105 protein-coding genes (1 of these 105 running past the window's edge) are annotated in these 115,343 nt (G+C 43.3%); 47 read left to right on the top strand and 58 right to left on the bottom strand.

Features of this window, described 5'->3' with window-relative positions; genetic code table 11:
- Window positions 1-3: 3 nt before the first annotated feature.
- The 4 genes from KXD93_RS16200 to KXD93_RS16185 all read right to left on the bottom strand — a co-directional run bounded on the left by KXD93_RS16200 (window position 4) and on the right by KXD93_RS16185 (window position 2,768).
- The gene (locus KXD93_RS16200; RefSeq protein WP_258138280.1) at window positions 4-798 is read right to left on the bottom strand and encodes a DUF1295 domain-containing protein; all 795 of its coding nucleotides are present in this window, start codon (window positions 796-798) and stop codon (window positions 4-6) included.
- Entirely contained in the window at window positions 791-1,126 is a 336-nt protein-coding gene (locus tag KXD93_RS16195) for a DUF1475 family protein (RefSeq protein ID WP_258138278.1), read from the bottom strand. The genes KXD93_RS16200 and KXD93_RS16195 overlap by 8 nt, the downstream gene beginning before the upstream one ends.
- Before the next feature lie 111 nt (window positions 1,127-1,237).
- On the bottom strand, window positions 1,238-1,777 hold the full coding sequence (locus KXD93_RS16190; protein WP_258138277.1) for a peroxiredoxin: 540 nt from the start codon (window positions 1,775-1,777) through the stop codon (window positions 1,238-1,240).
- A 115-nt stretch (window positions 1,778-1,892) separates the two neighbouring features.
- Complete coding sequence (locus tag KXD93_RS16185; protein WP_258138276.1) at window positions 1,893-2,768, bottom strand: TIM barrel protein; 876 nt, start codon at window positions 2,766-2,768, stop codon at window positions 1,893-1,895.
- 341 nt (window positions 2,769-3,109) lie between these two features.
- On the opposite strand from KXD93_RS16185, the gene epsC reads away from it, so the two are divergent.
- The 3 genes from epsC (at window position 3,110) to ypfJ (ending at window position 5,737) form a co-directional block, all read left to right on the top strand.
- A complete protein-coding gene (gene epsC, locus KXD93_RS16180) occupies window positions 3,110-3,919 on the top strand; it encodes a serine O-acetyltransferase EpsC (RefSeq protein ID WP_258138275.1) in 810 nt (269 codons plus the stop codon).
- A gap of 4 nt (window positions 3,920-3,923) precedes the next feature.
- Window positions 3,924-4,796 carry a cysteine synthase CysM gene (gene cysM, locus KXD93_RS16175; RefSeq protein WP_258138274.1) on the top strand — a complete coding sequence of 291 codons (873 nt, stop codon included), beginning with the start codon at window positions 3,924-3,926 and terminating at the stop codon, window positions 4,794-4,796.
- Window positions 4,797-4,861: 65 nt separating this feature from the next.
- A complete protein-coding gene (gene ypfJ, locus KXD93_RS16170) occupies window positions 4,862-5,737 on the top strand; it encodes a KPN_02809 family neutral zinc metallopeptidase (protein WP_258138273.1) in 876 nt (291 codons plus the stop codon).
- 19 nt (window positions 5,738-5,756) lie between these two features.
- On the opposite strand, the gene KXD93_RS16165 is transcribed toward ypfJ, so the two are convergent.
- Together KXD93_RS16165 and KXD93_RS16160 are read right to left on the bottom strand one after the other, a co-directional pair.
- Window positions 5,757-6,758: a glycoside hydrolase family 43 protein gene (locus KXD93_RS16165; protein ID WP_258138272.1), complete on the bottom strand. Its 1,002-nt coding sequence runs from the start codon at window positions 6,756-6,758 to the stop codon at window positions 5,757-5,759.
- Window positions 6,759-6,770: 12 nt separating this feature from the next.
- On the bottom strand, window positions 6,771-7,982 hold the full coding sequence (locus KXD93_RS16160) for a DEAD/DEAH box helicase (protein WP_258138614.1): 1,212 nt from the start codon (window positions 7,980-7,982) through the stop codon (window positions 6,771-6,773).
- A gap of 139 nt (window positions 7,983-8,121) precedes the next feature.
- Here KXD93_RS16160 and KXD93_RS16155 point away from each other — a divergent pair, with 139 nt between their 5' ends.
- A complete protein-coding gene (locus KXD93_RS16155; RefSeq protein WP_258138271.1) occupies window positions 8,122-9,075 on the top strand; it encodes a hypothetical protein in 954 nt (317 codons plus the stop codon).
- 4 nt (window positions 9,076-9,079) lie between these two features.
- Here the strand turns inward: KXD93_RS16155 and KXD93_RS16150 are convergent, their stop codons facing one another.
- A complete protein-coding gene (locus KXD93_RS16150; RefSeq protein ID WP_258138270.1) occupies window positions 9,080-10,147 on the bottom strand; it encodes an acyltransferase in 1,068 nt (355 codons plus the stop codon).
- Window positions 10,148-10,197: 50 nt separating this feature from the next.
- Window positions 10,198-10,626: a CBS domain-containing protein gene (locus KXD93_RS16145; RefSeq protein WP_258138268.1), complete on the bottom strand. Its 429-nt coding sequence runs from the start codon at window positions 10,624-10,626 to the stop codon at window positions 10,198-10,200.
- Between the two features lie 714 nt (window positions 10,627-11,340).
- On the opposite strand from KXD93_RS16145, the gene KXD93_RS16140 reads away from it, so the two are divergent.
- From KXD93_RS16140 to KXD93_RS16130, 3 genes are all read left to right on the top strand, one after another.
- Complete coding sequence (locus KXD93_RS16140; RefSeq protein WP_258138267.1) at window positions 11,341-12,000, top strand: 3-keto-disaccharide hydrolase; 660 nt, start codon at window positions 11,341-11,343, stop codon at window positions 11,998-12,000.
- A 98-nt stretch (window positions 12,001-12,098) separates the two neighbouring features.
- Window positions 12,099-13,844, top strand: a complete 1,746-nt coding sequence (locus tag KXD93_RS16135; RefSeq protein WP_258138266.1) for a GMC family oxidoreductase — start codon at window positions 12,099-12,101, stop codon at window positions 13,842-13,844.
- Between the two features lie 10 nt (window positions 13,845-13,854).
- Entirely contained in the window at window positions 13,855-14,505 is a 651-nt protein-coding gene (locus KXD93_RS16130; RefSeq protein ID WP_258138265.1) for a gluconate 2-dehydrogenase subunit 3 family protein, read from the top strand.
- Window positions 14,506-14,761: 256 nt separating this feature from the next.
- Here the strand turns inward: KXD93_RS16130 and KXD93_RS16125 are convergent, their stop codons facing one another.
- On the bottom strand, window positions 14,762-16,291 hold the full coding sequence (locus tag KXD93_RS16125; RefSeq protein ID WP_258138264.1) for a serine hydrolase: 1,530 nt from the start codon (window positions 16,289-16,291) through the stop codon (window positions 14,762-14,764).
- A gap of 112 nt (window positions 16,292-16,403) precedes the next feature.
- Between KXD93_RS16125 and KXD93_RS16120 the strand changes: the two genes are divergently transcribed.
- Entirely contained in the window at window positions 16,404-18,572 is a 2,169-nt protein-coding gene (locus KXD93_RS16120; protein ID WP_258138263.1) for a S9 family peptidase, read from the top strand.
- Between the two features lie 186 nt (window positions 18,573-18,758).
- Here the strand turns inward: KXD93_RS16120 and KXD93_RS16115 are convergent, their stop codons facing one another.
- Both KXD93_RS16115 and mutY read right to left on the bottom strand, forming a co-directional pair.
- A complete protein-coding gene (locus tag KXD93_RS16115; protein WP_258138262.1) occupies window positions 18,759-19,169 on the bottom strand; it encodes a single-stranded DNA-binding protein in 411 nt (136 codons plus the stop codon).
- Window positions 19,170-19,196: 27 nt separating this feature from the next.
- Window positions 19,197-20,243, bottom strand: a complete 1,047-nt coding sequence (gene mutY / locus KXD93_RS16110) for an A/G-specific adenine glycosylase (protein ID WP_258138261.1) — start codon at window positions 20,241-20,243, stop codon at window positions 19,197-19,199.
- A 180-nt stretch (window positions 20,244-20,423) separates the two neighbouring features.
- On the opposite strand from mutY, the gene KXD93_RS16105 reads away from it, so the two are divergent.
- From KXD93_RS16105 to radA, 5 genes are all read left to right on the top strand, one after another.
- Window positions 20,424-20,717 carry an HU family DNA-binding protein gene (locus KXD93_RS16105; RefSeq protein ID WP_252792195.1) on the top strand — a complete coding sequence of 98 codons (294 nt, stop codon included), beginning with the start codon at window positions 20,424-20,426 and terminating at the stop codon, window positions 20,715-20,717.
- A 12-nt stretch (window positions 20,718-20,729) separates the two neighbouring features.
- Entirely contained in the window at window positions 20,730-21,605 is an 876-nt protein-coding gene (locus KXD93_RS16100; RefSeq protein ID WP_258138260.1) for a tetratricopeptide repeat protein, read from the top strand.
- 323 nt (window positions 21,606-21,928) lie between these two features.
- A complete protein-coding gene (locus KXD93_RS16090) occupies window positions 21,929-23,476 on the top strand; it encodes an Rne/Rng family ribonuclease (protein ID WP_258138257.1) in 1,548 nt (515 codons plus the stop codon).
- A gap of 196 nt (window positions 23,477-23,672) precedes the next feature.
- Entirely contained in the window at window positions 23,673-24,497 is an 825-nt protein-coding gene (locus KXD93_RS16085; RefSeq protein ID WP_258138256.1) for a hypothetical protein, read from the top strand.
- A gap of 144 nt (window positions 24,498-24,641) precedes the next feature.
- Window positions 24,642-26,060, top strand: a complete 1,419-nt coding sequence (gene radA / locus KXD93_RS16080; RefSeq protein ID WP_258138253.1) for a DNA repair protein RadA — start codon at window positions 24,642-24,644, stop codon at window positions 26,058-26,060.
- Between the two features lie 138 nt (window positions 26,061-26,198).
- Here the strand turns inward: radA and KXD93_RS16075 are convergent, their stop codons facing one another.
- The gene (locus KXD93_RS16075; protein ID WP_258138252.1) at window positions 26,199-27,254 is read right to left on the bottom strand and encodes a DUF4932 domain-containing protein; all 1,056 of its coding nucleotides are present in this window, start codon (window positions 27,252-27,254) and stop codon (window positions 26,199-26,201) included.
- A 201-nt stretch (window positions 27,255-27,455) separates the two neighbouring features.
- On the opposite strand from KXD93_RS16075, the gene KXD93_RS16070 reads away from it, so the two are divergent.
- Together KXD93_RS16070 and KXD93_RS16065 are read left to right on the top strand one after the other, a co-directional pair.
- Window positions 27,456-28,514, top strand: a complete 1,059-nt coding sequence (locus KXD93_RS16070; RefSeq protein WP_258138251.1) for a sensor histidine kinase — start codon at window positions 27,456-27,458, stop codon at window positions 28,512-28,514.
- Window positions 28,511-29,233, top strand: a complete 723-nt coding sequence (locus KXD93_RS16065) for a LytR/AlgR family response regulator transcription factor (protein WP_258138250.1) — start codon at window positions 28,511-28,513, stop codon at window positions 29,231-29,233. The genes KXD93_RS16070 and KXD93_RS16065 overlap by 4 nt, the downstream gene beginning before the upstream one ends.
- Before the next feature lie 69 nt (window positions 29,234-29,302).
- On the opposite strand, the gene KXD93_RS16060 is transcribed toward KXD93_RS16065, so the two are convergent.
- From KXD93_RS16060 to KXD93_RS16045, 4 genes are all read right to left on the bottom strand, one after another.
- The gene (locus KXD93_RS16060; RefSeq protein ID WP_258138249.1) at window positions 29,303-29,761 is read right to left on the bottom strand and encodes a nuclear transport factor 2 family protein; all 459 of its coding nucleotides are present in this window, start codon (window positions 29,759-29,761) and stop codon (window positions 29,303-29,305) included.
- Window positions 29,762-30,014: 253 nt separating this feature from the next.
- On the bottom strand, window positions 30,015-31,442 hold the full coding sequence (dnaA, locus tag KXD93_RS16055; RefSeq protein ID WP_258138247.1) for a chromosomal replication initiator protein DnaA: 1,428 nt from the start codon (window positions 31,440-31,442) through the stop codon (window positions 30,015-30,017).
- Window positions 31,443-31,878: 436 nt separating this feature from the next.
- Window positions 31,879-33,426 (bottom strand): acyl-CoA mutase large subunit family protein, encoded by a 1,548-nt coding sequence (locus KXD93_RS16050; RefSeq protein WP_258138246.1) that lies wholly within the window; start codon window positions 33,424-33,426, stop codon window positions 31,879-31,881.
- A gap of 129 nt (window positions 33,427-33,555) precedes the next feature.
- Window positions 33,556-34,089, bottom strand: a complete 534-nt coding sequence (locus KXD93_RS16045) for a DUF7935 family protein (protein ID WP_258138245.1) — start codon at window positions 34,087-34,089, stop codon at window positions 33,556-33,558.
- A 91-nt stretch (window positions 34,090-34,180) separates the two neighbouring features.
- Here KXD93_RS16045 and KXD93_RS16040 point away from each other — a divergent pair, with 91 nt between their 5' ends.
- Window positions 34,181-34,534, top strand: a complete 354-nt coding sequence (locus KXD93_RS16040) for a HesB/IscA family protein (protein WP_258138244.1) — start codon at window positions 34,181-34,183, stop codon at window positions 34,532-34,534.
- A gap of 100 nt (window positions 34,535-34,634) precedes the next feature.
- Here KXD93_RS16040 and KXD93_RS16035 read toward each other — a convergent pair whose 3' ends face one another.
- Window positions 34,635-35,351, bottom strand: coding sequence for a TlpA disulfide reductase family protein (locus KXD93_RS16035; RefSeq protein WP_258138243.1), 717 nt, complete (start codon window positions 35,349-35,351; stop codon window positions 34,635-34,637).
- Window positions 35,352-35,491: 140 nt separating this feature from the next.
- Between KXD93_RS16035 and KXD93_RS16030 the strand changes: the two genes are divergently transcribed.
- Window positions 35,492-36,733, top strand: a complete 1,242-nt coding sequence (locus KXD93_RS16030) for an ABC transporter permease (protein ID WP_258138242.1) — start codon at window positions 35,492-35,494, stop codon at window positions 36,731-36,733.
- Between the two features lie 171 nt (window positions 36,734-36,904).
- Here KXD93_RS16030 and KXD93_RS16025 read toward each other — a convergent pair whose 3' ends face one another.
- The 5 genes from KXD93_RS16025 to KXD93_RS16005 all read right to left on the bottom strand — a co-directional run bounded on the left by KXD93_RS16025 (window position 36,905) and on the right by KXD93_RS16005 (window position 42,144).
- Window positions 36,905-37,645 carry a tyrosine-protein phosphatase gene (locus tag KXD93_RS16025; protein ID WP_258138241.1) on the bottom strand — a complete coding sequence of 247 codons (741 nt, stop codon included), beginning with the start codon at window positions 37,643-37,645 and terminating at the stop codon, window positions 36,905-36,907.
- Between the two features lie 2 nt (window positions 37,646-37,647).
- Window positions 37,648-38,700: a dTDP-glucose 4,6-dehydratase gene (gene rfbB, locus KXD93_RS16020; protein WP_258138239.1), complete on the bottom strand. Its 1,053-nt coding sequence runs from the start codon at window positions 38,698-38,700 to the stop codon at window positions 37,648-37,650.
- 121 nt (window positions 38,701-38,821) lie between these two features.
- Entirely contained in the window at window positions 38,822-39,844 is a 1,023-nt protein-coding gene (gene galE, locus KXD93_RS16015; RefSeq protein ID WP_258138238.1) for a UDP-glucose 4-epimerase GalE, read from the bottom strand.
- On the bottom strand, window positions 39,844-40,830 hold the full coding sequence (locus KXD93_RS16010; protein ID WP_258138237.1) for a UDP-glucuronic acid decarboxylase family protein: 987 nt from the start codon (window positions 40,828-40,830) through the stop codon (window positions 39,844-39,846). Before KXD93_RS16010 ends, galE begins: the two co-directional genes overlap by 1 nt.
- A complete protein-coding gene (locus KXD93_RS16005) occupies window positions 40,831-42,144 on the bottom strand; it encodes a UDP-glucose dehydrogenase family protein (protein WP_258138235.1) in 1,314 nt (437 codons plus the stop codon). It lies immediately after the preceding gene.
- Between the two features lie 61 nt (window positions 42,145-42,205).
- On the opposite strand from KXD93_RS16005, the gene KXD93_RS16000 reads away from it, so the two are divergent.
- Window positions 42,206-43,414, top strand: a complete 1,209-nt coding sequence (locus tag KXD93_RS16000) for a 3-deoxy-D-manno-octulosonic acid transferase (RefSeq protein ID WP_258138233.1) — start codon at window positions 42,206-42,208, stop codon at window positions 43,412-43,414.
- Window positions 43,415-43,475: 61 nt separating this feature from the next.
- Here the strand turns inward: KXD93_RS16000 and KXD93_RS15995 are convergent, their stop codons facing one another.
- Window positions 43,476-44,396 (bottom strand): hypothetical protein, encoded by a 921-nt coding sequence (locus KXD93_RS15995; protein WP_258138231.1) that lies wholly within the window; start codon window positions 44,394-44,396, stop codon window positions 43,476-43,478.
- 290 nt (window positions 44,397-44,686) lie between these two features.
- Between KXD93_RS15995 and KXD93_RS15990 the strand changes: the two genes are divergently transcribed.
- Entirely contained in the window at window positions 44,687-45,775 is a 1,089-nt protein-coding gene (locus KXD93_RS15990; RefSeq protein ID WP_258138229.1) for a glycosyltransferase family 2 protein, read from the top strand.
- A 435-nt stretch (window positions 45,776-46,210) separates the two neighbouring features.
- On the opposite strand, the gene KXD93_RS15985 is transcribed toward KXD93_RS15990, so the two are convergent.
- On the bottom strand, window positions 46,211-46,834 hold the full coding sequence (locus KXD93_RS15985) for a hypothetical protein (RefSeq protein WP_258138228.1): 624 nt from the start codon (window positions 46,832-46,834) through the stop codon (window positions 46,211-46,213).
- A 120-nt stretch (window positions 46,835-46,954) separates the two neighbouring features.
- On the opposite strand from KXD93_RS15985, the gene KXD93_RS15980 reads away from it, so the two are divergent.
- Entirely contained in the window at window positions 46,955-47,299 is a 345-nt protein-coding gene (locus tag KXD93_RS15980) for a winged helix-turn-helix domain-containing protein (protein ID WP_258138227.1), read from the top strand.
- A gap of 70 nt (window positions 47,300-47,369) precedes the next feature.
- Here KXD93_RS15980 and KXD93_RS15975 read toward each other — a convergent pair whose 3' ends face one another.
- From KXD93_RS15975 to KXD93_RS15930, 10 genes are all read right to left on the bottom strand, one after another.
- The gene (locus tag KXD93_RS15975; RefSeq protein WP_258138226.1) at window positions 47,370-48,071 is read right to left on the bottom strand and encodes a pirin family protein; all 702 of its coding nucleotides are present in this window, start codon (window positions 48,069-48,071) and stop codon (window positions 47,370-47,372) included.
- Between the two features lie 6 nt (window positions 48,072-48,077).
- A complete protein-coding gene (locus KXD93_RS15970; RefSeq protein WP_258138225.1) occupies window positions 48,078-48,584 on the bottom strand; it encodes a hypothetical protein in 507 nt (168 codons plus the stop codon).
- A gap of 65 nt (window positions 48,585-48,649) precedes the next feature.
- Entirely contained in the window at window positions 48,650-49,405 is a 756-nt protein-coding gene (locus KXD93_RS15965; RefSeq protein WP_258138224.1) for a dioxygenase family protein, read from the bottom strand.
- Between the two features lie 40 nt (window positions 49,406-49,445).
- A complete protein-coding gene (tatA, locus tag KXD93_RS15960) occupies window positions 49,446-49,607 on the bottom strand; it encodes a twin-arginine translocase TatA/TatE family subunit (RefSeq protein WP_258138223.1) in 162 nt (53 codons plus the stop codon).
- Window positions 49,608-50,065: 458 nt separating this feature from the next.
- Complete coding sequence (locus tag KXD93_RS15955) at window positions 50,066-50,755, bottom strand: 3-keto-disaccharide hydrolase (protein ID WP_258138222.1); 690 nt, start codon at window positions 50,753-50,755, stop codon at window positions 50,066-50,068.
- A gap of 53 nt (window positions 50,756-50,808) precedes the next feature.
- On the bottom strand, window positions 50,809-51,048 hold the full coding sequence (locus tag KXD93_RS15950) for a hypothetical protein (RefSeq protein ID WP_258138221.1): 240 nt from the start codon (window positions 51,046-51,048) through the stop codon (window positions 50,809-50,811).
- Between the two features lie 152 nt (window positions 51,049-51,200).
- Window positions 51,201-52,040, bottom strand: a complete 840-nt coding sequence (locus KXD93_RS15945) for a tetratricopeptide repeat protein (protein WP_258138220.1) — start codon at window positions 52,038-52,040, stop codon at window positions 51,201-51,203.
- Between the two features lie 239 nt (window positions 52,041-52,279).
- A complete protein-coding gene (locus KXD93_RS15940) occupies window positions 52,280-53,236 on the bottom strand; it encodes an endo-beta-N-acetylglucosaminidase H (protein WP_258138219.1) in 957 nt (318 codons plus the stop codon).
- 621 nt (window positions 53,237-53,857) lie between these two features.
- The gene (locus tag KXD93_RS15935) at window positions 53,858-54,232 is read right to left on the bottom strand and encodes a hypothetical protein (RefSeq protein WP_258138218.1); all 375 of its coding nucleotides are present in this window, start codon (window positions 54,230-54,232) and stop codon (window positions 53,858-53,860) included.
- Between the two features lie 51 nt (window positions 54,233-54,283).
- Window positions 54,284-54,493 (bottom strand): hypothetical protein, encoded by a 210-nt coding sequence (locus KXD93_RS15930; protein WP_258138216.1) that lies wholly within the window; start codon window positions 54,491-54,493, stop codon window positions 54,284-54,286.
- A 471-nt stretch (window positions 54,494-54,964) separates the two neighbouring features.
- Here KXD93_RS15930 and KXD93_RS15925 point away from each other — a divergent pair, with 471 nt between their 5' ends.
- Both KXD93_RS15925 and hemH read left to right on the top strand, forming a co-directional pair.
- On the top strand, window positions 54,965-55,816 hold the full coding sequence (locus KXD93_RS15925; protein WP_258138215.1) for a 4-hydroxy-3-methylbut-2-enyl diphosphate reductase: 852 nt from the start codon (window positions 54,965-54,967) through the stop codon (window positions 55,814-55,816).
- A 105-nt stretch (window positions 55,817-55,921) separates the two neighbouring features.
- Window positions 55,922-56,947 carry a ferrochelatase gene (hemH, locus tag KXD93_RS15920; protein WP_258138213.1) on the top strand — a complete coding sequence of 342 codons (1,026 nt, stop codon included), beginning with the start codon at window positions 55,922-55,924 and terminating at the stop codon, window positions 56,945-56,947.
- Between the two features lie 69 nt (window positions 56,948-57,016).
- Here hemH and KXD93_RS15915 read toward each other — a convergent pair whose 3' ends face one another.
- Window positions 57,017-57,979, bottom strand: coding sequence for an AAA family ATPase (locus tag KXD93_RS15915; RefSeq protein WP_258138211.1), 963 nt, complete (start codon window positions 57,977-57,979; stop codon window positions 57,017-57,019).
- Between the two features lie 7 nt (window positions 57,980-57,986).
- On the bottom strand, window positions 57,987-59,393 hold the full coding sequence (locus KXD93_RS15910; RefSeq protein ID WP_258138210.1) for a peptidylprolyl isomerase: 1,407 nt from the start codon (window positions 59,391-59,393) through the stop codon (window positions 57,987-57,989).
- 202 nt (window positions 59,394-59,595) lie between these two features.
- Here KXD93_RS15910 and KXD93_RS15905 point away from each other — a divergent pair, with 202 nt between their 5' ends.
- Window positions 59,596-60,195: a hypothetical protein gene (locus KXD93_RS15905; protein ID WP_258138208.1), complete on the top strand. Its 600-nt coding sequence runs from the start codon at window positions 59,596-59,598 to the stop codon at window positions 60,193-60,195.
- Between the two features lie 2 nt (window positions 60,196-60,197).
- Window positions 60,198-60,773 carry a non-canonical purine NTP diphosphatase gene (locus KXD93_RS15900; RefSeq protein ID WP_258138207.1) on the top strand — a complete coding sequence of 192 codons (576 nt, stop codon included), beginning with the start codon at window positions 60,198-60,200 and terminating at the stop codon, window positions 60,771-60,773.
- Between the two features lie 55 nt (window positions 60,774-60,828).
- Here the strand turns inward: KXD93_RS15900 and KXD93_RS15895 are convergent, their stop codons facing one another.
- A complete protein-coding gene (locus tag KXD93_RS15895) occupies window positions 60,829-63,435 on the bottom strand; it encodes an OstA-like protein (protein WP_258138205.1) in 2,607 nt (868 codons plus the stop codon).
- Window positions 63,436-63,485: 50 nt separating this feature from the next.
- Between KXD93_RS15895 and tilS the strand changes: the two genes are divergently transcribed.
- The gene (gene tilS, locus KXD93_RS15890) at window positions 63,486-64,820 is read left to right on the top strand and encodes a tRNA lysidine(34) synthetase TilS (protein WP_258138204.1); all 1,335 of its coding nucleotides are present in this window, start codon (window positions 63,486-63,488) and stop codon (window positions 64,818-64,820) included.
- Window positions 64,820-65,302, top strand: a complete 483-nt coding sequence (locus KXD93_RS15885; RefSeq protein ID WP_258138203.1) for a hypothetical protein — start codon at window positions 64,820-64,822, stop codon at window positions 65,300-65,302. The genes tilS and KXD93_RS15885 overlap by 1 nt, the downstream gene beginning before the upstream one ends.
- Window positions 65,303-65,403: 101 nt before the next feature.
- Here the strand turns inward: KXD93_RS15885 and KXD93_RS15880 are convergent, their stop codons facing one another.
- From KXD93_RS15880 to mutL, 4 genes are all read right to left on the bottom strand, one after another.
- Window positions 65,404-66,513 (bottom strand): endonuclease/exonuclease/phosphatase family protein, encoded by a 1,110-nt coding sequence (locus KXD93_RS15880; RefSeq protein WP_258138202.1) that lies wholly within the window; start codon window positions 66,511-66,513, stop codon window positions 65,404-65,406.
- The gene (locus KXD93_RS15875; protein ID WP_258138201.1) at window positions 66,503-67,372 is read right to left on the bottom strand and encodes a rhomboid family protein; all 870 of its coding nucleotides are present in this window, start codon (window positions 67,370-67,372) and stop codon (window positions 66,503-66,505) included. The genes KXD93_RS15880 and KXD93_RS15875 overlap by 11 nt, the downstream gene beginning before the upstream one ends.
- A 107-nt stretch (window positions 67,373-67,479) precedes the next feature.
- Window positions 67,480-68,217, bottom strand: coding sequence for a rhomboid family intramembrane serine protease (locus KXD93_RS15870; RefSeq protein WP_258138200.1), 738 nt, complete (start codon window positions 68,215-68,217; stop codon window positions 67,480-67,482).
- A 21-nt stretch (window positions 68,218-68,238) separates the two neighbouring features.
- On the bottom strand, window positions 68,239-70,098 hold the full coding sequence (mutL, locus tag KXD93_RS15865; protein ID WP_258138199.1) for a DNA mismatch repair endonuclease MutL: 1,860 nt from the start codon (window positions 70,096-70,098) through the stop codon (window positions 68,239-68,241).
- A 379-nt stretch (window positions 70,099-70,477) separates the two neighbouring features.
- Here mutL and KXD93_RS15860 point away from each other — a divergent pair, with 379 nt between their 5' ends.
- From KXD93_RS15860 to bshA, 3 genes are all read left to right on the top strand, one after another.
- Entirely contained in the window at window positions 70,478-72,109 is a 1,632-nt protein-coding gene (locus KXD93_RS15860; RefSeq protein ID WP_258138198.1) for an amidohydrolase, read from the top strand.
- Window positions 72,096-73,916 (top strand): serine hydrolase domain-containing protein, encoded by a 1,821-nt coding sequence (locus tag KXD93_RS15855; RefSeq protein WP_258138197.1) that lies wholly within the window; start codon window positions 72,096-72,098, stop codon window positions 73,914-73,916. The genes KXD93_RS15860 and KXD93_RS15855 overlap by 14 nt, the downstream gene beginning before the upstream one ends.
- Window positions 73,917-74,149: 233 nt before the next feature.
- Window positions 74,150-75,289 carry an N-acetyl-alpha-D-glucosaminyl L-malate synthase BshA gene (gene bshA, locus KXD93_RS15850; protein ID WP_258138196.1) on the top strand — a complete coding sequence of 380 codons (1,140 nt, stop codon included), beginning with the start codon at window positions 74,150-74,152 and terminating at the stop codon, window positions 75,287-75,289.
- Between the two features lie 350 nt (window positions 75,290-75,639).
- Here the strand turns inward: bshA and KXD93_RS15845 are convergent, their stop codons facing one another.
- A complete protein-coding gene (locus KXD93_RS15845; RefSeq protein ID WP_258138195.1) occupies window positions 75,640-76,776 on the bottom strand; it encodes a lactonase family protein in 1,137 nt (378 codons plus the stop codon).
- Window positions 76,777-77,101: 325 nt separating this feature from the next.
- Window positions 77,102-78,589 carry a pseudouridine synthase gene (locus tag KXD93_RS15840; protein ID WP_258138193.1) on the bottom strand — a complete coding sequence of 496 codons (1,488 nt, stop codon included), beginning with the start codon at window positions 78,587-78,589 and terminating at the stop codon, window positions 77,102-77,104.
- 235 nt (window positions 78,590-78,824) lie between these two features.
- Here KXD93_RS15840 and KXD93_RS15835 point away from each other — a divergent pair, with 235 nt between their 5' ends.
- The 5 genes from KXD93_RS15835 to KXD93_RS15815 all read left to right on the top strand — a co-directional run bounded on the left by KXD93_RS15835 (window position 78,825) and on the right by KXD93_RS15815 (window position 84,857).
- Window positions 78,825-79,637 (top strand): lytic transglycosylase domain-containing protein, encoded by an 813-nt coding sequence (locus KXD93_RS15835; protein WP_258138192.1) that lies wholly within the window; start codon window positions 78,825-78,827, stop codon window positions 79,635-79,637.
- Window positions 79,638-79,899: 262 nt separating this feature from the next.
- A complete protein-coding gene (uvrA, locus tag KXD93_RS15830; protein ID WP_258138190.1) occupies window positions 79,900-82,746 on the top strand; it encodes an excinuclease ABC subunit UvrA in 2,847 nt (948 codons plus the stop codon).
- 60 nt (window positions 82,747-82,806) lie between these two features.
- On the top strand, window positions 82,807-83,061 hold the full coding sequence (locus KXD93_RS15825; protein WP_258138189.1) for a type II toxin-antitoxin system Phd/YefM family antitoxin: 255 nt from the start codon (window positions 82,807-82,809) through the stop codon (window positions 83,059-83,061).
- Complete coding sequence (locus tag KXD93_RS15820; RefSeq protein ID WP_258138187.1) at window positions 83,058-83,312, top strand: Txe/YoeB family addiction module toxin; 255 nt, start codon at window positions 83,058-83,060, stop codon at window positions 83,310-83,312. Before KXD93_RS15825 ends, KXD93_RS15820 begins: the two co-directional genes overlap by 4 nt.
- Window positions 83,313-83,351: 39 nt before the next feature.
- Window positions 83,352-84,857 (top strand): NAD(P)H-hydrate dehydratase, encoded by a 1,506-nt coding sequence (locus KXD93_RS15815; RefSeq protein WP_258138186.1) that lies wholly within the window; start codon window positions 83,352-83,354, stop codon window positions 84,855-84,857.
- Window positions 84,858-85,236: 379 nt separating this feature from the next.
- Here KXD93_RS15815 and KXD93_RS15810 read toward each other — a convergent pair whose 3' ends face one another.
- From KXD93_RS15810 to KXD93_RS15785, 6 genes are all read right to left on the bottom strand, one after another.
- Window positions 85,237-86,067 (bottom strand): anti-sigma factor, encoded by an 831-nt coding sequence (locus KXD93_RS15810; RefSeq protein ID WP_258138185.1) that lies wholly within the window; start codon window positions 86,065-86,067, stop codon window positions 85,237-85,239.
- 8 nt (window positions 86,068-86,075) lie between these two features.
- Window positions 86,076-86,627 carry an RNA polymerase sigma factor gene (locus tag KXD93_RS15805; RefSeq protein WP_258138184.1) on the bottom strand — a complete coding sequence of 184 codons (552 nt, stop codon included), beginning with the start codon at window positions 86,625-86,627 and terminating at the stop codon, window positions 86,076-86,078.
- A 27-nt stretch (window positions 86,628-86,654) separates the two neighbouring features.
- Complete coding sequence (gene lipA / locus KXD93_RS15800; RefSeq protein ID WP_258138183.1) at window positions 86,655-87,536, bottom strand: lipoyl synthase; 882 nt, start codon at window positions 87,534-87,536, stop codon at window positions 86,655-86,657.
- A 174-nt stretch (window positions 87,537-87,710) separates the two neighbouring features.
- Entirely contained in the window at window positions 87,711-88,040 is a 330-nt protein-coding gene (gene ytxJ / locus KXD93_RS15795) for a bacillithiol system redox-active protein YtxJ (protein WP_258138182.1), read from the bottom strand.
- Between the two features lie 234 nt (window positions 88,041-88,274).
- The gene (ribH, locus tag KXD93_RS15790; protein ID WP_258138181.1) at window positions 88,275-88,769 is read right to left on the bottom strand and encodes a 6,7-dimethyl-8-ribityllumazine synthase; all 495 of its coding nucleotides are present in this window, start codon (window positions 88,767-88,769) and stop codon (window positions 88,275-88,277) included.
- A 104-nt stretch (window positions 88,770-88,873) separates the two neighbouring features.
- On the bottom strand, window positions 88,874-89,551 hold the full coding sequence (locus tag KXD93_RS15785; protein ID WP_258138180.1) for a tetratricopeptide repeat protein: 678 nt from the start codon (window positions 89,549-89,551) through the stop codon (window positions 88,874-88,876).
- 187 nt (window positions 89,552-89,738) lie between these two features.
- Here KXD93_RS15785 and recF point away from each other — a divergent pair, with 187 nt between their 5' ends.
- Together recF and KXD93_RS15775 are read left to right on the top strand one after the other, a co-directional pair.
- Window positions 89,739-90,839: a DNA replication/repair protein RecF gene (gene recF, locus KXD93_RS15780; protein WP_258138179.1), complete on the top strand. Its 1,101-nt coding sequence runs from the start codon at window positions 89,739-89,741 to the stop codon at window positions 90,837-90,839.
- Complete coding sequence (locus tag KXD93_RS15775) at window positions 90,832-91,122, top strand: DciA family protein (protein WP_258138178.1); 291 nt, start codon at window positions 90,832-90,834, stop codon at window positions 91,120-91,122. The genes recF and KXD93_RS15775 overlap by 8 nt, the downstream gene beginning before the upstream one ends.
- A 324-nt stretch (window positions 91,123-91,446) precedes the next feature.
- On the opposite strand, the gene KXD93_RS15770 is transcribed toward KXD93_RS15775, so the two are convergent.
- Window positions 91,447-91,863, bottom strand: a complete 417-nt coding sequence (locus KXD93_RS15770; RefSeq protein ID WP_258138177.1) for a nucleoside-diphosphate kinase — start codon at window positions 91,861-91,863, stop codon at window positions 91,447-91,449.
- Between the two features lie 250 nt (window positions 91,864-92,113).
- On the opposite strand from KXD93_RS15770, the gene KXD93_RS15765 reads away from it, so the two are divergent.
- From KXD93_RS15765 to KXD93_RS15730, 8 genes are all read left to right on the top strand, one after another.
- The gene (locus tag KXD93_RS15765; RefSeq protein ID WP_258138176.1) at window positions 92,114-93,124 is read left to right on the top strand and encodes a DHH family phosphoesterase; all 1,011 of its coding nucleotides are present in this window, start codon (window positions 92,114-92,116) and stop codon (window positions 93,122-93,124) included.
- A 2-nt stretch (window positions 93,125-93,126) separates the two neighbouring features.
- Complete coding sequence (locus KXD93_RS15760) at window positions 93,127-94,098, top strand: FKBP-type peptidyl-prolyl cis-trans isomerase (RefSeq protein WP_258138174.1); 972 nt, start codon at window positions 93,127-93,129, stop codon at window positions 94,096-94,098.
- A 52-nt stretch (window positions 94,099-94,150) separates the two neighbouring features.
- On the top strand, window positions 94,151-95,101 hold the full coding sequence (locus KXD93_RS15755) for an FKBP-type peptidyl-prolyl cis-trans isomerase (protein ID WP_258138173.1): 951 nt from the start codon (window positions 94,151-94,153) through the stop codon (window positions 95,099-95,101).
- 45 nt (window positions 95,102-95,146) lie between these two features.
- Entirely contained in the window at window positions 95,147-95,914 is a 768-nt protein-coding gene (locus KXD93_RS15750) for a TatD family hydrolase (RefSeq protein ID WP_258138172.1), read from the top strand.
- Window positions 95,915-95,955: 41 nt separating this feature from the next.
- Window positions 95,956-96,978, top strand: coding sequence for an asparaginase (locus KXD93_RS15745; protein WP_258138171.1), 1,023 nt, complete (start codon window positions 95,956-95,958; stop codon window positions 96,976-96,978).
- Between the two features lie 209 nt (window positions 96,979-97,187).
- Window positions 97,188-97,637, top strand: coding sequence for a KTSC domain-containing protein (locus tag KXD93_RS15740; protein ID WP_258138170.1), 450 nt, complete (start codon window positions 97,188-97,190; stop codon window positions 97,635-97,637).
- A 229-nt stretch (window positions 97,638-97,866) separates the two neighbouring features.
- The gene (locus tag KXD93_RS15735; RefSeq protein ID WP_258138169.1) at window positions 97,867-99,573 is read left to right on the top strand and encodes an alpha/beta hydrolase; all 1,707 of its coding nucleotides are present in this window, start codon (window positions 97,867-97,869) and stop codon (window positions 99,571-99,573) included.
- Window positions 99,574-99,705: 132 nt separating this feature from the next.
- A complete protein-coding gene (locus KXD93_RS15730) occupies window positions 99,706-102,147 on the top strand; it encodes an ABC transporter permease (RefSeq protein ID WP_258138168.1) in 2,442 nt (813 codons plus the stop codon).
- Window positions 102,148-102,276: 129 nt separating this feature from the next.
- On the opposite strand, the gene KXD93_RS15725 is transcribed toward KXD93_RS15730, so the two are convergent.
- The 7 genes from KXD93_RS15725 to KXD93_RS15695 all read right to left on the bottom strand — a co-directional run bounded on the left by KXD93_RS15725 (window position 102,277) and on the right by KXD93_RS15695 (window position 111,929).
- Entirely contained in the window at window positions 102,277-105,411 is a 3,135-nt protein-coding gene (locus KXD93_RS15725) for an efflux RND transporter permease subunit (RefSeq protein ID WP_258138167.1), read from the bottom strand.
- Between the two features lie 95 nt (window positions 105,412-105,506).
- On the bottom strand, window positions 105,507-106,604 hold the full coding sequence (locus KXD93_RS15720) for an efflux RND transporter periplasmic adaptor subunit (RefSeq protein WP_258138166.1): 1,098 nt from the start codon (window positions 106,602-106,604) through the stop codon (window positions 105,507-105,509).
- A gap of 14 nt (window positions 106,605-106,618) precedes the next feature.
- On the bottom strand, window positions 106,619-107,899 hold the full coding sequence (locus KXD93_RS15715) for a TolC family protein (protein ID WP_258138165.1): 1,281 nt from the start codon (window positions 107,897-107,899) through the stop codon (window positions 106,619-106,621).
- 77 nt (window positions 107,900-107,976) lie between these two features.
- Complete coding sequence (locus tag KXD93_RS15710; RefSeq protein ID WP_258138164.1) at window positions 107,977-109,335, bottom strand: HAMP domain-containing sensor histidine kinase; 1,359 nt, start codon at window positions 109,333-109,335, stop codon at window positions 107,977-107,979.
- Between the two features lie 91 nt (window positions 109,336-109,426).
- A complete protein-coding gene (locus KXD93_RS15705) occupies window positions 109,427-110,110 on the bottom strand; it encodes a response regulator transcription factor (protein WP_258138163.1) in 684 nt (227 codons plus the stop codon).
- A 101-nt stretch (window positions 110,111-110,211) separates the two neighbouring features.
- The gene (locus tag KXD93_RS15700) at window positions 110,212-110,922 is read right to left on the bottom strand and encodes a LytR/AlgR family response regulator transcription factor (RefSeq protein WP_258138162.1); all 711 of its coding nucleotides are present in this window, start codon (window positions 110,920-110,922) and stop codon (window positions 110,212-110,214) included.
- Window positions 110,919-111,929, bottom strand: a complete 1,011-nt coding sequence (locus KXD93_RS15695; protein ID WP_258138161.1) for a sensor histidine kinase — start codon at window positions 111,927-111,929, stop codon at window positions 110,919-110,921. Before KXD93_RS15695 ends, KXD93_RS15700 begins: the two co-directional genes overlap by 4 nt.
- A 232-nt stretch (window positions 111,930-112,161) precedes the next feature.
- Here KXD93_RS15695 and KXD93_RS15690 point away from each other — a divergent pair, with 232 nt between their 5' ends.
- The 3 genes from KXD93_RS15690 to KXD93_RS15680 are packed head-to-tail and all read left to right on the top strand — an operon-like array spanning window position 112,162 to window position 115,070.
- The gene (locus tag KXD93_RS15690; protein WP_258138159.1) at window positions 112,162-113,280 is read left to right on the top strand and encodes a DUF2911 domain-containing protein; all 1,119 of its coding nucleotides are present in this window, start codon (window positions 112,162-112,164) and stop codon (window positions 113,278-113,280) included.
- Window positions 113,281-113,308: 28 nt separating this feature from the next.
- The gene (locus KXD93_RS15685) at window positions 113,309-114,274 is read left to right on the top strand and encodes a TolB-like translocation protein (protein WP_258138158.1); all 966 of its coding nucleotides are present in this window, start codon (window positions 113,309-113,311) and stop codon (window positions 114,272-114,274) included.
- Between the two features lie 10 nt (window positions 114,275-114,284).
- Window positions 114,285-115,070, top strand: coding sequence for a DUF3108 domain-containing protein (locus KXD93_RS15680; protein ID WP_258138157.1), 786 nt, complete (start codon window positions 114,285-114,287; stop codon window positions 115,068-115,070).
- Window positions 115,071-115,128: 58 nt separating this feature from the next.
- Here the strand turns inward: KXD93_RS15680 and KXD93_RS15675 are convergent, their stop codons facing one another.
- On the bottom strand, window positions 115,129-115,343 hold the end of the coding sequence (locus KXD93_RS15675) for a phosphatase PAP2-related protein (RefSeq protein WP_258138154.1). Its footprint extends 433 nt past the window's final position; only the last 215 of its 648 coding nucleotides appear in the window; its start codon lies beyond the right edge, outside the window — the gene reads right to left on this strand; its stop codon occupies window positions 115,129-115,131.

The following is a 115,343-nucleotide window of genomic DNA, read 5'->3' as shown; positions in this document are numbered from 1 at the left end:
TCTTTATTCTTTTCTAAACCATGGCACAAACACGCTCACTTGCTGCTGATATTTTTTAAAGGCTTCACCTTTAGTGCGTAAAGATTGTTGCTCTGTCATCGGAATCCCGGTTACCTTCAACAACAGGTATAGAATTATAGCAGGGCTGACAATGGCTATATAACCATAAGGAGAACCCAACGCAAATACAAAATAGGAGAACCACATCAGCCATTCAAAAAAGTAGTTTGGGTGCCGCGAATAACCCCAGAGGCCGGTATCGCAAACTTTGCCTTTATTGGCAGGATTTTTTTTGAAATTTGCCAGTTGCTGATCGGCGGTGGCTTCGCCCAATACACTTATCAGCCATAAACCTGCGCCCGCATATTCCAGCGGCGAAAGTTCGGGGCTGGTATTAAGTGCTGAGATAAAAAATGGGATAGCCAGCAATACATTTGATGCGGCCTGCATCTGGAAAAAGCCGGCCATTTTTGGCTCCGCATTGGCGCCCCATTCCTTGCGGATCTGGGCATAACGGGGCTCTTCTTCATGCAGATGTTTAAATATCCTGATAGCCAGGTGTGTTCCCAAACGCGCACCGGCAATTATTACCATGCTGCAAAGCAGCAGCCTGCGGGTTTCAAAGCCTGGTGCCAGCAGTAGTAATATTATGGCGATAACCGGGAAGTTGTATGACCAAAAGATATCCACCACACCCGCATTTTTTATCTTGTACGACCACAGCCATACAAAAAACATAATAACACAGCAGGCAATCAAGCTATAAATTACCAGCGAATAAATTGAGTGACTATCCATTTTGTTTACCGAAAAGCTCTTTTAATCCTTCATTTGGTTTAAGCCTGAAAAGCTGAATGAGCACGTAGGCGCAGCTGGCTATACTGCCTAAAGCTACTAATAAAACAAGCCAAACTATTTTCAGCGCTAAATATTTTTCCTTGTGGCATACCCATAAAAATATAACGGTTACGTTGGCGTAAAAATCCCAAAGGGTGGCCCGCATCCAGGGTATCGACCCTAAAAAGTCCCACTCCTTAAACAGGTTGCTATTGATGCTGGTATTTATTACCTGGTAACACATCCATACGAACAGGATGCTGAAGAATATTTTGAGTGCGGAGATCATTGATGGGGGTTGTAAAGGTTGTAGTTGTTGTAAATGTTGTAAGCGTTATTGAAGTTGTCTTCCTCATCTTTCGGACTTTACTGACTTTTCCGACTTCCGGACTCAATAAAACTATTTATGCGCCTTTATAAAAGCCAATGCGTCATCAGCATGTTTTTTGCCCTGCATCATGGCTTCATAAGCGAAAACCACTTTGCCATGCAGATCGATCACAAAGGTTTCGCGGCCTGTCATGAACATTTTATTCTTTACGCCAAACAGGTGATACACTTTATTATCCGGATCGCTCAATAACGTGAATGGTAATTTATAATGCTCAGCAAAGCTTTTATGGCTGGCAACTGTACCACCGTTTATGCCGATCACTTTTGCGCCTGCTTTGGTAAAATCATCAAAGCTATCCCTAAACTGGCAGGCCTCCTTTGTACAAACCATGCTTTCATCCTTAGGATAAAAGTAGATCACCAAATAGTGTTTGCCTACGTAATCGGCGCTATTAAAGGCTTTTCCGCTTTGATCTGTTAACGTGAATGATGGCATTTTATCGCCAACAACCAATGTTTTTTGTTCCGCCTGTGCCTTTGCATTGGTAAAAAACATAACAGAAAGCAGCGCGGAAAGGATTAAACCCGGGATGAATTTATTTTTCATAAACTAATTTACGAGATGGTTAGGCATAACGATTTTATAAATCTAATTTTTTTTGCACACAAAAAAACCGGACGCTTTATTTGAATGCCCGGTTTCTTATATGATTGTTCATTTGCTACACTAAGTTCTTTTTTATGTAGGTAATGCTTTGCGTAATGCTATCATATGGGCTACCCGGACAAACATCCTGCTCAACAAAAAAGTATTTCATACCTGCTTTTTTTGCATGTGTAAAAATCTTTTTAAAGTCGATAACGCCATTACCTACTTCGGTAAACATGCGTTTTTCTGTTTTGTCCATATCCTTAACGTGCCATAGCGGGAACCGGCCAGGGTGCTCATTTATTAAGGCGATAGGGTCCTGGTTGGCTTTGGTTACCCAGTAAAGGTCCATTTCCATTTTTACAAGATCCTTGTCGGTTACTGAAAGCAAAGTTTCGTAAGGGTACTTGCCGTTTTCCTGTATAAATTCAAAGTCGTGGTTATGATAGCAAAGCTGGATGCCCGCTTTTTTACAGATCTCGCCGGCGGTATTCAAATTGCCACCGATCTTTTTATAATGCTCAAGGGTGCCCCTTTCAGATGGAGAAAGCCAGGCGCATACCATATATTTTACGCCTAAGGCGGCGGCGTCATCTACGGCTTTTTGCCAATCATTCAGGATGGTGCCTTTCATGCTTGCATCATCCTCACCCAGGCGGTAGTGGCAGCTCGGTATTACCAGGCCATTATCTTTTAAAACCTGTGCAAATTTTGGCGCATCCATGCCGTAAAATTTCTCGCTGCCCGTATAGGTGGCGCCCTCAACAGAGGTATAGCCTATTTGTGCAACTTTAGCCAGCGCAGCTACCGGATCAGCTCCCATAGCGTCGCGAACGGTGTATAATTGCAGGCCGATGTATTTTTTGTCGTATGCAAATAAATGCGGGGCCACTAACAATCCGGCCGAAAGCATAGCCGAAGTTTTGAGAAATGATCTTCTGGTACTCATTGGTTTAAAAATTGGTGATGCTAAATATAGTGTTAAAATGACACATTGGGAATAGTTGATTAGAGATTTGTTGTGAAGATAGTTAATTAGAGATTTGTGAGTAGAGATTAGGTAAAAGCAAAAGCCAGCTCAAAAAACGCTAATTTCCTAACTAATCGCTAGTCTCTAGCCTGTGGTCACTATCCCTAATCTCTGATTAACTGGTCTCTAATCTCTAATATTTACAAACCAACAACAATATTTTATATAAACTTGTAACATTTATATCTATTAAACCTATAGTTTTAGGGCGATAATTAAATGGCGTTTAAAACGTCTTAATAATTAGTAACCGGTAACCAATGATTAACGAATTTTACAGGCAGATTTTTGACAAACATAAAAATGTTGAGGCGGTGCCTTCTAACGATGAAATTACTGCCTGGGCCCTGCAGGTAATCCGCCTTTTGTTTCCTGAACAATCCAAACAGGAGTTTAAGACTGTTGATGAGCTGAAGCACGAGTTTAAAAAACTTGAGAACGAATTGTTCCTGATCATGAACGCAACACAGGTTTGCGAAGATTGTAATAATGAACAGATCAGCAAGACGTTTTTTGAAAACCTGCCCGTAATTTACCAATTGCTGAATACAGATATCCAGGAGATTTTTGAGGGAGATCCCGCCGCGCGTACGGAGTTTGAGGTGATTCGTACTTATCCGGGTTTTTTTGCGATATCATTTTATCGCCTGGCAAATAGTTTATATAAACATAATGTGCCGCTGTTGCCCCGGATCCTTACGGAGTTTGCTCACTCAAAAACCGGGATAGACATTCATCCCGCTGCCGAAATAGGCGAATATTTCCACATAGACCATGGCACCGGGATAGTTATAGGTGAAAGCTGCATTATCGGTAAACATGTGAAGTTGTACCAGGGTGTTACTTTGGGTGCATTAAGCGTTTCGAAAAACATGGCCTTTACCAAGCGGCACCCTACGGTGGAAGATCATGTGGTGATTTATTCGGGCGCCACTATCTTGGGTGGCGAGACAATCATTGGCCATCACAGCACTATCGGTGGAAACGTGTGGATAACAAAAAGCGTGCGGCCAAATTCGACAGTTTATCATAAGCCTGCGCTTATTGTACTCAATAAAAATAAAGAATAAAATTATGGCTGGTTTAATTGATTTGATAGGCAACACGCCTATGGCCGAAATACAACGACTAAACCCTAATCCCAACGTTCGCATTTTTGCGAAGCTGGAGGGAAACAACCCTGGCGGTAGCGTAAAGGACAGGGCTGCGTTAAATATGATAAAAAGCGCTTTGGAGCGTGGTGATATAAAAAAGGGAACCAAGCTGGTTGAAGCTACCAGCGGCAATACAGGCATAGCCCTGGCTATGATTGCCAGCTTGTACGGGTTGGAAATTGAGCTGGTGATGCCATCCAACTCCACTCGCGAACGCACCCTTACCATGGAGGCCTTCGGAGCAAAAGTAACCCTGCTGGAGGGGATTGAGCTGTGCCGCGATTATGCCGAGGAAAGAGGCGCAAGCGGCGAATACTTTTTATTGAACCAATTTGCTAACCCGGATAACTACCTGGCCCATTATAAAACTACCGGGCCAGAGATCTGGCGCGATACCGAAGGGCAGATCACACACTTTGTTAGCGCCATGGGAACAACGGGTACCATAATGGGCAATTCCAGGTATTTTAAGGAAATAAACCCTGAGATCCAGATCATAGGCTGCCAACCAACCGAGGGCTCATCTATTCCCGGCATCCGCAGGTGGCCGGTTGAATATCTCCCTAAAATATTTGAACCGGAGCGGGTAGACCGGGTGTTGGATATCTCCGAAGCAGAATCTGTACAAATGGCACGTCGACTGGCAAGGGAAGAGGGAATTTTTGCGGGCATGAGCAGTGGTGGAGCAATGGCAGGAGCGATAAAACTTGCACAGGAACTTACCGAAGGCACCATCGTTTTTATCTGCTGCGACAGAGGCGACCGTTATTTGAGTAGCGAACTTTTCGGGTAGAAGCTACCGAAAGTTAAACAATCCGTTTAAAAACATGTTAAGCCATAACATTAATTATAAATACTATGCAATGGTTTGGCGGACGCGAAAGCGATAATGTTGAGGAGGGCAGCAGCAGCGGCGGTGGTCGCGGTTTGTTTTTTGGCGGTGGAATAATAGGGTTTATCGGTCTGTTAATTTACCTGTTTACCGGCGTTAATCCGGCCCAGCTATTTAATGGGCAGGGCGGCGCTGACAGTACACAACAAAATACCCGGGTTACTAACGGTGCGGAAGGCACTCAGAAAAAATTTGCGCGCGTTGTATTGGCAGGCACCGAAGATGTTTGGACACAAATATTCAGCAGCATGAACCGCACCTATACCAAACCAACGCTGCATTTATATAGCGAGGGCGTACAGGCCCGGGGTTGCGGCTTTGCCAGCTCAGCAACCGGGCCGTTTTACTGCCCTGCAGATCAAAAAGTTTATTTAGATACTTCGTTTTTTGCCGAAATGCAACAGCGTTTCCAGGCGCCGGGCGAATTTGCCGCGGCCTATGTTATAGCCCATGAGGTTGGTCATCATGTACAAAACTTGCTTGGTATTTCTCAAAAAATGGATGAGGCAAGGCAGCGACTAAGCCAAACTGCCTACAACAAGCTTTCGGTTAAACTTGAGTTACAGGCCGATTTTTATGCCGGCGTTTGGGCACATTATGAGGCAAAGAGCCATCAAAATAATATTATAATTAACCGGTCGGATATTGATTCAGCGCTGGTGGCAGCACATGCCATTGGTGACGACCGGCTGCAGCAAAAATACCAGGGCCGCGTTGAGCCCGATAGCTTCACCCACGGCACATCAAAACAACGTGCTTATTGGTTTAAAAAGGGTTTTGATACCGGGGATATTAACCAGGGTAATACCTTTACAGCAAACGATTTGGAAGAAGAACAATAATAGCAAAAGCGCTTATCTATTATTTTATTACCCTTGCTTGCACCCCTTCATTTGTGATCTTAACAGGCTCGATCATCCCATTCTTATCAAAATACATTTTATCGATACAAACCACGCGGTGATTGCCGTCGGTTTCACCAAGCGGGCGGCGGTGGTATACAATATACCATTCATCTGTTCCCGGCACATTGATAACCGAGTGGTGGCCCGCGCCGGTAGCAATATTTGGATCCTGCTTTAATATAGTCGCTATCCGTTTAAACGGACCGAAAGGCGTATTACCAATGGCATAAGCTACGCGGTAATCGGGGCCTGTCCAGCCACCTTCGCTCCACATTAAATAATATTTGCCTTTGCGCTTAAACATCACCGGGCCTTCAACATAATCCTTGGGTGTGATGAGTTTAAAGGTTTCGCCATCGTCAAACGGGGTAACGCCTGTAAAATCGTCCTTCAACTTAGCAATGTTGCACTGACCCCAACCACCATATATAATATAGTATTGGCCGTTATCATCTCTAAAAACAAACTGATCTATCGGTTGCGCCTTGTTATAAATTTTGCCGATCAGCGGTTTGCCTAACAAATCCTTAAAAGGGCCAGCCGGACTATCAGATACGCCAACACCAATGCCGCCAATTTCCTTTTGATCATCATGAATATCATTCGCGCCAAAGAACAAATAATATTTGCCACCCTTTTCGGTTACCGCAGGAGCCCATAACGCACGCTTTACCCATTTTACCTGGCTGCTGTCGATAACATGTTCATGCTTTGTCCAGTGCACCAAATCGGTTGATGAAAAGGCATCCATAAATACCTGGTCGTTGTATTTGGCAGAGTAGGTAGGATACACCCAATAAGTTTTATCGAAGATCTTTGCTTCCGGATCAGCATACCAGCCTTTAAAGATAGGGTTGCCGGATGTTTCCTTTTTTTGTGCTAACGCGATGGTAGTTTGAGCTACCAAAACGATCAACAAAATCCTTTTAGCTAATTTCAGGTACATGGTTTTCATCATGTTGTATTATTTTTATTTTCGTGCCTGGCCTTTATTACCCCAGCGTTTTTGAGGGGGCCTCCTGTTGGGTGAATGTTCCTGCTTAACCTGCTCAATTGACCTTAATTCATCAGGCACGTCTATCAGGCGGATAGGTTTGTCTATCAATTGTTCAATGCTTTTTAGCTTGCGCTCATCACGGTGATTTACGAAGGTGATGGCGGTACCTGTAGTTTCTGCACGTGCGGTACGACCGATGCGGTGAATATAATCCTCCGGATCGCCGGGAACATCGTAATTGATAACAAGGTCGATACCCTCCACATCAATACCTCGCGAAAGTGCATCTGTACCGATGATAACCGGAAGCTGCTTGTTTTTAAAGTTGAGCAGGATCTCTTCGCGTTCCTTTTGTTCCAAATCGGAATGAAAGGCGCTAACCTTAAAATGGGCTTGCTTTAATTCCTTCGTTAATGATTTTACGATCTCTTTTCTCGAGCAGAATATGATCACGCTGGCATATGACCCATTTTTCAAAATCATTTGCAGCAAAGGCGTTTTCTGCTGATCATGAACGCGGTAGATCTGCTGATCGATCCCCACTGCCGGTTGCGATAACGCAATGTTTATTTGCTCAGGGTTATTCAACACCGTTTTTGCAAGTGTGCGAATGCGCCCGGGCATGGTGGCCGAGAACAACAACGTTTGCCTTTGCTTGGGCAGGTAGCTGATGATTTTCATAATATCGTCCGAGAAACCCATGTCGAGCATGCGGTCCGCCTCGTCTAATATTAAATGCGTCAGGTGGTTAAGCTTTAACACGCCTGAGGTAAGGTGAGCAATCAGCCTGCCTGGTGTAGCAATGATGATGTTCACATTATTCTGGATGCCGCGGCGCTGTTGCTCGTAAGCACTGCCGTCGCCGCCGCCGAATACAGCTATGGAGCTGATGCCCGTGAAATAGGCAAGCCCTTCCACCTGCTGATCTATCTGCTGGGCCAGCTCACGCGTTGGCGCTAAAATAAGCGTGCTGGTGTGGTGCTTATTGGTTTTGCCAATCTGATCCAGCACCGGCAACAGGTATGCGCCTGTTTTGCCCGTACCTGTCTGTGCGCAGGCAATAATGTCTTGTCCGTTTAATATGATCGGGATGGCCATGGCCTGTATTGGGGTTGGAGTAGTGAACCCCATGCTCTCGATGCCTTCGAATAAATCGTCGTTAAAATTGAATTCCTTGAATGTCACTATATGTATATAGGTGATGAGGTATGCAAGGTAGGAAAAAAATGTTGTGTTATACGCCCAAACCATTAAAAAACCGTTGGTAACGGTTGAATAACCTATGTTATTATTTAACATCTTACTTCATTTGCCTCAAAAGTTTATGAACAGGATCTTATTTATTGGCTGCATATTATTAACCTATGTCACAACTTATGCCCAGGATGTTAAAACCGCAATACTCAAGGATTCCGCCCGGATTTTTGGCAAGGATGTCATATCCAAAGGTGATTTTGTTTTTAATGCTTCTTTTACACCTGGCAATAAAACTGTATATTTTAGCAAGGCTACCATAAACTTTGGGTATATCGCTATTTTCTATTCGGTAAATAGCGGCTCGGGATGGTCGGAACCGGGGGCTGTTGATTTTACCGGCACCTATCGCGATACAGATCCGTTTGTCTCGGCCGATAGCAAGCGGCTGTATTTCGCATCAGACCGTCCGCTCGATGGCAAGCCATTTAAGGATTACGATTATCATTACTACTATGTTGAGCTAAGTGGCAATAAGATAATTTCAAAGCCTGTTTTATTCGATTTGCCTGTACCTGCAGGTTCTACGCCTACCTATCTCTCATTTGCCGACAACGGGAACGCTTATTTCTTTATTTCGGATGGTAAGAGCGACGCGGATATTTATACTTGCAAACTTCAAAATGGTAAATACCTGCCGGCAGAAAAGCTATCCTTTGATGATCCGAAGTATTTTGATTTTGATCCTGTTATCGCTCACAATGAAAGCTTCATTATCTTTTGCAGCAACAACCGCAAGGGGTTAGGCTCCGGCGATTTGTGGGTTTCATTTAAAAAAGATAATGGGTGGACCGAGCCGGTAAACCTTGGTCCTAAAGTAAACACCAAAGGCAATGATGGTGCGCCGGGACTGTCGCGGGATGACAAAAAACTATATTTTACTTCGTTCAGGGAAACTACTGACAGGCCGGTTTATAAGAATGGAAGGGCAAAAACCGAAGCAATTAATAAATTGATGCATTCAACAAAAAATGCCATCCGGAGCATTTATGAGATTGATATATCTGATCTAAAAAATCGGTAAATGGTTATACTGTGGCCCTTAACAATGGCACCAGCCGGATCAGCTTTGTTAACCCATACGATAAAGCAAGCACTACTATGCCCTTAAAAGGGATCACCCAAAGCAAACTTTGATTGCCGAAACCCAAACCCAGGTATAACTTGTCGAACAGTAAACGCATCCAAAGCACATGCACAATATAAATACCATAGCTTTCCCTACCCAGCTGGCTCATGACGCTTTTAAACCAGGTTTGCCCTGGCCCAAAAGCATGGTTCTTGAGTAAAAGGAACAAGCCCGCCAGCGTAAATGGAATTTCCGGTGTAAAATCACTTTCAATTATTTCAAGGGCACTTTTATCACCCTGGGTATGCAGCAATACAGTGGCTGCTATTGACGCAACGATGGACAGAATGCCTAACCCGTAAATAATATTCAATTGCTGTTTTGAAAAGCTGAAGTGCTGCAAATAATAGCCCAGCATAAAATAGCCCAGGTAGCCGGTGAAGCCATATAATTCGACGCCAAGGGATAACCCGTATATAATGCCGATCATCCCAAATACACAATTGGTTATAAACCATAATACAATGAAATAGAACACCAGGCTTCTGCTTGCCGCACGCACAAACGCATTTAACACCGGATATATAAGGTAGATGCCAATAAGCATATACAAAAACCAGAAATGGAAAACCAGCGGACCCTGGTAAAAGGTTTTGAGAGCTACTATCAAATGAAACTGCCCATAGCCCTTATCGGTGCTGTATTGAAATATTTCATAAAAAACACTCCATACCAAAAGCGGGATCACCAGGCGGGGGAGGCGTTTTGTAAATAGTTCCTTAATGGTAATTTCCTTTGCAGGATCTAATAGCAGCGCCCCGCTCAGCAGCACAAACATGGGCACACAAAAACGGGTTAAGCCATTATAGAAGGCAGCCGACAGCCAGTCAGTGGTTGGCAATTTGCCATATTGGTCCACCTGGTCAGCAGAATTGTGCAGGATGATTACCGCAAAAATTGCCAGTGCCCGTAAAAAATCAAAATAAAAATTGCGATCTCTTGTTTTATCCTGTTTTAGATCGGCCATTACAAATTGATGAACGTGAATATCGTCATGGCTGATCTTTAATTATGGTTCTACGATTGAATGTAACTCTTTAAATGTTCAATGGTTTCCTCGTGCGAAATTATGGTTTCCGTAACCACATCGCTTATGGATATAATGCCGCACAACATGTTATCCCTGAAGACGGGCAGATAGCGGATATTATTTTCACTCATCACATGCATGCAGGTTTCAACAGAGTTTTCGGGGATCATATGTGGAAATTCCGTGCTCATAATTTCCCTTACCTGTGTTTCAAGGGATGATTTGCCCTGCAGGATCACTTTGCGGGCATAGTCGCGTTCGGTAAGTAATCCGGCATACGCACCATCTTCAGTAATAACAACTGAGCCAATATTTTTGTCAGACATCAGTTTTAGTGCGTCTAAAACGGTAGTGCTGCCATCAATGGCAATTACGCTGCTTCCCTTACGGGTAAGGATGTTGGATACTTTCTTCATAATGGTTTGGTTATCAATGGTGAATTGGTATATCAAATATAATAAATGATATTCAAGAAACTATATTAAAAAAAGGAAATTTAGATGAACAATTACTGGTCTAACTACTTAACTATTAGTTAATTGTAAAATAGCGATTACAATTAATCTATCTAAATGTAAAAGCGTAAGTTTGCACCCCCTCTTTTTGATAACCTATATTAGATGCCGATGCAGAAGAAAATTCTTAGATGCCACAAATGTTCCGCACCTTATCATTTTACCAAACCCAGGAATTGGATTGGGCGTAACCTGCTCTTTTTTTTACCAATAAAAAGATTTTTTTGCGCTAAATGTTTAACAGATCGTTATCGTCTTATTACAGACAAAGAGCTCGAAGAATATAAGAGAGTCTAGGTGATAGTAGAAAAGTCCGAAAATAGGTAAAGTCCGGAAAATAAAGCAATTGTTGATTTTAATGATTGTTGGATTTTAGTTGGCGGGTTTTGTCTGATTGTTCCGACTGCTTTGTAGTTTTTATTTATTGTTTCTCTCCTTAGGGTTTGGCCAATTTTCGGTCTCCCTCTGTAACAATATTCCCGCTGTTTTTTCATCGAACAGAAAATTATTCTAATTTTACTACCCATTGTAATAGCTGCAGAGCGAACGCGTTTGTTAATAAACTAAATGCATTTACTGCTGTCAAACACAACAAACGAAAAACTAATCATCAACATGAAAAAAATTCTGTTAAGTATCCTTGCAACCGCGGCTGTAAGTTGTTCGCTTATGGCGCAAACCACCAAATTATTCGACGGCAAAACTACGACTGGCTGGCACAGCTATTTAAAAACCGGACCCGGCGCATGGAAGGTTGTTGACGGCGCATTACAGCTTGATCCGAAAGCAGCCGACGGCGCCGATTTGGTTACCGACAACGAATACGAAAATTATGAGCTTTCATTGGAGTGGAAAATTGAAGCAGGCGGTAATAGCGGTATAATTTTCGGGGTTCATGAGGATCCGTCTTTTGGGGCAACCTATTTAACAGGTATCGAAATGCAGGTGTTGGATGATAAAGGTGCTGAAGATAATAAAAAGGCTAATCACCTGGCAGGTTCACTGTATGATTTAAAGGCGCCATCTGCGGCCGCAAAACCAGCCGGTGAATGGAATAAAATAAAACTCCGCTATGACCATGGTCAAATAACCTTCTGGATGAACGGTATCAAAACCGTTGACGTAAAAATTGGTAGCCCCGAATGGCAGGAATTGTTAAATAATAGTAAATTTAAAACCTGGAAAAGCTTTGCCACATACCCGAAAGGACATATCGCTTTGCAGGATCATGGCGCAGTAGTTTGTTTTAAAAATATCACGATTAAGCAACTTTAATTACTTTAGCCATTCGTTAGTGGTCATTAGTCGTTAGTATCGATTTGGTACTGTTGGCAATAAATGACCAATGACAAATGCCTAATGACCAAAACAACATGGATAATAACATACAAATTAAAAAATCGGCAACCGTATACGACGCTATAATTGTTGGCTCGGGTGCAGGTGGCGGCATGGCAGGATATGTGTTGGCTCATGCCGGTTTAAAAGTTTTAATGCTGGAGGCTGGTCCGTTTTTCGATCCGGCTAAAGACTCGCTTCAATTAAAATGGCCGTATGAGTCGGCCCGTCGCGGTGCGGGAACTACCCGTTACTTCGGCGATTTTGATGCTGCCTACGGTGGCTGGCAAATTGAGGGGGAGCCTTACACTACAAAGGACAACACGGAATTCCATTGGTTCCGCTCGCGGATGCTGGGTGGCCGTACCAATCACTGGGGCCGTATTTCGTTACGTATGGGCCCAGATGATTTTAAGGGACATCACCTTGATGGTTTAACAGACGACTGGCCGATCAGCTATGATGATGTAAAACCATTTTATGATAAAGTTGACCGTATGATTGGTGTTTACGGTACCGTTGAAGGTTTGCCAAATGAGCCGGACGGCATATTTTTACCGCCGCCAAAGCCAAGGTTGAACGAACTTTACATTAAAAAAGGTGCTGCAAAGGCGGGCGTTAAGGTAATTGCTGGTCGTGGGTCTGTACTTACAGAAGCTTTGCCGGGTAATAAGGACCGTGGAGCATGTTTCTTTTGCGGACAGTGCGGACGTAGCTGTAAAGTTTATGGCGATTTTTCTTCGTCATCATGCCTGGTTATCCCGGCTATAAAAACAGGGAATTTAAAGGTTATTGCTAACGCGATGGTACGCGAAGTGCTTACTGATGACAATGGCCTGGCAACAGGTGTATCGTACATCAGCAAGGAGGACATGCAGGAATACCAGGTAAAGGCGGGCATCGTTATTTTAGGTGCAAGCGCCGGCGAATCAGCCAGGTTGCTGCTTAACTCAAAATCGTCAAAACACCCTAATGGACTGGCAAACAGCAGCGGGGTAGTTGGAAGATACCTGCATGATTCAACCGGATCAAGCGCAGGTGGCTGGCTGCCTGAACTGATGGACCGTAAGCGTTATAACGAAGACGGTGTGGGCAGTGTGCATATTTATGGTCCGTGGGTAAAAGATAATAAAAAACTGAATTTTCCGCGTGGTTACCACATCGAGTTTGGTGGTGGTTTACACATGCCGGGCTACGGCTTTAGCGGCGGTATCCAGGATATGAATGGTGTTGTGCCGGGTAAGGACGGCAAAATGAAGGAAGCCGGTGGTTTTGGCGCTGATCTGAAAAATGACTACCGTCGTTTTTACGGAACCGGCTTTGGCATGGCTGGTCGTGGTACGGCCATTGCCCGTTATGACAACTATTGCGAGATTGACCCGGATGTGGTTGATAAATTCGGGATCCCTGTTTTGCGTTTCCACTACAAATGGAGCGACTATGAGATAAACCAGGCCAAACACATGCAGGATACCTTCCAGGAAATTATGCACAACATGGGTGGGGCTATTTATGGCCCTCCTGCCGGAAAGGAAACCAGCTACGGTTTGGAAGCTCCCGGCATGATCATCCATGAGGTTGGTACCGTGCGCATGGGCGATGATCCTAAAAAATCGGCCTTAAATAAATACAGCCAGGCACATGATTGCAAGAACTTGTTTGTGGTAGATGCAGCGCCGTTTGTACAGCAAGGCGACAAAAATGCTACCTGGACTATATTGGCATTAAGCATGCGCACCGCAGAATACATTTTAGCTCAACGTAAAAAAATTAACGTTTAATCATTACAACATGAACAGACGCGATTCCCTAAAAGCTATAGGCTTCGGTACCCTTTCAACAGGGATCCTGCTGGAGGCCTGTAAGCCAAAAGATAATAAATTAGCAGAAGACAGCACCGGTACAGGCGCTGCAGCCGGCGACACCACAGGCAGGCAGCCCTTTGAAGTTGAACTTGAAAAAAAGCTTAATGCTGAGAAATTCTTCAACGACCATGAAATGGCCACAATAACTGTATTGGGCGATATCATTATTCCAAAGGATGCCCGCTCAGGCAGTGCGTCGGATGCGAAGGTGCCCGCCTTTATTGAGTTTATTGTAAAGGACATGCCCGATCATCAAACGCCGATGCGCGGCGGCCTGCGCTGGTTAGACCTGCAATGCCTGAATCGTTATGGCAAAACCTTTGTTGATGCCAGCAGCAGCCAGCAAATTGAAATGGTAACGGAAATTGCTTATCCTAAAAAAGCCAAGCCGGAAATGGCGCAGGGTGTTTCCTTTTTTAACCGGATGCGCGATTTAACCGCGTCAGGTTTCTATACCTCTAAAATAGGTATTGAAGATTTGGGTTATGTGGGCAACTCGCCAGGCAAATGGGATGGCGTACCGGCCGATGTGCTAAAGCAATACGACATCCAGGACCCATGGGGAAATAAATGGTAAACTAAACTAAGATTGAACTAAGATTTTTAGGAGATAAGGATTATAGGATTGCCTGGCGAAGGGCAATCCTTTTTTTGTGGGTTTGATAGTGGTGTTTTAAAAATAAAAAGCATCTTTTGTCATTCTGAGCGAGAGCGAAGAATCTTCAGTAAGCGACATTCACGATAGCAAGGTATACCGACTACTTATCGCACGCAGACTTTTCGCTCTTTCAAGATTCTTCGCTCTCGCTCAGAATGACAAAACAAATCAAAAATCACTCCTTCCTAAAATCATAAGCTCCCTGCTCCACAAAATCGGCAACCTTAACGTGAATGCTTTTTACCGTGCCGTTTTGTACAGTAAATGGAAAAACTGCCTTGCCTAAGGTGGGGTCGGAGAACGTTGCATAAAAGCGATTCCCGCCCAGGGGCTGCAGGTGCGTATACATCTTGGGGTGATGCTCAAAGCGGATCTCCAGGTCATTGTTCTCGCCCTGGGTAATGGTTAAGGATCCATAAAAATCATTCACATATTTACCCGTGTAGCTTGAGGCCGATAAAGCAGGCGGACGATTTAACGCCACGGAATCCCTTAGCTTTTTATCAGCAGCTTGCTCAGTTGCTGAATTATTTTTATACGCCGCTAAATAGGTATCAGTATAGTCACGGTATTGGAGTTTAAAATATGCGTCCATTATCTCCCAGCGCAATGCGTCGTAAAATTCGTTTTGGTCGGTATTGGTTAATATAACTATGCCCAGGTTGTCTTTAGGTACCAGGGTAACCGAGGATAGATAACCGTTTACCCCGCCATCGTGCATAACCAGGTGATGCCCTGCATAATCCTGTATAAACCAGCCGAGGCCATAAAGCTCGTAATCACTTTCGCCATTCAGGTGGTTTACATTACCAACAATATCCTGTGGCTGGCGGGTGGCTGCTATGGCTGCAGCGGGGATCACCTGCCTTGCACCAACCTTGCCATTATCAAGCAAGGTGTAGATCCATTTGCTCATGTCATTTATGGACGAGCTAATGCCTCCTGCCGGGGCCAGCGCGTCTATCTGGCAATAGGGGATGGGCGACAAACGGCCATCGATAAGCGTGTGCGGCACTGTCCTGTTCAATGATTTTGGCAGTTCGGCGCTTAATGCCAGTGTATTGCTCATCCCCAGTGGGGCAAAAATATTTTCCTTTATATAGGTTTCCCAGGGCTTCCCGGTAACCACAGGAATGATCTCGCCTGCGGTTAAAAACGCCGCGTTGGTATAACCCCATTTGGTACGGAACGGATAGGCTGCCTTTAACGTACCAAGCCTTTGAATAACATCGGCGCGGGTTAAATTAGTGTTATAAAAGGTGAAATCGCCCTGGAAGGTCTGGAAGCCGAGTCGATGACACAGCAGGTCGCGAATGACGGCCATTTCGCCGGCGGCTTTATCCTCCAGCTTAAATTGCGGCAGGTATTTGGTAACCTTATCATCCAGCGACAGCTTTTTGTTGGCTTGCAGCATGGCTAGAGCAGTTGCGGTAAATGCCTTGGTATTACTGCCTATCATAAACAATGTATTGATGTCGACCTTGGCAGGCTGCCCAAGCTCTTTAATACCATATGCTTTCATCAATACAATTTTGTTATCCTTAACAATACAAACGGCAGCGCCGGGGATGCGCCAGTTGGTTAATGAGCGGTTTATATAGAAATCGAGGCTATCCCGTAAAAATTTACTCCTGTCGATCTTTTGTGCGAAAGTGAACGAAACGGCGATAAAAAAGATGGACAATACAACAAGTATTTTTTTCATTACAGGTATTTATTACACATATTAATGTGCTAATTTAACGGAAAATTTACGGCAGGATTATTTCTGAACAAAATAAACAAAAACTAAATCAATGATTATTAAAATTTACAGAATGAGGTTAGTACCTCTTATTATTTTGGTACTAATGCTTTCGCAGCTGACCGCGATGGCGCAGCGCAGCAAAACGCACTGGGCTGCTGATGGTTATCAATATTATCGCCAGCAAGCGTCTGGCATAGTAGAACTGGATACCCGCGATCCGGAAAAGAAAACAGTTATAGTATCTACAGAAATGCTAACCCCTCCGGGGAAAAGTCCGCTTAAGGTGGCCAACTTCTTCCTATCGGACGATGGAAAAAAGGTTTTGATATTTACCAATACACAACGTGTTTGGCGCTATAATACCCGTGGCGATTATTGGGTGTATGACATGACCGCCAAAACCCTGAAACAAATAGGAACTGCACGGCCGGTATCATCCCTGATGTTTGCCAAGTTATCGCCTGATGGTACGAAGGCAGCCTATGTTAGCGAGCACAATATTTTTACAGAAGATTTAGCAACAGGTGCGGTTAAACAACTAACTACTGATGGTACCAAAACCCTTATCAATGGTACATTCGATTGGGCTTATGAGGAAGAATTTGATTGCCGGGATGGTTTCCGCTGGTCGCCTGATAGCAGGAGTATTGCTTACTGGCAGATAGATGCCGCCAGCACCAAAAAATATTTGATGCTGAACACTACGGACTCTATCTATCCATATGTGGTTCCGGTTGAGTATCCTGTTGCAGGCGAAAATCCAAGCTCATGCAAAATTGCGGTGGTTGATGTTACCTCCGGTAAAATAACCTGGATGAACATTCCGGGCGATGCGATCCAGCATTATATCCCACGAATGGAATGGACAACCAGTTCAAACGAGATCATCCTGGAACAACTGAACCGGGCACAAACAGAAAGCAAGATCTTCACAGCTAACATATCGAATGGGACGGCAAGGGTGATCCATAGCGAAACTGATAAAGCCTGGATTGATGGTAAATCACGATGGAACGACGGCGACCCGGTAGGATGGGAATGGATAAACAAAGGCAAGGATTTTTTATGGATCAGCGAAAAGGATGGCTGGAGACATATTTCAAAAATCGACAGGGATGGTAAGGAAACGCTGATCACCAAGGGTGACTACGATGTAGAATCCCTAAATCTTATTGACGAGGCAGGCGGCTATGTTTATTTTATGGCGTCGCCGGATAATGCTACTCAACGATATCTTTATCGTATTAAACTGAGCGGTGGCAAGGCTGAGCGCGTTACACCGGCAGATCAGCCGGGAACGCATATTTATGAGATTTCTCCAAACGGAAAGATCGGCTTGCATACCTTCTCTAACATTTATACGCCTTACTTAAGTGAGGTAATAAGCTTACCCGATCATAAACACATCAGCGGTGCGCCTATTAAATTAAATACCGAAGCCAAAAACAAGCCCGAGTTTTTTAAAGTGAAAACAGTTGATGGCGTGGAAATGGACGGCTGGATGGTTAAACCAACCAACTTCGACCCGACAAAAAAATACCCGGTTGTATTTTATGTTTACAGCGAGCCGGCAGGCGCAACTGTTAATGATGCCTATGGAAATGGGATGAACGGCGAGTACGTTGGCAATATGGCAAATGATGGCTATATCTATATGTCGCTTGATAACCGGGGTACACCGGCGCCTAAAGGAGCTGCGTGGCGTAAATCTATTTACAAAAACATAGGTATTGTGAATATTGAGGACCAGGCCATGGGCGCAAAGGAGATCCTGAAATGGCCTTTCATCGATTCAACCCGCGTAGCAGTTTGGGGATGGAGCGGCGGTGGCTCCTGTACGCTTAACCTGATGTTCCAGCACCCTGAAATATATAAAACAGGGATAGCAGTTGCAGCAGTAGGATGGCAGCTTACTTATGATAATATTTACCAGGAGCGTTACATGGGTGTGCCCATTGACGACGAAAGCCGCCAGGTATTTATAAAAGGCTCACCTATAACTTATGCTAAAAATCTACGTGGTAATTTGCTGTACGTACATGGCACAGGCGATGATAACGTACATTATAAAAATGCAGAGATGCTGATCAACGAACTGGTTAAATATAACAGGCAGTTCCAGCTGATGTCGTACCCTAACAGGTCGCATGGTATTTATGAAGGGCCGGGTACCAGCTTGCATTTACGTACGCTTTATACGCAATATTTGAAGGAGCATTGCCCTCCGGGGGGTAGATAATACCGCCATATTGTCATTGCGAGTGATAGCGCGGCAACCGCGAACTTAAAGGGCGAATAGAAAGGTGTATAACCTGCAAGTAGTCTTGCATAGTTCGCGGTTGCTTCGTACCTCGCAATGACATATTGAACAACAAAAGCCACGAGGAATACCCTGCGTGGCTTTTTATTTATAGTTATAATTGGTTCAATAAGATACAGTGTCCGAATCTGCAATTCCATCCGATGCCTTTGCAGTAGATCTTCCTATGCCATCACCCTCAAAATCGGTTTTGCGGCCGAGCAAGGTAAAGTTTTCTGCAACTACTTCTGTGGTGTATTTTTTTATGCCTTCCTTGTCTTCAAATGAGCGGGTGCGTAGTTTGCCCTCGATATAAACAAGCTTGCCTTTTTGCAGAAACTTTGCAGCCACATCAGCCAGCCCACGCCACATAACAATATTGTGCCATTCGGTTTGTTCAACCTTGCGCCCATCCTTGTTAAAACTTTCGGAAGTTGCTAATGGAAAACTCACTACTGAAACACCACCCTCTAAAGAACGGGCCTCCGGATCCTTACCCAGGTGACCCACTAATATAACTTTATTAACGCCAGACATATATATTGTAAAGCAACAAAAAATATATTACAAATTAAAAATATTTTTTAGAAATATAAATATGATCCTGGGCAGTGCTATGTTTTTAATATTTTCAACAGGCGTATAAAACCAGTTCTCCTGTAATTTTATGGGTTGATTTTGCAATATGATGAGGCGGACATATAACCTTTGATGCGTAAGTACGTGCTTTTTTACAGGAGAAATTTCAGAGATTTTAAGTTCGTTGCCAAAAAAATCAACCACTTGCGGATGGGTGAAAAGTTCCTCGGTGGAAACCATGGCGGGGGTTTCTATTAACGGCAGATCGTACATATTTGCCCAAATATCAGAATGGTTCCTTTTGTTAATCAGTACTTTATGATCGTCTGCTATCAAGAAGTAACTGAAGTATCGTTCTCGAATCTTTAACTTATTCAGCTTAACCGGAAGTGTGTTAATGGCATTGTGCGTAAATGCATAGCAGCCTGTGCGGACAGGGCAAATGCCGCATGCCGGATTTTTTGGCTTGCAAACTGTGGCGCCAAACTCCATCATCGCCTGGTTATGTAATCCCGGGTTTTTCTTATTAAGAAAATCGTTTGCCGCTTGTTGAAATATTTTTTTTCCTTTTGTGCTGTTTATAGGTTCGTCAATGCCAAGATAGCGCGCCAGTACCCGGTAAACATTCCCGTCCACCACTGCCTTGGCTTCGTTTGCCGAAAATGAGGCGATAGCTGCTGCGGTGTATTCGCCGATCCCCTTCAATTTAATAAGCTGGTCATAACTTTGCGGAAATTCGCCATCGTAAAGCTCCTGGACAAGTTGGGCGGTTTTTAGCATGTTCCTCCCGCGGCTGTAATAACCCAGGCCCTGCCAAAGCTTCAGGATGTCGTCTTCATTGGCGGCGGCAAAGGCGCTAACATTTGGATATTTTTCAACAAAACGGTTAAAATAAGGTAAGCCCTGCTCTACGCGGGTTTGTTGTAAAATAATTTCCGATAACCATATAGTATAAGCGTCTGTTGTGTTTCGCCACGGCAGGTCGCGCTTGTTTTCAAGGTACCATTGTGTCAGCTCGTTGTTAAAATTCATCGGAGGCAAAAGTAATAAGTAAAAGGCTGCATTTTAACGCTAAATTTGCTGCCTTGGGGCTGTAATTCAGCGTGTAATAAAAAAAATATGTTAATTATTTCAATCTTTAGTAATAAAGAGATACTTTTGCAACCCCAAATCAGTTAAGTAATAGTATAATAAATAAAAGAAAAAGCAGATATGACTAAGGCAGAAATTATAACTGAGATCTCATCCAAGACAGGTATTGAGAAAGTTGACGTTCAGGAAACTGTTGAGGCGTTTTTTAAAGTAGTGAAATCCTCAATGATGGGTGGCGAAAACGTTTATGTAAGAGGTTTCGGTAGTTTTGTAGTAAAGAAAAGAGCTAAAAAAACAGCTCGTAATATTTCAAAAAACACTGCCATCATTATCCCTGAACATTTTGTACCAAGCTTTAAGCCAGCAAAAACATTTGTTGATAAAGTTCGTACAGGTAACAAAATCACCAAGTAATTTTACGGCACAATGCATAAAAAACAAATAGTAGTAGTTGCAATAGTTTTTGCTGTTATGACCTGTTTGTTTTTTATGCCTGTTAAAGGGCTTATCAAAGCTAAGGAGGATGCGGGACATTCAAAACCCGCCGCCGCCCCAAGCAAGCCGGTTACTACTGTAGATGTAACTATGGTATCATCGGCATCTAAAATTTTAATAGGTCCTGCACTATCGGCACAGATCAATGACACCGAGGCCCGGTTAAAAAAGGCCATGGATGAGTCAGACAAACTGAGCCTGGAAAAGAAATTGGCAAAGCTTTGGGACGATGTAAATCAACCAGGGCCGGCAGCATTTTACTACCAGGCTGTTGCCGAAAAGGAAAACAAGTTTGATGAATGGGTAAATGCCGGCAGCCACTTTAATGATGCCTACAAGCGCACACAGGATACGGCGGCGCAGCCTACATTTGTTATAAACGCAATTGCAAGCTATAAAAACGCCGTTAAGCTTAATTCAGCCGATCTTGATGCTAAAACCGGTTTAGGTATTGCTTATGTAAACCAAACCAGTTCAGGTATTACTGATCCGGACGGAGGTTCGCCAATGCAAGGTATCATGCTGCTGCTTGACGTTGTTAAGCAGGATCCTAAAAACCACAATGCAAACTTAAGCCTTGGTTTATTTGCAATGAAAAGCGGGCAGTACGAAAAAGCTGTAGCAAGGTTTAAAACAGTAATTGCACAGAAGGCCGAGGCCGAACCTTATTTCTACCTCGCTGAAAGTTACAAGCAATTAGGACAAAAAAAGGAAGCTATCGACGCCTACGAAAAATGTAAGGAAATGATGTCTGATCCACAATTTACTCAGCAGATTGACCAATACATAAAGGAATTAAAGAATTAATCACAAATAAAAATTATTATTATGCCCAGCGGTAAAAAACGTAAAAGACACAAAATGGCTACCCATAAACGCAAAAAGCGTTTAAGAAAGAACAGACATAAGAAAAAATAAGCAGTGTTGTTAAGTCGATAGTCTTTAGTTGTAAGTCTAAAGTCTATTCGATGTTTTATTGATTCGGTGCTACCGACTCAGGACTTAAGACTATCTACTTCCCACACTAATACCCCCGGCTTATATTCCTGTTTATTTACAACAGGCGATTTTGTTTTTTACCCACTTATTAACGTGCGGTTTAATAACCGCTTTAAGAAATGGAGTAGCAGTTGATAAAAGAATTAATTATCGATTCATCCCCCAGCGGGACTACTATTGCATTATTACAGGACAAACAGCTTGTAGAACTACACAAAGAGCAGATCAGCAACAATTATACTGTTGGTGACATCTACCTCGGCCGGATCAAAAAGATCATGCCCGGGTTGAATGCTGCTTTTGTTGACGTAGGCTACGAGAAGGATGCCTTTTTGCATTACCTTGATCTTGGTCCGCAGGTGCAGAGCCTGCTTAAGCTGACCAAGCAAGTACGTAGCGGGGGATACCAGTCAAAGCTTTTAGATAATTTTAAGCTTGATGCTGATATTAATAAAGGGGGTAAGATCTCGGAGTTATTATCAAAGAATCAGCTTATACCTGTACAGATAGCCAAGGAGCCCATTTCAACAAAGGGCCCGCGCTTAAGTTCAGATATATCTATAGCCGGACGATACGTAGTATTGGTGCCGTTTTCGGAGGTTATCTCTATCTCGAAAAAGATAAAGAGCAACACCGAGCGTACCCGTTTGCGTAAAATTGTTGAAAGTATTAAGCCGAAGCATTTTGGAGTTATTATCCGCACCGTATCTGAAAATAAGGGTGTGGTTGAGCTGCAAAAAGATCTGCTGGACCTGATCTCGAAGTGGGAGTCGTTTATTACGCGCCTGCCATCCATTGAGCCTGCTAAAAAGGCACTCGGCGAGATTGACCGCACATCAACTTTGCTGCGTGATATTTTAAACCCGGATTTTCAGCACATTTATGTGAATGATAACAGCATGTTCGAAGAGGTTCGCTCTTACGTTCATGAGATCTCGCCTGATTTGGAGAGCATCGTTAGGTTCCATAAAAACAGTGTGCCGATATTCGAGCATTACGGCATTGACAAGCAGATAAAGGGAGCCTTTGGTAAAACAGTAAACCTTGCAGGCGGCGCCTACCTGGTTATTGAGCATACCGAAGCGCTGCACGTTATCGATGTAAACAGCGGTAACCGCACGGCTAGTAAAGAGAACCAGGAGGAGAATGCTTTCCAGGTGAATAAGGAGGCTGCCAAGGAAATTGCACGCCAGCTTAGGCTGCGTGATATGGGCGGCATTGTGGTTATCGACTTTATAGATATGCACAAGCCAAACAACCGCAAGGACCTGTTTGACTACCTGCGCGGCGAAATGGCGCACGACAGGGCTAAGCATACAATTTTGCCGCCAAGTAAATTTGGCCTGGTACAAATAACCCGTCAGCGTGTGCGCCCTGAAATGAACATTGTTACCAATGAGGTTTGCCCAACTTGTAACGGTACCGGTGCCATCAGGCCTACTATTTTATTGCTTGATGATATCGAAACCAACTTTAACTATATTTTGGTTGAACAGAACGAGAAGAACATTACACTTATTGTTCACCCTTATATTGAAGCTTACATTAAGAAGGGCTTTATAAACCGCCAGGTAAAATGGTTCATGAAATACAACCAGTGGATTAAGGTTAAAAGCAATCCTGCTTACCAGATCACTGAATTTCACTTCTTCTCAGGTGCTGAAGAAATAAAGTTGTAATGTGCGAATTCCGGATGTGAGAATGTGCGGATGAGAGAAAATATTGAATGTGCGGACTTCGAAAGAGGTTCGCACATTTTTTTTAAGACCCTATTTGCATTTTTAATCCGCACATCCGCACATCAAAAATCCGCACATTGTTCTTTCTTTTGCTATTATTTTTAGTATTTTCGTGGATCGTAAAGCGTTTTGTTTAATGACAGGTACATTAGCCCAGCTTATTTCATTGGTTTCATATGGGAATGAATTTTTGGATTCGGGCGTAATGCCTGAAAATTTCTATCCTGAAAACTCTGTATTCCGGTTTTGTAATGGGGTTAAGTTTGTGGCATTTAGAAAGAAGCTCTTTTCTTCTGAATTTAAGGAAGTTGAGATAGCTGATGATCCTTATAAATGGTTCAAACTGTTAAAGAAGGAAAAGTGTAAAGCGCTGCGTGTATTTTACGAGAGCTCAAAAGATCAAACCAGAGGCCCTGACCATAAGCTGGCCGGTTTTGTTGGCGGTGGCGGAACATGGCTGCTAGAAGCTATCTTTAACAAATATTCGGATTTCTATGCAAACAACTGGACGGTGACCAATAAGGATGCTGCTGACAAAAGGATCTGGAGCATAAAATATGGCAACACCGCATGGGATCAGCCTATAGTAAACCAGCAGTTTGATTTGTTGGAGACAAAAAATGAATTAGCTGATGCTTTGTTGATGATCACAGCATTCGCAAACAAGCATAAGTTGAATAATTGGGCGGATGTGTTTACCAGGGCGCAGAAGGCGCTAGAAAGTGATGAGCCATCTGCAGGATTTTACCACACCGACCTGGTGGTAACCGAAAACTATTCATTAGCTGCACGGGAGGTTTTGTTTGCTGCGGGACTGGCGTGGGTTTTCGGAGGCATGGGCTCATGGAACGACCTGGGTTTTAAAATTGAAAAAGATAAGAAAGCTTATGATGAACTTTCGGCAGCTTTGTATGCTGCGATAAATAAAAGTATAGTAGCGGCAATAAATTCAAATAATTAATAATGGTGACGCATAAGATTAGCTCTGTGTTACCTGGCGTTTTCTCTCCGTGTCTCCGCGGTAAATAATAACCACAGAGTTAGCAGAGAAGGCACGGAGATCGCAATAATATTCGTAAATCGTAATTCTAAAATTGTAAATCAATTGGCCAAATCAAAAATTGCATATTTCTGTCAGAGCTGTGGCTATGAATCGGCTAAGTGGCTGGGTAAATGTCCGTCGTGTTCACAGTGGAACACCTTTGTTGAGGAAGTAATTGAAAAGGCAAACGTATCGGTTCCCAACTGGAAGACTGCCTCAACCACCCAGCAGCGCGCTAATAAGCCGGTGCAGGTTGCCGATATTACCTTTACCGAAGAAGACAGGCTGCTAACCCCTGATGCAGAATTTAACCGCGTTTTGGGCGGTGGAATTGTTGCAGGGTCATTAGTATTGATAGGCGGGGAGCCGGGCATAGGTAAATCAACATTGATGTTGCAATTAGCCCTGAACATGCCGAATTTGAAGGTGCTTTATGTATCCGGTGAGGAAAGCGACCGGCAGATAAAGATGAGGGCTGAGAGGTTGGCCCCCCAACCCCCTGAAGGGGGAGTATTAGGAAGCGGCTGTTTTATATTAACAGAGACATCAACCCAAAACATATTTAAACAGATTGAAGCTTTGGAGCCTGATTTGGTGGTGATCGATTCTATCCAGACTTTACATTCCGCGCATATTGAATCTACGCCGGGGAGTGTGTCGCAGGTTAGGGAATGTACTGCAGAAATGCTGCGTTTTGCAAAGGAAAGTTCTACGCCGGTATTTTTGATCGGCCACATTACCAAGGATGGCATGATTGCCGGTCCGAAGATATTGGAACATATGGTTGATACCGTTCTGCAGTTTGAGGGTGACAGGCACCATGTATACCGCATTTTGCGCACGGTGAAAAATCGCTTTGGCTCGTCATCGGAACTTGGGATTTATGAAATGCTTGGCGAGGGGTTGAGGGAAGTTTCCAATCCGTCGGAGATCCTGCTTTCTCAACGCGATGAACCTTTAAGCGGGATTACAATTTCGGCTACCTTAGAGGGGATGCGCCCAATGCTGATAGAAACCCAGGCATTGGTAAGTATTTCGGCCTATGGCACCCCACAGCGTACCGCTACGGGCTTTGATACCAAGCGCATGAGTATGTTGCTGGCTGTGCTTGAAAAGCGCTGCGGGTTTAAGCTTGGCGCAAAGGACGTGTTCTTAAACATCACCGGCGGCATCAGGGTAGAGGACCCTGCTATCGACCTTGGGTTGGCTGTAGCCATCATTTCATCGCATGAGGATATCGCTATTTCCACAAAAACATGCTTCGCGGGCGAGATCGGTTTATCAGGCGAGATCCGCGCAGTTAACCGCGTGGAGCAACGCATTGCCGAGGCACAGAAACTAGGTTTCGAACAGATCTTTATTTCTAAATATAACCTGCCTGCAGGCGGCCAGGACAGGAAAAAGATCGATCTGTCCCGCTATAAGATAGAGGTACGGGTGGTAAGTAATATTGAAGAGGTGTTTGGAATATTGTTTGGGTAATATCAATTAAAAACTACTATCTCCAATTTTGTCATTGCGAACGAGGAACGAGTGAAGCAACCTCGTCGCCATGCATATCCGCTCTGCTTGCGACGAGGTTGCCACGCTATCGCTCGCAATGACAAAGTTTTATTAAAATCAGGATTTCTTCGGATATTTCTCTTTCAAATACTTCAAAATCTCCGGGAAAAAATCAGCAAAGTTTTTGTACTTGTTTGAGTTGAGATAATTGTCGTAAATAAACGGCGCTAAACCCTCTACATAAATGAAATTGTTTGCGGTTTCACGCGCCACCTGGCGTTTGTAGGCCTGTTCGTTGCGGTATTTTTTATAAAGCGACGCAGTTATCGATCTTACCATGTTTTCGTCGAAACAATAAGCCCAGTTGCTGATCTGGTTGCGGTGCATCCCCTCATCATCCTTGTTGAACAGGTAGCTCATATCGGCAATCTCCTTTTCATACTTTTTAAGTAAGGTGTTGATGTATACATGGCTGCCCTCATGCCAAACCAGGTTCTCGAAGTTCTTAAACTCAAAAACAGGGTCGGTGTTAACGGAGCCGCCCTCCTTAAAATAGCCGGTATTGTAAACCAACCAATCGGAAAATTGGGGATTAAGGGTCTTGGTCATAATGGCATGCGAACCCCAGCTATTTAGCGGGTCGATGCAGATATACCAGTGAATGTCTGTATCGTATTTGTAAAAATCCTGCAGCTTCCTGATGAGTTTGCCCGAATCAACGTTGGCCTTCAGCTCGTCGCCCCATTTGGTATAACGCGCCTGGTGCTGCTGGAAGAAATCCCAGAAGTGGGTATCATTAAAGAAGTCTTTACAAAGCTTGATGTATTCCAGTACGTTTTCCTTGCCGTACATTTTATACCAGCTCATTTCCACAGGTTCATAGATCTTGATATTCGGGAAATCGCTCATACACCAGCCAAGCTCAACCAGGTCGGTATAGGTTTTGTCGAATGACATCACCTTTTTTACGGCCGGATGATCTTTGTATTTCCCGAAATAATCCATCACTTCCTTGCTATACGCCGATGGATTGGGCTGCGGGTATTTATCTCCCAGGATCTGTACAATGGTAAACAGCTCAACTCCCGGATGAACGGTTACCTTAAGCTGATCCTGGCAAAACGCCACTGCCGGTAGTAGCGCGATCAGGCTGATGACTAATATTTTTTTCATGTTGATAAAATTTAATGGCACAAACATGAAGCGAATAAAGCCTTCTAAAAATTACGATTGATGAACCGGGAAATTTTATTGATGAACCCCGATATCGCCTTGTCTTGATGTTGAACTAAAAATAAAAGCGTTCGTCATTAAATTTTAGGCGTTCATGTATTTGGATGACAATAAGCTGTAAAGCTGTTTTATCTTTAAGCGATGAAACGCAAGTACGTTATAATACTGCATATAACTTTTTGGGTGCTCTTATTGGCCAATAACCTATGGGGCTCAATAGGGAGGGGGATTTTGAGCGGACACCAGAGCCGGCCAATCGACCTGCAACTGTTTTGCAGGTACTCAATTATTGAAATAGGGTTCCTGCTGCTGCCTGTAACCTGCTTTTATAGCGCCTGCCTGCTGGTAGCTCCTCAGCTTATTGAAAAGAAGAAGTACGTAAACGCAGCACTGCTGGCTGTAATGTTGTTTTTCTTTATTGTGGCATTCCGTTATGTAATGGAATACTATTTTTTTGTCCCGGTTTTAAATTTTGATAACTATAGAGGGCACCCCTATTCTCCAGGGCGTTATCTAACCAATGTTTTCTTTGTTTACTTCCCAAGCTATTTTGTTTATGGGCTCATGTATTTTTTTGTTGAGGACTGGTACAGGGCCCGCCAGCGGCAACAGGAATTTGAAAAGGAAAAAGCTACTGCAGAACTAACTTTTTTGCGCTCGCAATTAAACCCCCATTTTTTGTTTAACAGCATTAATGACATTTATTCGCTCACTTACCAGCAGTCGGAACAGGCGCCGGCGGCTTTACTGAAGTTGTCAGAAATCCTGCGTTACATGCTGCGGGAGGGCGGGCAGAACACCGTTTCGCTGCAAAGCGAGGTTAGTTACCTGGAAAACGTGATAGCGTTACAACGGATCAGCACCAAGGGCGCGGCTTGCATAAATTTTAACATAGAGGGCTATATCGGCGGGCAACAAATAGCCACATTGCTTTTAATTGCCTTTGTAGAGAATGCCTTTAAGCACGGTGTGCTAAACGATGCGGTTAGTCCGGTAGATATTAGCTTGCACGCCACAAATGAAGAAATTCAATTTAGCGTTCGCAACAAAAAGAACGACCATCAGAAGGATAAAACATCCGGTATCGGCTTGAACAATGTACGCCGCAGGCTGGAACTGATGTACCCGGTGAAGCATATTTTAACCATTGACGATGCACCTGAATTTTATACCGTTAACTTAACGCTGCAATTGACATGAAATTGAGGTGCCTTATAATTGATGATAAACCTTTAGCTATTGACATCCTGGCTGATTATACGCGTAAGGTGCCTTTTCTTGAGCTTGTGGCCACTACTACCAATCCTATTGAGGGGCTGAATATAGTTCGTGAACAAAACATCGACCTTGTGTTCCTGGATATTCAAATGCCCGAACTAACCGGCATTCAGTTTATAAAAATATCCGGAAAGCAATGCAAAATAGTCCTCACCACGGCCTATACGGAATATGCGCTGGATGGCTACGAGCACGACGTGGTGGATTACTTGCTAAAGCCTATCGCGTTTGAACGATTTTACCGTGCTGCGGAAAAAGCATTTAACTTAATTGCAATTCAGCCGAATAGTAACATCAAGGCTGCGCCAATAGTAGTTACCGAAAAACCTGCGGAATATTTATTTGTAAAGACAGAGCACCGCATCCAAAAAATAAACCTGGTTGATATTTTATATATCGAAGCGTTGCAAAATTACGTTTCCCTCAATACTACAGCGGGCCGGGTAATGAGCCTGCAGCCGCTAAAGAAAATTGAAGAACAACTGCCTGCCGTTGAATTTATCAGGGTACATAAATCTTATATCATCTCCCTAAGGCACATCAGCTCGGTTGAACGCAGCCGCATCTTTATCGGGGATACGATTATCCCGGTAGGAGATAGTTACCGGGATGGGTTTTATAAGGTGATAGAGAAGTCTTAAGTCGGAAGTCGTTAGTTCTGAGTCTTTTTAAATATTGACTCAAGACTACAGACTATGGCCTTAGAAAAACTATTCAATACAATTATCCTTTCGCCTGGTATCAACAATATAAATTATTTTCCAACCATTGGCAGTTTTCATTAGCGAAAACACATCAACCCCACAATGACTGAATTTATCGCCCAGGTAAAATTTATAGGGAGCCCAAACGCTGGCCAGGTCGCCGTCAATTTTTATATCGCCGTAAACAATACGCTCGTCATAAACGCCTGTATGTGGGGTGCCAATGATCTTTGCAAAATCATTGGCGCTGTCAGTTGAGATAGCAGATTTGCCGTCTTTGCCTGTTGAAACGCTTTGTAATACCATTTCCTTAGCAAAAACGGATTTCAGCAGGGTGCTGTCGCCCTTGCGCATGGCATCGAACATGGTGTTGATAGATTGTTTAACACCATCCGTTGCAGATTGTTGGGCGAAGGTGCTGATGGAAATCATCAATAGGATAATGGCAGGTAGTAACTTCTTCATATTTAATTATTTGATACAATTTAGGTATTTTTTTAATCAATTAAAAACCTTGTCATTGCGAGGAGGAACGACGAAGCAACCTCGTAGCTATACAGAGCGACAGAACAGTGTAGAATTTGCATAGTGTTAATGCATTGGCGATGAGGTTGCCGCGCTATCGCTCGCAATGACAAGTTTTATACGATAGATAAATAACTCCACAAAAAAGCCCTGCATTCTCATGCAGGGCTCCGATAAATATTTATAAGATCAGTTAAGACATTTTAAGCTTCTTCTGGATATCGGCTACATAGCCCTTGAATTTTTTGTCGGTATCAATTAAGTCTTCAACTGTCTGGCAGGCATAGATCACGGTTGAGTGGTCGCGGCCGCCGAAGAAATGACCGATTGATTTTAAGGAACTCTTGGTATGCGCCTTAGCCAGGTACATAGAGATCTGGCGGGCCTGTACAATTTCGCGCTTGCGGGTTTGTGACTTTACCATTTCGATAGGTACTTCGAAGTACTCGCAAACAAGGTTTTGAATATACTCCATCGAGATCTCCTTTGAAGAGTTCTTCACAAAGTTTTTCAACATTTGTTTAGCAAGGTTCAAATCAATCTCCTTACGGTTAAGGGTCGACTGTGCCAGCAGGGATACCATTGCGCCTTCCAGTTCACGCACATTGTTATCAATGTTGTGAGCAACGTATTCTATTACATCGTTTGAAAGTTCAATGCCGTCCTGGTAGGTTTTGTTTTTAAGGATCGCCATGCGGGTTTCCAAATCAGGAACCTGCAGATCGGCGGAAAGCCCCCATTTAAACCTTGAAAGCAGGCGTTCTTCCAAACCTGCCAAATCCTTTGGCGCCTTATCAGAGGTGATGATCACCTGTTTGCCTGATTGGTGCAGGTGGTTGAAGATATGGAAAAAGAAATCCTGTGTTTTTTCTTTGCCGGCAAAGTTGTGCACGTCATCCATAATGAGTACGTCAATCGCCTGGTAAAAATTAACAAAGTCGTTTATATTATTATGTTTCAGGGCATCAACAAACTGCTGGGTAAATTTCTCGCATGAAACATACAGCACCAGCTTATCTGGCAGTGAATTTTTTATCTCGTTACCAATGGCTTGCGCCAAGTGAGTTTTACCAAGGCCTACGCCGCCGTATATCATCAGCGGGTTAAATGAGGTGCCGCCCGGTTTTGCCGCTACTGCGTATCCTGCGGAACGGGCAAGCCTGTTGCAATCGCCTTCAACAAAGTTATTAAAGGTGTAATTGCGGTTAAGCTGCGGATCTACGTTTAGCTTTTTTAGCCCTGGGATAACAAAAGGATTCTTAATGTCCTTATTTATTGAAATAGGTATCGGCATAGACTGATTTTTTGATTCAGCGCCATTACCATTTGATGGTAAATTGGTGGTGTATGGCTTGCTGGATGATGATTGTTCTACAACTATATTATATTCCAAACGTCCGTCGTCGCCTAATTGTTTTTTTATTGTTTTGCGTAGCAGGCCAACATAGTGCTCTTCAAGCCATTCGTAGAAGAATAAACTTGGTACCTGTATGGTTAATACGCTTCCTTCCATCCTTAAAGCTTTTATCGGCTCAAACCAGGTTTTAAAGCTCTGGGCCGGTATGTTGTCCTTTATGATCTGAAGGCAGCTGTTCCAAACGTTAGTACAAGTTTTTTCCATAAGTAATTTTTATTAAAATATTGATTTCCAACCCCCAGCGAAACATCTTTTGGAACTGCTACGGAACACCGAATATTCAAAAAAAAGGTGGATAAAAAAATTAATTTTCAACTTTTTAGTAAAATAAATTTATCAAATAATAACGTAATCTATGCCGTAAATTCAATATTAAATATTACATTTCGCGGGTAAAAAAACAGCTTATTCCTTTATTTAACTATACCAATACTTTTTTAATTAAAATCCAATTCCGTTCATCTAAAGCAGCTTACGCCGGGATTATAGTGAACTGCCAACCGGCAACTTTTGAGCCATTATAACGGTTGTTTTGTCTTTAAGTTCTAAGTTTTTTTTAAGTAGTTGATAATGGCGTTGATAACTTTTTTGAGTGTTGATAACGCAATTGTGGATAAGAATTTTTGGCAGGCTGTCAGTGTCAGTATTCCCCAAAAACGTGGCGCAATGTGTCAGAAATTTCACCCAATGTGGCATATCCTTCCACAGCATTTAATATGTAGGGCATTAAATTCTCCTTACTCCTGGCGGCTTCACTCAATTTTTCAAGGTTTGCCTTAACTACAACATTATTCCTGGAAGCCTTAAGCGCGTTAATTTTTTCTGTTTGCTTGATGCGGATAGAATCATCAACTCTGAAAACGTTTATGGCTGATGGCTCAGGCTCGGTGAATTTATTAACGCCAACCAGCACCTTTTCGCCGCTTTCTATCTGGTTTTGGTATTCATAAGCCGAACTGGCAATTTCCTGCTGGATGTAATCCTGTTCTATAGCTTTTACCGAGCCGCCCATGGCATCTATCTTATCAATATAAACCTGGGCCGCTTCTTCCAGTTCGTCCGTCAACGCTTCTATAAAGTAGGAACCGGCTAATGGGTCGACAGTATCGGTAACACCACTTTCAAAGGCGATGATTTGTTGTGTTCTCAGGGCAATCTTTGCAGCGGCTTCGGTAGGCAGGGAAATAGCCTCGTCGTAGCCATTGGTATGTAATGACTGTGTGCCACCTAGTACCGCAGCCAGCGCCTGGTTGCTTACCCGCACAATATTGTTCATGGGTTGTTGCGCTGTCAAAGTCGATCCCCCGGTTTGGGTATGAAAACGCAGTTTTTGCGCGCCGGCATCGGTGGCACCTAACTCCTTTGTTATATGCGCCCACATTCTGCGCGCCGCCCTGAACTTGGCGATCTCTTCAAAAAAATTATTGTGACAGTTAAAGAAAAAGGAGAGGCGTTTGGCAAAAACGTTTATGTCCAATCCTTTTTGCAGTGCTGCCTTTAAATATGTTTTGCCGTTAGCTAAGGTAAATGCCAGCTCTTGTACTGCTGTGGAACCAGCCTCGCGGATATGGTAGCCCGAAATAGATATGGTGTTCCATTTGGGTACTTCCTTACTGCAATACTCAAACACATCGGTAATGAGTCGCATCGAGGCTTCGGGCGGGTATATATGGGTGCCACGCGCTGCGTACTCCTTTAATATGTCATTCTGGATAGTGCCCGAGATCTGTGTGAGATCGGCTCCCTGTTTTTTTGCTAACGCGATATACATCGCCAATAATATGGGCGCGGTAGCATTAATGGTCATGGAGGTAGTAATGTTCTTTAGTTCGATGCCATCAAACAGGATCTCGATATCCTGTAAAGAATCAATGGCCACGCCCACCTTGCCCACCTCGCCTTCTGACAATTCATGATCCGAATCGTAACCGATTTGGGTAGGCAGATCAAACGCCACAGAAAGCCCCATGGTGCCCTGCCCCAGCAGGTAATGATAGCGCTTGTTTGATTCCTCGGCAGTTGAAAACCCCGCATACTGGCGCATTGTCCAGGGCTTACCGCGGTACATGTCTTTTTGAATACCACGCGTAAACGGAAATTCGCCAGGCAACTCGTTCATTCCCGATGGCTTGCAATAAACCTCTTTTATCTCAATCCCCGATGTTGTGGCAAATTTCTTTTCACTCATATATTTATATAGTGTAGCCAGTGCAAGTAATTTCTGGCTGCTAACTAACTATTAAAAACTATATATCCGGCGTAAGTCCTAATCTCTGATCTCTAATTAACCAGTCTCTAATCTCCTCTAATTACCTAACTAGAATATCTCCTCAACATCCTTCCTCAACATGCTTGCACCAATTTCGTAGGGGTTATCTTCCAGCTGGTTAATATTCGCCAGTAGTATTTTGCTTAGTTCAAGCCCGGTAGCAGTGTCAGGGATGCCCTGCATAGCATTATTAATAATACCAAGCGTATCTTCCTTTACGTGCATCACCACACCCCAGGCACGGCTGCTTACATATATTTGCTGGGTAATGTTATGCTGGTATTCGTTGCGGATCTCATCAACGATAATACTATACAACTGGTGCGCCGAATAAGCAGGCGCATTTAAACGAACCAGCATATTAGCCGGGTTTACCCGCTCAATAAACAAAACCAAGCGCTCGTAAGCCTGCAGGCGTAAGGGCAGCGTTTGATGGCTGATTGTTTTCCTGTATTCAAGTAATTGGATCTTTTCATCCCTGTCAAGGTATGGTTTAACAAGGTAAAATGCTATCCATACAACACCCAGGCCTGAAATGGTGTATTTTATAATATCTAAAAAGTAAGGTAAATAAGAGTTCATGTTTGTGAATGTTAAATACAGGTCATAAATAAAGGGCTTGCTGCAAAAATCCGCATTTTACCTTATATTTGTGTAGTTAATTAAAAATAAGATGAGTACTGCTGTTGAAACTGCCACCGGACCTGTAACTTTTACTGAAGGCGCCGTTAAAGAATTGAATAAATTAAAAAGCCAGCAAGAGATGGGTGATGATTTTGGCTTGCGCGTTGGTGTTGAAGGCGGCGGTTGTTCAGGCATGAACTATGTTCTGGGTTTCGACCAGAAAAAGGACGGCGACCAGGAATTTATCATCGACGGAATAAAGGTTTACATGCATAAAGCCCATGGCCTTTACCTTGCAGGCATGCAGATTGACTTTCAGGACGGATTAAACGCCCGCGGATTCACATTTAACAACCCAAATGCTGCCAGCACATGCGGTTGCGGGACTTCATTCTCAGTATAAGCGATAAAATATCTAATAGTATAAAATAAGAGCGGCCAAACCAGCCGCTTTTTTTATGGACTAAAATTAGTGAACAGGCTGAAAATACTACGCTGAGTTGCTATTTAACCTCGTCAATGGTTTTTTTGATCCAGTAAGGCGTATTTAAGCCGAATCCAGTAGCGTGGAACCTTACAACCCCCTGCTTATCAACAACTACATTGGTAGGATACGTGCGTATGCCGTAGTCGTCGGCAATATGGCGGCCATATTCCACAATATGGTAGGCAAATGGATTTTCCTTTACAAATTTTTTCAGATCTGATTTATAATCAAGCGCAACGGCTATAAATATGATGTTTGGATCATTAGCATAGGATAGTGCCATTTTGTTAAGCTCCGGGATTTCCTGTCTGCATGGCGGGCAATCAATAAACCAGAAGTTGATAACCAAAGTTTTACCGGCAAGCTCCTTTGGCCTCAGTTTAAAACCTTCAATGTCATTTGCACTAAAAAGGTCCAATTTTTGGCCGGTAGTAAAGTATGTAGTTTCCGCCGGCTTGGGCATTATTTGTATCAGTTTCGTTTTCGCGGCTTCATCCAATTTCACCAACAGGTAGGCAGTGCTGTCGTTACCCGGTTTAATGGATTTTAGGGTATAGTTTCCCGTTCTCATTAACTTTTGCCAGTCGGCATAGGCATATCGGTTACCAGATGAATCCTGCACAACTGACGTTTCACCAATGTGGTGCGATTTCTGGACAATGGTTTGTACCTGTGCATTGGAAAATAAATGGCAGGAAATGATGAACGTAAAAAGGACCAGGATTTTTTTCATTAATGATAATGCGTTTAGCGAAAATGAAATTAAAGGTTGTTTGGCAGATAAACAAATTGATTGTTAAATATAACGCTTGCAGTGTTGTAACAAACGGAGGGCTACTATAGTCTTACCACCGGGTTTTGTTATTTTACACTATGGCCGTTAAAACTACTTTCAAGGAAAATATTGCGATAGCTTTACAGTCGATAGCGGGAAACAGGCTGCGTACTGCACTTACCGCGTTGATTATCGCTATCGGTATTATGGCGTTGGTAGGTATTTTAACAGCAATTGAAGGTGTTAAGCAATTCACCAATGATGCATTTGCCGGCCTCGGGGCAAATTCGTTCACCATTCAAAACAGGGGTTCGGGGCTTAACTTTGGAAATGGCGGACACCGGAAAATATACCCGCCGGTCCGTTATGACCAAGCTGAGCGATTTAAGAAGAAATTCGCCCTGCCATCGGTAATCACAATAAAACTACAATTGTCAGGCACTGCAATTGCAAAATATGGCAATCAAAAAACCAATCCAAATATATCTGTAAGCGGAGCGAACGAAAATTACCTGCTTACCAGCGGGCAAAAATTGGCTTTTGGCCGTAACTTCTCTGCTGCTGAGATTGAGCACGGAACTAACGTTGTTATGATTGGTAACGAGATAAAAAAGAAGCTTTTTAAGAACGAAGACCCCATAAACAAATTAATATATGTAGGTAATAACCAGTATAGGGTAATTGGCGTATTCGCGTCAAAAGGCTCAAGTGCAGGGTTTGGAGGCGATAAGTTTTGTGTGATACCCATTGTTAAGGCAAATCAGCTTAAAGACTCTTCGCATACGTCATTCAGCGTTACTGTAATGGTGAACAACCCTGCTGCGCTGGATGCTACTATAGGGGAGGCGACTTCGCTTTTCAGAAATATCCGGAGCCTCAACATAGGCAGCGATGATAATTTTGAGATTGAAAGAAGCGATTCCATACAAGCAGAACTTTCGGGACAGCTTGCTTACATGACAATGGGCGGCGCGACAATTGGCATCATCACATTAATTGGCGCTGCCATCGGGTTGATGAATATTATGCTGGTTTCGGTAACCGAACGCACCAGGGAAATAGGGTTACGCAAATCATTAGGCGCCACACCGGCAATAATCCGCAAGCAGTTTTTAATAGAGGCGATTGTAATTTGCCTTATCGGCGGCGTATTAGGAATTATACTAGGAATGGCAATAGGTAACCTGATAGCTGTGCAAATTAGCGGAACGTTTGTAACACCATGGCGCTGGCTGTTTGCAGCAATAGCATTATGTACCTTTATCGGCCTCATCTCCGGCTTTTATCCCGCAAAGAAAGCATCAAAGCTTGATCCTGTTGAAGCATTGAGGTACGAGTAGGATGTGCGAATGAATTGATGTGCGAATGCGGGGATATGCAAATGTGCGAATGAATGGATTTGCAGCCGATGTGTTAAAATGAATCCGGTTGATTGTTGGTCGCGTTTAATCTTTCGAAATCTAAAGTCAATTTATTCGCACATCCGCACATCAAAAATTCGCACATCATTCTTACATCAGCAAGCTATTCTTCAACGGGTAATCAAACATTACTTTTTCCAGGTAAGGCATTTTTAGTGCATTTTTTAGTGCCTGGGCGTGCCTTGGATGGTGCATGTCACTCGAGATAAAATCTACAAGCTGATTATCTATTAATTCCTCGGCAAGTCGTTTTGATTCCTTACCATAATACCCGGCAAGCGATATGGTGTTTACCTGAAAATCAACACCCCAGTTATGCAAGGCTTTAAACTGATCCAGATCCATATACGGATATCGCTCGGGGTGAGCCAGTATGGGTTTGTAGCCCAGGTCGTTAAGTTTTTGTATAACGGGAATTGCATTAGGCGGCTTATTGATGAATGAAAATTCAAAAAGCACATAATTATCGCCCATGGTCATTAGTTTTTCCTCGTTAACACGAGCCTCAAAGGTTTCGTCGAAATAATGCTCAGCTGCAGCTTGTACTTCGATATCCATTTTCTCCTTTACCAGTTCTTCTTTAAGTATCTCAAGAGCGCCATTGATAGTCTCGGGTGTGTTCTTGTAATAGTCAATCATGATGTGCGGCGTGGCAATAATTTTTTTTATGCCCAGTTCCATCATACGTTTAATAAGAAAGATAGACTCCTGCGTATTTTGCGCACCATCATCAATTCCAGGTAAAACATGCGAGTGCATATCAACCATCAATGAACTATAGTCGAACGTGATGTGTTTTTTTTGTTCCTTCTTTTTAAATAACCCAAACATGATTAACGGTTGTTATATTGGTCGGTATAATATTGTTGATAATGGCCTGACGTAACATCGTTAAGCCATTTTTCATTATCAAGATACCAATCAACTGTTTTCTCCAGGCCTTCCTCAAAGGTAATTGAGGGTACCCATCCTAATTCATCCTTTAGTTTTGTTGCGTCAATAGCATATCTTAGATCGTGCCCTGCCCGGTCTGTTACAAACGTGATCAGACTCTCCGACTCCCCGGCGGGTCTGTTCAGCTTCTTATCCAAAATTTGGCACAGTAATCTTATCAAATCTATATTTTTCCATTCGTTATGGCCGCCTATGTTGTAGGTGGTTCCGGCAGCGGCATTATGAAATATCACATCAATAGCCCTTGCATGATCCTCAACCCACAGCCAGTCGCGAATGTTTTCACCTTTGCCATAAACCGGCACCGGTTTCATTTGTTTGATATTATTAATGGCAAGAGGGATCAACTTTTCAGGAAAGTGATATGAGCCATAGTTATTTGAACAATTGGAGATAACGGTATTTAACCCGTATGTATCGAAATAAGCTCGCACAAAATGATCAGATCCGGCTTTGGATGCGGAATAAGGTGAATGCGGATCATAACCAGTTTCTTCAGTAAACATACCGGTTTCGCCCAGTGTACCGTACACCTCGTCGGTTGATACATGGTAAAAGCGGGTTTCGTCATAACGGCCCTTCCATGCCTGGCGGGCTGTATTTAGCAGGTTTACTGTGCCAACAACGTTAGTCATCACAAATTCCAGGGGATTAGTTATTGACCGGTCCACATGCGATTCGGCAGCCAGGTGTATCACGGCATCAGGTTGCTCTTCAGTAAATAACTTTTGTATAAACTCGATATCAACAATATCGCCCTTTACAAACCGGTAATTTGGCTCGTCTTCGATATCCTCAAGGTTAGCCAGGTTGCCGGCATATGTTAATTTATCAAGATTGATAATGCTATAACCAGGATAGTTTTTTACAAAGCGCCGCACAACGTGCGATCCAATAAAACCTGCCCCTCCGGTGATAATTATCTTTTTCATTAAACGTTGTTTGGATTACTTATTTACTGGCAATGTGAATGATATTACCAGGGGGGTAAATCATTTTTTATAATTTTTTGTATTAGTGCTACCACCAATATTTGTTAATCTTAATATTTAATTATAATGGGTTTTCAGCAATATACTTTTCCCATTCCCAAGCCGACGACATCATGATGTCAATACCCAATTGCGCCTGCCAGTGTAATTTATTTGTCGATTTAGTAACATCGCCCCAAACCTTTTCAACATCTCCTTCCCTGCGTGGGCCAATTTCGTAATTTAACCTTACGCCGGTGGTGTTTTCAAAGGCTGCGATGATTTCGAGTACGGTATTCCCGTTTCCGGTCCCTAAATTAAATACGTCATAACCTTTAAATCCTTCGTTCTCCATAAGCCTTAACGCAGCTACGTGTGCCTTTGCTAAATCAACAACGTGGATATAATCACGAACGCAACTTCCATCCTTAGTATTGTAGTTATTACCAAATACAGTTATTTTTTCGCGTTTGCCTATGGCCGTTTGTGTTATAAATGGAACCAGGTTTTGAGGAACCCCGTTTGGTAATTCTCCTATTAATGCCGTGTCGTGTGCGCCAACCGGGTTGAAATACCTAAGTGCTATTACCTTTTGCGCCTCGCCGGCAGTAATTGCATCCCTTAAAATTTCTTCGGCAATTTGCTTGGTGTTGCCGTATGGCGATTCTGCCATTTTCACCGGTGCATTTTCAGTAACCGGCAGTTCGTCAGGCTGCCCATAAACGGTACAGCTTGATGAGAAAACAAAATTTATGGTTTTAGTTTTATAAACTTCCAGCAGGTTAAGCAGCGAATAAAAATTATTCCGGTAATATTTTAGCGGGTTTCTTACCGATTCGCCTACGGCTTTGAATGCCGCAAAATGAATAATGCCATCAATTTCGGGTTCAACGGCTATAAACTCATTTAGCTTTTGCATGTCGCAAAGATCAAACTGATAAAAGGCCGGTTTAAAGCCAATAATCCTGCTCAGCTGATCAAGAATCTTAACATTGGAGTTTGACAGGTCGTCAACTATTATGGGTTCATATCCGGCTGCCACAAGTTCGACCACGGTGTGTGAGCCGATATATCCCAATCCTCCGGTTACTAATATTTTAGCCATTAATTTTTGTTATAGTAGGTAAAGTCCTTATGTTGAATTTCCTTTTCAGGAAGTGATTTAAAGTAATTGTAAGTGATTTTTAAGCCCTCACTTCGTGAAACTTTTGGCTCCCAACCCAAAATACTTTTAGCCTTGGTGATGTCTGGTCTTCTCTGCTTCGGGTCGTCTGTTGGTAGTGGCAGGCTTATCAGCTTTTGATCGGTTCCTGTTAATTTGATTATTTCCTCACCAAATTGACGGATGGTGATTTCATCAGGATTGCCGATATTCATTGGCTGTGCATAATCGCTAAAGAGTAAGCGATAAATACCCTCTACCAAATCATCTACATAACAAAATGAACGGGTTTGTGAACCATCGCCAAACATGGTCAATGACTCGCCACGTAAAGCCTGGCCAATAAAGGCGGGTAACACGCGCCCGTCATTAAGGCGCATACGCGGGCCATAAGTATTAAAGATCCTAACGATACGGGTCTCCAGGCCATGAAAGGTATGATAAGCCATGGTTATGGCCTCCTGGAAGCGCTTAGCCTCGTCGTAAACTCCTCGGGGGCCAACAGGGTTAACATTCCCCCAGTATTCTTCGGGTTGTGGATTTACGTTGGGGTCGCCATATACTTCAGATGTTGACGCGATCAGCATCCTAGCCTTCTTGTTTCGCGCCAGACCCAAAAGATTATGCGTACCTAACGAGCCAACCTTTAAAGTTTGGATAGGGATCTTTAAATAGTCAATCGGGCTCGCCGGTGAAGCGAAGTGCAAAATATAATGAAGTTCGCCCGGGACATATACAAACTTGGAAACATCATGGTTATAAAACTCGAAATTTTCCAGTTTAAACAAATGCTCAATATTTCGCATATCACCTGTTATCAGGTTGTCCATGCCAATAACATGAAAATCCTCAGCAATAAACCTGTCACAAAGGTGCGAGCCTAAAAATCCGGCTGCCCCGGTTATCAATATCCGTTTTCTTGCTCCCATTTAACCAACTATTTTACGCCCTATGCTGTTATAGTAAAAACCATAGTCCTTCATCCTGTCCAGATCGTAAAGATTACGTCCGTCAAATATAACAGGCGCTTTTAACTTTTCTTTCATAAAATCAAAATCAGGAGTTCTGAACACCGGCCATTCTGTTACTATCAACAATGCATCGGCATTTTCAAGCGCAGAATACCTGTCTGTGGCATAAGTTATTTTATCGCCAAGTATCTTCTTAACGTTTGGCATACCTTCCGGATCGTACGCAATAACATTTGCACCTGCGGCCAGCAGCTCGTCAATTATATATAATGCAGGGGCTTCACGGATATCGTCAGTTTCCGGTTTAAAAGCAAGCCCCCAAAGTGCAAAGGTTTTGCCCTTTAGGCCATCCTTGCCATAATAGTCACGCATTTTCACCACAAGGCGCCTTTTCTGCGTTTCATTAACCTCCATTACGGAGTTCAATATTTTAAAGTCATATTTATTTTCCTCGGCCGATTTTGCCAGGGCTTGCACATCCTTAGGGAAACAGCTACCACCATAGCCAACACCTGGAAACAGGAAACGCTTGCCTATCCGCGCATCAGCACCAACACCTTTTCTTACCATGTCAACATCTGCACCAACCAGCTCGCACATGTTGGCAATTTCATTCATAAAGGTAATTTTGGTTGCCAGGAACGAGTTTGCGGCGTATTTTGTAAGTTCCGAAGAACGCTCATCCATATAAAGTATCGGATTTCCCTGGCGTACGTAAGGAGCATACAGATCGCCCATTATCAGCCGGGCCTTTTCATCCATAGTACCAATCACTACACGATCGGGTTTCATAAAATCCTCAACAGCTACACCCTCACGCAAAAATTCGGGGTTTGATACCACGGCAAAGGGCACGTCGGTATTTGCCTTCATAACGGTCGTTACTTTATCAGCGGTGCCTACAGGCACGGTTGATTTGGTAACAATAACCTTATACTCAGTAATTAATTTAGCTATGTCCTTTGCCGCGCCAAGCACGTAGCTTAAATCGGCAGAGCCGTCAGCTCCCGGGGGGGTTGGCAGTGCAAGAAATATAACCTTGGCTGGCGCTATGGCCTCGGCCAGGTTTGTTGTAAACGTTAACCTGTCCTGCTTGATGTTACGATGAAAAAGTTGGTCGAGCCCGGGCTCATAGATCGGCATTTCGCCTGCCCTCATTTTGTTGACTTTTTCTTCAACTATGTCTACACAAACAACCTCGTTGCCTGTTTCAGCCAAACAGGTTCCGGTCACCAAGCCGACATAGCCCGTTCCGATAACAGCAATTTTCATAAATAAAGTATTTTTATTGTGATTACATTTATCCCCGCGAAGTTAATAATTCATAATTAAAATGCTCTTACTATATAATACCGGGGTTCAATTATATTTCGTTGCAATTTATATCGCTTCATTTTTCAACAAAAAAGCCAAACTTTGGGTAAATGGTCGAAAAGAACAAGCGTTTATACGTTTTTCAGGGTGCATTTGGTTTCATTTTGCTTCACTTGGTGAGTTTGAACAGGGGCGACCTGTTTTAGAGGGAATACGCGAACTTTATCCCGACGAGAAAATCGTTATCACCTTTTTTTCACCGTCTGGCTACGAGGTTCGGAAAAATACACCGCTGGCCGATGCTGTGTACTACTTACCGCTTGATACCGCCGCTAATGCACGGTATTTTATTGATTTTTTCCAGCCCAAAATGGCTGTTTTTACCAAGTATGAATACTGGTATCATTTCTTCAACGAGACAAATAACCGTAACATTCCGTTATATGTAATTTCGGGCATTTTCAGGCCCAACCAGGTGTTTTTTAAATGGTATGGCGGGCTGCACCGTAAAATGCTGGGTTTTGTGCGCCGTTTTTTTGTGCAGGACGAAGGCTCACTGGAGCTGTTACATCAAATTGGGGTAACCAATGTAACCGTAAGCGGCGATACCCGGTTCGACAGGGTGTGGGTAAACTCCCTGCAACCCAAAGCTATCGCCGGCATCGCCGAATTTAAAAACGACCAAAAAATATTTATTGCGGGCAGCACCTGGCCGGCCGACGAGCAGTTGATAGCCACACTAACTACTCAATATCCAGGCTGGAAATTTATCATAGCCCCGCACGAGATTAGTGAAGAGAAAATAGCAAAGCTTATATCTATTTTACCATCGGACACTACCCTAAGGTATTCCCAAATTTCAAATCTCACGCCTGATATCTCATATTTAATCATTGACAATGTTGGCATGCTTTCTTCATTATACCAATACGCTGATATCGCGTACATTGGCGGCGGGTTTGGCGCGGGAATTCATAATACGCTTGAAGCTGGGGCTTTTGGCCTGCCCGTAATTTTCGGCCCGGAATATTCGAAGTTCAAAGAGGCTAAGGATCTGATTGCCTTACAGGCCGGGTTTAGCGTAGCTGACGAAGCAGCGTTGAAAACGATAACAGGCAAGCTAATTAACGACCATGTATTTTATAATAAAGCAAGCCTTGCAGTCACAACTTATGTGAAGGAGCATACCGGAGCAACTGCCGCTATCATCAATTTTATTAAAAACTAAAACACCGGAAACTGATGTGCCCGGTGTTTTAGATGATTTTCATAGATAGGCAGATGCAGGGTTAGTCCTTTAAATGTAACGCCTGTTGTACCTCTTTATAGTTTTTAAGGTTAACAAGCCCTAATGTATGTACGCCACCCGGAATAATCACATACCTGAATTGGTGTGCGTTTGATATGTTGGTATAAGCATTTATACTACTTGTTAAGCTTATCGCTACATTCCCAACTGTGCAAAGTGCCGACCATGTATCAAGATTAGGAGTAGTACCACTCATATAATTGATTAAAATAGGCAGTTGACCCACCTGGTCAGTAGGCCATATAACAGGGTTATATCCATTAAGCTTACCATATACTACTACTGTACCCTTGTCTAAAATATCCTGGGTAATTTTAGAGGCAGCGATATCGGCTGTAAAATAGATCGTGCCAAAAACGGTTGTTTTTGTATATGTGGCTGGGGTATACCAGTCAGAATAGATCACGTTAGCAGTTCCGGTATCACCTTTTGGTCCTTTTAGATTAATGGGTGCCGACCATGCATTAGCAGCCTTAGGGCCGTAAAATAAATAGCTGTTAACATCCAGGTAATAGTCGCCGTTTTTGCCTACAGATGCTGCAGGAACGCCCGTGCCGCTATAAATTTTTGAACCTGCTGCACCTGCTGCGCCCGCAGCACCGGTTGCGCCGGTTGCACCTTTCAGATTTGTAGGGGAACCCCAGCCTGCGGCAGTTTTAGGCCCGTAAAAATCGCTGTTGGTGGTATTGAGGTAAAAATCGCCGTTAACGCCAATAGTTGCTGCCGGCGCTGCTGCTCCCGAAAATATTTTTGTACCATCTGCACCTGTAGCCCCGGTTGCACCTGTGGCCCCGGTTGTACCTGCTGCACCTTGCGGCCCCACAGCGCCATCTTTACCGCACGAGGTAAGCATTACAGCTGCAGTAATAAAAGTAAAAAGTAAATAATTTAAATGTTTCATAATGGTTAATGTTTAAAATGGTTAATAAATTGTAATCAGGCTTTCCTTAGCCTTGTCTTAAATCACAAAGCAAAACAACCACTAATTGCTGTTTTGTTAGTCCGTTTAAACACGTGATTGTCATGTGGTTAATACGCCTTTTTTATTGCGTTTTAACCGTTGTTAAACAGCGGATTTAACGTAAGTGCAGTTATGCAAGGGGTGATGAAACTTTTTAGTGAGAGGCAAAAGGTTATTATTTATTCTTTAATTTAACGCCATAATACTTAAAACCGAAATAGCTTTATAAAGTGATCATCGTTATCTCCATAACCCTGTTTTTTATCGTGTTGCGGTTTACGGTAACGCTTTTCAATTTTTTATCAAACCCAAAGCTAACCCGTGTTAGCCGCCGGTACGATAGCCTGGTATCTATCCTGATCCCTGCGCGAAATGAGGAGGCTAACCTCCTGTCCCTGTTACAATCCATCCAAAAACAGGATTATAAAAACTACCAGGTAATTGTTTATGACGATTGCTCAACGGATAACACCTATAAAATTTGTGCTGACTTTGCTGCCCGGCACCCCGACTTCAGCGTCATTAAGGGAGATGATTTGCCGGACGGATGGCTCGGCAAAAACTATGCATGTTACCAGCTCGCCCAAAAAGCTAAGGGCGAATATTTTTTATTTTTAGATGCTGACGACGAGGTAAGCAATCATTTGATAAACAGTGCTGTTCACCGCATGTATATTAATAAGCTTGGGCTACTGAGCTTGTTCCCCAACCAGCTGATGAACACCATGGGCGAGAAGGTTACCGTGCCGCTATTGAATTTTTTGTTATTGAATTTATTCCCCCTGCGACTGGTTTTGTTAACAAAGCAGGCATCGTTTGCTACAGCCTGCGGGCAATTTATGCTGTTTGATGCAAGCCTTTACCGCCAACACCAATGGCACGAACAAGCAAAGGATAAGGTAGTTGAGGATGCCGAAATTATGCGCCTTGTTAAAGCGGCATCATACAACGGGGAGGCCTTACTGGCAAACGGTATGATAAGCTGCCGCATGTACAAGAATTACCCGGAAGCGATAAACGGTTTCAGCAAGAACGCGCTGGCGGCCTTTAGCTATAGCGTTTTTGGGTTGATGGCCTATGTCCTGTTGCTCATATGCGGGCCAATGATCATCCTGATGACGCTCAATTATAACCTCATATTCTTTATGCTGGGGCTAATTGCCCTTACCCGGGTGATGATCTCGCTGGAATCAGGTCAAAATGCGCTGTATAACGTTATTTTACACCCTGTGCAAATGGCCAATATGGTTGTTATTGCCTTTTTATCGATCCAGAAACATTTGACGAAGACAAATGTGTGGAAGGGGAGAAGGGTTTGATGTGCGGATTGATTGATGTGCGGATGTGCGGATTATTTTCTGAACCATGATTTCTTTGATTATAGGATCAAAGGATGCATTTGGTAGAATCAGGGTCATCCTTAAATCCTAAAAATCATGGTTCAAAAGGAAATATAGCAAACAACTTTAAACAAACCTTTTTTGCATAATATAGGTCTTTCGGCAAAAGGTGCAATAATACTTCCTGATTTCGAGGAAGAATAAAAATGTTTTCACAAACCAGCCCCGGTGTTTTTTACAATCGAAATTATCCCCGCACGACGGGCAATAATGGATGGGTTTTAGCTTTATAACAGTTCTCAATAAGTAGGTTTTTTACCGTATTACGGGAAACCGGTGCTTTTGGTTTTGCTGAATTTAGTACATATGGGAAAATTATGGTTCAAAACAAAGTGCAACAGGTGAAGCGTTCAATTAGTTAAATGTGAAGCCCAGTTGTAGGTTTAAGCCCAATGAGTAGGGATCGCTGTTACCAAACCGGTTGGGAAGCGACAGGGCCACAAAATAATTTACCGCCTTTGAACGGGCATAAACCTGGTTAAAAACCGGGGTGAAGCCATACCTGCCCGATGTTTCAAAGGCCAGGCGGGTGACGATGGTAAAGCCGTGATCGAAACGAAACATAGTACCCGGATCGATCAATAAGTTGCTAACCTTGCTGCTGCCGCCCGACGCCCTAATGGTAGGCGTAAGCTCGTAGCTAAAGCCAAACCTTTCGCTGTACAGCACATTTACACCCACAGGGAAACCAATGCTGCTGGTGTGATGAGCAAAGTTGGGTGTGAATTTACCGGCTGACAAGGTTTCGAGCGGAAGGATAAAACTCAGGTAGCCAACGACCCTCGGGTAAGCTGGCTTGGGTTTTATTTTTTGGTAAACAGAGCCTGCATATCTTATCGAGTCGGGTGGCACGTCCTTTATTTGTGCGGATGCGGTTTGCGATAAAAACGATGTGGCAATCATCATTATCAATAAGGAAATTTGGAGCGGACGGTAATTGGTAGTTTTACGGGTTGGTAGAATTAAATTTTTGTTCATAATGGTAGAAGTAAGGGACAAAAGCAGACGAATATAATCGTTGTATATTAAAAAGTATAACGAAAAACAAATAAAGCACATTGTTTGCATAAAACGCCACATTTTTAATACTTTTAATTGATGATGGATTCAACATTCACAATAAACGGGCGGATCTGGCTGGAGCGGGACGGGCAAAAGCTGCTGGGGCGCGGCAGGGTTGAGCTGCTGGAGCGCATCCGCGATTCGGGTTCCATCAGGCAGGCCGCGCTGCAGATGGCCATGTCGTACAAACAGGCGTGGGACATGATCAACGATATGAATGCCCGGTTCGATTCGGCGTTAGTGACATCCCGCCGCGGTGGTAAGGGCGGCGGCAATGCAACCGTTACTGAAAAAGGACTCGCCGTTATCGAGCAATTTCACGTGCTGGAAAATAAGTTTAAGGATTTTATGGCGGATAGCGTCGGCGTGGTTGAATTTTGAGTGTCGACAAAAATTATCAGGCCTTCGGAGGTAACAACATTACAAAGCGCAAAATCATCTATCGCAAGTGTTATTGTAAAGGTACTTCTATTATCAACAGTATAGCGTTATTTGAGAGTGCTTCAAAAGCTACTTCATCCACATCCCATAAAGCCAGGCCGTCTCCCTCGTGTAGTAATCGATATTGTACCTCAAGTGCACCTTGTACGGAATATACAAACACGCCGTTTGCCGGATTTTTCTTATAATAGGTGTCCTCCTGGCGTCCGTTCAGCTTTATTATGGCACCCGAATAGCTGCTGTTTTGAGGCGCTTCGGCGTGGAAAAGATCAATTAGCTGATAGTTGCCTAAATCGAACGTGGATTGGAAGGAGGAATACGTTTTATCCGCCAGGGTTTTAATCCAAATCTGCAGGTACTTTACCAGCTGATCCGGGTATGGATTTTTAACCTCGTAGCTGCCTCCCGAAGGAAGGCTCAACACCTGGATCATACCGGCTTTTAAAATGCCTGTATTTTCGTTACCGGCTGAAAACTCAATTGCGCCAACCACCGGCAGCAAGATTATATCCGTGTTTTCCTCCACCAGCCATTTTAAACTTTTGCCGCCATCCAGCGTGTCTTCATTAAGCACATAAAGACTGCCAAAAGGATTTTTGTGTTCACGCTGATAGCTGCCAAAATTAAACATATATAAACTGCGGAACCAGCTGGTTTCGGTAAGGCCCCGTTCGTTAGCCAGGTAGATTTTGCCTTTAGATTGTGTGATCATCTGCGGTTATTTTTTTAAGGAATAAATGCTCAAAAATGGCTGCATTGCAAATATTTCCGTTAAAATTTCTCCATGTTCATCAAGCTTGCCATTATCGGCAGATACCAGCAGCTGGTTACCTATCGTATCATACCAGGTTAACGGCTCCGAAATAAAGTTAATGGCAATTTGGTGTTTGGAGATGTCCCTTATATCAGAATTAATAAGCTCGAACCGGTAATTTTTAAACGGTAAAAAGCGTTTGCCCAGCGTGTTAATAATATCAGGCATCTTTCCATAAAGCTGCTTTAAATACCCGATTACAGACGCGCTGACAAGAAAATGAAGTTTTTCGGCCCCGGGAACATAGTGGATCAGTTCTCCGAATGTGAAATATTTTTTATCGGCATTAAAAGTTTGCGCCTGCATTAAAAACTCCTTATAGGTTTCTTCAAACACAAACTTTTCCCATGGGTCCTGCGAGGATGCGCTGATGATCTTCCGGTATAATAAACGAATTGTGGCTTTTTCCATGTTAGGTAAAATAAGAGAAGACGCTGATAAATAGCGCCTTCCCTATTTATAATTATTCAACGAAATTAGGCGGCAGCATAAATAGTCATTGTAAGTACATATCCTGCGGATACACTCCCGGTAACGGTTGATAATTCAGTTGATAAAGAATCACTGAAAACCATATCGGCAGTGTTCGCAGTATCCTGAACGCCCCGATTGGAGTAAGGAGATGCCGTTGTATAAACCGTATTGCAAACGTCGGTTGGAAAGGCAATTTGGGTTATCAATAGCGATGTGCCTGCTGAATTATAAATATGGGCGTGAATATGCGGCGCTCTTGGCGAATACCATCCGGGGAAAATACTGGTAAATGTTACCAGTCCGTTAGCATCAGTGGTTTGCCTGCCTCGCAAAAAATGAGAGGCTGTGTAATCTACTGTGGAGTAACCACCTCCCGGGGTATCGGTATATTCAGAATAATAACCTAAGGCTGTGCAATGCCAAATATCAACCAGGGCACCGGACAAGGCGGCACAGTTGTTATTGGTATTGCAAACAGTAATCTTAATGGTTAACGGCACGCCTGTTTGCCCGTCAACAATATTGCTCCTTACGTATGACGACGGCGTTATTGTTGGATAAGGGCCCGCGGTTTCAGAAGCGGTTGAAGTACATGATCCGCTGGATGATGAGCTGCTGGACGACGAACTGCTTGATGAACTGCTGCTGGTGGTCGTTGTTGTTGTGTCAGAATCCTTTTTGCATGAGTTAGCTAAAGGAGCTATAAAAGCCACACCCAGTGCAGCTAATCCGCCTTTTAAAAATAGTTTTCGTTCCATTGTATAATTGAGTTAAAGCCGTTGTTATTAAAATCAATTCCTAATTATCCTTTTCGTCGCTTTTGGTTTTGCCCTGGGCATTGTTGAATTCCTTAATACCACGACCAAGGCCCCCCATCAGTTCCGGTAGTTTTTTCCCTCCGAATAAAAGTATAACCACCATAATTATTAAGATCAATTCAGGTGCTCCTAATCCGCCCATAATTTTTATTTTTTAAAAAGCTGTAATAGATAAATTAATTTCACTTTTAGTACAAGGGATCTGTTAGTGCCTGCAGCACATATCTTCCTTCTTAAAAGCTTAATGTAAAAGTGCCTTTGAAAACCTTAGCAGGTTATTCTTTATCGACGAACTTATGGTTTGTGTCGATATAATATATATTAATAAGCAGGATGGTATTTTAATATAGGGATGGGGTTTGGTTACTGTGGTTTTTTTGGGAGAAGATAAGGGAAGCGGGAGGCATTTGAGGTGAAGCCTGCCATCATATAAATGCCATGGACTATATTACTCCCGAATCGGATAAGGTATTTTGTAACATAGCATTTGGGCTTGCTAAACGCGGGCACGCCCTCACCCTTTTGTCGGCGCTGCATACGCATATCCCGCACCATTAGGGATAGCTGCGGCGCGGTTGAATTTTGAGGATATAATTACACCTACAACCGTTTAATCCGGATATTCCTTAACCACACCTTTTGCCCGTGGTGCTGCAGCATGATGTGCCCGCCGGTTGATTTGGCGAAGTTAGGGTTGGTACGGTATTTACTTTTGGCGATAAGCTCATTCAGTTCCTTCGAATTGATTTCGTACTCCACTACCTTTTCGCCATTGATCCATTGTTCCACATGCCCGTGGTTAACCAGCAAGCGGGCGGTGTTGAATTCACCAACCGGTTTAAGGTGTTTGTTTGTTGGGGCGATCAGGTCATACAACGAACCGGCGGAGCGCCTTGGTTCATGGTCGTTAAAATCGATATCATCCAGGATCTGGAACTCAAAATTATCAAGCCAGTTTGGGCTGTTGCCATTCCCCGACTCATGACTTGAATTTTCCTGCACATTATAGAAAATACCGCTATTGCCTGCTTTGGATACCGCCCATTCTAATGTAAGTTCAAAATTTGTATAAGTTTCCTTGCTTACCAGGTCGACGTTTGGCACGTCGGGCTGAGCTACCAGGGCGCCATTTTCTACCTTCCATGCATCCGGAAAGGTATCCATTTTGTAGCCGCGCAGTTCATTTACGGATTTTCCGTCGAACAAATAATGCCATTTATGGTCATTTTGGGCACAGGCGTTATGACCGATGCCAGCAATTACAAAAAAAAGGAACAAAAGTTTTTTCATTGTTTCACAACCTGGTGATCATCAAAGCTATTGAAAAAACGCGGAATGCTGATCTATTTAACCACCAGGTCCGCCGCCTTTTTCACGTTGCGTTTTTTTACGCCCGTTTTCTTGCTGATGACGCCCGAAGCAAGGTCTTTTGCCTCATCCTTCAACTTATGTTTTATGGATTTTCGCACTTCGCCGCCGCTCTCGGTTAAATATAAATAAGCCAGCGCGCCGGTAGCCACTACTGCAACCACAGCTAATGCGATCAGTCCGGTGTTGTCCTGTTTTACAAATGGATTTTTCATAGGGAGTAGTTGTTTTAATGTTACCCAGATAACAATTCGTACTCCCAAATGTTTATCGCAAAAACAATATTCTATACCGCAGTGATAAACATAAATAGGCAATCACGCCTCTGCCGGCATTACTACCAAATGGTTATCACAGGCGTTTGATTTTATTGTTTAACAGTTGCCGATTTCTTAATAACGAAATTGAATTTCTTACTATCAAGGCTTTTGATCTGTGCGGAATCTGTTGCTGCTGTTTTGTACTTTCCGGTTTCAATATTTTTTTTCACCTGCAGGCTTTCCTGCGATTTCGGATTGGCCTCCAATGCCTTATTTACCACCTGCATTGATTGTTCTTTTTTATTTACCAGGGCAAGCGCTTTGGCAACTACCAGGCTTGATTTCTCATCGGTATAAACGGGCTGTTTCATTGTTTTCAAAATCCCCACAATTTTTTGTGTAGCGGCGGGGGTTAAAGTAGCTTTACCGCTATCAGCGGCGGCAATGCTGTTATCCAGTTGCCTGATACTTTGCTCGTAATTGTTTTTTACAGCCACTTGCTTTTCTATCCCTGCTTTTAAATTGATCGCCTGCGGCAAAGCGGCGTTTAGCGACAACGCCTTTTGGTTATAAATACTGGCATCATCATATTTTCCTAAAGCGTAATAGGCTTGAGAAATATTATTGAGTGCAACAGGATCATTTGCTGCCCGTGTGGTATCAAAGGTGGCAACCGATTTTTCCAATTTTTTCTGCAAAGCTGTATCAGCAGGGTTTTGAATCAGCTCAGTCGCTGTTTTTTCGATATCAATTTTTCCATTATCATAACTAACGGATTTTATGGCTGGCCACCCGATCATCACAATCGGCAGAAAAAAGAACGGCAGCAAGGAAACAATGTTTTTACCCTTAATAACATTCCAGATCAATGCAAAAACCAATGCAAGAAATAAAATCCCGCCGGTGATCATCAAAATGATTTCGTATAAATAAAGACCCTGCAACATGGTAATGAGATTTGAAATTAACTATTTGCGATAAAAGGTTTTATTAGTTAGGGGCTACGGGCAAAAAATATTGCTTTATACACAATATTTAACTCTAAGTAACGAAAAAGAATTGAAAATCAAGCATTATTACAATAATGCTAACCGGCTTAAAACAATAAAGAACAGACCATTAAGCCTGTTCTTTATCAAAATTAATTAACCTGCGAACAACTTGTAAAGGCCCGCACTATTGTTATTTATGGCGCGTAAATGGTACTGGTTCCATAAAGGGCATTGGATACGCTGGTTAAATAAGTATGGGTATCAGCGTCGGATAAATTATAGCATAAGTAAATACCATAGGCGTTATTTACAGTTTGCGTAGCTAAAGAAGCCGCTGTAGAAGCACTGGTGCTTTGAATATCAATAGCAGCAGGGCCTAAGTTGCTTTTAGCTAAACCCGGTACGTTTGGTACAGAATAGGTTCCGTATATCGCATTCCAGCTATAGTTTACCTTTGAACCTACGGTAACGCCATTAAAAGATAAATGTGACGCTGCAGGCCCGTAATCGTAAAATGAAATGATTTTTGTTGGCATCAGAGAGCGCAGCGCAGTTACCAAATAAACAAATGAACTTGAATTTGGCTGACCGGTTCCATTAGTTCCGTAATCTGCGTACTCATCATCAAAGTCTATCCCGTCGAGCCCGTAAGTGGTAACCGCATTGCTTAATAACTGGGCAAATGCAGTTGCCGCCGCCTGGGTTGGGAAATTACAGATCCCTGCGCCCTGGTGGTTTCCTAAGATGGACAATAGTACTTTAACCCCCTTAGCCTGCAGCGATTGGATATAGGTAGTGTGCCCGGTAAGTACAGCCTGTGTTTGGGTGTTGTAATAAAGAACAGCCGTATGTGTGGTTGTGTTATAATTGATATTGGCTGCAAATATTATAGCGATATCAAAGAGCTGCTGGCCGGTTGATAATTTGTATTTACCTACATCCCTGATGTCGTAATTATTTACTTCAACATAGCAAACAGCTTTGGGTCCGCTAACGCCAATGGCGTCGGTATGTAGCTTATTTGCTGTTGACAGGTCTGGCGAGGCATCAGGAGCTTTCATAGCGTCCTTTTTACAGGCAGAAATAAAGATCAGCATAAAACAAACTGCAGCTACGGCAGCCTTTTTTTGGAATAAAGTTCTCTTTCTCATTTTTGTTTTTTTTGGTTTATGTAAAAAATTGATTGTAGAAGTACTGTTATGCTTTCCGTTTATCCATAGGCAATTGTTTTAAGTTGATATTTATTACTTTGGTTAAATAAGACCTTATCATTTATTTTTTATTTAGGATTTAAAAAGAACCGCCCGCATTGCCGGGTGATATGGAATAGCATAATGCCAGAAAAAACGATGGCCTATTAAAATAATTGAACTTGATTTTGTTTTGTGTCATTTAAGTTTAGGTTAAATCGGCCTTGCAATCAATTTGGTTATGCTTGTAAATCCGGCAGGTAATGGAAATCCAAACCCTGGATTCCAACCTGTATATTGATTTTATTGTCGAATATAAGAGTATTATTTAAAACCAGAGAAAATTTGAGTGCTTATTAGTTAATTAATTGACTGCGTTCAACAGGGTTGAAACACTACCCATGGTTTATGCCTGCGCTGTATCTCGCACTATTTGTGAATTCGCCCTTGTTACTCCCGTTAAAAGCTAGATCCTTTTCTCGTATTATTATTTCGTTGCACATTTGGCGCTAACGTCAATTCGCTTAAATGCATCAAGTCTTTGATTTGAACTTTAAGTTCACAAATTTGCGTCCTGCTGGACTATGAATTATTATTTATGAATTCAGTCTTCCTAGACGCGTTATTTATGATGTTTGATAAGAAAAGCCCCCAATCGAATTCGTCGTCATCGAGATATTCGACAGGTGGTATATGGTTAAATGCAATTTCAACGGAGTACTTAAAACTTGCAATTAGTGACGTTTCGTCAAAGAGAGAGAATTTTCTTTGCCCATTCACATTTAAGATTTCGGTTTTTGCGGTAGTACGTTCGTCGACAACGTATCTGAGGTCGTTTAACTGCAAAAATAATTTGTTGTGGTCAGCAAATAAACCCGAAATTAAGCCGTCAATATCCGTAAACCAACCAACCGTTTTTCTTTTGGAATTGTCTGTTAGCTTTGTGTTATTTCTCAAATCAAAAAATTGATTTATGGAGTTAAAATTTTGAAGAAACATATTGTAAAATTAAATTTTAATAACTAGGTCTTCGTTGCCAGTCGTTAATGCGCCTTCTATCCCCCCACTTTGCGCGAAAATGCCGAGGCGGCCTTTAGAGGCGGGGTTCTCGTGACCATTCCAAAATGCCCATGATTTGTACCCGCCAACCAATGTGGATGATGCCCATCGTTTACTTACCTCCGGATCAGCTAAGATATCTAAATAAAAACACCGCATTGCCGGTTATTTGGCAAGCGGTATATTCTCTCATTTTGGCATTTTACAACATAGCCTATTGGCTACCTAAACGCGGGGCACGCGTACGCTTTTGACAAGTGTAAACTTATAACCGGATTAATCATCAAAATTGTAAAGCTGTTTTGGGAACGCTGATAATCAGCATGTTTCACAGCGTTCCGGGTGTTCCATGTGGAAAAATGGAACGCTTTGGAATAAAAAAACCTGCGAATATGCTGTCTGCAGGGTAAACTATATCTTGTTAGGGTGACATAAAGTGTAAACTTATAACAGGATTAATCATCAAAATTGTAAGGTTGTTTTTTGGGAACGCTGATAATCAGTGTGTTTTCATAGCGTTCCGGGTGTTCCATGTGAAAAAATGGAACACCTAAATGGCGGAACGACACAATTTTTCAGCTCAAAAACTTACTATCCAATAACAAACATTTTCGTTAATTTTGTGGCACCATGGGAGATTACCAGTTAAAAGTTACTATTGACCAGGATTCGGGTTTTTGTTTCGGGGTGGTTTATGCCATTGATATGGCGGAGGAGATCCTGGCGGAGGACGGTTACCTGTATTGCCTCGGCGATATCGTACACAACGACGAGGAGGTGGAGCGCCTGAAGGCCAAAGGCCTGCGCATTATTGATCACGCCGAACTGGTAAACCTGAGTAACGAAAAGGTGTTGATCCGCGCCCATGGTGAAGCGCCGGATACCTACCGCACCGCTTTGGAAAATAACATTACGCTGATAGATGCATCGTGCCCCGTGGTGCTGAAGCTGCAGAACCGCATCAAAACGTCATTCGATGCCAATGAGAAGATCCTGATCTTCGGCAAGCATGGTCATGCTGAGGTGGTGGGCCTGCAGGGACAAACCAACAATGAGGCGCTTGTTTTCCAGGATCTTGCGGAGTTGGATGGTGTGGAACTGCCGGAAAATATCACCCTCTACAGCCAGACCACCAAAAGCATGGAAAAGTTCTACAACGTGAAGGACCAGCTTTTGCAACGCGGATATAACCTGAAGGCCAACGATACCATTTGCCGCCAGGTATCAAACCGCGATAAGGACCTGCCTAAATTCGCAACCAGGTTTGATAAGATCGTTTTCGTATCAGGCCAAAAATCATCTAACGGAAAGGTATTGTTCGAGGTGTGCCGCAAGCATAATCCCAATACCTATTTTGTGTCGTCGGTGAGTGAGCTGCAAAGCAGTATGTTTTCTCCGGGCGATACCATAGGCATAGCCGGTGCAACATCCACTCCAATGTGGCTGATGCAGGAGGTGAAGGCGGCTTTGGAGGCCTATTAATTGGCAGCGTAACAGCCGCCCGGTTCAATGTTTACAACCATTAACTCTATTTTCAACTAATCGCTGATCTCTGATCGCTAATCTCTATTTTTGCTCCGCAAAATCATGGCTAAAAAAGGAATTTTACTGGTTAATTTGGGTACGCCCGATAGTCCTGAAACTAAGGACGTACGCAAGTACCTCGATGAGTTTTTAATGGACCCGAGGGTTATTGACATCAATCCTATTTCACGTGCCTTGCTCGTAAAAGGGATTATAGCGCCGTTCAGGGCACCGAAGTCGGGTAAACTGTATAAGTACATATGGGACAAGGAAACCGGCTCTCCGTTGATGCATTACAGCAAACTACAGCACCAGGCACTCCAACAGCGTTTAGGCGATCAATACCAGGTGGAACTGGCCATGCGTTATCAAAGCCCGTCTATCGAGGCGGCGCTGGGACGGCTTAAGGCTTCGCTCGTGGAGAGTATCCAGGTTATAGCCTTGTTCCCGCAATATGCTTCGGCAAGTACCGGTTCGGTTTATGATAAGGTGATGGACCTGGTGCGTAAATGGCAAACCATCCCGTCCATATCATTTGTGAACTCGTTTCATGATAACGATTTGATGATCAAGGCTTTCTCCGATAATGGAAGAAAATACAATCCCGAAACGTACGATCATATCCTGTTCAGCTTTCATGGTCTGCCACAGCGTCAACTGATAAAATGTGACCATACCGGTAATTACTGCCTAAAATCGGCAGATTGCTGCCAAACGTTTAACGATGTTAATAAATATTGCTATTCAGCACAATCATACCATACGGCTAAACTGATTGCCGAAAAACTTGATCTGCCAAAGGAAAAATATACAATTTGCTTTCAATCGAGGTTAGGCAGCGACCCCTGGGTTCAGCCTTATACCAGCCAGGTGGTCGCCCAATTGGCTAAAGAAGGCAAGAAGCGCCTTTTGGTGTTTTGCCCCGCCTTTGTTGCCGATTGCCTGGAAACTGTTTATGAAGTTACGGTAGAATACGGCGACGAATTTAAAGCTCTCGGTGGTGAACACGTGCAATTGGTTGAAAGCCTGAACGATTCCCCAACATGGATTGATGCACTGGAAGAAATGGTTGTGGGGAAGAAGTCCTGAGTTTTAAGTCTTAAGTCCCGAGTCTTAATTAAAACGCTAATTGCTTTTGACTAAGGACTACAGACTTCTCTAAAATAACTGTTCAATAATATCATCAGCCGATAGCCCCTCTGCTTCGGCATGGTAGCTGCGAACTATGCGGTGCCTTAGGATCGGTTTTGCAATAGCCTGTACGTCCTCAATATCCGGCGAGTATTTACCGCTGATCACTGCATGACATTTAGCGCCTAAGATCAAAAACTGCGATGCACGGGGGCCTGCGCCCCAATTTAGTAATCGCTTTATTTGTGGAGATGTAAATTCACCATTCGGGCGGGTTTTAGCTACAAGTTTCACAGCATATTCCAGCACGTTATCGGCCACCGGAATATTGCGAACCAATTGCTGAAAATAGATAATCTGCTCGGCGTTCAATAACTTGTTTACCGTTTTAACATCTGTACTGGTGGTGTTCCTTACTACCTGTAGTTCCTCCTTAAATGTAGGGTAATCAAGCGCCACGTTAAACATAAACCTGTCGAGCTGTGCTTCAGGCAGGGGGTAGGTGCCTTCCTGCTCAATAGGGTTCTGTGTAGCCAGCACAAAGAACGGCTGCGAAAGCTTGTGTGTGACCCCCGCTGCGGTAACCGCCTTTTCCTGCATTGCCTCTAAGAGGGCTGCCTGGGTTTTTGGCGGGGTGCGGTTAATCTCGTCGGCAAGAATAATGTTTGCAAATACAGGGCCGGGGATAAACTTAAAATTGCGGTCTTCACCTAATATCTCAGAACCGATAATGTCTGAGGGCATTAAATCGGGCGTAAACTGGATGCGTTTGAAATCGAGATCCAACACCTGTGCTACGGTTTGTACCAGCAAGGTCTTTGCCAGGCCGGGTACACCAACCAACAAACAGTGCCCATTACTAAAAATAGAAATGAGCACAGATTTAAGCACTTCCTGCTGGCCGATAATTACCTTCCCAATTTCAGCAGATATTTCCTGATAAGCCTGCCTTAAAGCGTCAGCAGCCTCCACTTCTGAGCGGTGTTGCATATATTAGTTAAGGTTTTGTTGTTGATTCAGCTGGTGTAACATCAACAATTGCAGGGGTAGGTGTACTCCAGCCTTTCAATACCGGGCAACCCTGGTATTCCGGATCGATGCGAATAAAGGTTTCCTTACGTTTCTTTTCAAACCATTCGCTAACTGTGCGGCCTACCTTTTCGTTATTAGCAAACTCTTTTATTTTCGGGTAATCCTGTGCTAAATTTGCCTTATGTGCGTTGCTGGTTGATTTTAGATATAAAATTTTATAACCTTGCTTACCATCTGGTCCGGTAAATAAAAATGGCTTCGAAATGCTTCCAACCTTCATAGTGTCGGTTACAAGAGCAACCTGCGGATCAAGCTTATCGGTAGGAATAAAAGTTGAACGGGTTTCAACGCTCTCGGCATTTAAAAGCATACCGCCGTTAAATTTGGTGTCCTTATTATCAGAGTAGTAGGCAGCTGCGGATGAAAAATCAATCGTTTTGTTCTTTCCTAATAAAGTATAAATACTATCAGCCATTGTTTTGGCCCTGGTTAGGCTTTCCTGGGTAACAACCGGGATGATCAGGATGTGACGCACGTGTACCTGTTCACCGCGGCGTTCGATCACTTGTAAAAAGTGAAAGCCTGTTTCCGTCGATTCAAAAACCGGAGAAATGTCGCCCGCCTTAAGCTTAAATGCCATCGCAGTAAACTCTTTTACATATGCTGTACGATCGGCAAAGCCTAAATCACCACCGTTTGGCGCCGAGCCAGGGTCCTGGCTGTAAAGGCGTGCAAGCTTACCAAAATCTTCACCTCCTATTACCCTTTTCCGAAGCTCTTCGGCTTTGGCTTTATACGCTTCTTTTTCAGCAAGCGTAAGTTTCGGGTAAAATACTATTTCACCTACTTCAACCTCTTTGTTAAAGGTTGGTAAACTGTCAACAGGGATCTTCTTATAAAACTTTTCAACGTCTTGCGGTGTAGTGTTTACGTTGGTGGTAATTTTTTGCTGCATCTTTTGAGCAATAAGACCCTCCTTAATATCCGGGCGAACTTCATCCTTATATTGAAGGACTGTTCTGCCTAAATATTGCTCCAGTCGATCCTGGCCGCCAGCTCTCTGGATCATGGTGCGCATCCTGCGATCAACGTCAGCATCAACTTCATCATCCTTAACTTCAACGCTATCGATGATTGCTTGCTGTGCCAGCAGCTTTTGCGTAAGCAATTGCTGCAAAATCAGGCATTTAAATGCAGGGTTTGGTTGCATACCCTGGGCAATATTGGTTGCATATTTTAATTCAATATCTGATTGAAGAATAATGCTGCTGCCTACAACGCCTGCAATTTTATCAAGCGTATGTTTTGGTTGCGCCTGTACGGCGGTTATAAATAAAATAAAACTAAAAATGGCTATCCCAAACTTTCTCATGTACCTTATGCTAATTACTGTGCCGGTTATGCCGGGCTTAAAAACTTTCGAATTTCGGTAAAATTTATGAATTACAACCCTTTAATTAGTTGTAACTGTTGATAATTGTGCGAATATGCCGATAATGCTTCAAACTGTTTACTTACTTTTGGTTAAAATTTGTTAAATACTCCCTATCAGGGGTACATTAATTTGAAGCCGAGTGAACATAGAAAACCCGATAGCGTATAGTTTTATTATGCAGGACGAAATTTACCTGCTGAATAAGGATAAAGAATTTTATAAGGAACACGCGGTGTCTGAACAGGTAGCCACGGTTGCCCCGCCTGAAGTTGCAGTCACAGTGTCTGAGCCTGTAACAATTGTTGCTGAACCTGAACCGGCGTATATCGCGACTGTTGTTGAGTCAATGACAAAACCACAGCCTGTAAGCTTTAATTATTTAGGGGGCAATAAGAGGAATTTCCTGGTTATAGTTCATTACCAGGAGCATGATTTTATGCATGATAAACATCTTACTGCCCTTGAAAGCACCCTTAGCCGTTTAGGCTTTAACAGGGACGATGTGGCGATTTTTAACAAAGCGAAACAAGATGCTGAATTGGAGGGTTTGACCGCATTCTTTAAGCCGGAGAAGTTGCTGATAATGGGAAAAAATAGTTTGCCTATAGGCATTTCCATCGAATTAAATAAGCTGACGCAAATAAGTAACTACCCGGCTTTGTTCACCTTTAGCTTTGACGAGATGATGGACAGCGTGGAGAACAAAAAGGCGTTTTGGGAACAAATGAAGCAACTGTAAGTATGCACAAGTTAGTTTTTGCCACAAATAACGCCCATAAGCTGGAAGAAGTTGCCGCTAAAATTAAAGGGCAGATCCAATTATTAAGTCTGGATGATATTGGTTGTTTTGATGACATTGCTGAAACAGGGGTAACGTTCCGGGAAAATGCTTCAATCAAAAGCCATTACATACATGATAAGTTTAAGCTGGATTGTTTTGGCGACGATAGCGGCCTTGAAATTGACGCCCTTAACAGCGAGCCAGGCGTTTACTCCGCGCGATATGCCGGCGAACACGGCAATCACGAAGCCAATATAAATAAAGTACTTGCCGGTCTAAAAAATGAGACCAATCGCAAGGCTCGTTTTAGAACGGTGATCTCGCTGATTTGGAATGGGGAGGAGCATTTTTTTGATGGAACAGTTGAGGGAACAATCCGGCACGAACGATCAGGCAGCAAAGGTTTCGGCTACGATCCCATTTTTCAGCCTGATGGATACAACATAACATTTGCTGAAATGAGTTTGGATGAAAAGAACAGGATAAGCCACCGGGCAATAGCGGTAGAAAAGCTGGTGGCGTTTTTGAGCAAATAGTTTTTTACCTGATCGGTTTAAAACAGGATCTAATTCATAAGAAAGTCAGTTAACCTTACTGTTCTGCAGGCTTTTTTATTACTCCCGGTTTGTTGGCTGTGCTATCCTTTGCTGTTTTACCGGGCACCGCAGGTAATTTAGTCGGGTCAACCTTAGTAGCCGTATCCTTAGCTGCCTTAACAGCGGGTAGTTTTGCAGGGGAGTTGGTCACACTGTCCTTAGCCGCTTTTACCCCAGGCAATTTTGCAGGAGCAGTACCTGAGCTATCCTTCGCCGTTTTTAAGCCAACTGGTTTTGGCGGACCTGTACCGGTACTGTCCTTCGCCGTCTTAGCGCCGGGCGGTTTTTTGGCATCTGTCTTAGCCTTTTCCTTTGCAGCCTTAGCCTGGGCCTTCCGGGTGTAGGATGGGATAATTGATTCCTTGGAGATTGGTCGTTCCTTGGGCTTCCATATAAAGCCCTTTAATATTTTATCGTCCTCAGTAACCTTGGCTATCGGCGTGTACTTATGCTCGGGTTTAAGGTAAAAGCCTACGTTGGTAGCCTCGTTGTTTTTGAAATCCACGCGAATGCTGGTACTCAGGGACCGCTCCATACCGCTCACCTTTGTTGTTCCGCTATCGCGGGCAAAGTAAATACTTTCGGCATTGCCGTCAATAAACATCCGGTGCAGTTTATCATCCTTAAAATAGCCCCGCATTTTCTTGCCGCCAATCTGGTTAAAATGCACGGAGTCATCCTTCTCCAGGTTTACGATGAAGGCGTGCGGAAACATGGTCATGTTATCCATTTTTTTATGCTTCATCTGCAGGTAAATGGTATCGCCGGATAGTTGTGAGCCCTGTGTCCAGATGATAGGGTTAACATAACAGCGTATGGTTGAATCACTATTGCTGTAAAACATCGAATCGCCCTTAGCCTGCAAATCCGATTTAAACAGCTTAAAATTATGGTGCGCTATCACAATTCTTATCCGCGCGGTATCAAGGGGCTCCAGTTTCTTAGCCGTTGCTACTGAGTCATCGAATTTAACCTTTCGCACACTATCAGCAGCAAGCTGTTTTTTGCTCGGCAGCTTTACCGGTTTTTTAGGTGCCGGTTTAGGCTTGCCAAAAAACTCACGGTGATAAAAAGAAGTATCCTTTTTAATACCTGCCTGGATGCCGGTTAAAAACTTCGACGGCTTTTCTACCTTTTTCGGCTTCGACGAAGTATCCCTGATATGCGCCAGCCGTTGCTTTTCCTGGTAGATCTTCAGGTCCTTATACATGAGGATCTGCGTTTCTATCGTATCGGCCGACATATAAACCGAGTCGCGCTTTATATGGCTGGTATCCTTAACCACTTTAGGTTGCAGTGGATGTGGTTGTCCTCTCATTAACGGGCTGCTCCCTGTTTTTTGAGGCGTTTTAATTTTTACAATTCCCGGAATTATTTTTTCCTGAACTGCCTTCAGGTTAGTGTTTTTTAACCCAACAGGTGGCTTTTTTATTAGGGAATCTATTTTTTTATGGATGGTTCCCGTGTCTACTGGTAGTTTTTTTAACACCGAATCAACATTCACATTGCCCGCTTTTTTTAGCAGATCGGGATTGTATTTACGTGTGTTTAATACCGTATCGGTTTTGCCGGGAATGGTTTGCTTTATCAATTTTTGCATATTGATTACAGGCTGCCCCTTTGCCGGTTTAACCTTTGCCAATGAGTCGGCCTTTTTGACGGAATCAACTTTTGCCAGCGAGTCGGCATTTGTGGTATCCTTTTTCTCCGTCACTATAATTATATAGGGATCCACGGTCATTATGGTATGCTCCTCGGCTTTAAAATAGGTGCCCAGGCCACCCTTTATGGTCGTTTTTTGCTCCTTGTCGGTAAATGTCACATGTTTAACGGCCCGGCCATATCCCTTAATCTTGTCATAAAATAAACTGTCACCCTTTAGTGATTTTGTTCCGGCTGTGTACAGGTTGTTTTTGCCGAATGCCGCCTGCTCCGTTGTGGTATTGTAGGTTCCGTTTTCGGTGTAAAGTGTGTCGTTGTCCTTTTTACCCTTTTCCTTTTTTGTGCCGTAAATATGGGTTGGCCCGTAAAAATAGGAGATCTTGGTATGCGTATTATACCGCATGGTATCGGTTATTACCAGCGCGTCGGGTGTGGTAAGTGACACATTATAGCGAAAATATGAATCGTGCGAACCGGCAAAATAGTAACCATTCTTACTTAATAGTGTGTTGTCCTTATTTACCAGCTTGCCGCCATCGGTATAGGTGCCGATCTTTGTTGCCGTATTGTAGGTTAAATAGTTTGTGGTAAGTGTGGCGTCCTTGTCAACCATGCGCACATTATCCGTAAGGATGGCGACTTTGGTGTTGCCGTCGTAATGCAGCTTGTCGGAATAGATGTTCAGCGTATCACCCTGGTTAATGATCACGTGGCCGAATGCATCAACCAACTTGTCCTGCGGGTAGAAGTAGGCGCTGTCGGAAGTCAGCGTAGAGAAATCCTGCCTGAACGTGCCCTGGTAAACCTTTATCAGGTCCTTGCCGTTCACTTTACTGCCAAAGCTTTCCTTAGATTTAATAAGGTTCACCACAGTTTTTTTCTGGCAAAAAGCTGCAGTAGTAATTAGTAATAAAAAGGCAGATAAGACGTATTTCCTCACGCTGGCAAAATTAGTTTTTTGTTGGGGTTTTAAATTAATAATTTTGATGGATGCTGCCGGTTAAAAATTTCATTGATTTTATTGCTCAAAATAGCTTGTTTAGCCAGCAGGATAAAGTGCTCGCTGCGGTAAGCGGGGGTATGGATTCTGTGGTTATGGTTCATTTACTCAAATCAGCAGGCTTTAACTTTGGCATTGCACATTGTAATTTTCAACTCCGCGGCGATGAATCAACCGGCGACGAACAATTTTGCCGCCAGCTAGCCGGGCAATTTGAAGTGCCCTTTCATCACATTAGCTTTGATACATTAAAACACGCTGCTGACGATAAGGTTTCAACTCAAATGGCCGCCCGTACCCTGCGTTACCAGTGGTTTGAACAGGTAAGGCAACAGGCTGGTTATTCGGTTATTGCGCTAGCTCACCACCAAAACGATGCAATTGAAACAATATTGTTAAACCTTACACGCGGTACAGGAATTGCAGGGCTGCATGGTATTTTGCCGAAAAACGGACTGCTGGTAAGGCCCATGCTATTTTTAGGTCGGGATGAAATTCAAAATGCCATAAATGAATTAGAGATTGCTTACCGCGAGGATAGTTCAAACGCATCAGCAAAGTACGCCCGTAACAAGATCAGGCTGGAAGTCATCCCCAAATTGAAAGAACTAAACCCTGGGCTGGAAAAAACCTTTGAAAATAACCTGCAGCGTTTCAGGGAGTTGGAAGAGCTATTAGCAGCCAAAGTTGCTGAATTAAAGGAAAAAATAATTGTCGATAAGGGAAGCGAAGCCCATATACCATTGGGCGATATAAAGGCGCTGCAACCACAAAGGTTGCTGTTGTTTAACTTACTACAGCCTTATGGTGTAAATGAAACCATTGTGGATGATATAATTGCCTCGTTGAATAAGCATTCCGGCAGGACCTTCGAGACTGCGGGTTTTAGGCTGATCCTTGACAGGGGGAAATTGATAATCACGGTGAATAACACTAAACCGTTGGAGGAAACGCAAATAAATATCAACGACAGGGAGGTAAACTACACCAACTATAAGATGAATATTTTACATGACGATAGCCCCCTTATCGTAAAAAATAACCCAATGGCGGTATCTGTAGATACTGCATTGCTTATATATCCGTTAACCTTGCGCGGCTGGCAGCAGGGCGATTATTTTTTTCCGCTGGGAATGAGGGGAAGGAAAAAGGTGAGCGACTTTTTTATCGGCGAAAAGGTATCTTTGCATCAAAAGGAAGCAATCCCCCTGGTGATTAACGGAAACGGCGACGTGGTATGGATTGGGGGCTACCGGCCGGATGATCGTTACAAAGTTACCGATAACACCAAAAAAGTAACTATATTCGAATTGTATAAACTATAATGAGCGATAAACCGGCTTTTATTGAAAAACAGTACCTCGGCAGGGAATTTATTCCCATTACCATTCGCCTGGTGCTGGCTATGTTTTGTTTTGCAGCTTATTTTTTTACGGATGAGCGCGAACGGAACGGCAACCTGCTGATAGTTGTTGGTTTTGCTATCATCATCATCTCCATCATTATGGGGTACCTGCTCCATTTCCGTACCCGCATCGAAAATAAAAGCATTTTGCTCGACGGCCTTTGGACAACCCGCCTGGTAAAAATTGACTTGAACAGCATTGTTAAGATCGAAAAAAAGGAATACAGCCGGTATTTGTTTAACAACCCGGTTTATAACCTCCACCAAAAGGGTACTATCCGCTTCTACTGCGCCGGCAAGGATGCCATCTACTTAACCGACCGCGACGGGCTTGTTTATATCGTTGGCTCGCAACACCCCAATGAATTTTTAAGAGCGATTAACGAGGAGCGGAAAGGGTAAAGGTTCATTTGTTCAGTCGTTCATTAGTGCATTGGTAAATTAGCAGATAAAAGATAGGCGAACTTTCTACTAATGAACGAGTGAACTAATCAACCAATAAACTATTTCAAAATCAAATCACTCATTACCGGGTAATGATCCGATAATTTTTTCTGGATGATCAAATAATTTTGGATCTCGAACTGGGGGCTTGCCATGATATAATCTATCTGGTAATTGGGGAAATCGCCGTTATAGGTGCGGCCAAAGCCTGTGCCGTCTTCGCGAAAGGCATTTTTTAACCCCTTCGACATTTGATTAACAGCGTATGAGGATGGTGTGTCGTTAAAATCGCCCGAGATGATATAGGGATATGGGCATTGTGCCGCGTGTTCCTTTATTTTAACCACCTGGTCGCTGCGTTTGATGAATGCAGTTTTTAATTTACTGCCCACCCGCTTTACAGAGGAACCATCGCCCTTGCCTTGTTTGGAAATGCTGTTTAGGTATTTATAATCGTCCGGATCGAAGCGGATAGATTGCAGGTGTACGCTGTAGACCCTGAATTGCTTGTCGCCCTTTTTAATGTCGATATATAAACAGGAGTTTTCGCCTAATTTATTGCTGAAAGGAACAATACCATGGGCTACAATCGGAAATCTTGAAAAGATGGCAGGCCCAATGGCCTCCTGGGTGTTAGCTATTACCGGTTCAAAATAATACCAGTTGGTACCCATTATTTTCAGGATGGAGTCGCGCATATCATACTGCCCGGTTTTACGGGTGTAAAATTCCTGGAAGCCAATAATGTCGGGCCGGTGTTCGGCTATCAGTTGCAGGATCTCCTGTTTTGTAGAGATATCGTTATTGGAGCCGTAACGCTTAAAATTATGCACATTATAGGTCATCATATGCGTTACCATCGCGTTTGGTCCGTATGAGCCCGACGATTGCATATGCAGTGCAAAACTGTTACGCAGTACATTCCATCCTACAATAATGCAAACCAGGGAGAGTAAAAAATGCCATTTTCTCCTCAGCATCCAGTAAAGCATAAAAGCAATGCTGCCAATTAATAAAAGCGGATAAGCAAGACCGAAAAAGGCAAAGACCCAGGCTTTTTTGGGATCGACAATAGGGGCAAGATAACTGATGAGGAGGGCCAAACACAGCAGAGCGTTTAACCAGAAGATTATTTTATCAAAAAACGAGAGTTTGCTTTTAACCTTCATTACTGCTTGCCCGGAATAATATTTCTTTTTCCTGTTTATTCAGGCTATCATATCCCGATTGCGAAATTTTATCTAATATAAGGTCTATTTCTTCCTGCCGCGGCTTTCCATCCGATTTTCCGAAAGAATTTTTTGAAACCACCTTTAATTTCGATTTTGACTTGAAGATGTTTGCAATGCCTGCAATCCAGTCGTGGCCTTTTTGCAATTGTTTAATGTATACGAAGCCCATCAGCGCACCACCCAGGTGGGCAATTTCGCCGCCGGCATTGGGGCCGATGGTTCCCAGAAAGTCAAGAACAAGAAAAAAGGTAACCAGCCATTTTAATTTAACCGGGCCTATTAGTATGATGGATATTTCATAGTTGGGCAGCAAGGTGGCGGTAGCTACAATTATAGCCATTACAGAGGCCGACGCGCCAACCAATGTGCTGGTGGCAGCTGCGTTATCCTGTGTGAAGAATGGCAGCGTATTGTAACATAAAATATATAATAAAGCGCCTGCCAGGCCCCCCATAAAATACAGCCCTATTGTGCGTTTATTACTCAAATACTCTTCAAAGATTTGCCCAAACCAATACAGCATCAGCATGTTAAAAAGGATATGCAACACTCCCGCATGCATAAACATGTAGGTAACAGGTGTCCAGAATCTTACCGGTAAAAGGTGCAAATTGGCAGTCAACAATAAATATTCGTTACTGAAATTGTCAATAATATGACTGCGGAATAATAAGGTTTCTAAAACGGACGTAATGTTAACCAGCAAGTAGACAATAACATTGATCCCGATAAGCAGGTTCAGTTTATTACCTGATCGCAGCATTTTATATTGTAAGTTTTGCCAGAGCGTACTCATAAGTTTGTGTCCTTTATTAGCTGATAACTAACAATTTGAAAAAAAGTTGTAGCGTATTTTCTATTTTACAATTTATAAACAGAAGTCGCTCTATTTTGAATAAAAAATCACTGAATCCTATGCAGTTTCCAGGCTTTTATCAATATAAAACCAAGTAAAGCCCCGCCAATGTGTGCAAAGTGGGCAACAGAATCGCCTGTGGTCTGTCTAAAGCCTAAATAAATTTCGAGTAATACATAACACGATACCAGGTATTTGGCCTTTATCGGGACCGGAATAAAAAGCATCATCAATTCCATGTTGGGATAAAGCATGCCAAAAGCAACCAATATCCCGAATATTGCCCCGGAAGCTCCCACAAGTGGCGCAAAATAGATTCCATAGAGCTTTTCTGCCTGGTCAACTTGCAGCGCTTCGGGAACGCGAAGCTGGCTAAGCAGTTGCTTATCGGCGGCAGTAATAGTAAATGCCCCGACAATATTATGCACCTCAATAGCCTGAACAAACATTTGAAGCAAACCGGCACCTATACCGCAGATAAAGTAAAAGTTCAGGAATTTTTTGGGGCCGATGGAATATTCTAAAATAGGACCAAATGAAAACAGGGCGAACATATTAAATAAGATATGTTCAAAGCCGCCGTGCATAAACATATAGCTGATAAATTGCCACGGCCTAAAACCCGGGGAGTCAAAATAAAATTCGCCAAAGATCTGGGTGACAGGCCCCTTGGGCGATTGATGGTCAAACAGTAAGTAAGCAAGAAAAAATATGACATTAATGATCAGCAGGTTTTTTACAACCGGTGTTAAATTAGCGAATGGTGATTGCCTGTATGCGCTCATAGTATAAATTATGCCTTGTGGCTATTTTTCAAATCGTTCTAAAAGTTCGTTCAGCGTAAATGTAGTAATTACCAGCTTACCGTTTAATGCAAGATTTGGCATCTGGCAGGCAAAAAGCTGGTCGATCAACAAATTCATTTCTTCTAATGACATCTTTACGCCTGCCTTCGTTGCAGCGTTACGTGCTAAACTTCGTGCAAGGCTGTCCCGCTTGTCGAGTTTCAGCACCGACTGGTTGTTTTTAAAGCCTTCCAGCAGCTGTTCCAATATCTCGTGTTCCGAGGCATTGTTCAGATCGGCCGGAATGCCCTCAACCACTACCGTGTTTTTACCAAACTCGCGGATGTCAAATCCCAGCGCACGAATATCGGGTAAAAGTTCCTTTAACAGTTCAAAATCGCTGCTATTTAATGTAACCGATTCCGGGAACAGGCTTTGCTGGCTTACACCCGAATGATTTTGCAGCTGCTGTAAGAAACGCTCGTACAGGATTCTTTCGTGTGCCGCCTGCTGGTTTATCAGCATAAAGCCCGATTTTATGGGCGATAGGATGAATCGGTTCTGCAGCTGGAACAACTGCCGTTCACTAGGTTTGTTAATTTCCTGCTCGTCGGCAATAATGCTGATCTCCTCGTAAACCTCGTGTTGTACGTTGGTTTCCTTTTTGCTGATCTCGTACAAAGTATCCCAGTTTTTCGGGGTGGGTGAGCTGCGATAATCGCCATTGCTTCTTAAAGACGGCTCTTCGCGATAAGAATTGCCACCACCGGTATTAAACGGGTTAAAATCGGGGTTGAAAGTTATGGTAGGGGGAACTATCTCTTCCAGTGGTTTCAACGTAACCAAATGTTCGATGCTGTTCTCCTGATCGAAATCCAAACTTGGGGTAATATTATATCTACCCAAAGAACGCTTTACCGCCGACCGGATAATGGCGTAGATGGTTTGCTCATCCTGGTATTTTATTTCTGTTTTTGTGGGATGAACGTTGATATCGATCTTTGCCGGGTCTATCTCTATAAATAAAACATACAGCGGGAACGTATCCTCGGGCAACAGCTCCTTAAAGGCCATCAGCACTGCGTGGTTTAAATAGGCATCCTTTATAAAGCGACTGTTCACAAAAAAGAACTGCTCACCGCGGGTTTTACGGGCAAACTCCGGCTTACCCACAAAGCCCTGCAGCTTAACCACGTTCGTATCCTCTTCAACAGGCACCAGCCGCTCGTTATAATTATTGCCGAACAAATGGATGATGCGCTGCTTTAGCGTAGTTGCCGGCAGATGGTAAACTTCCTGCCCGTTATGGTGCAGCGTGAAAAATACATCCGGGTGTGCCAAAGCAATGCGTTGCAGCTCATCTATTATGTACCGCATTTCCACCGGGTTGCTTTTTAAAAAGTTACGGCGGGCGGGCGTGTTGTAAAACAGGTTTTTTATGGAGATGGAAGTACCGGGGTTAGCCGAGCAGGCCTCCTGGCTGATCACTTCTGATCCCTCTATGTTAATACAAGTACCCAGTTCATCCTCATGCCGGCGCGTTTTTAACTCTACCTGGGCAATAGCGGCTATGGATGCCATGGCCTCGCCACGGAAACCCATGGTGCGGATGGCAAACAAATCCTCGGCCTTGCGAATCTTGGATGTTGCGTGGCGCTCAAAGCACATGCGTGCATCGGTAACGCTCATGCCGCAGCCGTTATCAATAATTTGAATTAACGATTTTCCCGCGTCCTTTACTATCAGCTGGATCTTATCGGCCCCCGCGTCTATCGAATTCTCTATAAGTTCCTTTACCGCCGATGCCGGCCTTTGTACCACCTCGCCTGCGGCTATCTGGTTGGCAACTGAATCCGGTAAAAGCTGTATGATATCTGACATTTTCTAAAAATTCCCTCCTCCGCCAGGTAGCGGATCAATTCCGCCGCTAAATTAATTATTTGATGGCATAAGTTTGTTGTTGCAGCGTGATTAATGTATGTATATGCAAGGCGCAGAGTTGACTCACCCGACATTGCTTCGCTCGTCGACCTCTCTGCCGCAAGCGGCAAAGAGGTAAAGAAAAAAATATAAATACTTCTCTTCCCTCTTTCCGCGCAAGCGAAGAGAGGGAGGTCCAGCGTAGCGTCGACCGGGTGAGTCCACTCAACGCGCGATATTCCATTCAATCCCCAAATTAATTATTTCCCCGCATAACTTTATGTATTTGAATTTGTATATAGTTTTGTAGTTTACAACTTTTATTAATTAACGTATCCCTATGAAGAGATTATGGCCCGTTCTGTTGCTGTTTACCATGGCATGCAAACAAAAGGAATACAACGCCGACCTGCTGGTAAAGAACGCACTAGTGTACACTGTCGACAGTAAATTTGATACAGCCGAAGCTTTTGTTGTTGTTGCCGGGAAGATCGTTGCTGTTGGTCGCGCCGATTCTTTACAGGAAAAATATAATGCCAAACAGGTAATAGATGCCGGCGGTAAAACCGTTTATCCCGGTTTTATCGATGCCCATGCACATTTTTATGAATACGGACTTGGTCTGCAGGAAGCCGCTCTCGAAAAAACGCAGAGCTGGCAGGAAGTGGTGGACTCTGTATTATCCTTTTCACGGAAGAACCCTGAGGGCTGGATTGTTGGCCGCGGCTGGGATCAGAATAAATGGAAGGTAAAGGAGTTCCCAAACAAGGCCAAGCTGGATTCCCTTTTCCCTGCCCGCCCCGTGATACTTAGCCGAATTGACGGTCATGCCATTATGGTTAACCAGGCGGCACTGAATATTGCCGGCGTTAAACCGGGCCAAACCATAATTGGCGGCACCATCGAAACTATAAACGGTAAGCTCACCGGGCTGATGATAGATAATGCGCAGGGCATAATCACCCGCAAGATCCCGCCGCCGACGGATACAATAACGCGGGCTGCTTTTTTAGATGCACAGAAAAACTGCTTCGCGGTTGGCTTAACAACAGTTGACGACTGTGGCCTGCCTTATACCATGGTGAATACCATTGCCCAAATGCAGCATAAAGGCGATCTGAAAATGAGGATGTATGTAATGCTGTCTGATCAGCCGGAAAACTACGAATACTTGTTTAAACGTGGCGCTTATAAAACGCCTTCGCTTGATGTGCGTGCGTTTAAGGTTTATGCTGATGGCGCGCTCGGTTCAAGAGGGGCATGCCTGTTGCAGCCATATGATGATAAAAAAGACTGGCGCGGATTTTTACTGAGCCAGCAGGCCCATTTTGCAGAAGTTGCAAAAAAAATATACGACCACGGCTTCCAGATGTGTACCCACGCCATAGGCGACTCTGCAAACCGGGTGATGTTAAAGATTTATGCGGCTGCGCTGAAAGGTAAGAACGACCGCCGCTGGCGCATTGAACATTCGCAGATCGTATCGCCAGAGGATGTTAAATACTTTGGCGACTATAACATTGTGCCATCTGTACAGCCAACTCATGCCACATCAGATATGTATTGGGCCGGGGCAAGGCTGGGTAAGGCGCGTTTAAAAACAGCCTATGCCTATAAAAACCTGCTTGATCAAAACGGCTGGATACCACTTGGTACCGATTTTCCGGTGGAGAACATCAACCCAATGTATACGTTTTATGCCGCTGTTGAACGCAAGGATTTAAAAGGATTCCCCGAAAAAGGTTTCCAAATGGAAAACGCGCTTAGCCGTAAGGAAGCATTGCAGGGCATGACCATTTGGGCAGCCAAAGCAAATTTTGAGGAAAAGGAAAAAGGCAGCATTGAGCCGGGCAAGTTTGCTGATTTTGTGATCCTTGATGATGACATCATGAAGGCAAAGGGATCGGTACTGCCAAACATTAAGGTTTTAAAAACGATTGTAAACGGAGAACAGGTCTATGCAAAGAAATAAGTGGCGTTTGCTACCTTCAATAATTTTAACAGGATTTATACTATTTAATTCAGCCTGCGCACAAAATCCCCCATTTTCTGGCTTATCATATGTTGCAGAAGAAAAGCTGTCTGAGCAATCAACCGTGCTGCTTAACGATGCATCGTATTTAGTGCCATTGCAAAACCTGGATGAGCTTAGGATTGCCAGTGTGCATTTTACCAATACCTATGCAACCGGGTTTGATAGTTTGCTGAATAAGTATGCTAAGGTTGCTGTTTATAAGGGAAGTGATTATTCCGGCGCGAAGAGTTTGGATGACCTGTCGTCTGATCTTAAATTCTATAATACCCTGATCATCCAGCTTAATGATGGCGACCTGAATAACCCGCTTATCCTCGACTTTATCAATACTAATCAAAAGGTAAAAAATGTGGTGGTGGCTTTGTTTGGCAGTGGGGTATCACTGGCAAAGCTGAGTAACACAGCTGTGCCCGTGATCTGGTGCGAACGGGTTTCGCCGGTTTCTGCATTTTATAGTGCACAGGCTGTATTCGGAGGTGTTGCCATTACACAGAAAATTAAAAAGGAGATTTCGGCTCAATATCGAACGGGCATGGGTTTTATTACTGCAAAAACCCGCTTACAATATACTGTGCCAGAGGCTGCGGGTATTAGTGCTGCTAACCTTGCCGGGATTGATAATATTGCTAACGAAGCCATGATGGAGCAGGCTACGCCGGGTTGCGTTGTATTGGTGGCAAAGGACGGTAAGGTGATATTTAATAAAGCTTATGGATACCACACCTACAGCAAAACAATCCCCGATAAAATAACTGACATTTTTGATATTGCCTCCATGACCAAGATCTCGGCAACCACTATGGAAGCCATGATGCTGGTTGACCAGGGTAAATTAAATATCGACTCAACCGTGGGTAACTACCTCCCGATGGCGCGCAAAACCAATAAGAACGATATTAAGGTTCGGGAAGTTTTGGAACACCAGGCCGGGTTGATCCCCGATATCCCAACATTTGAAAAGATCAGGCCAACAGACCACACCACGGATTCTTCAGCCGCGTTCCCAACTAAGGTAAACGAGAATTATTATTTGCGGAAAGACTATTTCAAGGATGTGATGTGGACTGAGATGTTGAACTCGCCATTAAGGACGCGCGGGCAATACGTTTACAGCGACCTGAGTATGTGCTTTATGCAGCAAATTGAGGAAACGCTTACGGCAACACCGTTAAACCTTTTTGTTCAGCAGGAGTTTTATGAGCCTTTAGGGATGCAAACCGCCGGATTTTTACCGCTTTATCGCTTTAAGCCGGAGCAGATCCCACCAACTGAAGATGATAAAAAAGACCGCCATGCCTTGCTGGATGGTTATGTACACGATCCTACCGCGGCATTGATGGGCGGTGTTGCCGGTCACGCCGGTTTATTCGCCAGTGCAAATGACCTGGCGATCCTTTACCAAATGATGCTGAACCGCGGGACCTATGGCGGTGCATTGTATATTAAACCCGCAACTGTAGATCTGTTTACGGCTAAACAATCTGCCGTGAGTCGCCGTGGATTAGGTTTCGACAGGTGGGACCCTTTGCGCGATCATAATTATCCTTCAAAACTGGCATCCGATCAAACCTACGGGCATACCGGTTTTACCGGCACATGCGTTTGGGTTGATCCGAAATCTAACCTGGTTTATATCTTCCTGTCAAACAGGGTGCATCCCAATGTTGGCAGTAAATTATCCAGCCTGAACATCAGGCCAAGGATCCAGGATGTGGTTTACCAGGCGATACAGAAGGGTATGTAGTGTCTGAATCAGAATTTACAGAATTAGTGAATTAACAGAATGCAATGCAGCATCTTGCAATTTTAAAATTCTGTAAATTCTGATTCAGACAAAATTCCGAAATTCCCATCAATCATTTTACATCCGCATAACACTATTCCCATAAATTGCTGTTAAACTTGTAGTAGTGAATTAGGTTGGCTAAAAATGTATTTTTGGCTTACACCAAGTTCAGCATCACTTAAACAGCATCAATGAAAATTGGAATAGTTTGTTACCCAACGTTTGGTGGGAGCGGCGTTGTTGCCACCGAATTGGGTAAGGCCCTGGCCGATCGCGGTCACCAGGTGCATTTTGTAACCTATAACCAGCCTGCAAGGCTGGATCTTTTCTCCGAAAATCTTTTTTATCACGAAGTTTCCGTATCCAATTACCCGCTTTTTGATTTTCCGCCCTATGAGCTGGCGCTTGCAAGCAGGCTGGTTGATGTGGTTAGGTTCGAAAAGCTCGATATCCTGCATGTACATTACGCCATTCCCCATGCTTCGGCGGCGTTTATGGCAAAGCAAATCCTGATGACCTACGGTATTTATATCCCGGTAGTTACCACACTGCATGGTACCGATATTACGCTGGTTGGCAAGGACCGTACATTTAAACCGGTGGTTACCTTCTCCATCAATAAATCCGACGGCGTTACTGCAGTTTCGGAACATTTAAGGTCAGATACCTATAAGTTTTTCGAGATTGAAAATGATATAAAGGTAATCCCTAATTTTATCGACCTGAAAAGGTTTAACCTGAAAACCCGGGATCATTTTAAGAAGGCAATCGCGCCTTTTGGCGAAAAGATCATCGTTCATACTTCCAACTTTCGCAAGGTAAAACGCACTGCCGATGTGGTAAAGATCTTCGCCAATATCGTAAAACACATCCCGTCGAAACTGTTGATGGTAGGTGATGGTGTTGAACGCTCATACTGCGAACAATTGTGCCGCGATCTTGGTGTTTGGAATGATGTTCGCTTTTTAGGCAAGCAGGATGCCGTGGAAGAGATCCTTTCCGTATCCGACTTGTTCCTGATGCCATCTGAATCTGAGAGTTTTGGTTTGGCAGCTTTGGAGGCTATGGCCTGTAAGGTGCCGGTCATCAGTTCAAACGCCGGCGGTTTGCCTGAACTTAATGTTGACGGCGAAACCGGGTTTTTAAAGGATCCGGGCGACATTGAGGGCATGGCAGAAAAATCGATCTATATTTTGGAGGACGAAGAAAGATTGGCAACGTTCAAGGAAAACGCCCTTGCCCGCGCCAAAGTGTTCGACCTGGCCAACATTCTGCCGATATATGAAAATTATTATGTAGAGGTATTGGAGCGGGCTAAGGAGAAAGCGTGAGTGCGGGAGGTTAAAGCTGAAAGGTAACCCCATTTTGTCATTGCGAGCGACAGCGCGGCAATCGCGAACTTTGCATTTACGTCTTACAAGTTCTACACCGTTCTAACCGCTCTGTAGAGTTTGCGATTGCTTCGTTCCTACCCATGACAAGTTATATTCAGCTTGGGGTGGGGTGTCACACTGAGGCACTCGAAGTGCGACGTGCGCAGTGGCCAATCCGCGTGCTAAGCAGGGTGCAGAGGCCTTTGCCCGCGTCGTGGTTCGACAAGCTCACCATGACATCCCACCCTTGTCATTTCCTCCTCGCAATCCAGCGGATTTTACAACTCGCAATGACATGTAGGCGAGGATTACTCCGCCGCAGTAAATTTCAAACAAACAGGGTTCCCGATTTCAATATGCAATCCTATCATTGTTAATTTTCCTGTAGTTTTATCTATCCTGTAGGTAAAAATACTATCACTATCCTGGTTGGCGACTAATAAAAAACTGCCGGTTGGGTCGATAGCAAAATCGCGCGGGTTTTTGCCAATTGTTGGCACCTGTTGAACCTGGGTAAGCTCGCCTGTTAACTCGTCTATAGCAAATACTGTAATATTATTGGTTTCCAAACGGTTTGATGCGTATAGGAATTTGCCATCGGGTGAAAGCTTGACAGCTGCCCCTGCAGTTTTCCCTGTAAAGCCTGCCGGTAAAAAGGAAGCCGTTTGCTTTTCCTTCAGCTTGCCGCCGTCGTAGTCAAACACATGAATATTCGAGCCCATTTCGGTAAGCAGGTAAACGTGTTTTTTGTCGTTCGAAAACACCAGGTGCCTTGGGCCATCGCCTGGTTTTATACTTACGAAGGGAGGTTTTACGCCGGTTAGCGGGCTATCCTTACCCGGTTTGTACCGGGTAACATTCAGCTTGTCGGTACCAAGGTCGGTATAGAGCACATATTTTTCATCAGGCGAAAGCACGGCAGTATGTACGTGCGCCGACTCTTGTCTTTCCTTATCTACACCATGTCCGTCATCGTGTATGGTTTGAACACAAGCGGCCAATGATCCGTCTTTATTTATAGGCAGCACCGCAATTGTGCCGCTGCTGTAATTGGCAACAAAAGCACTTTTCTGATCCTTATCAACAGAAATATAGCAAGGATCGGCGCCAAGGGATGATTGTTTATTGATAAACTCCAATTTGCCCTGCTTTGCATCAAATTTAAATGCACTTACTTCGCCATTCTTTCCATTTTCATTTACCGCGTAAACAAACTTGTTGTTGTTGGCAACAGTAAGATAAGATGGATTGCTCACGTCATCAATCTCGTTCAAATAGGCCGTTCTGCCTGATTCCGGGTAAAAACGGTACACGTAAATGCCCTTGCTTTTGCCTTTGGTATAGGTGCCGATCAATAGATCAAAGGAAGTTGGTCCGGTTTTCTTTTTTTGCGCATAAATAAGCGCAGGGAATAGCAGTGAAATTAATACCAGGAATTTTTTCATTGTATAGACGAATTGGTAATTGGATGCAATATAGTGATAAGAGGTTAGTTAATTAGAGATTAGTTTTTTATTGGAGAGCCTGGCAATGGTTAAACCTTAAATAAAATGACCCTTACAGCGCTACACGGGCCATTTTTATTTACAAAGGACAGAACCTAATCTCTAATTAACTAACCTCTAGTCAACCAAATATTAGAGATTAGTTTTTTATTGGAGAGCCTGACTGCGATTAGATATGAAATAAAAACGCCCCTGCAATGTTTGCAAGGGCGTTGTTTTATACTACAGACAAGAACTAATCTCTAATTAACTAGTCTCTAATCAACTAAATAAGATGCTTCAACTGGATCACTTCCTTTTCTTCCAAAAAGCGCCACCTTCCGCGGGGAAGGTCTTTTTTGGTAAGGTTGGCGTATACAGCCCTGTCAAGCTTTACCACTTCGTAGCCTAAGCTTTCAAATATGCGGCGTACAATACGGTTTTTACCGCTATGGATCTGGATACCTACCTCACGTTTTGAACCGCCTGCAACGTAGGAGATAGAATCAGGCTTGATTAACCCATCTTCCAATTCCAAACCAAAGCCGATCTTGTTCATATCGCCTTGCGTTAAGCTCTTGTTCAGCTCAACCTGGTATAATTTAACAATGCTGTTGCGTGGGTGTGAAAGCTTGTCGGCAAGGTCGCCGTCATTGGTCATCAACAATAAACCCGTTGTATTCCTGTCTAAACGACCAACGGGATAAATGCGTTCCTTGCTGGCTTTTTCAACCAGGTGCATTACGGTACGGCGTTCCTGCGGGTCTTCAGTAGTCGTTATATAATCCTTTGGCTTATTTAACAATACATAAACCATTTTTTCGCGTTTCAACAACTCACCATTATAGCGGATCTCATCCTTAAATGGATCAACCTTGTGGCCAAGCTCGTTGATCACGGTGCCGTTTACAGATACTACGCCTGCTGCAATCAGCTCATCAGCCTTACGGCGGGAGCAGATGCCTGCATTTGAAATGTAGCGGTTAAGCCTGATGAGGCCGGTATCTTTAGGTTCCGGGCTGTTCTTGCGGCCGCGTAAGGTTTTTACGGGTGCATCACGGTCCGGAGTTATTTTATCGTATTTTGATTTACGCTGTGGCTTATCAGCATCGTAAGGCCTGTCGCTGGCTGGTCTTTTAAAACCTGCGCCTGTTGCTGGCCTGTCGCTGAATTTTTTATCAGTTGTTCTTTCGCCGCCAAAGCTTCTTTTAGGTTTGTCCTCGGCATTAAATGAGCCGGTTGATTTTCCACGGGATGCAAAAGGTTTTTTATCACCTGCTCCTGCACCACCGAAGTTTCTTTTGGGTCTGTCGTCAGCATCAAATGATCCTGTTGATTTGCGCGATGTAAATGGTTTTTTGTCTCCGCCACCAAAGCTTTTGCCTGGTCTTGGATCATTGTCGGCTACTCTGCCGGTATATGGCCTGCCTTTAGGAGCGAATGCTTTTTTCTCGCCGGATGATTCACCATCTGACGGACGGCCGCTATATGGCCTGCTTTTTCCGCTGAATGCTTTCTTCTCGCCAGGGCCGCCGCTGAAGCTGCTGGCAGGCTTATCATAGCTACTTTTTCCGGGCGATGAAAAAGATCTTTTTTCGCCGGGAGCTTCGCTGTTATATTTTTTTGATGGTCGGGAGCTTTTGGTTTGATCGGAACCTGTAGAATTTCCTCTTGTTGAGGGTGATCTTTTTGGCTTGTCACCGGCCTTTGGAGCCCTGTTTGATGATCTGCCGGATTTGTCGTCGCGACTGTTCCCTGGTCTGTTAAATGCCATAATTTTTTTGTTTGCGCTTTCGCAGCGTGAGGGTCAAAGTTAGGGTTTTTTGAGTGATTTTTATAATTTTTTTACAATGAACAAAATCGCCGTTTAAACGTTTTAAACCAAGTTTTTGAACCGAAAACCAAGGTGTTAAAAACGTGCCGCAGAGGTAAGTATTTGATAATCTGACTTATATAAGTTACCTTTGCAGCACATTCTACCAAATGTGTAATTTATGGATAAAAAAGAAATGACTAAGAGACACTTAATTACGTGCTCCGTAATAGTGTTGCTGGTTATCATTTCAGCGATCAATATTTGTGGAACAAAGGCCGTGCCAACCGCAAATATTCGCAACGAAAAGGCTCCTTTACCGGTTGCAAAAACGGTAAAATTAAGCCCGCGCATCTCGACATTTATTTACAAAAGCAATGAGGTTGTAAATGAATACAGTTTCGCCAATGAGGCGGTACCGGTTAGGGATGCAGGTGTAACCCGCAAGTTGAAGCGTTCGCTTCAGATGCATAGTTTTAAATGCGTTCAATCGAATATTCTGCAAAGCAAGGCAGAAAAATTATTCCCTATTATTGAGCCGATCCTAAAAGCCTACGGAATTCCCGACGACTTTAAATACATTCCCCTGGTGGAATCAGGTTTATGCGAAGGTACATCTCCGAGGGGTGCAAGAGGGCTTTGGCAGTTTATGCCGGGCACCGCGCGTACCTATGGACTTAAAGTGGGACATGGAATTGATGAGCGGCTGAATATTCGCAAATCTACCGGTGCGGCTTGTAAGTACATCAAGGAGTTATATGTTGAGTTTAACAGCTGGACATTGGCCGCTGCTGCTTACAACAACGGATCGATAAAACTCGCGAAGAGCATCAATAGGCAGAACGAGGATAATTATTTCCGGATGCATTTGAACCGTGAAACCGGTAATTATGTATACAACCTGATTGCTATGAAGGCCATCATCACACAGCCGAAAAAGTACGGCTACGACTATTACGCAATAAAAGATTTAAGCAGCGGATCATTTGAACTGCTGGCAGTTAACTAACAAGCGGATTTTTATCCGCCTAAGGTAAATTTATATTACGGAGCACTTTGAGGCCGATCTTCCGGAGGGAGATCGGCCTTTTTTTGCGTATATTTGCGGGGAAATAGTTAGTGAATTATTGAATTAGCGATTTAGTGAATTTGCCTTTATTGTATTTAAATAAATTGTCTGTCTGCTAGCTCATTTTGTTGATTTAATGGATTAGCGACTCGGTTATTTTCAATCACTAATTCACTAAATCACTAAATCACCAATTGAAAATATGAACAAAACATCCATCGACCTGGGCGAGCAAAACGAAGTTGAAGTATACGGGGCCAGGGTACATAATTTAAAAAATATCGATGTTTCATTTCCGCGCAACCAGCTGGTGGTAATTACCGGCCTGAGCGGTAGCGGGAAATCTTCTTTGGCATTTGATACTATTTACGCCGAAGGGCAGCGCCGTTACATGGAGACGTTTTCGGCTTACTCCCGTCAGTTTATGGGAGGGATGGAGCGTCCGGATGTAGATAAAGTATCGGGCCTTAGCCCGGTGATTGCTATCGAACAAAAAACTACCAGCAAAAACCCAAGGTCGACAGTTGGGACGATAACCGAGATCTATGATTTTATGCGTTTGCTTTTTGCGCGTACAGGAGAGGCTTACTCATATGTGAGCGGCGAGAAGATGGAGCGCATGTCTGAAGACCAGATCCTGAAAACTATTACGGAGAAATTTGACGGGCAACCGGTAAATATCCTTGCGCCTGTGGTAAAAGCGAGGAAGGGGCATTATCGTGAGCTTTTTGAGCAGATCCGCAAGCAGGGCTACCTCAAAGTTTGGATTGATGGTGCAATGGCGGACGTGGAACCAAAAATGCAGCTGGACAGGTATAAGATCCATGATATTGATATTGTTGTAGACCGTTTGGTGATCAGTGAAGACAATACCAAACGTTTGTATACATCCATACAAGCGGCCTTAAAAATTGCAAAGGGAATCATCCGGATAGGGGATAAGGATAATAATGTAGCCTATTACAGCAAGTATTTGATGGACCCGATCTCGGGTATCTCATACGATGAGCCACAGCCAAATACATTTTCATTTAACTCGCCCTACGGCGCCTGCGAAAAATGTAACGGGTTAGGGTATATTTTTGAGGTTGATGAGGCGTCGGTTATTCCAAATCCTAAGCTAAGTATTTTGAATGGTGGTTTAGCGCCAATTGGTGAGTACCGCGAAACCTGGATCTTCCAGGTGTTAAAGGCGCTGGCCAAAAAATATGAATTTTCTTTGTCAACCCCTATAGAAAAACTTTCACGCGATCATATCGATATCATCCTTAACGGATCGACAGAAATGATCACTGTTGCGGTTGAGTACAATAAATGGAACGTGCAAAGCTACCAGGTATCGTTCGACGGGATTATCCGAATGCTGGAGGAGCAGCAGGAACGGAGGAGCGAGGAAGGCATGGACGATATGGAAAACTATCGCGTGCTCAGAACCTGCCCCACCTGTGATGGCGCCCGTTTGAAAAAGGAATCGCTGCATTTTAAGGTTGATGATAAAAATATTTTCGAACTGGCCTGTATGGACATCCGTACGCTACAGGAATGGTTTGCCAATTTGGAAGACCGCCTCACCGAACGTCAGAACGTTATCGCAAAGGAGATCCTGAAGGAGATCCGCGCAAGGATAGTTTTCCTGTTAGATGTTGGCCTGAACTACCTAACGCTTGATCGCACTGCGAAAACGTTATCAGGCGGTGAGGCGCAGCGCATCAGGCTGGCTACGCAGATTGGGTCGCAGTTAATGAACGTAATGTATATCCTGGATGAGCCAAGTATCGGTTTGCACCAGCGTGATAACGAACGTTTAATTAATGCCCTTAAAAACCTGCGTGATCTCGGCAATACCGTATTGGTAGTTGAACACGATAAGGATATGATATTACATGCCGACCATGTGATCGATATGGGCCCGGCAGCAGGTGTACACGGCGGCCAGATAGTTGCACAAGGCACACCTGAAGAATTGATGAAGGCGCATACGCTTACCACATCCTATATAAACGGTGAGCGTGAAATTGCCATCCCTGAAACAAGGCGCGAGGGTAATGGAAAAACATTGAGTCTCAAGAAGGCTACGGGTCATAATTTGAAAAAGGTGTCGGTTGATTTCCCTTTGGGTAAATTGATAGGCATCACCGGCGTATCCGGCAGCGGTAAATCAAGCTTAATTACTGAAACACTTTACCCAGTTTTAAACCATCATTTTTTTAGGGCTAAAAAGCACCCGCTTCCTTACGAAAAAATAGAGGGGCTGGAGCATATAGATAAGGTGATCGAGATAGATCAAACGCCTATCGGCCGTACGCCGCGCTCGAACCCTGCGACTTATACAGGCGTGTTTTCTGATATCCGTAATTTATACGTACAGCTACCCGAATCAAGGATCAGGGGATATAAACCCGGCCGTTTTTCGTTTAACGTAAAGGGGGGGCGTTGCGAAACCTGCCAGGGTGCCGGATTGAAGGTTATAGAAATGAACTTTTTGCCCGATGTACAGGTGCCTTGCGAAGAATGCGGCGGCAGAAGGTACAACCGGGAAACGCTGGAAGTACGTTATCGTGGCAAATCAATCAGCGATGTGCTGGACATGAGCATTGAGGATGCTACGCCATTTTTTGAGCATATTCCTGCCATCTACCGTAAGGTAAAAACACTGTTTGATGTGGGCTTGGGTTATATTACTTTGGGGCAGTCGTCAACTACATTGTCCGGCGGTGAGGCACAGCGTGTTAAGCTGGCTTCGGAGCTTTCCAAAAAAGACACCGGCAATACATTTTATATCCTTGATGAGCCGACAACGGGATTGCATTTTGAGGACATTAATGTGCTGCTTGGCGTACTGCAACAATTGGTTGATAAAGGCAACACGGTATTGGTAATTGAACACAACCTGGATGTAATTAAGGTGGTGGATCATGTGATTGATCTTGGTCCAGAAGGTGGTTCAGGTGGCGGCAAGATCCTGTTCAGCGGTACACCTGAAGGTTTGTGCAAGGTTAAGGAAAGCTTTACCGGGCAATTTCTGAAAAAGGAAATGGGAGTGAAATAACATGTACAGAAAGTTGTACATATTAAATTCGTTTTATACCTTTATTGAAAATCGATAGTAATGCAGGTTACCACTTACACAAATTTTCGCCAACAATTAAAGTCATACCTGGATAAGGTAAGAAATAATCACACTCCTCTTTTTGTTACTAGTGCTAATGGGGAAGACGTGGTTGTACTTTCAAAGTCCGATTATGAAAGTATGGAGGAGACCTTTTATTTGCTTAAAAGTCCGAAGAATGCTGCTAGATTGCTAAAAAGCCTTGAGGATTATGAAAATGGGCTAGGTAAAGAAAGAAAGCTTATCGAAGAATGAAGATAGTTTTTCTTGATCAGGCCTGGGAAGACTATCTATACTGGCAAAACACTGATAAGGCAACATTAAACAAAGTCAATTCATTATTAAAAGAAATCGAGCGGATTCCATTTGAGGGGAGTGGAAAACCGGAACCCCTAAAACACAATTTTGCCGGCTGGTGGTCACGGCGGATAAATCTCGAACATAGGCTGGTATATAAAATTGATGATAATGCTATTGTTATACTACAATGCAGATATCATTATTAATTCTCCAAACAAAACCAAACAATCGTAACTTTAGCTTATATGTTACCATTGTTAACTTCTCCCCAAATTCGCGAAGGCGACGCCTATACTATAGCCAATGAGCCCATAAGTTCTGTTGATTTAATGGAACGTGCGTCAAAGGCTTTTGTCGGCTGGTTTGTGAATCATTTCCCGGATAAAAAGAAGGCCATCAGCGTTTATTGCGGCACCGGCAACAACGGCGGCGACGGACTGGCTATTGCCAGGATGCTGAATGAGCATCAATACAAATCGATAAATGTTAAGGTTGCCCGTTTTTCGGACAAGGCGTCTGATGATTTTAATACGAATTTTGACAGGCTGCAGCAAACCACAATTTCGCTTACAGAAATAAAACCGGGGGAAGGCTTACCGCCGGAAAGTAGCCCAATAATCATTGATGCCCTGCTCGGTAGCGGGTTGAACAAGCCACTTGAAGGCGATTATAAACGGTTGGTTAATTATCTAAACAGTTTAAAGACTACAATAGTAGCCGTTGATGTGCCGACAGGCTTTTTCTCCGAGGGAGAAATACAACCGGATGCCATTATTATAAAGGCAGATTTGGTGATCACATTTCAACAGCCCAAGATCAATTTTTTACTCCCGGATTCGACGCCTTATATCGATTGCTGGGAGGTAGTTAACATAGGTATTGATGAAAAATTTGTGCGCTCGTTAAATTCACCATACCAGGCTGTCGAGGAAAAGGATATTCGTAAATTGTTAAAGCCAAGGCATAAGTTCAGCAATAAAGGTACTTATGGTCATGCCCTTATAGTGGCGGGACAGGAAGAAACCATGGGAGCGGCCTTGCTAAGCGCTGCTGCCTGTGCTTATGCTGGCTCGGGATTAACTACAGCCTGCGTGCCTAAAAGTGGATTGACGGCTTTGAACAGCTACATGCCGGAGCTGATGGCTATGGTGCGCAACGGAGCAGAAGTGCCGGTTATTGAATGGGATAAATTTAGTTCGATAGGAATTGGCCCGGGTTTAGGAAAGCAGGAAGATGCGCTGGCTTTGTTTGCCGATGTTTTAACAAACTATGAGAAACCCATCGTAATTGATGCAGATGCGCTTAACCTGCTTGCAACGCATGGGGAACTCTGGAGCGAAATTCCCCCCAATAGTATTTTAACTCCTCACATGAAGGAGTTTGATCGGCTGTTTGGCGATCATGCCAATTGGTGGAGCCGCATTCAAACCGGACTTGTTAAGGCTAAGGAACTCGGGCTTTATATCCTGCTAAAAAATGACTATACAATAATAATAACACCCACCGGTAAGGTGTATTTTAATACCACCAGCAATGCCGCCATGGCAACAGGTGGCATGGGCGATGTACTTACCGGGATAATCACTTCTTTATTGGCTCAAAAATATTCTTCGGAGGAAGCCTGTATAATAGGCGCTTATGTACATGGTAAAGCTGGCGACGAGCTGGCCCTGCCAAACAGGTTGAATGTGGTGATGCCCGCACAATTGGCCGCGCGTTTGCCGGCAACAATGGCAAAATTAATGGCATAAAAAAAGGTTGTAAGTATCGTACAACCTTTTTTAACTATTAACTGATCTTATAAAGAACAAAATACTCAATGGGGCGATTGTAAACACTTTTTTTGACATCATTTTATTGATAGCAAAAGCCGTATTCAAATTTTATATCTATAAGACGTTTGGACTATTTGTTTAGTTACAAAAAACAGTAAAAATTTATTCAGCGACTTTGGTAGATGTAAAATTAGCTGAACAACAACTTGGTTTGCAGATTGTTTTAAGAAAATAATTTTTTTTGGAGTTGATTAAGTTGGAATGGGTTAGATTAAGTTTACTAAGTTCGTATTGCGGGGATGACCAAGTTTTTAAAACTCAATCAACCTAATCAACTTATTCTAACTTAATCAACCTAAAACTTACCCAATACCATCATCTCATCCATGGTAGGGTTAACGCTTCCGCCGCGCGGCTCGAGGGTTACAGCAAAGGCATCCGTTTTTACTGCAGCTATCTCCTTCATCTCTTTCATGTCGGTAGAATCAGGATTTGCATCAAAAACACCAAGATCAACAGGCTTTCCGGCAACAATGGCCCAAAGCTGGTATTGGTGAGCCTTATCATTCAATGGCATTTTTAAGCTTGCCATATCAATCATTACCTTTTTCTTTGCGGGGCTCCATGCAATAGTAACAGCGGCGCCTGCAGGTGCATGTGCTGTTGCATTTAACTTGAGGAACTTAAAGGAAGTATCGCGAAGGATACCTAATTCGCCTTCCACAAAATTTACCCTGTTGGCAATATGTTGGTTATTTGATTGCAAAATAGCTATTTGCGTATTTGACTCCTGTAGTTTATTATATAAATTCATCAAAGCTATGCCGCTTGCTATTAATAAGGCAAGGCAAGCTGCAAATGCGTATTTATAAAAATTGTTTGGCTTTTGCGTTGGCAGCGCAACAACGTTGTTTACAACTGGTTCGTTTTTCGCATCAAAATTACGGTCATCGCCGAAATTTGTAAGTATGCTGTTTAGCACCCTGCTACGCAATTGTTCTGAAGGCTCAACTGCATTATGTTCAGCATATTGCTCCATCGAGCGCTCAATATCGTCCAGTTCAGCCTTTATCACCGGATGATTAGCAGCCATAGTCTCCACTTGCAACTTTTCTTCCGGGGTAATATCCCCAAGAACATAAAGTTCCAAAATGCCCGATTCTATATATGCCTTAATATCTTCCACTTTCCCCTTCAATTAAAATGTTTTCTGAGTTGGAGTATAGCCATCCTAAGCCGTGTTTTAATGGTGCCAAGCGGTACGCCCAATTCATCGGCGGCCTCCACGTGGGTATATCCCTTAAAATACACGAGATCAAGAATCGACTTCTGTTCAGGCTTTAGTGTTTCTACTAACTCCTTAATACCCAATAGCTCAGGTTTGTAAACCGTGTTTCTTTGTTCGTCTATGAAAGTTACGTTATTTTCGAGTTCCTGGTTTTTATTTTGATTCTTAAAATCCTTCGATCTTAATTTATCTATGGCCAGGTTGCGCGCAATATTCACCATCCAGGTGAACAAACGGCCTTTTTCGGTGCTATAGCTCGAAAACGAATGCCAGATCTTTACGAAGGTTTCCTGCAGCACATCTTCGGCGGCGGCCGTATCAGTTATTATACGGGAGATAACGCCATATAAAGATGACGAATACATATCGTACAACGCCTCGATAGCGATTTTTTCACGATTCCTTAGTGCAAGCACCAATTCCTCTTCCGATAGCGATATTTTTCGTTTCTTACTCAATTCGGGTTCAAGATATGAAATGTATCATCAAATTTCAAACAGGTGTTTCTCTGCATGATAAGAAGACCGAACAAGCGGTCCGCTTTCTACATACCTGAAACCCTTATCTAACCCAAATTGTTTGTATCTGTCAAATTGATCCGGATGGATCCAGTCTATTACCGGGTGATGATTACGCGTAGGCTGCAAATACTGTCCTAAAGTAAGGATCTGTACGCCCGCTTCCAATAAATCGTCCATGGCTTCCAACACGTCAGCTTCTGTTTCGCCCAAACCCAGCATGATGCCTGATTTGGTACGAAGTCCTGCCTGTGATACATGCCTTAAACAGTCAAGACTGCGATCATATTTAGCCTGGATACGTACTTCCTTTGTCAGGCGTCTTACCGTTTCCAGGTTGTGTGAAACAACTTCGGGCCTGGTTTCCAATACGCGGGCAAGGTTTTCCCAGTTTCCTCTGAAATCGGGCAATAAAGTTTCCAGGGTGGTGTCAGGGCTTTCCCGGCGAATAGCATTTATGGTTTCAGCCCAGATTATGGAACCACCATCCTTAAGGTCATCACGGTCGACTGAGGTAATAACGCAATGCTTAACCTGCATCAGCTTCACTGAATTTGCGACGCGGTTTGGCTCATCGGTATCAACTGCCAATGGGCGCCCGGTAGCAACGGCACAAAATGAGCAGGAACGTGTGCAAATATTGCCTAATATCATAAAGGTGGCAGTACCCGCACCCCAGCATTCGCCCATGTTAGGGCAATTACCGCTTTCGCAAATGGTGTGCAGCTTATGCTCATCAACCAAACCACGAACATGTGCGTATTCTTTTCCGATAGGAAGCTTCACCCTAAGCCAATCAGGCTTACGCTGGGCCTGGCTTGCAGCAGGAACAACCGGCAATTCAATCATGATACAAAAGTATGTAAAAAGTCCGAGAGTCGGGAAAGTCCGAAAGTCGGAAAGAAAGAGTTTACACTAATTACAGATAAAATAAAAGAGCTTCAAGTTGTTGGATCGAAATCGATGGAAAAACTCGAAATTCCTCAAAATATAAACGCTTTATAGCTTTTAAAATCTTTCGGACTACCCAATCACTGACATCGCCTCATCAACAGAAACCTCGCCATGCGAAAGATCAAGCACACATTCGCCGTCTTTTATTACCAGCATTTGAGGGGATTCGTGATGAACGATAAAATCTGAAGCGATCTGGTTGGAGAGATCGCGGTATTTTATAAGATCGAGAAAATATAGGGGGATGTTATTGGGAAGTTTATCCCAATCCAATTCGAAGCGTTTTTTCACCATCATACTGATGGAGCAACGGGTGCTGTGTTTAAATATTAAACTATACCCTTCCTGTCCTTTTATAGCATTAATTTGCTCTGCCGACTCCAGCGATGTCCAATTCATAAAATTTATAAGGATTATTGCCCAATTAAAATACAAAACAACACAAAACCTGTTGTGGTTTTAGGCAATTATTAAAAAATGACATTTAACTGTTAGCGCCCGCTTTTAGGGTAAGAGCCATAAGCCGGGCACAGTTTGTTGGAGCATGAAGCCATGCTGCCTAATACTAAAGCGATAAGAGCGATGTAAATTACTTTCTTCATGTTTTTATTCGTCTTAGTTCTTTTACGAAAATTAGCCGTTTAATGTTTCTGCAAGATAAGCCATTTTTATGGCAGTTACAGCACCTTCAACACCTTTATTTCCATGTTTGCCTCCCGCACGCTCAACAGCCTGCTGCTGGTTGTCGGTAGTTAATACACCAAATATAACTGGTTTTGAGTATTTTATTGCAACATTACTTAAGCCATTAGCTACAGCATTGCAAATAAAATCGAAATGCCTGGTTTCGCCCTGTATAACACAGCCAAGGCAAATAACTGCATCCAGTTTACTGTTTTTTAATAATAAATCAGCGCCAGACGTTAATTCAAAGCTGCCCGGGACAGGATATACATGAATGTTTTCTTTTAATGCGCCGTGTTCCAGCAGGCTGTCAAATGCCCCCTGGTATAAGGCATTTGTAATATTGGGGTTCCACTCGGCAACAACTATCCCAAAATGGTATGGTGCGGCCGATGGTACTTCTGTTTCAGAAAAATCAGATAAGTTTTTAAGACTGGTAGCCATGTTGTATTTCGGATTTCGAATTTTCTATTTCGGAGTTAGAACGATCCGGATGTTCAATTTCGAATTCAAATAAATCCGAAATCGAACATCCGACTTCCGAAATTCTAAAGTTTCGCTTCAGTACGTGCTATAAATGCGTCGATGCTTTGTGCTTCGGTACTTTCAGGATAGTCGCTTTTTATTTTTTTGTAAGTATCGTCAGCGTCCTTGTTATTGTTCTGTGCTTCGTAAACTAAGCCAAGCTTTTTAAGGTACAGCGGAGTCAAAAATTTATTGTTTGCTTTGTCAGCAGCTTTTTTGAAATAGGTTGATGCTTTATCGAAGTCCTTCAATTCAACGTATGCATCAGCAGTACCGCCAAGCGCTTCTGCTGCAACCATGCCGTCGTTTCCGCGATAGTTTGTTAAATTATCGATAGCTTTTTGAAATTCGCCTTTGTTTAAGTAAGCAATACCTAAATAGAAATAGGCAAGATTAGCAGCTTTTGTGTTGCCGTAATCAGAAATGATCTTTTCAAAACCAGGGTAGCTGTCATAACCTTTGATAGCCTTGTCCCACTCTTTTTTAGCCCAGTAATCCTGTGCAACATGCATTTGGTTGGAAGCTTTAACTTCCTGCGGGGCTATATAAAATTTTTGATAGGCAACATAAGCAATAATCATTATTACTATAGCACCTACTATAAATATTAGACTCTTTTGGTTCTCGCGAACAAACTTACCGGTTTGCCCAAAATTCTTTTCTTGCACTACTACCTTGGTATTCGCCTGGGTTTTTGACATTTCTTCTCTAAAATTAAGTTTGCAAAAATACAGTTTTCAAAATTTTTATCAATACCTTTTAAATTAAATATTTATGGGCACGGCTAGAGACTAGTTAATTAGAGATTAGGCCCTTGCAATACGAAAATAAACGCATTTTAAACTAATCTCTGATCTCTAATCGCTAATCACTAACTTTACCCGTTCTATGTATCTAAAGCAGTTATCGGTCATCAACTTTAAAAATTATGCAGAAGCAGGGTTAACCTTTAGCGAGGGCGTGAATGTTTTTACCGGTAATAATGGCGCCGGCAAAACCAATTTGCTTGATGCTATTTATTACCTGTCGTTATGTAAAAGCTATTTTAACCCGATAGACAGTCAGCAGATTAAACAGGCAACTGATTTTTTTATAATAACCGGCAATTTTAACCGGGATGGTAAAATTGAACACATAGCCTGCTCGGTAAAGCGTAACCAGAAAAAGCAATTTAAGCGTAATAAGAAGGATTATACCCGGCTTGCAGATCATATTGGCCTGCTGCCTTTGGTAATGGTATCGCCTTACGATATCAGCATTATTATTGAGGGAAGCGATGAGCGGCGTAAGTTTATCGATAATGTGATCTCACAAACCGATAATGTGTACCTCGACGAATTGCTGGTATATAATAAGGTATTGGCTAACCGAAATGCACTGCTAAAGCAAATAGCTGATACGGGGCGTTACGACCCCGGATTAATGGAAGTACTCGATGAACAGTTAACGCTTTCGGGGAATCGCATTTTTGAGAAGCGTAAGCTTTTTATGGAGCGCTTTACCGAAATATTTAACAAGCACTACCGGTTTTTAAGTGAGGATGCTGAGCAGGTGGAAATGGTATATGAATCGCAGTTACTGCAAAATAATCTCGCCTCTTTATTGAAGAAAAACATAGAGAAGGACAGGGTACTCGAACGCACCAATGCCGGTATCCATAAGGACGACCTGGTATTTGCCATTCATGGTATGCCGATGAAAAAGTTTGGCTCGCAGGGGCAGCAAAAATCCTTCCTGATAGCATTAAAACTGGCGCAGTATAGTTTCCTTGATCAGCAGAATAAATTTAAGCCCATTTTGCTGCTTGATGATATTTTTGATAAGCTGGACGATCAGCGCGTTACCAAACTAATGCAAATGATATCAAACCACGATTTTGGCCAGGTATTTATTACTGATACTAGTGAAGGGCGGGTTAGGGGTATATTTGATAATATAGGTGTAGCAATTACGCTGTTTAAAGTAAAGGGGGGAGAAATAGATGCGTAAGGCAAATGATAAATCATTAAAGGAAGCTATTGAGCAAATGCTTAATGTTTACAAGATCAAACGGAAGTTTGATGAAACATCAATAGTGGCCCATTGGCCCGAGTTGGTTGGTAAACCCATGGCAAACCGTACAAAGGAATTATTTATCCACGATAAAAAACTGTTCCTGCGCGTTGAATCGTCCGTTATAAAAAACGAGTTGATGATGATGCGTACGCAAATAATAGATAAGATAAATGACGAAGCTAAGGGAATACTGGTTGAGGAAATTATTTTCCTCTAGTCCACCTTGGGAAAAACGATCTGAAGTTTAAATCATCGCTCATTCTTGAGAACGCAAGGATAAATAATCCCGGAAGAATAAAAGCGAGTTGCGCTTCGGGGTGGGTTCTATAAAGTAATATAGTGCCCGAAACCAAAACGATTATAAGTAGTAAATACAATATATATTTAAGCAGTAATCTCATAATTTTAGTTCCAGTTTACAATTAAAGGGGGCTTCTGCAAGAATACACTTCTGCAAAATCTCAATAAAAATAGAGACTTATTTTCAAAAAACAAAATAACAGGATGTTTTTATTAATAAAACATCCTGTTAACTAGTAAATTAGAACTTTTCTAATGCCGAAAAAAAGAAGCTGCCTTCAATTTGGGCGTTTTCGTCAGAGTCTGATCCGTGAACAGCATTTGCACCAATTGATTCGGCAAACAGCTGGCGGATGGTTCCTGGTTCGGCTTTTGAAGGATCTGTAGCACCTATCAATTTACGGAAATCTTCAACTGCATTATCCTTTTCAAGAATGGCAGCCACTATTGGTCCTGATGACATGAAGCGTACCAGTTCGCCGTAAAAAGGGCGTTCCTTGTGAACTTCGTAAAATTTTCCGGCGGTTTGCTCAGTCAATGCGATGTATTTCATGGCATTGATTTTAAAGCCCGCCTTAATAATCTGATCTAAAATTGCTCCGATATGCCCGTTTGCAACAGCATCAGGCTTAATCATGGTGAATGTTTTATTACTCATCTGTGTGTTTTGCTTTTATGTATTTTTAGCAGTTCGTGGCCCATAGTTGATGGTTCATGGCAGCTGTGGTAGTTTGATAACTTACGAAGTATTACGACTTCCGGCTATGAACTATGAACCATCGGCTATGAACCATTGCCATTTTCCCGCAAAAGTAGCTTTTTACAATTGAAACATAAAGGTTTTGCTTTAAATTAAGATTTTGTATTTGATTTATTTATTTAGCTTTGCAACTCTTTTTTAAAAACGGATGTTAGATACAGACTCGCTTATAAAACTTTTAGCGCAGCCACAAAAAATAGTAATTACTACCCATCATAAGCCTGATGGTGATGCTATGGGCTCGTCTTTGGGTTTGTATCATTATCTTATCCAGCAGGGGCATCATGTTAAGGTTATTACTCCTACCGATTATCCTGAATTTTTGTTTTGGCTGCCCGGTAATGGCGAGGTCATCATTTATACTGAAAATGTTACTCAATCAGCGGAACTGATTGCTAATGCCGATATTATATTTTGCCTCGACTTTAATGCCTTAAACCGCATCAATGAAATGGGTGAGCTGGTGGGCGCGAGCAGCGCGTTTAAAGTAATGATAGACCATCACCTGGAACCACAGGATTTTGATGATTATCGCTATTGGGATATTAACGCATGTGCTACTGCCCAATTGATCTATACATTCATCACCGAAGAACTTCACAACAAGAAGTTTATTAATAAGGATGTTGCCACCTGTTTGTATACAGGGATCATGACAGATTCTGCTTCGTTCTCGTTACCTAAAACAACATCAGGCGTTCACCGGATAATTGCCGACCTGATTGATGCAGGCGCTGTAAACTGGCAAATTCATGAGCTGATGTACAAAAACTCGTCAGAAAATCGTTTACGTTTTTTAGGTATTTGCCTTACTGAACGATTAGAAGTGCTTTATGAATATAATACTGCTATAATTGCAGTGCCGAAGGCCGACCTGGAAAAATATGATGTTATTACTGGCGATACCGAAGGCATTGTAAATTATGCGCTGTCAATTGCAGGAATTAAGCTGGCGGCTTTTATTGTTGAACGGAACGATAAGGTAAAATTGTCGTTACGGTCGAAAGGGGAATTTCCGGCGAATGAAATCTGTAAAAAATATTTCGAGGGTGGCGGACATCGCAATGCTGCCGGCGGGGTATCAACAGATAGCCTTGAACAAGTTGTAAACCAATTTAAATTAATATTACCTGAGTATAAAAAACTATTAATGCAATAAAAATGAAAAAAAGACTAGTGTTTTTAGCGCTTGCTGCAATTGCCTTAGCAAGCTGTAATGGTGGATTTACCAAAGGCGACGGCGGAATGGAATATAAAATCCTTGATGATAAATCAGGGCCCAGCATAAAGGAGGGTGATTTTATATCATTTAACTTTATTGTTAAGACTGACGCCGATTCAGTATTACAGAGCACCTATGAAAAAGGACAGCCAATACGTATGGCCGTTCCTAAGCTGACAGGTAAAGGTAATATCATGACTCCGTTTTCCACATTTAGTGAAGGCGACAGCGCTATGATCAAAGTGAATATCGATTCAATGTCAAAAGGTCATCCAAGACCAAAGGAGTTGAAAGGTAAATTCCTTGTATATGTAGTAAAGATTGAAAAAGTTATTGCAAAAGGTAACCTTACCGACCCTGTTTTCCAGGGCCGCATCCAGGATTACATAAAAAATATTTCAGAAGAAGCTAAAGCTAAAGAGCCCGCCTCAATCAAAAAGTATATTGATGATAACAAGCTTAAGGTAACTACAACCGCATCGGGCTTAAATTATGTAATTAATCAACAAGGCAGCGGTCCACTTCCCGCGACTGGTGATACTATAGTAGTAAACTATACCGGTAGATTTATGAATGGTAAAATTTTTGAGACTAGTGTAAAAGCTGAGGCCATCAAAAATAAAATGCAGATTAACCCAATGAACCCTTACAAGCCAATTCGTTTTGCGCTGGGTGCTCCGGGAATGATCCAGGGATTTACCGAAGGATTTATGTTGTTGAACAAAGGTACAAAGGCTACATTGGTAATCCCGTCAAAACTTGCTTATGGCGACCAGGGCAACCAAATGATGCAGGCTTACACACCGCTTGCGTTTGATGTTGAGGTGGTTGATATTATTCACCCAAACCCTAACGCGCCAAAGCCTGCGCAACCAGCAATGCCAACAGTACAGGCACCTGTTAAAAAATAATTCTTAATTATATACACGCCTTCCTGTTACAACAGGAAGGCTTTTTTTATTTATGATGAAATATATTCTATCGATTTTGACGCTGATGATAGCGATTGGGGCCAGTGCGCAAACCGATATGCAGCATACGCCTAAAGGGGCATTATACAAGGTTTTTACTAATAGTACGAATGCCAGGGTTAAGGATGGCGACATTATTACCTTTCAATATATCCAAAAAACAGATAAGGATTCGGTTCTTTATAGCACTTATGTAAGCGGCCAGCCGGGGCGCGCTCAAATCCACCCCTCACAAAATGTTGGTGATATGATGGAGATCTTCCCGCTTTTGACTGTAAATGATAGTGCTTTGGTAAAATTACCTACTGATTCAATATTTAAAGGACATGAAGATCAGCGCCCACCGTTTTTTCCTAAGGGCAGCAACCTGAATTTCACCATTAAAATTCTGAAGGCCCAAACGGTAGATGAATTTAAAGCAGACCTTGTGCAGGCTGAAATTACCGGTTCGGCCAAATATATTGCCGACCATAAGCTGAACCTGCAGACTACACCAAGTGGCCTGAAATATGTAATTACCCAGGCTTCAACAAAACCTAAGCCGGTTAAGGGTGATACTGTTTATGTAAATTACACAGGTAAAAACCTGGATGATAAGGTATTTGACTCTGATATTGAAGCAGATGCCAAAGCAGCAGGGTTACAGCAACCCGGCCGTACCTACGAGCCGCTTCAGTTTGTTATTGGCGCCGGTGGCATTATTGCAGGCTGGGACGAAGGCATGCAGTTATTGAACGAGGGCTCAAAGGCTATATTCGTTATCCCATCAAAGCTTGCTTATGGCGAACCGGGATACAATGGAATACCTCCTTTCAGCACTTTGGTATTTAATATCGAACTTGTAAAAGTGGTACATGCAAAACATGTTGCTGCAGCGCCAGCAAAAAAGCCGGCTGCAAAAAAGCACGTTTATAAAAAGAAGGCTACTACAACAAAAAATTAAATGAAAGCCTCCTGATACATCGGGAGGCTTTCTTATTTTTGCGCCATGGTACTTACCGACACGCATACCCATTTGTATTATGAAACAGATGAGGTTAAGAGAGCCCTGTTGATACAGCGTTGTAAAGACAATTCAATTAACCGCCTGTTTTTACCTAATGTTGATGCCTCGTCAATCCCTATGGTTTTCGGGCTGCAGGCATCTTATCCGGATATGTGTTACCCAATGATGGGTTTACATCCATGTTCGGTAAAGGAAACGTGGGAGGAAGAGTTGGAAGCCATTGAACAAGCCCTTCATCAGCATAAAATATATGCTATCGGTGAAATAGGGATCGATCTGTATTGGGATAAAACCCATTTAACAGAACAAATCCAGGCATTTAAGAAGCAGATTGGCTGGGCTAAGGCATTAAAGCTGCCCATAGATATCCACTGCCGCGATGCCTTCGACGAGGTATATGAAGTACTGCTGCAGGAACAGGACAATGACCTGCGCGGCATTTTCCATTGCTTCGGCGGCACTCTTGAACAAGCCAATAAATTAATAGATATCGGCTTTTACCTGGGTATTGGCGGGGTGGTTACCTATAAGAATGCGGGGCTTGATAAGGTGGTGGCACAAATCAGCCTGGATAATATAGTTTTAGAAACAGATTCTCCGTACCTTACACCCGTTCCGTATCGTGGCAAACCTAACGAAAGCTCTTATTTAATTTATATTGCGCAAAAGGTTGCCGAAATGCAGCAAACAGACCTCGAAACCGTGGCCGCTATCACCACGGAAAACTCGAAAAAGGTGTTTGGGATTTAATTGTTTTTAGATAGCTTTATTTTTAACACAACCTAATATACATGAGCCAGATCTTGATCATTTACACCGGGGGGACAATCGGTATGATGAACGACCCGCAGACAAAGGTGCTTAAACCGATCAACTTTGAGCAGATAATGGATAATGTGCCCGAGCTTGAAAAGCTTAATTGCAAAATTAAGGTACACTCGTTTGAGCAGATCATCGATTCATCGAACATGAACCCGGCCATCTGGAGCGAGCTGGCCAGTCTTATTGAATCAAATTATGATGATGTAGACGGCTTCGTGATCCTTCATGGGTCAGATACCATGGCATTTTCGGCCTCTGTGCTTAGCTTTATGCTGGAGGACCTGGGTAAACCTGTAATATTCACAGGCTCGCAGCTGCCAATAAGTGCCATCCGCACCGATGCAAAGGAAAATTTGATGACGGCCATTGAAATTGCAAAAGCTAAAAAGCACGACCGTGCCCGTGTGCCCGAGGTTTGTATCTACTTTGATTACAAATTATTCAGGGGGAACCGCTCGTTTAAATATAACTCATCTAAATTCGAAGCTTTCCGTTCGCCAAACTACCCGATCCTGGCGGAGTCGGGCGTGCACCTGCGGTTCAGCGCAAACGACATCAGGCATCCGCGTGAAGGCGAAGGGCTTAAAGTTCATAAAAACCTGGTAAGCGATGTAGCTGTGTTAAAGCTGTATCCAGGCATTAGCCCGAAGGTTGTGGAAACCATCCTTACTGCTGATGTAAGAGGCATTGTAATGGAAACATTTGGCGCCGGCAATACCACTACCGATCAATGGTTTGTCGACCTGCTCAAAAATGCTATCGACAGCGGCAAGGTGATCCTGGATATATCGCAATGTAAAGTAGGTACGGTTGAACTTGGCCGTTACGAAACCAGCAAGCACCTCAAGGATGTAGGCATTGCTAACGGTTACGATATGACATACGAGTCGGCTGTTACTAAAATGATGTATTTGCTGGGCCAGTTTGAAAATCCGCAGGATGTGAAACAATATTTGGAAACAGATATCAGGGGTGAGATAACGGTGTCGTAAATAGATCCATCGGGAAACTTACGAAGGTTCTAAAACTTCGTAAGTTTAATCATTCTCTGCAATCGCCTGATATTTAAATATTTACAATTCATTAATATACATCCTCAATTTTTCTCCCTAATAAAGCGTACCTTTGCAAAATTATTTTCTTGAGCAAGTTGCTAATACATAGCTTTTTAATCAACGACGATAAGCATATTTAGCACATTATGAAAAAAATTGTTGATTACAGGAAGCTGTTAAATGTAGGTGAAGCGGCTGAACTACAGGAGTTAAAGACCATTTACCGCAGCCTGATGAAAACCTGGCACCCGGATAAATTCCAGGATAGCGCAGAAGCCAAGTTAGAGGCAGAAGAAAAAAGCAAAACCATAATTGAGGCTTACCATTTTTTGGTAAGCATTGCGCCCGAAACACGTAACCAGTCGTTTGGCGAATATACCATTACCACCACCACATCAAACATTGCTGATTTTGAATATAAGTCGCAGGTTTTGACCGTTCATTTTTTAGACGGCAACTCATACGAATATTTTGATGTACCTAAGGAAGTTTACAGGAAATTCATCAATGCCGATTCTCCCGGCAGGTTTGCACGCAGGCATATTTTTAGCAATTATGTGTACCGCAGTTTGAGCAGGTTGGTAGCAACAGCATAAGCACGTAGTTAAAAGGTTGATTAAGTTGATTAGGAGAGTGGTTGAGTAAGTTAAACGCACCCAACTCAATCCAACTTAATCAACCTAATCTAACCCAATTAACCGTGCTTGCTAAGTTGATTAAGAGAGTGGTTAATTAAGTTAAACACAGCAAACCCCATCCAACTTAATCAACCTAATCTAACCCAGTCAACTATTTCCTATATTAGTTTCTTAAATCTCCCGGTTTATGAAGAGGCTAATTTTTCTATTACTTATTTGTTCCCTATCCGCGTCAGCACAAACTTTTCGCATTACAATCGATCCTTCGCTCAAAGAGCAGGTTTTGGATGGCCGCCTATTACTGCTGCTTTCAAAAAACAACAACGCCGAGCCACGTTTTCAAATCAGCGACGGAGCAGCTACCCAACTGATATTTGGCGTTGACGTAGAGGGGTGGAAGCCTGGTACAACACAACTGGTGGATGTGCAGGCAATAGGCTATCCTGTTGAACGGCTAAAAGACGTGCCCGCCGGAGATTACTACGTGCAGGTATTAATGCATAAATACGAAACCTTCCATTTAAAAACGGGGCAAACCGTGAAACTGCCAATGGACAGGGGCGAAGGCCAGCACTGGAACATTGCACCCGGGAATATCTATTCAGCACCTGTGAAAATTCATTTTGATCCAACTGCTACCAACGAGATTCCTCTAACCATTACAAAGATCATCCCGGAGATAAAACAACCGGAGGATACCAAATACATCAAACATATCCGCATCCAAAGCAAGCTACTGACCGAATTTTGGGGACGCCCGATGTTCCTGAGCGCTAACATACTGCTGCCTGCAGGTTTTGAAGAGCATAAGAATGTTAAATACCCATTGGCGATCTTTGAGAATCATTTTAGTCCTGATTTTGGGGGCTTTAGCACGACCAAACCCGACACTGCGGCCATGAAGCCTGATACTTCCGAACGTTTTCATATCACCGGCTATAACAGAATAGTAGCACAGGAAGCTTATGATTTTTATAAGCAATGGACAGGCCCTGGTTTTCCACGGGTAATTGCGGTGGAGCTTAATCATGCTAATCCTTACTATGATGATTCTTACGCGGTAAACTCCGCTAACCTTGGCCCTTATGGCGACGCCATAACTTATGAACTGATCCCGGCGATTGAAAAGGAATATCGTGGCATTGGTAAAGGCTGGGCGCGTTTCGTTTATGGCGGTTCAACAGGCGGATGGATCTCACTGGCGGTGCAGGTATTTTATCCAAATGAATATAATGGCAGCTACGCGGCTTGTCCCGACCCGGTGGATTTTCATCATTACACAACCATCGACATTTATAACGACAAGAATGCTTATTACCCTGAAAGCGACTTCAAGAAAACGCCGCGCCCCGGAGAGCGCAATTACCTTGGGCATGTGTTAGCTACCATTAAAGAAATGAACCAGCATGAACTGGCTGAAGGAAGCCGCACCCGAAGTGGTGAGCAATTTGATATTTGGGAGGCAGTGTTTTCGCCGATGGATGCAGATGGCTATCCCAAACGCATTTTTGATAAATATACCGGCGCAATTGATACTTCGGTGGCTCATTACTGGCGCGATAACTTCGATCTTACCCATATCATCAAACGTGACTGGCCAAAGATCGGCAGTAGTTTGAAGGGGAAGATCCATATTTATGTAGGCGACATGGATACTTACTACTTAAACGATGCCGTTTATACTGCCGAAGACATGTTGAAAAAGCTGGACAACCCTAACTGCAGTTGCATTATTGATTACGGTGATCGCGCCGAACATTGCTGGAACGGTGATCATAGCCAACCCAATTACATCAGTCGCTTGCGCTACCACCAAATGTTTATTAAAAAGTGGGCGGAGGAAGTGAAGACAAGATCGCCAAAGGGTGTTGATTTGAAATCGTGGAGGTATTAATATCTCCCAAGACTTACGAAGTTTTTAAAACTTCGTAAGTCTGATCTCCGCGTTAAATTTTGTTAAATAAATCACCTGTTTAACAACCCTTTACTTTGTTCGTGTTATTTTTGAGTATAACCTTAACAGCGTATGTTCAAAAGCTACTTAAAACTCGCTCTGCGTAATCTTTGGAAACGTAAAACCACTACTGCTATAAATGTTTTAAGCCTCTCGGCTGGCTTGGCATGTTGTGCCCTGGTCTTTTTGTTCTGGCAGCATGAACTTAGCTTTGACAAGGGTTTTGATAACCATGACGACATTTACCGGATAGTTTCCACATTTAAAGGTGACAGTAAAGCACCAACTGTTGGCTTGCCTTATGCTAAATACCTCAAAAGTGAGATCCCCGAAATTGACCAGGTGACGCGGCTCGATCCTACAAACGGCAGCACGCTGGTACAGGTGCAAGGTGTTGAAAATGCTACACCATATATGGAAGATTCAGGTTACTGGGTTGATCCGCAGTTTTTTGATGTGCTGAGCTTCCATTTTTTACAGGGCGACCGCAAAACGGCGTTTGCTGCACCGAATACCATTGTGCTTTCGCAATCGCTGGCTAAAAAACTTTTTAAAGACGCTTACCCGGTCGGCAGGGCCTTAAAGGCAGGTGGCGGTGTTTATACCATCACAGGGGTTTTTAAAGAGGATTTCTTAAACCACATCCAGGCTGATTTTTACGCCTCAAACAACAGCGACCGCATCAGGGAGCAAATGGCCAACAATAACAGTTGGGTGGTAAACGATAATTTTTATACTTACATTAAAGTAAAGCACGGCACCGATCCGGAAAGGTTAACCAAAAAGCTGAACGCATATTTGATACGGCATGCCGGTGCCGAAATGAAAGCGCACAGCGATCATATAACCAATTCCCTGCAGGCATTGACTGACATCCATTTAAACTCGTCTGAGTTCCAGGATTACCTTGCCTATAAGCAAGGCAACATCAAATACCTTTACCTGCTGGGTTCTATAGCTTTGGTAGTACTGCTGCTTGGCTGCATCAACTATATGAACTTAACCACGGCCCAGGCCATAAGCCGCGCCCGCGAAGTTGGTGTACGCCGGGTGATGGGTGCCGGGAAAACCTCCATCCGGTACCAGTTTTTGATAGAAACCTTAACCATTAGTATTTCTGCGTTGTTTATTTCCATCGGGCTGGCATTTATTTTATTGCCGGTATTTAACAGCTTTACCGGGCAGTCGTTGTCCTTCTTTGCTAAGGAGAACGCTACTTTAATTTTGTGGATGACCTTAGTCGCTGTAATAACAGGACTTGCAGCCGGCTTATATCCTGCGTTCTACCTGTCGGCATTTAAACCGGTTAAGGTGCTGAAGGGCAAGGTGAGTGATTCATCGGGAATGTTTGGCGTACGCAAGGTGCTTATCGTTTCCCAATTCATCATTTCAACCTGCCTGGTATTTGCTACCATCGTGATCTGGAATCAACTGCATTTTATGATCAACGCAAAAACCGGGGTAGATATGGATCAGCAACTGGTGCTGAATCTTAACAGCGAACAAGCCCAGAAGAACAGTGCATTGTTGGCGAGAGATCTTGCCAATAACAGGAACTTTAAGTCGGTTACTGTTGCAGCTGCGCCATTGGTATCGGGTGATATGAATTTATACCCGGCAAACAAAACCATAAACGATAAGCAAATAGTATTCTTTGATTTTGCTGATGAGAATTATGTAAAAACGCTTGGTTTGCAATTAGTTTCAGGCAGCAATTTTAGTCCTGAGGTATTTACCAATACCAACATGCTGGAGGATTCTGAAGTGCATGATTTTGGCAAGGAGGTAATCTTAAATGAGGAAGCCGCCAGGGCATTGGGATTTGATCCGAACACCGCGCCCGGCAAATTCGTATCGCACCTGCACAATGGAGTTGTTTATACCTACAAGATTGTGGGCGTAGCTAAAGATTACCATTACTTTTCGCTGCATGCAACCATTGGCCCTTGTGCCATTATGAATGTAAATCCGTTAAGATGTGGTAATATTATCGCCAAGGTGGACGGACGTCATATCCCGGCGGCGGTACAATGTGCCACCGATCAATGGAAAAAACTAAACCCGGATACGCCCTTTAATTACAGTTTCTTAAATGATATTTTCCAGGCCGATTATTTACAGGATAAGCGGATGCAGCAAATGATCGGCGTGTTTACTACCGTTGCCATCTTTATTTCGTGTCTTGGTTTACTAGGGTTGATCACTTACTCCGTAGCACAAAAGGCAAGGGAAATAGGCATCCGTAAAGTAATTGGCGCCAATGTTAGCGGAATTGTATTGTTATTTAGCAGGCAATATTTAAAGCTGGTTATCATAGCCAACCTGATTGCATGGCCCCTGTCCTGGTATTTTATGAGCAACTGGTTAAGCGGTTTTCCTTACCGCATCCATATCAGTTGGTGGATGTTTGCGGTATCCCTATCAGCAGGATTGATCATTTGCTTTTCAACAATAGCCTTTAAAACCATCAAAGCAGCCATGGCGAACCCGGTGGATAGCCTGCGTGCGGAGTGATTAGAGATTAGAGATTAACTGCATTATGTTAAGCAGGGGATCTTACTAACGCTAGTTCGCGCCATTGGGAGTGCAGCCTTCGCTGCACTCCTTTAACGCAATCAATATAAGTAGGGGTATTAATTCAATTTATTTGCTCCTGATCACTACACCGCTTTCAACTCTTTTGCGGTACGTCCAGAAGAACACGATAGGGAAAACAAACAGGTTAAACACGGTATTGGTAATTAACCCGCCGATAACCACAATGGCTAACGGTTTAGATGCCTCAGAGCCTATCCCATGAGACATTGCTGCAGGCAATAAGCCTATTGCAGCCATCATTGCCGTCATCACTACCGGGCGCAGCCTGTCGGCAACGCCGGCCTTTATGGATACCGCAAACGATGTCCACGTGGTATGATGTTTAAGCTCGGTAATGTTGCTTTTGAATTTGGAGATCAATATCACACCGTTTTGCACGCAAATACCGAACAGGGCAATAAAGCCGATACCGGCAGAAATATTAAAGTTTACGCCCGTGATCAATAGCGATAAGATGCCGCCCATTATGGCGAAAGGAACGTTATTCAGTACCAGTAGTGAATCGGTGAAGTTTCCGAACAGGATGAATAAAATAAAGAAGATGATCAGCAAGCTGATTGGCACAACCTCGCTTAAGCGTTTTGTTGCACGTTGCTGGTTTTCAAAATCACCGGCCCATTGCAATGAATACCCTTTTGGCAATTTAATTTGCGATTCAACCTTATCCTGGGCTTCCTTAACCGTGCTGCCCATATCGCGGCCACGAATGGAGAATTTGATGGCACCGTAACGCTCATGATCGTCGCGGTAGATCATACTGATGCCGGTAATCTTTTTAATATTCGCAATCTCACGCAGTGGAACTGTATTTCCGCTCAAACTTGGTACACGTAAATCGCCTATGGCTAGTTCGTTATTTCTAAAATCCTCAGGGTACCGGATTCGGAGATCAAACTTCTTCTCTCCCTCATAGATCTGCGTTACTGCCTTGCCGCCTATTGCCATTTCAATTACAGCGTTGGCATCGGCGGCTGTTACGCCGTATTGCGCCATTTCCTCCTGGTTAAGGTCGATCTGCAGCTCCGGCTGGCCAACATTATGCAGGATGCCCAGATCCTGGATGCCGTTTACACCTTTAAGAATGGCGTTGATCTTCACTTCTTCCTGTTCGATGTACTTATAGTCGTTACCGAACATTTTTACTACGATAGATCCTTTCACACCTGATACAGCTTCCTCTACGTTATCCGAGATGGGCTGCGAGAAGTTAATGTCGACACCGGGATAAAATTTCAGCTTTTCCTGCATCCGCTGGATAAGCTCTTCCTTGGTTTCCTTCCGTTTCCATTGAGCTTCAGGATATATGTCTACATGGAACTCAATATTATAAAAACCGGTGGCATCGGTACCATCATTTGGTCTGCCGGTTTGCGACATTACCTGTTTCACCTCATCAAAGCTCAGGAAGATGTTACGCATCTCGTTGGCCATCTTAACAGATTCCTTCAGTGAGATGCTTAAAGGGCCGGTAGCACGTACATAAATGGCGCCCTCGTTCAGCTCGGGTAAAAACTCGGTACCTAATAGCTTAAAACAACCCAGGCTCACAACCAACGCACCTATAGCAATAAAGAAAACTAATTGCCTTCCTTTAAAGCAAAACGAATAAAAACGCATGGCTCCATTAGTGATAGCCTCTACAAAGACGTTGTGCTTTTCCTTAACATCCTTCTTTAGCAAAACGCTGGCTAAAGCGGGTACAAAAGTGAACGTAAGAATAACAGCTCCCAACAAGGCGAAGCCCAATGTCCAGGCCAGTGGCGAGAACATTTTACCTTCAACCTTTTGAAAGCTGAAGATGGGCAGCAAGCCGGTAATGATAATTAGCTTTGCAAAGAAGATGCCCTTCCCGTTAACCAAACAAGCCCTTTTGATAAGGCCCAATTTGCTCATCTTGTTGTAGTTGGCCATGCCTACCTCTTTGGCTTTATGATCGAGCACCACGAAGATGCCCTCAACCATTACCACCGCCCCGTCAATAATTATCCCGAAGTCGATGGCACCCATTGATAACAGGTTGGCCGACATTCCCTTTAATTTCAGGCAGATAAAGGCAAATAATAATGCGAGAGGAATAATGAGTGATACGATAAGTGTTGTGCGCCAGTCGGCCATGAACAGGAACACGATAACAGTCACCATGATGATCCCTTCGGCCATGTTGTGCAGAACGGTATCGGTGGCAAAGTTTACCAGTGTTTCGCGATCATAAAACGTGTTTATTTTAACATCATCGGGCAATATCTTTGTATTAAGGGCATTGATCTTCGCTTTCAGGTTCTTAATAACTTCGCTTGGGTTTCCGCCTTTGCGCATTACCACGATGCCTTCAACAACATCCGGGTCCTTATCCCGGCCAACCTGTCCCAACCTTGGCAACGACGATTCGGTAACCTCTGCTATCGTTTTTACATATATCGGGGTTCCCTTAATATTATTTATAACGATGTTCTTTATTTCGTTGATATTATTCAGCAAGCCAATACCGCGTACAACGTAAGCCTGGCCATTTTGGTCAATGACATCCCCACCTACGTTTACGTTGCTTTTCGATACCGCCTCAAATAACTGCAGCGGAGTAACATTGTATTGAACTGCTTTTTCGGGATTGATGGTGATCTGGTAAGTTTTTACCTCGCCGCCAAAACTGTTTACATCAGCCACGCCGGGTACTGCCCTTATTTCGCGCTCAACAACCCAGTCCTGGATAGTTTTTAATTCTTTTACTGATCTTTTGTTACTGGTTAACGTAAAGCGGTAGATCTCCCCTGTAGGCCCGTAAGGCGGCTCAATGGATGGATTAACATTGTCTGGCAGGCTGGCGTCACCAATATGGTTATTGATCTGCAGGCGGGCCTCGTTATAATCTACCTCATCGTCAAAAGTAACCTTCACCACCGATAGCCCAAACAACGACGACGACCTGATACTGGTCTTCTTCTCAGCCGGGTTCATGGCGATCTCGATGGGGCGGGTAACAAATTTCTCCACTTCCTCGGCGCTCCTGCCGGGCCATTGGGTAATTATAGTAACGGACGTATTGGTAACATCAGGAAACGCATCAATACTGATGGTTTTAAAGCTGATATAGCCAGCAACAGCCAACAGCGCCGTCACAAAAAATATGAAGAACCTGTTACGGAGCGCGAACGAAAGAATATTTTTTATGAACTTATTCATTGTTTTTATTTCAGATTTCGGATGTTCGATTTCGGATTTTACCCGCTATCCGTTTTTAACTGATCTCTAATCTCTAATTAACTAACCTCTAATACTCACTCCTTCAACGATTCATACAAATACACTTGCCGCGATGCAATCACTTTGTCGCCGGGTTTTAAACCTTTGCTGATGTAGGCCCTGTCTTCAACTGTCTTTGCAATTTCAACCGGCTGGATATGAACCTTTGCCTTGCCATCAACCACAATTACATAATTTTTATCGTTATCAAAAACCAATGCCTTTGAGCTTACCTCAGGCAGGCTTTCGCCCGATTTCGCCTTAATCAGCACATTGGCAAACATGCCCGGCTTTAGCAAATTGCCCGGGTTTTGAATTTTTATGCGGGCATGCATCACCCTGTTATCAGGGTCGAGCATGTTGTCAATCTTGTCTATCTTTCCTGCAAATGTTTTATCCGGGTAGGAGAGTGTTGTGATGGACACCGGATCGCCGGTTTGGATCTTCGAGATATCAGACTCATACACATTTACCAGCACATATACGGTTGAAAGGTCGGCTATGGTAAACAGGTTTTGACTGTTGTCCGCGCGTACCTGGGTATTGCTGGTCAGATTCTTTTCAACCACATAGCCCGATAATGGCGTTTTAACCTCATACCCGTTCGCATTGCTTTTGTTGATAGATATTACTGCACCGGCACGCTTACCTTCGGCAACTGCCTTAGCGTAATCAGATTGTGCCTGTTCCAGGTCCTTTTGCGATGCAAGCCCGCTTTTGTATAAGTCGGAAGTTGATTCCAATATCCGTTTGGTGTTCCGGATATCAGCTTCGGATGAAACATAGTCACGGGTAAAGCCGGCCATTTCTGCGCTTTTTAAAATGGCCAATGTTTGGCCTTTTTGTACCACGTCGCCAAGCTGTACATTTACGTCCTGCGCAACACCGCTCACAAACGGGAAGATCTTCACCATCTTGTTTTCGTCTGGCGCAATGCTCCCCGTTAAAGTTATTTGTGATACTGCGCCGGCTTCCTGTACAGTGTCTATCAAAAGGCTGTGTAACAGGCTGTCGGTAACCTGGAAGCGCGTGTCCTTTTCAGAACTCTCGTCGGCATGATGGCAGCTTTGCAGGGCAATTGCAGCCACTGCAAGCGTTATGGAAAAAGTGAGTAGTTTATATTTAGTATACATGTTTGTTAAAGCAATCATTGATTAAAAAAAGGCGTCCCGGTAACATAATTCAGCTGCTCCATCGAGGTTACCCGGTTAAGCTGTAGCGCATTTAATTGCAGGGTATTGGTTTTGTATGAATCGTAAAAGTCAAGGAACTCTAAAAGGCTGATGTTCCTTTTCTCGTAATTCTTAAGAACTTCCTGTATCAGGTGCGTAAAATCGCTTTTAAAGGCCGGGTCGAAGCTGTTGTACAAATTCTCAAGCCTTAAGGCATTTTTATAATTTACGGCAACATCGCTGGCAACATGGTCCTGCTGGTTTTGAAATTGTGCCTTGCTTTGGTCTATCGCTATGCGGGCCTGTTTAATGCCACCCTGGTTACGGTTAAAAAATGGCAGGCTAAACCCGATGCCAGCGCCTAAAAAGTTGGTGCCGTAACCCCCAAGCTTATCATAGTTAAGCGATAGGGAAACATCAGGAACGGCGGTTGCCTTTTGCAGCTGTAGGTTTACGTTGTTATAATCAATAGTGGTTTTTGCCAGTTTAAGGTCGTACCTGTTGGCATAGGCTGAATCGAGTAATGTTTGATAAGCTACCCCGGCTACTATTTTTTCTCCACCGGATTTGTAATCAACTACCGGTTGAATAGTGCTGTTTAATGGCGATTTGGTTAGCAATTTAAATTCGCTCTCTACTGTATCAATCCCGGTTTGCAGATTATTATACTCCGCTTGCAAGGTGTACAGCTGCGATTGGATCCGCAATACTTCCTTTTCGGCAACATTGCCCTTTTTGTATTGCTCCTTAAAAACGGTTAAGGCCTTTGCCAGCGAATTGATCTCCTGGTTGTAAACCATGGCCGATTGCTGCTGAAAGTAAATGGTATAAAAATCGTTGTGAAGCGTGAATTTCAGCGTACGCAGCAGATCGAAGAATTGGTATTTAGCTTGTTCTACGCTGATCTTAGCCAGTTGGATGTTTTTATTCCGTTTGCCTGCCGTGGTAAATAATTGCGAAATGCCAAATGATTGGTCCTTATAAGCCGGCCCCTGGGATGCGTCGTTGGTGTGGATCCCGTTAGAAAAGTTGAAATCGGGATTGTTAAATAAACGGGCCGTAATAACCTGCGCATTTGCATTATCGATGTTGTAACGCTGGATGATGAGCTGCAGGTTATTTTTCAGGAACAGATCCTCCGCCTGCTTTATATTTAATTTTACAGTATCGCCTGCCAGGCCCTGTGCAAATACATTGGGCGAAATAAATAGCCCCGCTTTTAAAAATATGATAGCAATAACAACCCTTTTGAGCATAGTAGAATTTGATGGTGCAAATTTATACCAGCTATATTAGAGTGAAGTTAAAGTGAGATTAGAATTGGATTAGAATTTTACCTGCTGAATTTAATGGTAAAAGTTGTGTGATCGTTTGGAACGGATTCAATCTTAATTGTTCCGTTAAAAAGATGCACAATTTTGCCGGTTACATAAAGGCCAACGCCATTGCCCTGGAAGCTTTTTACATTGGTGCCCCGGTAAAACGATTCAAAAACCTTTTCCAGTTCGTCGGGAAGGATCCCCACGCCTTCGTCAATTATTTTTATAATGATATTTTCATCATCGGCATACAGGTCGCATTGTACGCGCTTGTTTTTTGAAAACTTAAACGCATTACCAATTATATTATTAAGGGCAATAGTTAGTAACGATTTATTGGCCAGCAGTTGCAGCTTTTCTTGCTCTTCGGGCAGTTGTATAATATTAACACTAAAAAGGCCCTTGCCTGCCTTTTCGTTCCAGTAGTCATTAAGCTCCCAAATTAACTCATCAACCGCAACCGGTTTATAAGCGGGTTGGGTATAATCCATATCGGCGTTTGCCAGTTCAAGCAGGCTGTTAATGGTTTCGTTAAGGCGTTCTGCATCTGCTAATACCGACCTGAACGATTCCTGGTATTCGGTATGGGTGTGCAGTTTGTTTAGCGCCAGTTCAATTTCGCCTATTATTGTTGTTATCGGCGTGCGCAATTCATGCGAAGCATTTGCCACGAAGGTTTGCTGCATTTCGAATGTGTTTTGCAGGTGAGCCAGCAGCCGGTTAAAATTGTGTGCCAGTGCGCTTATTTCATCCTTGCCGTTCCCCTCATCAACCCGCAGGCTTAGGTCCCCGGCCCTCACCAGGCGCATCTGGCCAATTACCTTATCGAGCGGCTCCAGGGTTTTTTGCGCAAACCAACGGCTTATTAAAAACAGACCGGCAGTAACACATACCAGCAATATCGCCATGGTTTTTATCAGGTCCTGCAGCCGTTTTGCCCCTAAAGCATCAACTGCTGAAACCAATATTACAAAATTGCCCTGGTTATCATTATAATAAATGCCCACAGTTTGCCTGTTGCCCTCGGTAAATTCCAGCTGTTTGTTTTTTCGCACATTGTCAATTATCGGGCCTGCCCAAAACTGGTTTTTATCTTTTATAAAGGATGCTATATTTTTTTCGTCGTATAGCCGAATTACTTCATTGTGCAGGCTCTGGAGGTAGTGTTCCTTTACGTGGCTTAGGGAATCGGGCGAGATCTCATCGGCTTCCAGGTATAATTTGGCAGCCACATTGGCTCGGTCCATCAACTGGTCGTAAAAGTTGGAGCGAATGAGCGAGTTAAAAGCTATACATATAACCACTTGTACCATGAGCAGTACAATAGCACTTATTGCGGTAAAATAAAGCGAAAGCCGGTTCTTAATCTTCATTGGGGTAGGGGTATTTGATATATCTTGTCTGCAAAAAGGTAAGCCCCGTGGGGTCACATTAGCAGCGGTTCTTCATAAACGGCAATTCTTCTTATTTCTCGCTCTTCAGGATGTATCCCATCCCTATTACGGTATGGATCAATTTATTGTTAAAGCCTTTTTCAATTTTTTTACGAAGGTAATTTACGTACACATCTATAAAGTTGGTGCCGGTATCGAAATCTATTTTCCAAACCTGCTCAGCAATGTATTCGCGCGATAAAACCTTGTTAGGATGATTCATGAAAAGTTCCAGCAAAGTATATTCCTTAGCGGTAAGCGCAATTTGCCGCCCAGTCCTTTCCGCAATATTGCTCCAGGTATCAAGTCGCAGGTCGTCAAAAACTAAAACGTGAGCAGTAGTTTCAACGGCCTTTTGCCTGCGTAACAGCGCCTCGATGCGCGCCAGCAGTTCAACAAAATGGAAAGGTTTTACCAGGTAGTCATCGGCGCCCGCTTTTAGGCCCGATACCTTATTTTGGATCTGGTCGAGCGCGGTAAGCATTAAAATTGGAGTTTTTGTATCGATGGACCGTATTTGGCGGCATAGCTCTATACCGTTGATATCTGGCAGCATTACATCCAGGATCAAAAGGTCGAAATTGCTTTTTTCCAAAAGAGCCTTTGCCGACGCGCCATCATTTGCTACGTCGATTTTATAACCCTGCTCCTCAAGCCCCTTGCTTACAAATGCAGCAACTTTTTGTTCATCCTCAATTAAACAGATGTGGGCCATAAGGGGCAAATATAAACTAAGATCGGTAGGATAAAAGGATTTTAGGATTAGGATTTTCTAATCTCTTAATTCCTTTAATCTTCCCGTCCTATAGATCTTAGTTAAAAGATCCGCTGGTTTATCACCGCCATAAAGCCATCCTTAAACTTTTCGCTGATGGGAATCTGTTTTGTGGCGATATAAATGTGGTTATCCTGGATCTTGATGATCTGTTTGGTGTTAACGATATAGGAGTTATGCACCCTTACAAATGGCGGATTCAGTTGCTCTTCAATGTCCTTCAGCCTGCGGTAAATAAGCAATTGCTCGGTAGGGGTCACCAGGCGTACATACTCTTTTTCGCCCTCAAAATATTGGATTTCTTCCAGTAATATTTTCCTTAATACTTTGCCTGATTTTACAAAGAAGTACTCGTTGCCTCCCGACGGTAACGTGTTGTGATTAGCAACATGGATTGTAAAATAAGCCTCAATCTTTTGCATAGCCTCCAAAAAGCGTTTAAGCGTTATGGGTTTTAGCAGGTAATCGATGGTTTGGAAGGCGTAGCTTTCGGCGGCGTACTCAGAGTAGGCGGTGGTAAAAACAATTTTTGTATCTTTTGATAACAGGCCTGCGAGTTCCATGCCGCTCAGCTGTGGCATATTGATATCCAGGAAAATAAAATCAGGCTTGTTCTCCTTTAAAAAGGCCATCGCTTCCAGCGCATCATAGCATTTTGCCAAAAGCTGCCATTTGGTATTCTGGCAGATCAGGATCTCGAGCAGGTTTACGGCATTAGGCTCATCGTCAATAATTATACAGCTAAGGGTCATGCTATCGGTACTTTTAAAAATGCGGTAAAATAATTGCCGGGGTTGCTTATTTTTAGTTCAAAGTTTGAGCCATATAACAGCGTAAGGCGCTTGCGTAAGTTTTCAATGCCAAAGCCGTTCGGCTCGGTTGTCCCCGGTTTCTCATGGATCTGGTTTCGTGTTTCAAATAACAGGTAACCGTCCTTTTGTGTTAACGACAAATCAATCTTATTTTTACTGCTCGATTTATCGATGCCGTGCTTAAAAATATTTTCGACAAAGGTCATCAGTAGCATTGGTGGAATGCGGAGGTCGGCGTTGCAATCCTTAATGAAATTTAGTTCAATTTCGTGCCGGATGCGGATCTTTTCGAGGGCGATATAATTCTCTAAAAACTGCACCTCTGTAGCCAGTGAAACTTCTTCTTTGGGGCTTTCATCAACAAAATAGCGCATAATGTCTGATAGCCGCTCAATCAGCTTTGCTGTTCGTGGCGCCTCGCGATAGGCTTCGTAATAAATGTTGTTGAGTGTATTAAACAGGAAATGCGGCTGCACCTGCGATTTTAATAGGTTTAATTCGGCCTGGCTTTTTTGCACCAATATTTTTTCCGATTGCTGCTTAAGTGCGAAATAAGCAATAGCGATGCGGAAGATAAAACTCAATAGGAAAGTTAAGAAACCGGCAACAATAAAGTAGATGAACATGTGGATTGTCATCGGCGTGGGCTTCAGTGAAAAAAAATGAATATCCAGGTACATGATCAAATATCCCCGTAACATACCACCGCCTATAAGGAATATCACCACATAAAAAACATACTGTGCCTTATGCCCTTTCTCGTAAAAACGTGGGAACAGGAAATTTATATTGCCATAAATTAGTATGATATAAAAAGCAACATTGATAAGCGCAAAGGTGCCCGCCTGGTAAACGCCGTCCTCGGGCAAATAGGTGAAAAAGATAATAAAGAGAACCGCTATCCAAATCAAGTATTGTAATTGTACAATGCTTGCCTGCCACTTCATAAATTTCATTTTTAAATTTACAAAGCTTTTTGATTTTGACAGCCTGTTTTCAATAATCAGGCTTTTTTATTCAACAAATGATGGTATAAAGTAAATACGGTCTGTTGATATTATTGGGTAAATCATTTAAAATAAACACCATAAGGTTTAAATGATTTGCCCGATTATGCAATAAAATCAAGCTTTATTAAAAATTCTGTTCAACCGTACATAAAAAATAAAAACCTTTGATATGAAAAAACTTGTAAATGCCTTTATCATCATGGCATGTCTTCAATTCGGCTTTATTAACCTTGTTAGCGCGCAGCTAACCTCACTGCCAAGCGGCGGAAATAAAAGAGCATCTGTTACCGAGCAGATTGGCATTACTGACGTAACTATTAAGTATAGCCGCCCGCACGTAAACAAAAGAGACGGCCATATTTGGGGAGAACTGGTTCCCCCGGGATATGTCGACCAGGGTTTCGGCACCTCGAAGGCAGCTCCGTGGCGAGCCGGCGCCAATGAAAATACAACCATTGAATTTTCAACCGATGTGAAGATTGAGGGACAGCCACTGCCCGCCGGAAAATACGGGTTCTTTGTCGCTTATGATCCAGGGGAATGTACCCTGATCTTCTCGAAAAACTCGACCTCATGGGGGAGCTTTTTTTATAGCCCTGCCGAGGATGCCCTGAGGGTAAAGGTAAAACCGGTTCCTGCGGATAAAAGTGTGGAATGGTTAAAATACGAGTTTGGCGACCAAACACCCGGAAGCGCGACGGTGCAATTACAATGGGAGAAACTGGTAATACCGTTTAAAATAGACGTTGATGTTATAAATACCCAACTTGCATCATACAGGAGGGAGCTGAGGAGTGAGAAAGGATTTACCTGGGAAAGCTGGGCCGAGGCTGCTACGTATTGTGCCAAAAATAAGACCAACCTGGAAGAGGCATTAACATGGGCAAACACAGCCATCGGACCGGATTTTGGCGGAAGCCAGAGTTTCCCGGCATGGAGCGCCAAAGCAACCGTACTTGACAGCCTTGGCCGTAGTTCAGAAGCGGCAGAAGTGATGAAAAAAGCTTTGCCTTATGGCGATGAGAACGAACTGTATTTTTACGCCAGGACCTTAACCCGTGCAAAAAAAGGTAAGGAAGCCCTTGAAGTATTTAAGGTGAATTATGACAAGCATCCTGATGAGTTTTTAACTAACGCAGGTATGGCGCGGGGCTATTCGGCTGTTGGCGATTATAAAAAAGCGCTAACGTTTGCTCAAAAGGCGCAGTCGCAAGCGGTTGATCAGCCAAACAAGAATATCACCGCCAAATTCATCAAGACTTTGCAAGAAGGTAAGGATATCAACTAAAGGCAATCATCTCAATAAAAAATCAGTTATGCATTTTCTATATTGGCTTGCAAGGGAAATCGCGTTCGGTGTAATTATTACCGTGTGCGCTGTTTTCTCCGTATTCAGCCAGGCTTCACCGCCTAATATTGTTGACACTGCGTCAAGGCCAAAGGTATTTGCAGAGGGCGTTGTATCAACCCCATTTTCCGAATGGGCCACCTCGTTTTCCCCGGATGGTAATACCGTCTATTTTTCACGCGGCGCCATTTACTGGACCGTTTGCTATTCAAAACTTGTTGATGGTAAGTGGAGCAGGCCCGTAGTGGCCGCCTTTTCGGGCAAGTATAATGATACCGATCCGTTTGTAAGTCCCGATGGTAAAAGGATGTTCTTTATTTCTAACCGCCCGTTCAAGGCCGGCGAGGAAAAGCCGCAGAAAAATTATCATATCTGGTACGTCGATCACCTTTCGGGAGATGAATGGTCGGAACCGAAGCATGTGGATTCACCGGTATGCCTGGATGGAGCTAACAACTATGCACCATCCGTAAGCAGTAAGGGGACGCTTTTCTTTTGTTCACGTGGCAGGGAAGGCAATGCAGGTATGGCCAGTTACTCTGCCAAATGGCTTGGCGATCATTACGAAAAGCCTGAAAAATTAGCCTTGCTTGGGAAGGAAGATATGCAGGACCCCTTTATAGCACCTGATGAAAGCTACATGGTTTTCTTAAGCGGGAACGATCTGTATTACTGCTCCAAAAACGCCAACGGATGGGGGACTGCCCAAAAGCTTGGCCCGCAGGTAAACAATGGCGATGGCAATTCATCGCCCTACGTATCGCGCGATGGTAAAACCTTGTACTATTCGTCCAGCCGCATCCAGGGTTTTTATAAACGAAACATAAAAGGTAAGCCGCTTAATTACGACGAGCTGGAAGCAGAAAACATAAGCATTTTTAACAGCGAGGGAAACATATTAATGATCCCGGTTAATCTCCCGGCATCGAAATAATAATACATCAATGAAAAAGCTCTTATACATTATCATTATAACATATTGTTCAATAAACATCGCTTACGGGCAAATAGATACCATTCGCCTTAAGGACAAGCGGTTAAATACATCGGTGTTAAAACCGGCGCTTAACCAATACCTGGTATATTTCCAATTTCCGAAAACGCCAAAGGTGCTTAGGTTTTGGTATTGGCTTCGCGATGTTAAAACCGAAACCCGCAACGGCGAAAAGGTTTTTACCATCACCCAGCACTGGTATGGCAGCGATACTACTTCGTACCGGCAGGCATATTCTGTAAATAAAGCTGCAGATTTTGAACCGGTATATTTTTCGGAAACAGTTCGCGGCCAAACCGGCGCCTACAACTGGAATGCTGATAAAGTTACAGGCGCAGACACTGTAACAGATAATGACAAAAAAGGTTTCTCGCTTGATTTTAAGGAACCTAACTTTAACTGGAACCTTGACATCGAGACTTTTGAAATGTTACCGCTGGCTACAGGCAAAACCTTTGCCATCAATTTTTATGATGCGGGGCTAGATCCACCAAAGTACTACCTGTACAAGGTAACCGGCAGCGAGGTATTAGCCACATTGGGCAATGAAAAAGCAGACTGCTGGAAACTATTCAGTGAGGGGGACAGCCCCAACGGGCATTTTACCCAAACGTTCTGGATCAGTAAAAAGGATCATGAATTTTTAAAGGAGGAAGATGTGTTTAACGGCGGATACCGTTATAAGGTGAAAATATTAGGAGGTGCAACCGATTTGATGCCCCGGTTCTCAAAATAGGAACTTTCCAATTATCAACCTTAAGCAGTTCTTTGTAGAAGATACAGGGGCTGCTTTTTTATTTAAGCTTAACTACCATTTTCTTTTCCAAAAATCCGCGGGTAATGCGATAACAAATAAAAACTATTCCCGGCGCAGCGAGGATATCAATGGTATAGTGAATGTGCTGCACCAGCAAAAGAAAGGCAACAATTAGTGTCGCAATAAAGCCGATGATTTTGTCGTTTCGTTTTTCGAGGCATAAGAAGATAAGGGTAAGCGTAGATATATGGC

This window comes from Mucilaginibacter phenanthrenivorans, assembly GCF_024721155.1.
In the GTDB taxonomy this organism is placed as follows: domain Bacteria; phylum Bacteroidota; class Bacteroidia; order Sphingobacteriales; family Sphingobacteriaceae; genus Mucilaginibacter; species Mucilaginibacter phenanthrenivorans.
This window is presented reverse-complemented; position numbering and strand designations above follow the sequence as displayed.

Bases quoted from the DNA above. Each gene is read 5' to 3' on its own strand.
- KXD93_RS15980 (WP_258138227.1), top strand. From the start codon at position 46,955: ATGATGGATTCAACATTCACAATAAACGGGCGGATCTGGCTGGAGCGG.
- KXD93_RS15965 (WP_258138224.1), bottom strand. From the start codon at position 49,405: ATGGAACGAAAACTATTTTTAAAAGGCGGATTAGCTGCACTGGGTGTG.
- KXD93_RS15770 (WP_258138177.1), bottom strand. From the start codon at position 91,863: ATGAGTAATAAAACATTCACCATGATTAAGCCTGATGCTGTTGCAAAC.
- KXD93_RS16145 (WP_258138268.1), bottom strand. From the start codon at position 10,626: ATGAAGAAAGTATCCAACATCCTTACCCGTAAGGGAAGCAGCGTAATT.
- KXD93_RS15750 (WP_258138172.1), top strand. From the start codon at position 95,147: ATGGTACTTACCGACACGCATACCCATTTGTATTATGAAACAGATGAG.
- KXD93_RS15870 (WP_258138200.1), bottom strand. From the start codon at position 68,217: ATGAGCGCATACAGGCAATCACCATTCGCTAATTTAACACCGGTTGTA.
- KXD93_RS16165 (WP_258138272.1), bottom strand. From the start codon at position 6,758: ATGATGAAAACCATGTACCTGAAATTAGCTAAAAGGATTTTGTTGATC.
- KXD93_RS15910 (WP_258138210.1), bottom strand. From the start codon at position 59,393: ATGAGAAAGTTTGGGATAGCCATTTTTAGTTTTATTTTATTTATAACC.
- KXD93_RS15690 (WP_258138159.1), top strand. From the start codon at position 112,162: ATGAAAAAACTTGTAAATGCCTTTATCATCATGGCATGTCTTCAATTC.
- KXD93_RS15695 (WP_258138161.1), bottom strand. From the start codon at position 111,929: ATGAAGTGGCAGGCAAGCATTGTACAATTACAATACTTGATTTGGATA.
- KXD93_RS15860 (WP_258138198.1), top strand. From the start codon at position 70,478: ATGAAGAGATTATGGCCCGTTCTGTTGCTGTTTACCATGGCATGCAAA.
- cysM (WP_258138274.1), top strand. From the start codon at position 3,924: ATGGCTGGTTTAATTGATTTGATAGGCAACACGCCTATGGCCGAAATA.
- KXD93_RS15785 (WP_258138180.1), bottom strand. From the start codon at position 89,551: ATGTCAAAAACCCAGGCGAATACCAAGGTAGTAGTGCAAGAAAAGAAT.
- rfbB (WP_258138239.1), bottom strand. From the start codon at position 38,700: ATGAAAAAGATAATTATCACCGGAGGGGCAGGTTTTATTGGATCGCAC.
- KXD93_RS16120 (WP_258138263.1), top strand. From the start codon at position 16,404: ATGAGGTTAGTACCTCTTATTATTTTGGTACTAATGCTTTCGCAGCTG.
- KXD93_RS16115 (WP_258138262.1), bottom strand. From the start codon at position 19,169: ATGTCTGGCGTTAATAAAGTTATATTAGTGGGTCACCTGGGTAAGGAT.
- KXD93_RS16050 (WP_258138246.1), bottom strand. From the start codon at position 33,426: ATGAGTGAAAAGAAATTTGCCACAACATCGGGGATTGAGATAAAAGAG.
- KXD93_RS15985 (WP_258138228.1), bottom strand. From the start codon at position 46,834: ATGAACAAAAATTTAATTCTACCAACCCGTAAAACTACCAATTACCGT.
- KXD93_RS16025 (WP_258138241.1), bottom strand. From the start codon at position 37,645: ATGTTTGGGTTATTTAAAAAGAAGGAACAAAAAAAACACATCACGTTC.
- KXD93_RS15875 (WP_258138201.1), bottom strand. From the start codon at position 67,372: ATGAGTACGCTCTGGCAAAACTTACAATATAAAATGCTGCGATCAGGT.
- KXD93_RS15720 (WP_258138166.1), bottom strand. From the start codon at position 106,604: ATGTATACTAAATATAAACTACTCACTTTTTCCATAACGCTTGCAGTG.
- KXD93_RS16070 (WP_258138251.1), top strand. From the start codon at position 27,456: ATGAAACGCAAGTACGTTATAATACTGCATATAACTTTTTGGGTGCTC.
- KXD93_RS16155 (WP_258138271.1), top strand. From the start codon at position 8,122: ATGAACAGGATCTTATTTATTGGCTGCATATTATTAACCTATGTCACA.
- KXD93_RS15940 (WP_258138219.1), bottom strand. From the start codon at position 53,236: ATGAGAAAGAGAACTTTATTCCAAAAAAAGGCTGCCGTAGCTGCAGTT.
- KXD93_RS16005 (WP_258138235.1), bottom strand. From the start codon at position 42,144: ATGAAAATTGCTGTTATCGGAACGGGCTATGTCGGCTTGGTGACCGGA.
- uvrA (WP_258138190.1), top strand. From the start codon at position 79,900: ATGAACAAAACATCCATCGACCTGGGCGAGCAAAACGAAGTTGAAGTA.
- KXD93_RS16065 (WP_258138250.1), top strand. From the start codon at position 28,511: ATGAAATTGAGGTGCCTTATAATTGATGATAAACCTTTAGCTATTGAC.
- KXD93_RS15685 (WP_258138158.1), top strand. From the start codon at position 113,309: ATGCATTTTCTATATTGGCTTGCAAGGGAAATCGCGTTCGGTGTAATT.
- KXD93_RS16010 (WP_258138237.1), bottom strand. From the start codon at position 40,830: ATGGGAGCAAGAAAACGGATATTGATAACCGGGGCAGCCGGATTTTTA.
- KXD93_RS15760 (WP_258138174.1), top strand. From the start codon at position 93,127: ATGAAAAAAAGACTAGTGTTTTTAGCGCTTGCTGCAATTGCCTTAGCA.
- KXD93_RS15950 (WP_258138221.1), bottom strand. From the start codon at position 51,048: ATGAAAAATCCATTTGTAAAACAGGACAACACCGGACTGATCGCATTA.
- KXD93_RS15930 (WP_258138216.1), bottom strand. From the start codon at position 54,493: ATGCGGTGTTTTTATTTAGATATCTTAGCTGATCCGGAGGTAAGTAAA.
- tatA (WP_258138223.1), bottom strand. From the start codon at position 49,607: ATGGGCGGATTAGGAGCACCTGAATTGATCTTAATAATTATGGTGGTT.
- KXD93_RS16150 (WP_258138270.1), bottom strand. From the start codon at position 10,147: ATGGCCGATCTAAAACAGGATAAAACAAGAGATCGCAATTTTTATTTT.
- dnaA (WP_258138247.1), bottom strand. From the start codon at position 31,442: ATGGAAAAAACTTGTACTAACGTTTGGAACAGCTGCCTTCAGATCATA.
- KXD93_RS15825 (WP_258138189.1), top strand. From the start codon at position 82,807: ATGCAGGTTACCACTTACACAAATTTTCGCCAACAATTAAAGTCATAC.
- KXD93_RS15815 (WP_258138186.1), top strand. From the start codon at position 83,352: ATGTTACCATTGTTAACTTCTCCCCAAATTCGCGAAGGCGACGCCTAT.
- KXD93_RS15680 (WP_258138157.1), top strand. From the start codon at position 114,285: ATGAAAAAGCTCTTATACATTATCATTATAACATATTGTTCAATAAAC.
- KXD93_RS16000 (WP_258138233.1), top strand. From the start codon at position 42,206: ATGCTCTTACTATATAATACCGGGGTTCAATTATATTTCGTTGCAATT.
- KXD93_RS16185 (WP_258138276.1), bottom strand. From the start codon at position 2,768: ATGAGTACCAGAAGATCATTTCTCAAAACTTCGGCTATGCTTTCGGCC.
- KXD93_RS16195 (WP_258138278.1), bottom strand. From the start codon at position 1,126: ATGATCTCCGCACTCAAAATATTCTTCAGCATCCTGTTCGTATGGATG.
- KXD93_RS16040 (WP_258138244.1), top strand. From the start codon at position 34,181: ATGAGTACTGCTGTTGAAACTGCCACCGGACCTGTAACTTTTACTGAA.
- galE (WP_258138238.1), bottom strand. From the start codon at position 39,844: ATGGCTAAAATATTAGTAACCGGAGGATTGGGATATATCGGCTCACAC.
- KXD93_RS15765 (WP_258138176.1), top strand. From the start codon at position 92,114: ATGTTAGATACAGACTCGCTTATAAAACTTTTAGCGCAGCCACAAAAA.
- KXD93_RS15885 (WP_258138203.1), top strand. From the start codon at position 64,820: ATGAGCGATAAACCGGCTTTTATTGAAAAACAGTACCTCGGCAGGGAA.
- KXD93_RS16035 (WP_258138243.1), bottom strand. From the start codon at position 35,351: ATGAAAAAAATCCTGGTCCTTTTTACGTTCATCATTTCCTGCCATTTA.
- KXD93_RS15900 (WP_258138207.1), top strand. From the start codon at position 60,198: ATGCACAAGTTAGTTTTTGCCACAAATAACGCCCATAAGCTGGAAGAA.
- bshA (WP_258138196.1), top strand. From the start codon at position 74,150: ATGAAAATTGGAATAGTTTGTTACCCAACGTTTGGTGGGAGCGGCGTT.
- ribH (WP_258138181.1), bottom strand. From the start codon at position 88,769: ATGGCTACCAGTCTTAAAAACTTATCTGATTTTTCTGAAACAGAAGTA.
- mutY (WP_258138261.1), bottom strand. From the start codon at position 20,243: ATGAATTTTAACAACGAGCTGACACAATGGTACCTTGAAAACAAGCGC.
- ytxJ (WP_258138182.1), bottom strand. From the start codon at position 88,040: ATGAATTGGACATCGCTGGAGTCGGCAGAGCAAATTAATGCTATAAAA.
- KXD93_RS15745 (WP_258138171.1), top strand. From the start codon at position 95,956: ATGAGCCAGATCTTGATCATTTACACCGGGGGGACAATCGGTATGATG.
- KXD93_RS16105 (WP_252792195.1), top strand. From the start codon at position 20,424: ATGACTAAGGCAGAAATTATAACTGAGATCTCATCCAAGACAGGTATT.
- KXD93_RS15735 (WP_258138169.1), top strand. From the start codon at position 97,867: ATGAAGAGGCTAATTTTTCTATTACTTATTTGTTCCCTATCCGCGTCA.
- KXD93_RS15705 (WP_258138163.1), bottom strand. From the start codon at position 110,110: ATGGCCCACATCTGTTTAATTGAGGATGAACAAAAAGTTGCTGCATTT.
- KXD93_RS15715 (WP_258138165.1), bottom strand. From the start codon at position 107,899: ATGCTCAAAAGGGTTGTTATTGCTATCATATTTTTAAAAGCGGGGCTA.
- KXD93_RS15945 (WP_258138220.1), bottom strand. From the start codon at position 52,040: ATGTTGCAGGGTCTTTATTTATACGAAATCATTTTGATGATCACCGGC.
- KXD93_RS15840 (WP_258138193.1), bottom strand. From the start codon at position 78,589: ATGGCATTTAACAGACCAGGGAACAGTCGCGACGACAAATCCGGCAGA.
- KXD93_RS16135 (WP_258138266.1), top strand. From the start codon at position 12,099: ATGGATAATAACATACAAATTAAAAAATCGGCAACCGTATACGACGCT.
- KXD93_RS16140 (WP_258138267.1), top strand. From the start codon at position 11,341: ATGAAAAAAATTCTGTTAAGTATCCTTGCAACCGCGGCTGTAAGTTGT.
- lipA (WP_258138183.1), bottom strand. From the start codon at position 87,536: ATGATTGAATTGCCGGTTGTTCCTGCTGCAAGCCAGGCCCAGCGTAAG.
- KXD93_RS15710 (WP_258138164.1), bottom strand. From the start codon at position 109,335: ATGAAGATTAAGAACCGGCTTTCGCTTTATTTTACCGCAATAAGTGCT.
- KXD93_RS15820 (WP_258138187.1), top strand. From the start codon at position 83,058: ATGAAGATAGTTTTTCTTGATCAGGCCTGGGAAGACTATCTATACTGG.
- KXD93_RS15775 (WP_258138178.1), top strand. From the start codon at position 90,832: ATGCGTAAGGCAAATGATAAATCATTAAAGGAAGCTATTGAGCAAATG.
- KXD93_RS15925 (WP_258138215.1), top strand. From the start codon at position 54,965: ATGGGAGATTACCAGTTAAAAGTTACTATTGACCAGGATTCGGGTTTT.
- KXD93_RS16045 (WP_258138245.1), bottom strand. From the start codon at position 34,089: ATGAACTCTTATTTACCTTACTTTTTAGATATTATAAAATACACCATT.
- ypfJ (WP_258138273.1), top strand. From the start codon at position 4,862: ATGCAATGGTTTGGCGGACGCGAAAGCGATAATGTTGAGGAGGGCAGC.
- tilS (WP_258138204.1), top strand. From the start codon at position 63,486: ATGCTGCCGGTTAAAAATTTCATTGATTTTATTGCTCAAAATAGCTTG.
- KXD93_RS16125 (WP_258138264.1), bottom strand. From the start codon at position 16,291: ATGAAAAAAATACTTGTTGTATTGTCCATCTTTTTTATCGCCGTTTCG.
- epsC (WP_258138275.1), top strand. From the start codon at position 3,110: ATGATTAACGAATTTTACAGGCAGATTTTTGACAAACATAAAAATGTT.
- KXD93_RS16200 (WP_258138280.1), bottom strand. From the start codon at position 798: ATGGATAGTCACTCAATTTATTCGCTGGTAATTTATAGCTTGATTGCC.
- KXD93_RS15845 (WP_258138195.1), bottom strand. From the start codon at position 76,776: ATGAAAAAATTCCTGGTATTAATTTCACTGCTATTCCCTGCGCTTATT.
- KXD93_RS15730 (WP_258138168.1), top strand. From the start codon at position 99,706: ATGTTCAAAAGCTACTTAAAACTCGCTCTGCGTAATCTTTGGAAACGT.
- KXD93_RS15970 (WP_258138225.1), bottom strand. From the start codon at position 48,584: ATGGAAAAAGCCACAATTCGTTTATTATACCGGAAGATCATCAGCGCA.
- KXD93_RS15835 (WP_258138192.1), top strand. From the start codon at position 78,825: ATGACTAAGAGACACTTAATTACGTGCTCCGTAATAGTGTTGCTGGTT.
- KXD93_RS15755 (WP_258138173.1), top strand. From the start codon at position 94,151: ATGATGAAATATATTCTATCGATTTTGACGCTGATGATAGCGATTGGG.
- KXD93_RS15880 (WP_258138202.1), bottom strand. From the start codon at position 66,513: ATGAAGGTTAAAAGCAAACTCTCGTTTTTTGATAAAATAATCTTCTGG.
- KXD93_RS16060 (WP_258138249.1), bottom strand. From the start codon at position 29,761: ATGAAGAAGTTACTACCTGCCATTATCCTATTGATGATTTCCATCAGC.
- KXD93_RS16085 (WP_258138256.1), top strand. From the start codon at position 23,673: ATGACAGGTACATTAGCCCAGCTTATTTCATTGGTTTCATATGGGAAT.
- KXD93_RS16075 (WP_258138252.1), bottom strand. From the start codon at position 27,254: ATGAAAAAAATATTAGTCATCAGCCTGATCGCGCTACTACCGGCAGTG.
- KXD93_RS15975 (WP_258138226.1), bottom strand. From the start codon at position 48,071: ATGATCACACAATCTAAAGGCAAAATCTACCTGGCTAACGAACGGGGC.
- KXD93_RS15740 (WP_258138170.1), top strand. From the start codon at position 97,188: ATGAAAAAAATTGTTGATTACAGGAAGCTGTTAAATGTAGGTGAAGCG.
- KXD93_RS15700 (WP_258138162.1), bottom strand. From the start codon at position 110,922: ATGACCCTTAGCTGTATAATTATTGACGATGAGCCTAATGCCGTAAAC.
- mutL (WP_258138199.1), bottom strand. From the start codon at position 70,098: ATGTCAGATATCATACAGCTTTTACCGGATTCAGTTGCCAACCAGATA.
- KXD93_RS15995 (WP_258138231.1), bottom strand. From the start codon at position 44,396: ATGAAACATTTAAATTATTTACTTTTTACTTTTATTACTGCAGCTGTA.
- KXD93_RS15725 (WP_258138167.1), bottom strand. From the start codon at position 105,411: ATGAATAAGTTCATAAAAAATATTCTTTCGTTCGCGCTCCGTAACAGG.
- KXD93_RS16100 (WP_258138260.1), top strand. From the start codon at position 20,730: ATGCATAAAAAACAAATAGTAGTAGTTGCAATAGTTTTTGCTGTTATG.
- hemH (WP_258138213.1), top strand. From the start codon at position 55,922: ATGGCTAAAAAAGGAATTTTACTGGTTAATTTGGGTACGCCCGATAGT.
- recF (WP_258138179.1), top strand. From the start codon at position 89,739: ATGTATCTAAAGCAGTTATCGGTCATCAACTTTAAAAATTATGCAGAA.
- KXD93_RS15915 (WP_258138211.1), bottom strand. From the start codon at position 57,979: ATGCAACACCGCTCAGAAGTGGAGGCTGCTGACGCTTTAAGGCAGGCT.
- KXD93_RS16130 (WP_258138265.1), top strand. From the start codon at position 13,855: ATGAACAGACGCGATTCCCTAAAAGCTATAGGCTTCGGTACCCTTTCA.
- KXD93_RS15955 (WP_258138222.1), bottom strand. From the start codon at position 50,755: ATGAAAAAACTTTTGTTCCTTTTTTTTGTAATTGCTGGCATCGGTCAT.
- KXD93_RS16030 (WP_258138242.1), top strand. From the start codon at position 35,492: ATGGCCGTTAAAACTACTTTCAAGGAAAATATTGCGATAGCTTTACAG.
- KXD93_RS15855 (WP_258138197.1), top strand. From the start codon at position 72,096: ATGCAAAGAAATAAGTGGCGTTTGCTACCTTCAATAATTTTAACAGGA.
- KXD93_RS16190 (WP_258138277.1), bottom strand. From the start codon at position 1,777: ATGAAAAATAAATTCATCCCGGGTTTAATCCTTTCCGCGCTGCTTTCT.